The sequence below is a fragment of the Aminivibrio pyruvatiphilus genome (genome assembly GCF_004366815.1).
Lineage (GTDB): Bacteria > Synergistota > Synergistia > Synergistales > Aminobacteriaceae > Aminivibrio > Aminivibrio pyruvatiphilus.
On sequence record NZ_SORI01000003.1, the window covers coordinates 57,672 to 173,014 of the forward strand.

Consider the following 115,343-nt stretch of genomic DNA (forward strand, 5'->3'; position numbering starts at 1 on the left):
TCTCCGACGTGCTGAAAAAGGAGCTCCTGGCGAACCTCAATTCTCTCGGGATCAAGATGACCGTCAACAACAAGGAAGTGGGATACGAGGTCCGGTGCGCCCCGCCCAACGCCTTCGACATCGAGTACACCCGAAACCTCGGCTACGCCGCCTTCGACTTCCTCCGGAGCGGCGGCACCAACGCCCTCATCACCATACAGAACAACATGATCGTTCCCATCTCCTTCGACGATATCCTCGACCCGGTGACGAAAAAAACGCGCATCCGCACGGTGAACACGGAATCGATCCAGTACCGTATCGCCAGGGAGTACATGATCCGGCTGGAGAAGCGGGACTTCCAGGGAGGCATCGACTTCGAGAAACTGGCCGTGGCGGCGAAGCTGCCCCCCGACGAGTTCCGCAGGCGATTCCAGTACGTGACCGAATACTGAGGAGGATCAGCGGGACAGGGAATTCTCCACCACCATCCCGAGGAACTCCCCGAAGGAGATGCCCGCCGCCGCCGCCGCCTTGGGCACCAGGCTGGTGGCGGTCATCCCTGGTACCGTGTTGAGTTCGAGCACCACGGGAAGGTCGTCGTCGTCGAGGCGGAGGTCCACCCTGGCGTAGGCCCTGCATCCAAGGGCCTTGTACGACCCGAGGGCAGCATGCTCCACGGCCTTGAGGACGGATTCTTCCAGAGGAGCCGGAACACGATACTCGCTCCCTCCGGGTGTGTATTTCGAGCCGTAGTCGTAAAATCCGCCCCTGGGGCGGATTTCGATGACCGGGAGGCAGACGGGCTTCCCGTGCCGTTCATGGACCGTCACGGTGATCTCCCGGCCGGGGATGTACTCCTCCACCAGCACCCTTCCGTCGTGGCGAAAAGCCTCCTCCAGGGCATCCCCGAGCCCGCCGGGACCGTCGAGGATGGAGACCCCCACGGTGCTGCCGGAACAGCAGGGCTTCACCACGAGCTTTCCCGACCGCTCCAGGAGTTCCTCCAGGCAGGCCCCGGAGAGAGACTCCTCATCAGCCCCGCGGCGGGACACTTCGATCCCCTTCGGAACCGGAATCCCCTTCTCCCGGAAGAGGGCCTTGCCCGCCGTCTTGTCCATGGCGAGGGCGCAGGATGCATGGCGAGAGCCGGAAAACGGAATTCCCGCCATTTCGAGGGCCGCCTGCAGCGTTCCGTCCTCTCCCCATCCCCCGTGGAGGGCGATGAAGGCAAAACCTTCCTTTTTTTCGATGAAGGCCGACGCGTCTCCCCTGTTCCGGAGGTCCACCGGCTCCGTTTCGTATCCCCTTTCGAGGAGTGCGGAGGCCACCGCCTCTCCGCTCCGGAGGGAGACCTCCCTTTCGGGGCCTTCGCCTCCGTGGAGAACCCATATCTTCATTCCAGTCAGTCCTTTCAGCGGGGATGGTTCATTATACAGCCGGGACAGGCCTATTTTTCTTTTCTCCCCTCTTTCCCATCTGGTACAATTGACCGGAGCACTCGACAGAGAGCGGACTTCCCCCGGCAGGAGGGTGAAAGAATGACAGTACAGTGGAGCGACGACCTGGCCATCGGCATCGGCATCATCGACGACCAGCACAAAAAGCTAGTGGAGCGCATAGCCTCCTTTTCCAGAGCCGTGGAAAGCGGCGACAGAAACAGGATGGAAGATACGGTCAACTACCTCATCGGCTACGCCATCCAGCATTTCGGCGCCGAAGAACTCATCATGATCCGCAACTGCTACGACCAGTTCAGGGAGCACCGGGACGAGCACAGCTGGTTCATCAAGGAAGTCTTCGACCTCCACCGCAGATTCGCCGAGGGAGAAGAGATGACCCGGGAGAGCGCCGAGGCCCTGAGGGACATGCTGGTAAACTGGACCCTCGACCACATCTCCGTGAAGGACAAGCGCATCGCCGAGACCCTCAACAGCTTCGGCGGTCCCCTCAGGAAATAGGGTACATCCCATGGACTCCGGAACTCTGAGTGATTTTCACCTCGACGTCCTGAAAGAGGTGAGCAACATCGGCGCGGGAAACGCCGCCACGTCCCTTTCCTCCCTACTGGGAAGAACGGTGGACATGCAGGTCTCCCGGGTGGTCCCCATGCCGTTCAACGGGATCGTGGACTACGCGGGCGGCGCGGAGCGGATGATTTTGTCGGTCTTCGTCCGCATTGAGGGTGGAATTTCGGGGAACATGCTCTTCGTCATGAGCACCTCCGACGCCCTGGCGCTCATCCGCCACATGACGGGGGCGTCAGGCGGCGAGGGCTTTACGGATATGGGATTTTCGGTGATCCACGAGGTGGGGAATATCATGATCGGTTCCTACATCACGGCTCTTTCCGACTTTCTCGGCTTCGAGCTCACCCCCTCGGTCCCTTCCCTGGCCATGGACATGGCGGGGGCCATCCTGGCCTTCAGCCTTTCCGAGATCGGCCGGAGCGGGGACACCGCCATCGTCATCGACGGCGGCCTTTCCCTGGACGGAAACCCCCTTTCGGAAGGAGAGTCGAGCCACATTTTCCTCCTTCCCGACCCCGATTCTTTCGGCCGGATCTTCCAGGCCCTGGGAGTGGCAGGTCATGGCGGTCGTTAGGGTCGGCATCGCCGAAGCCGGTGTCGTTCTGAATCCCGACTCCATCTCAACCCTCGGGCTTGGTTCCTGCGTCGGGGTAACACTGTACGACGAAAAAAGGCGCATCGGGGGAATGGTCCACGTGATGCTCCCTTCCACGGAGCTCGCCAGGGGAACGGATTTCAACAGGTCGAAATTCGCCGATTCCGCCGTGCCCGACCTCCTGAAGCAGATGATCCGCTACGGGGCAGACGAGCGCCGCATCAGGGCGAAACTCGCAGGGGGCGCCCAGATGTTCTCCCTGGGAGGCAATGCCGACTCTCTCCTCAAGATCGGCGCCCGGAACGTGGAAGCCTGCAGAAAGGTTCTTTCTTCCCTCAGGATCCCCGTCCTGTCCGAGGACACGGGAGGCTCCTGGGGCCGGACGGTGGAACTGTTCTCCGATTCCGGGATGCTCGAGATACGGGCCATCGGCAAGGAGAAGAAGCTCATCTAGGAAGACGGACAGAGAAACATCATCCAGGGCGCGGCGAACCCCGCCGCGCCCGTTCTTTTCGGAGGCATTTTTACGTGAGCACAGACAGGCATCTTCTCGGAACCCAGGGCATAGGGAGGCTTCTCTTCAGGCTTTCCCTTCCCTCTGCAGTCGGCATGATCGTCATGTCATCCTATAACGTGGTGGATGCCATTTTCATCGGCCGGGGCGTCGGATCCCCCGGACTGGCGGCGGTGGCCATCTGCTTTCCCCTGCAGATGCTGGCCGGGGCTCTGGCCATCATGGCCGGCGCGGGGGGAGCGTCCATCATCTCCCGCAGCCTCGGAGCAGGAGATATGGAGAGAGCCCGGAAGGCCTTCGGCACGACGGTGTCCTTCGCCTCCGGCATCGGCATCGCCGTTGCCCTCCTGGTCTTCCTTTTTCTCGAACAGGTCCTCCGGCTCTTCGGGGCCACCGAGGCCATTCTGCCCCACGCGGAGGCCTATCTTTCCGTGATCCTTTTCGGCATCCCCCTCCAGATGTTCGCCATGGTGGGGAACCACGCCGCCCGGGCCGAGGGCAGGGCCAGGATCGCCATGACCACGCTGCTCATCTCCGCCATACTGAACATAATCCTCGATCCCATATTCATCTTCGGCCTGGGCTGGGGGATGCGGGGAGCCGCCGTGGCCACGGTGCTCTCCCAGATGGTGATGTTCGTGTGGATTTTCGGCTATTTCTACAGGGGAAAAAGCGCCCTTTCCTTTGTCAGTAAGTATCTCGTCCCCTCACCCCGGCTGCTTCGGGAAATAGTGGCCGTCGGGTCGTCGGAGTTCGTCCGCATGGCTGCGGGCAGCCTCTCCATCGTCCTGGTCAACGGGGCCCTCGTCCACTGGGGAGGAGATCTTCACGTGGCCGTCTACGGAGTCATCAACAGGGCCCTTTCCTTCTTCTTCATGCCCCTCATGGGCATAGCCCAGGGGTTCCAGCCCATCCTGGGCTACAACTACGGAGCGGGAAACCTGGTCCGGGCGCGCCGGGCTATCCGCCTCGCCGTGACCGCCTCCACGGTCCTCGCCCTCATCGGCTTCACCGCCGCCCAGGTCTTTCCCCGGGAAATCTTCCGGCTCTTCTCCGCCGACGAGGCCCTCATCGCCGAAGGAGTCCGGGCGATGAGCCTCATCTCCATGGCCTTCTTCCTCATCGGCTTCCAGATCACCGGGTCAGCCATGTTCCAGGCCCTGGGAAAGGCCCGGCCCGCCTTCCTGCTCTCCCTGTCCCGCCAGGTGCTCCTGCTCATCCCCCTTGTCCTCATCCTTCCCGGCTTCCTGGGGACAAAGGGTGTCTGGATCTCCTTCCCCCTGGCGGACAGCGGCTCCTTTCTGCTGACCCTCTACCTGTTCAGGAGGGAGCTTCGGAATCTGTCCGTTTCCGGGCCGGCCGGGAGTGACTGACCCGGAATGGCCTCTCTCCGTTCCTCAGGACTTCCTTTCCCGGTTGTAGTTGATCAGGGAACCGGCGAGTATGACTGCCCGCTCGTCCTCCGTCAGGACACCGGTCTCGAGGGTGATTTTTTCGAAGCTCCCCTTCCCGGCCACATAGGCGGAAAACTCCATCTCCCCCCGCTCCATGGCCTGCCGGATACCGGGAATGAAGATCCAGCTCCCCGCGGAGAAGGAGGGGTCGCCGTGGAGGAGGAAGGGAACCATCCCCCAGTTGATGAGATTGCTTCTGTACCTCTTCGTGGCGTACTCCCGGGCGATGTTCGCTCCTCCCCCGAGAACCCTCTGGCAGCTCGCCGCCTGTTCCCGGGCCGAACCGTCCCCTGGCTTCCTGGCATACACGGCGGAAGCCAGGCTGACGGATTTCAAAGAAATTTCCCCGAACCCCGGGACGGCTCCCAGGGCGGATAAAACCTCTTCCAGCTCCGGGGAGATCTCCCCGGGGGCTTTGCCCTCGGCAAGGGCCTTTGCAAAGGCCCTGACCTCCTTCGCCTTCCCCACGTAGGAGGGATCCTTCCTGGAGAGGGTGAATTCCGCCAGTCCCAGGGGGTTGGAACGGAAACTCGCCGTCTCGCCCGAAGGGATGAGTTCGTCGGTGGTGGTCACGGGATCGGTGATGAATGAGACCACCTTCAGCAGGAGGTGATCCGGCAGGGGCGGCATCTCCGGCCAGTCGGCGATGTTCGGGCCGAAGACCAGGGGCGTGCCGGAGTCAGGCGAGCCGAACCCGCTGTAGACCCTGTTCCTGTAGGGAGTGTCGTCGAAGTGGTATTCCCACCGCTCCTCCGCCGGGTCAAGGTCCGTGGCGGGGGTGAGGAAGCCGCCGTTTGCGGCCGTGGCGGCGATGCTCCGGGCGTCCATGAGGGCCACCGCTGCGATCTGCCCTTCTCCGGGCTTCGATCCCTCCCTGTTGGGAAAATTCCTGGTGGTGTGACGGATGGAGAGGGAACCGCTGGCGGGAACGTCTCCCGCCCCGAAGCATGGACCGCAGAAGGCCGTCCGGACCACGGCACCGGCCATCATCAGTTCGGTGATGGTTCCGTTCTTCACCAGTTCGAGCAGCACGGGCTGGCTCGAGGGGTAGACAGACAGGGAGAACTCCCCGCTGCCCGTGCTCTTTCCCTTCAGGAGAGACGCCGCAGCCATGACGTTCGTGTAGGTTCCCCCGGAACAGCCCGCAATGATCCCCTGATCCACCCGGAGCCTGCCCTTCTCGAGCTTGCCGGTGAGGCTGAACTTCGCCTTCGTGTTTCCCAGGAGTTCCGCTGCTGACCGTTCCACTTCCCTGAGGATGTCGCCGGAATTCTCGTTGAACCGTTCTATCTCCATGGCGTTGGAAGGATGGAACGGCAGGGCGATCATGGGCTTCACCGCGGCAAGGTCCACCATGACCATGCCGTCGTACCAGGCGACTTTGCCGGGGTTCAGCTCCCTGAAATCGCCGGAACGGCCGTGGGCTGCAAGAAAGTCTTTCACATTTCCGTCAGTGCGCCAGATCGATGAAAGGCAGGCCGTCTCGGTGGTCATCACGTCCACGCCGCACCGGTAATCGGCGGAGAGGTTCGAAACGCCGTCCCCCACGAACTCCATGATGCTGTTCTTGACGTAGCCGCTGTTGAAGACGGCGCCGATCACGGCCAGCGCCACGTCCTGGGGGCCGACGCCGGGGCGGGGTTTTCCCGTGAGGTACACCCCCACCACCCGCGGGTAGGCGATGTCGTATGTCTGGCCCAAAAGCTGCTTGACCAGCTCGCCGCCCCCTTCGCCCACCGCGAGGGTTCCCAGGGCGCCGTATCGGGTGTGGCTGTCGCTCCCGAGGATCATTTTTCCGCAGCCCGCCATGGCCTCCCTCATGTACATGTGGATCACCGCCATGTGGGCGGGAACGTAAATACCTCCGTATTTTCTCGCCGCCGAGAGGCCGAAGAGGTGGTCGTCCTCGTTGATGGTGCCTCCTACGGCGCACAGAGAATTGTGGCAGTTGGTGAGGACGTAGGGGAGAGGGAAGGATTCCAGGCCGCTGGCCCGGGCCGTCTGGATGATGCTTACGTAGGTGATGTCGTGGGACGTCAGGGCATCGAACCTGATCTTCAGCCGCTCCATGGCCCCCGAGGTGTTGTGGGCCTCGAGGATGGACCAGGAGATGGTGCCCTTCCGGGCCTCTTCCCGGCTGACCGGCCGCCCGGCAAGTTCCGCGGCCTTCGCGCCGGCGCCTTCCACAACCACATGTTTCCCGTCCACGAGATACGCGCCTTGTTCCAGAAGTCTCACCATGGTCCGTCCCCTCCGTCGTCTCGGTTCTTCCGGGGCGGCGCCCCGTTTACAGCGGCTCCGTGCTTTTCTCAGCCTTCCTTTTTGTCGCAGTACAGTCCCGCCGCCTTTTCGGCGGACACGGTGATCCCCCGGATGAGGGCGGAGCTGAACCCCTCGTGTTCCATCCGGTTGAGACCGGAAATGGTACAGCCCTTGGGGGTGGTCACCTTGTCGATTTCGTTTTCGGGGTGGCTCCCGCTCACGGAAAGCAGGCAGGCGGCGCCCTTGGCCGTCTGGACAGCCATGGCCAGTGAGTTCTTGGCCGACAGGCCGATCTCGATCCCCCCCTGGGAGGCAGCCCGGATGGCCCGGAGGAAAAAGGCTATGCCGCAGGCGCCCAGGGCTGTGGCGGCGATCATGTCCTCTTCCCTGATCCGGAGGGTCTTCCCCACGTCGTTGAAGATCCGCTTGGCCATCTCCAGCGCCCGGTCGTCGGGACCGTTGGAGGCAAGGCAGGTCATGGACTCCCGGACGGCGATGGCCGTGTTGGGCATGGCCCGTGCGATACGGAGAGGTTTCCCGATGACCTCCTCGATCCTTTTGATGGTCACTCCCGTGACCACGGAGATGAGGATGTGCCGGTCAAAATCCAGCGCCGGGGCAATCTCCTCCAGAAGAGTATCCACCCGCTGGGGCTCCACGGCAACGATGACCACGTCGGCCCCCTTCACCGCGGCGGGGTTGTCGCTGGTCACCTCGAACCCCATGGCCTTGTACTCCTCCAGGAGATGGGTCCGTCTCCGGGTGAGGGTGATCATCCCGGGGGTAAAATGACCGGCCTGGGCCAGGCCTTTGGCAATGCTCGTCCCGATGTTTCCCGCCCCGAGGATGGCAATCCGTACCGCGTTTTCCATTTCTGTTCGAACCTCCCTTGAAATTCCGGGCATCATCGGGAGATCCGGTGAGCCGTAATTTTTTAGCGGACAGTATATCAAAGCCAGCCCCCGTTGAAAAGCCCGAATCCTCGGGCTAAAACAGCATTTTTGGGCAGAGGGAGTGTCGCCGGGAAAAGCGCCCGGGCCGGGAAACCGACATGGATGTCGGTTTAAGGTGCAGTTGTCATGGACGACAATCTGCACCGACGGCCCAAGCGAGCACCGGTGACGCTCCCCGCTGCCCGCAGCTGCCCGTCAGTCCCTGAAGGGCAGGACGTTCCGCCGGTATTCCTCCCGGGCCGCTTCCCGCAGATCCCCGTCGGTGAGGAGATCCCAGCCTGTGAGGGCAAGCCCCGCGGCGGCGAGAACCACCACATCGTCGCCCCTGGGAGAGACGGCGGCCTCCCGGAATTCCGCCGTGTGTCCGGCCACGGACGTGTCCGCTATGGCGAGGTACTCGTGGATGGCGGGCAGCTCCAGGGAGACGTTCCCCACGTCCGACGACCCGACCCTCTCCCGGGGATCGGGGTATTCCATGATCTCCCCGAGAGACTCCATGTTCCTCTTGAAAGCCTCCCCCATGGCGGCATTGGGATATCGCTCGGCATAGACGGGCTCCCCTTCCAGGATGAAGGCGGCCCCCGTGACCATGGCGGCCGCCTCGGCAACCCGGTTGAGATCGCGGTACATGGCGATAAGCTCCTTTTTCGTGGAGGCCCGGACGGTAAAGCAGGCCTCGGCGAGATCGGGGATGACGTTCGAGGCCGTGCCGCCCCTGGTGATGATTCCGTTGATCTTTGCGGAGTTCGGCCAGGTCTGCCTGAGAGTGTCGATGCCGTTGAAGAAGGCTATGAGCGATGTGAGGGCGTTCACGCCCTTGTCCGGAACGGCCGAGTGGGCCGCCCTTCCCAGGAATTCGACCCGCACTCCCTGGGCGGCAAGCCCGCCCCGGCCGATGAGATTCTTCGTGTTGGGGTGCACCATGAGGGCGAAATCCACACCGGCGAAGCATCCCCGCTCCACCATGTAGATTTTCCCCCCTCCCTCCTCCTCGCCCGGGGTTCCGATCACCTGGACTTCTCCCGCAATGTCCTCCAGGGCGGAGGCAAGGGCAATCCCCGCGCCGACGGCGGAGGCGGCGATGATATTGTGCCCGCAGGCGTGCCCGAGGCCTTTCAGGGCGTCGTACTCCGAGAGGAAAGCAACCACGGGCCCTCCCTCCTGCCCCCTCTTCACCGCCCGGAAAGCGGTTTCCATGCCGCAGAAGGGCATTTCCACGGTGAAGCCGTGACGCTCAAGCAGCTCCTTCTGCCAGAGGGCCGCCCGGTGTTCCTCGAAGGCCGTCTCGGGGCATCCGTGGATGTTGTGGCTCAGCTGCAGAAGTTCCTGCCTGATCTCTTCAACCCTGTTTCTGATCCGGTTTTTCATGAAAGGGCTCTCTCCTTCTTTTGAAAAAAAGACAGGCCGGCGGCACTTGGCCCCGGCCTGCCTTTATCTTTCCGGCCGCTGAAGTCCGGCTTATTTCACGTCCATGTCGTAGGCAAGGATGGATTTATCCGCCCTGGGTTCGAAGGTCACGGAGTTCTTCTTGCCGTAGATGTCCTGCTGGAAGTACAGGGGAACGATGCCGCCGTCCTCCACGATCATGCGGGCTGCCTTTTCGAGGATGACCCTGCGCTTCTCGGGGTCCGCCGTACCGTCGGCCTCGTCGACGAGGGCGTCAAACTCCGGGTTGGCGTAATGGCCCCGGTTGGAGCCGCCCTTGGCGGGATTCTTGCCCCTGGTGTAGAAGAGTACGCTGGCCATCTCGCCCACGTCGATGGGCTCGGACCACCCGGTCATGACAAGGCTGGACTTGTCGCCGGGGCGTACGAAATCGAAGAAGGTGGTCTTGGGGTGAAGGCGGAGCTCGATCTGGATTCCCGCCTTGGTGAGCTGGCCCGCCAGGGCCTGGGCAACCTGCCCGTCGTTGGGATAGCGGCCGTTGGGAGCGTCGAGGTAGACCTTGAAACCGTCAGGATATCCGGCTTCTGCGAGGAGCTTCTTCGCCTCTTCGGGGTCGTACTTCGGCTCCGGCATGTCCTCCACGTATCCTCTGCGGCCCTTCAGGACCATCTGGTTCGTGGCGTAGGCATTGCCGTTCATGATCATCTTCACGATGGAGTCCCTGTTGATGGCCAGAGACAGAGCTTTCCTGACCCTGACGTCTGCGAGGGGGTTCCTGTCGAGCCCGATGACACCGGGGCCCTGGGGCCTGTGGGAGTCCACGTGGAGATAGATCAGCCGCTCGCTGGGCCGGTCCACCACCGAAAGGCCTTCCGTGCTCTTCAGCTTGTCCACGTCACGGACGGGAACGTCCTCGATGATGTCCACTTCGCCGGTCAGCAGGGCTGCCGTGCGGGTGGCGGCGTTGCTGATGGGCCGGAAGGTGACCTTCCCGATCTTCGGCGCTCCGCCCCAGTACTGCTCGTTGGCCTTCATGGCGATATGGTCTTCCTTGACCCATTCCACGAAGACATAGGGGCCGGTGCCCACGGGGGCCTGGTTGAAGGCTGTCTCGCCGAGTTTTGTCCTGTAGGCCTTCGGCAGGATGCGCAGCGCGGCCAGGGACTCGAGAAGAACCGCCGTGGGGGCCTTGGTGACGATCTTCACCGTGTGGGGATCCACAACTTCCACCCTGTCGATGGAGGCGGTAAAGTTCTTCAGCAGGGATGTGCGGCACACCTCGACGGTGTAGGCTACGTCTTCGGCGGTGAAGTCGCTGCCGTCATGGAACTTGACGCCCTTTTTCAGGCTGAAGGTCCAGGTGAGATTGTCGTCGCCGATGGTCCAGGATTCGGCGAGGGCCGCCCGGGGAACGCCGAGGGCGTCGTTGTTGAGAAGGCCGTCGTACATGTACCGCCCCATGGTGTTGGTGATGGTCTCATCCTGCTGGGAAGGGTCCATGAAGAGCGCGTCCGACGCGAGGCCGATGACGATGCTCTTCTCCGCGGCCGCCGGGGCGGCCAGGACAAGGCAGAGCGCGAGTACTGCAAAGAGAGCTGCAAATTTCCTCATTCGTTTATTCCTCCTTATATTTTTTCGTTCCGGCGGGTCTATTATAAACTATTCTTCTCCGTACAGATGACACGCCACCATCCTGCCCTCCACGGGCAGAAGGGACGGCCTCCGGGCATCGCAGACCTCCATCTTCCGGGGGCAGCGGCCGGCGAAGGGGCAGCCGGGCGGAAGGCTGATGGGGCTCGGGACGTCCCCCTGCAGGGGAGCGGCCGCCTTCTCCCTGTCAAGCGTCGGGGCGGCGGCAAGGAGCGCCTGGGTGTAGGGGTGGAGGGGATGGCCGAAAATGCTGTCCCGGTCTCCCTGCTCCACGATGAAGCCCAGGTACATGATCCCCAGCCTCTCGGTGACATGGCGCACCACGGAAAGATCATGGGCGATGAACATGTAGGAGAGGCCGAACTCGTCCCTCAGGTCCATCATCAGGTTCAGCACCTGGGCCTGGATGGACACGTCGAGGGCCGAGACGGGTTCGTCGGCGACGATGAAGGAGGGGTTCGTGGCCAGGGCCCTGGCGATGCCTATGCGCTGACGCTGCCCCCCGGAGAACTGGTGGGGGTACCTGTCGGCCTGTTCGGGCCGGAAGCCCACGATATCCAGGAGACGCAGCATCCTGTTCTCCGCCTCCTCCTTCCCCGAGACCGTCCCGTGGAAGAGCATGGGCTCCTTGATGATGTCCTTTATCTTCTGCCTCGGGTTCAGGGAGGCGTAGGGATCCTGGAAGATCATCTGCATCTTCTTCCGGACAGGCATCATCCTGGAGGGAGAATAGGCCGTGATGTCCTCCCCGTCGAAGACGATCCGCCCCGCCTTGGGCTCCAGCAGGCGCACCACGGTGCGGGCTGTGGTGGATTTTCCGCATCCCGACTCGCCCACCAGGCTGAAGACCTCGCCCCGGAGAATGTCGAAGGAGACGCCGTTCACCGCATGGACGGTTTTTACCGGCCTTCCCGCAAGCCGGTCCAGGATGCCCCGGGGCTGGCTGAAACTCTGAACGAGGTCCGTGACCTCGAGAAGAACGTCCCGCCTGCTACCGCCCATGGCCTTCCGCCTCCTCTCCGCCCTGTACGGGGTTGTGGCAGCTCACCATCCGCCCCGGGGCGACGGTGCGCATCCGGGGAGCCTCTTTCCTGCAGAGTTCCGTGGCATACCCGCACCGGGGGGCGAAGGAGCATCCCGGCGGAAGGTCGAAGAGGTTCGGCACCATGCCGGGTATCTGGGGGAGCCTCCGGCTTCTTTCTCCGGACAGCCTGGGGATGGACTCCAGCAATCCCTTCGTGTAGGGATGGAAGGGATTGTGCACAAGCTCCCTTGTCGGCCCTTCCTCGACCACCCTGCCGCAGTACATGACGGCCACCCTGTGGGTCATCTCGGAGACTACGGCGAGGTCGTGGGTGATGAGGATGAGCGCGGAGCCGAACCGCTTCACGAGATTTTCCATGAGAGCAAGGATCTGGGCCTGCACCGTCACGTCCAGGGCGGTGGTAGGTTCGTCGGCGATGATGAGCTTCGGGTTTGCGGCAAGGGCGATGGCGATGACCACCCGCTGCCGCATGCCCCCGGAAAACTGGTGGGGGTAGTTCTCGAGCCGGTCCTCCGGGTTGGGGATGCCCACTTCCCTGAGGAGCTCAAGGCTTCTCTTCCTGCGGTCCGCCTGGGAGAGGGGGGTATGGAGGGCCAGCATCTCGTCTATCTGCCTCCCGATGGTCTGCAGGGGGTTCAGGGACGTCATGGGGTCCTGGAAGATCATGGAGATCTCCTTCCCCCTGATGCGGCGCATCTCCTCCTCCGACTTCTCCAGGAGGTTTTCTCCCCGGAAGATCACTTCTCCGGCGGCGACCCTCCCCGGAGGGTCGATGAGGCCGAGGAGGGAGAATCCGGTGACGGACTTTCCGCCCCCCGATTCTCCCACGATACCCAGGATTTCCCCTTCCCTGAGGGTGAAGTCCACTCCGTCCACGGCCTTCACCGTGCCCCGGAAGAGCTCAAAGCGGGTCTGCAGATTTCTGACTTCCAGAAGGTATTCAGACATGGGATACCTCTATTTCAGACGGGGATTGAACTCGTCGCGGAGAAAATCCCCAAGGAGATTGATTCCGAAGACCAGGAGCATGATGAACATCCCCGGAAAGACCGACGACCACCAGAGGCCGCTGAAGAGAACGTCGTAGCCGTTCTTGACGAGAAGGCCCAGGGAGGGCCTGGTCACGGGAACGCCCACCCCGAGGTAGCTGAGGGTGGCCTCCGTGAGGATCACCGTGCCCACGTGGATCGTGGCGATGACGATGAGGGGAGTCAGGATGTTGGGCAACACGTGCCGCAGGATGATGGGGAAGGGAGAGAGGCCGATGAGCCTGGCCGCGTCCACGTATTCCTTTTTCTTCTCCACCAGCACAGAGCCCCTGACCGTCCGGGCGTAGAGCACCCAGCCCACGATGGTGAGGGCGGTCACCAGCTTTCCGAGGCCGCGGCCGAAGGCGGCCATGATGAAGAGGGCCACCAGCATGGCCGGAAAGGAGAGCTGGATGTCCACGATCCGCATGAGGAGACTGTCGAGCCTGCCGCCGAAATAGCCCGCAGTGAGGCCGAGAAAGGTGCCGAGAACGCAGGAGAGAACCACCACCGAAAGGCCGATGAACAGGGAGATCCTGCTGCCGTAGACCATGGCGCTCAGCAGATCCCGCCCCTGGTCGTCCGTGCCGAGGACAAAGGCCGGGTCGCCGCCCTCCATCCAGACCGGCGGCTTGAAGGCGTCCATGAGGTCCAGGCTGCCGATATCGTAGGGATTCTGGGGAGTGAACAGGGGCCCGGCGGTCACCAGGACCACGAAAAACGTGACGATGAGAAGCCCTGCCATGGCGCCGGGACTCCGGACAAAGTTGTGAAAGAACTCGCTTTTGAAAAATCCTTCTTTTTTTGCGCTCATACCGGTCACCTCAGGTCGATTCGGGGATCGATCAGGGTATAGACGATGTCCACGAGGAAGTTGATCAGGACGAATATGGCCGCCACGATCATGAGGTAGGCCACGATGACGGGCCTGTCCGCCGTGTTGATGGAGTCCACCAGGAGCTTGCCCATGCCCGGCCATGCGAAGATGGTTTCCGTCACGGTGGCGAAGGCAATGAGGCTCCCGATCTGCATGCCGAAGACCGTCACCACGGGAACGAGGGCGTTCTTCAGCGCGTGGGAGAAGAAGAGGCTCCTCCAGGAGACGCCCTTGGCCCTGGCGAACCGGATGAAGTCCTGGCGCATGACCTCCATGATCTGGGCCCGGATGAGCCGGATAAGCATGGCCAGTGTTCCGAGGGCGAGGGTCACCGCCGGGAGGACGATGTGCCGGAAGCCGTCCCAGGTGAGGAAAGCGAAGGGGATGCCGAAAAGAGGAGCCGTGGCCCCCCGGCCGGACGAAGGCAGGAGACCCTTCTCCACGGCGAAGTAGAAGATGAGGAGAATGCCCACCCAGAAGGACGGCAGGGAAATCCCCAGCAGGGACCCCCCCATGACCGCCCGGCTGAAGGGGCTGTTCGGCCTCGCCCCGGCGTAGACTCCGCATGGCAGCGCCACCGCCAGGGACAGGAGCACCGAGAAGAAGACCAGTTCGAGGGTGGCGGGCATCCGCTCCACGATGAGGGTCAGGGCGGGGCGCTTGAAGATGTAGGACACCCCCAGGTCCCCCCGGAGGAGGTTCTGCAGGAAGACCCCGTACTGCACCCACAGGGGCCGGTCGAGGCCGAGGGCTGTCCGGGCCTCGGCGATCTGGGCGTCCGTGGCCGTGGGCGGCACGATCATGAGGACCGGGTCGCCGGTGAAGCTCATCACGAGAAAAACGATCACCGAGACGGTGAACAGGACGACAATCATCTGGACAAGGCGTTTCAGCAGATATTTCAGCATGGATCATATCCCCGTTTCGTGTGGAATGGAGAGCCCCGGGTTCAGCGGCAGGCAACACCTCACGGGCAGGCCTCCGATGCCGGGACGAGCTTCCCCGTCTCGTCGGCGTACCGGACTTCGCAGTCGAGCCAGACGCCTATCCTGTCGTGAACCCTGCGCCGGACCAGGCCGATGAGGCCAAGGACATCCCGGGAGGACGCCCCCCCGAGGTTGACGATAAAATTGGCGTGCAGAGAGGAAACCCGGGCCCCTCCCACGGTCTCCCCCTTGAGGCCCGTGTCCTCGATGATCTTTCCCGGAGGGCCCGCGAGCTCGAAGACCGCCGGATCGTTGGTGAACACGGAGCCGCAGTTGGGCAGGTCAAGGGGAAACTTGCCCCTGCGCTCCCCGAGGACCCGGATCTGTTCCCTCCTCACCGCGCCGGGTTCCGACCGCCGGAAATCCAGGACGGCGCCGAGGACGATCCACCGTTTTTCCGGCACGTCGGGAGGATCCTGGAAGAGGGACCGCCGGTAGGAGAAGCCGCACTCTTCATTCACGAATGTCCGCCGTTCCCCGGCAAGCGAGACGGCGTCCACGGACCGGATGTTCTCTCCGGCACTGTGCCGGAGGCTTCCTCCGTTCATGGTGACCAGACCGCCCAGGGAGCCGGGAATGCCCGCCGCGTGCTCGAAGCCGGAAAGCCCTGCGTCGGCAAGGTTCTTTACCAGCTTCGGCACCCAGATTCCTCCCCTGGCCCTCACCTCCGTACCGGAGATAGAAAATTCCGAAAAAAGCCTCCCCAGCTTCATCACCACGCCCCGGATGCCGCCGTCAGGGAAGAGCAGGTTCGTCCCCTTCCCCAAGACAAGAAAGGGCACATTCTCTCCCCTGACAAATTCCAGGAGCCGGAGGATCTCCTCCTCCGTGCGGGGCTGGACCAGGGCGTCCGCCGGCCCCCCGATCTTCCACGAACAATGGTCTTTCAGCGGCTCCATGGGGGAGACCACCCCCACACGGAGTTTCTGCAGCTTTTCCGCAAGGATCATGGGTGTTTCCGAACCGCCTTTCGCGAAGGGGGGATGGGAATCCTCCCATCCCCCTGCAGGTTTTCCGCGTTTCTTCTCTCCCTCATACTGCCGGGCGGAAGGTTCCCCGCTCGATATGGTGGAAGGCGAGAAAATCCGGAGCGGTCCCCCGGGCCTCCACCACGGTCCGGAAAATGTCGAGGGTCTTTTTCTGGCAGGTGAAAAGGAGCACCTGGTTGTCCTCCGCCGCTTCGAGAATGGCCTCAGCGGCCCCCTGCTGGCGGGTTTCGTCGAACCGGACGAGAAGATCGTCAAGTATCAGGGGCAGGGGCTCGGAATTCCGTCCCCACAGCGTCGCCAGGGAGAGCCGCATGGACAGGTAGACCTGGTCGGCGAGCCCTGAACTCCACTTGACCTCGTCCTTCCGTTCCCTGGAGGGATCGTTCCCTTCAAGGACCACGGAGAGTCCTCTCTCTCCTCCACCCGAAAGAAGAGTGTAGCGGTTTCCCGTCATGAGCGCAAGATATTTTCCCGCCCTGCGGATCACCTCGGGCTGGCGCTCCCTCTCGTGCTTCTCCTTGGAAACCTCGAGGAAATGCCTGGCGAGGATCACCGAAAGCCACTCTTTCACGCTGTCGTCCAGCTTCCGCTCCATCTCGCTCCTGGAAAAGAGCAGTTCCCCGAGGCGCTCATCCGCGGCGATCTGCTCCAGGCGGAGGGCAAGCCTACCTCTGGAGTCCGCCGCGGCCTCGAACTCCTTTTCCAGCACGGCGGCTTCCTCCGCCGCCCGCTCCCTCTCCTTCGCCCCGTCCTCCGCCGGGAGGGCCAGGAGCTCCTCTCCCGCCTTCTCCACTTCCTCCGCGGTGCCGAAAAGGCCAAGGAGGACCTTCCGCTCCCGGGAGGCATCGTCAAGGAGGCGTTCCCGTTCGTCCCAGCGGGCGGCGAGGGCCCTGTACCGTTCCTCGTTTTCCGAACCGGCGATGGTGAAGAGCTCCCCTGTTTTTTCCCCGTTGACTTCCAGCTCTCCCCGGTGTCCGGAAAGGGAGACGGAAAGGGCCGCCAGGTCCCGTTCGAGAGCGGCGATCTCCCCCTTTCTCTCCCCGGCCTGCCGCAGCGCGGCGGCAAGAATACGGATGGAAGACGGGTCGGGCTCTTCCGATAGCTCTGCGCCCGCACCCGCGAAGAGCCCCGCCAGGTCGGCAATGCGCTGCCTCACCGAGGAGATATACCTCTCGAGTTCCCTCATCTCCGCCTTCCGAGATTCGATAGCGGACTTCTCCGACCGGAGCTGCAGTATCCGGGGCACCAGGGCCTCCATGTCCTTCGGGGCAAGGTTCTGGTCAAATTGCCGCCCTGCAAGCCAGCGGCGCCATTCGGCCACAAGACTGTCAAGCTCTGCAGCTGTCCGCTCAAGGGCGCTCTCCATGGCCTCGCTCTCGCTGTCCATCCGGGCCATCACGGCGGCCATCTGTCGGCTCCGTTCGCTCAGCACGGCGAACCGTTCGTTCGCCGAATTGTCCCTCTCCCCTTCTTCCAGAAGCTCGTCCATTTCGTTGGCGAACCTCGGGGCCCTGATACCGAGCCGCTCCCCGAGTTCCTCCCGTCTGTTCCGGAGCCTTTCGACCCTGGCCTTCTGGCTTTCCAGCAGCAGCAGGGTCTCCTCCATCCGCAGGTCGAGATCGTCCATCCTGCGGGTCCACCAGGAGAGGGCCGTCTCGTACCGCTTCTGCTGGTCCCGGTGGGCTATGAATGAGAGCAGGGAGGCGCTGAAAAGGGCCACGGCGCCGAAGAACCACAACCGGTCAGAGGTGAGCCAGGCCTGGTAGGTGCCCCCTCCGCCCACGGCGAGCAGCGCCCCGGAGATGAGGGCCACCATGGTCCCGGGCTCGGGGGGCTCTTCCTCGGCGAGGACCGCTTTTTCACTGATAATGGTGGTCCTGGCTTCCTCGAGGTTCGCCAGCTCCTCTTCCTCGTCGCAGAGTTCCCCGAACACGGCCCGCAGGCCGGTGATGAGGCTCCACCGCTCGGTGGCCCGCTTTGCTCTTGTCTCCACTCCCGCCGTTTCCCGGTCGAGGGAAGCGGCCTCGCTTCTCCGGTCTTCCCGCAGGCGATTCCACTGGACAAGGGATTTCTCCTCTTCACCCTTCCTCCTCTCGAGAAGCTCCTTCCGCTCTGCGGTCCTTCTGGCGTAGTCTATGGCTTGGGCAGAGACATCGGCCCCGGCGAGGTGTTCTTCCGTCCACCAGGAACAGAGATTCTCCAGGTTTCCCCTGAAGGCCTTTTCCGCGTCCCCTATCTCCTTTTCCAGAAGCCCCCTTCTGGCGAGAGATGCCCGGAACTGCTCGCTCTCGTGCTCCAATCCCTCCACTTCCTGCCGCGCTTGAAGACACCCGAGGACGGGGTCCGCCTCCAGGACGGCCTTCTCCCTTGCCTTCGCCGCCTTTTCTTCCTCCAGGCGGGCGACGGCGGCCTCTATCCTTTCCTTCTCCTCTTTCAGCCGTTCCAGCCGGGACAGGCCGTTTTCGGGAAAGGGATGAAGCTCCGTCATACCGGCAAGCCTCAGTTCAGTCTCCTCGAGGGCCTTCCGGGAGGGGCGGGCCTTTTCAAGAAGCTCCAGCCTGGCGATCCGTCCTTTGAGGATCTCCAGCCGCTCCTTCTTCTTTTCAATGGAGTCTTCCATGGCAGACAGGTCGTCCTTCATCCTCCGCCATGCGCCGTTACGCTCCCTGAGATCCCGTATGGCGGCGTCCGTTTCGCCCATGGAGGCGAGAAGCCGGTTCACCGCCGACGCACTCCGGGCGTTCCCCCACGGCCGGTAGAGTTCATTCTGCCGGGCATCGAGCAGCGAGAGCAGTTTCGGAAGGGATGCCGACCCCAGGCCGGCTCCGGCGGCAAAGAACCGGGCGGCCACGTCGGAAGAGTTCAGGGGGTCCAGGGACTGCATCTCCCCGAGCCCCATGGCGAAAACGCTCTCGTAGACATCCCTGCTGATGGAGAAGAAATCCGGCGAAAGCTCGGCGGCAGGGCCCCCGTCGGCGGGAGCAATGAGGTTCTTCTGCCCCTCCACGGTCAGGATGTAATCCCTCCCGTCCTCCATGCGGATCCTTGCGGAGCCTCCGTGCTGCCCGCCATTCAGGGGCTCGTACAGGTTCGCCTTCCCCCTGCCGTTCTTCCCCCTGCTGAAAAGCAGGCGGCGGAAGAAATTCATCAGGGTGGTCTTGCCGCTTTCGTTCTCTCCATGAAAGATGGTGAGCCCTTTAGACAGTTTAGCTCCCGAGCCCGAGAAAACACCGAAGTTATTGACAAAAAATTCCGTTATCTTCATAATCCGTCAATCCCTTCGAGCAGTCCGGACAGGGCCGAAAAGGTCCCCCTGTCGAGGAGCAGCTCCGCGTCCTCGTCGGACAGGGAGTCTATCACGTCCAGCACCTCCCGGGACGGGATCCTGTCCAGAATTCCCCGCTCTCTGAGGATGTTCTTGAGTCCATCCCGGAGATTGCCTCCCTGCCGGAAAGCCCGGACCTCCTTCAGGAAATCGCCTGCAAAATGGCTGCCCGCCGCGAGGGAGTCAAGATCCAGGGGGGGGGCCGTCACCTCGAAAATCTCCTCGGTGAAGATGAAATCGGGCCTGTCTTCCTCCCCTTCGTTCACTGTCTCAAGAAGCCCGCCGGGCCCCCTGAGAAACCCCGGGCGGCGGAGGAGTCCGTGGATCTTCCCCCGGCCTGAAATGGAAAGCCGCAGAAGGGCCGGCAGCCTGCCGTTTTCCCGCCGGACCGTCTCCTTCAGGTCCGACACGGCCTGGAAAAACTCCTCGTCCCGCTCCATTCCGTCAATGGAAATGTCCCCGCTTCTCCACCGTACCACGTCGCAGGGGACGAACTCGGCACACCCTGGCTCACCGGCGGAGAGGGTGACGTAAAAAACGCCCTTTTTCCCCGTTTCCCGGATGTTCCTCCCCTGGATAGTCCCGGGATAGACCACAAGGGGGTCCCGGCAGAGCACCTCCGCCCCGTGCACGTGGCCCAGGGCCCAGTAGTCCATGCCCGCCGCCCTCAGGTCGTCCAGGGAACAGGGGGCGTAGTTTTCATGCCCCTTCCGGCCGCCCACGTTGCAGTGGAGCAGGGCGATGTTCACGCCTTCTCCCTTCCGGCCCGCGAACCGGAGGGCCACATTTTCCTCCACGTCCCGGACGGGATAGCTGAAGCCGTGAACCGTGCCGGCCATCTCCCCTCCAAGCACCAGGGGAACTGACTCGACCCCGGGGCCGAACCGGAAGGCCAGGGGCGGAAAATCCCTGTCCGCCTCCCATCCCGAGAGGGAATCGTGGTTTCCCGCAGCGATGAAGGAAGGGATTCCTCCGCCGGAAAGGCGCCGAAGCTGTTCGAGAAAAAAAACCTGGGCCCGGACGCTTCTGTCCTCGCTGTCATAGACATCGCCCGAGACCAAGAAGAAATCCGCTCCCTTCTTCAGGGCGAAGGTGACGGCATTTTCAAAAGCCCGGAAAGTCGCTTTTCGCAGGAATGCCCCGAGGGAGGGAGAGATATCGGAAAGCCCGGAAAAAGGGCTGTCGAGGTGAAGGTCCGCGCAGTGAACGAAAGAAATTTTCCGGCCGCTCACCGGGTCTTCCCCCTCTCCGCCGGGAGAAAAGGCAGCTCGTTCTGGTACACTCGGCACCACTCCCTTCAAAAATCCCGTCTACTTTATGCCACAGCTTCCTTCTTTGCAACACGATCCTGTTTCCTCAGTTTTTCCCGGCAGAGGGAATCACGCCGGGGCCCCTTGTCTCCCGGGGCTTGTCACCGGCCGGTGACAATGGGATAATTCTTCCGTAATTGAATCCGATTGTGGAGGATTATAGAGAGATGAAAGGATTTGGAGCGGCCATTTCGGCCATTTCGTACTACCTTCCGCCGAAAGTGGTGGACAACAGGGCCCTCGTGGAGGAGTTCGGCACGTGGACTGAAGATAAAATATACCAGAAAACCGGAATAAGGGAACGCCACGTGGTCGACGGGGAGCTGGTGTCGGACCTTGCGGCCAGGGCGGCGGAAAAGCTCTTCGAAGAACACGGCGTCGACCGGGATTCTATCGACTTCCTGCTGCTGTGCACCGAAAGCCCCGATTATTACCTTCCGGCCACAGCCTGCGTGGTGCAGGACCGTCTTGGCCTGAAAAAAACCACCGGGGCCCTGGACTACAACCTGGGATGCTCGGGCTTCATCTATGGCCTCGCCCTCTCGAAGGGGCTCATCGCCGCGGGCATAGCGTCGAGGGTCCTGCTCATCACCGCCGACACCCTGACCCGGACAATCAACCCGAAGGACAAGAGCACCCGGACCATCTTCGGCGACGCCGCGGCGGCCATCCTGGTGGAGGCCTCCGACACGGCCCGTATCGGCGATTTCGTCCTCGGCACCGACGGCTCAGGCATGGACAAGCTCATCATACCCGCCGGTGCATGGGCAGCCCCCCGCTCTCCCGAAACTGCCGCCGAACGGACAAACAAGTGGGGAAACACCAGGAGCGCGGAAAACCTGTACATGAACGGCCCGGAGGTACTCAACTTCACCCTGGCCACCGTGCCCGAAGCGGTCAGCCGGACACTGGAGGCTCATTCCCTGAAGCTCGAGGACGTGGACCTCTTTGTCTTCCACCAGGCCACGCTCCTCATCCTGGAGCACCTGAGGAAGGAAATCGGCATTCCTCCGGAGAAGTTCTTCATGAACATGGAGAACAAGGGCAACACGGTGAGCGCCACCATTCCCATGGCTCTGCGGGACGCCGCCGACGAGGGCAGGCTCCGCCCCGGGGACAGGGTCATGGCCGTGGGATTCGGCGTCGGGTATTCCTGGGGAGCGACTATCATACGATGGTAAGAACAGCACCTCTTGTATTCTGAAAAATGTGATAGACTGGGGGGCGGAACAGTCATGTTCCGCCCCTTTTTCGCTGCGCACAAGGAGCGTGGATACATTGAGCGGAATGGTACTCCGGAAGTTTGTCGCCCCTGAAATCATCTTCGGCAGAGGATCCCGCGCTCTCGCCGGCCGGTACGCCAGGAACCTCGGAGGCACGAAGATCCTCGTGGTCACCGACGACGGCGTGGCCGAAGCCGGGTGGCTCGATCCCCTCCTCGAAAGCCTCGAAGGCGAGGGCCTGGGCTGGGCGGTCTACCGCGACGTTCAGCCGAACCCCACCGAATCCATGGTCATGCGGGGAGCTCACATCTACACCTCGGAAGGCTGCGACCTCATCCTCACCCTCGGCGGAGGAAGCCCCATGGACTGCGCCAAGGCCATCGGTGCCGTCCACGCCAACGGGGGGAACGTGCTGGACTTTGTGGGGGTGGACAAAATCCCCGTCCCCTGCCCTCCGGTGGTCTGCATACCCACCACCGCAGGAAGCGCCGCGGACATCTCCCAGTTTTCCATCATCAAGAACGAAAAAACAGGCATCAAACACGCCATTGTCAGCAAGTCCATGGTCCCTGACGTGGCCCTGGTGGACCCGGACACGACCCTCACCATGGACGGCTTCCTCACCGCGTCCACGGGAATGGACGCCCTCACCCACGCCTTCGAGGCCTACGTGTCCCGGGCGCACTCGCCTCTTACGGACCTCCACGCACTCCAGTCCGTGGAGATGGTGCACACCTTTCTTCTCCGCGCCATGGGCGACCTCTCCAACCCGGAATACCGGACCGGGATGATGCTGGCGTCCCTCCATGCCGGCCTCGCCTTTTCCAACGCGAGTCTCGGCGTGGTCCACGCCCTCTCCCACAGTCTCGGCGGGCTCCTCGACCTTCCCCACGGAGAATGCAACTCCCTGCTCCTCCGTCACGGGGTGGAAGCCAACTTCGATGCCGTCCCCGAACGGTTTGCCTCCCTCCTCGAACGGTTCGGCGGCCCTGCGGAACCTCCCGGCGTCCTCCCCGGGCTGCTCGCCCGCCTTGATGACCTCAGGGAACGGGCAGGTCTTCCGGGAAGGCTCCGGGATCTCGGCCTGAGTGAGGATCTTCTTCCCGAAATAGCGGCGGCGGCTTGGGAGGACCCCTGCATGATCACGAACCCCCGTCCCATGTCCTCTTCCGACCTTGAGGGAATCCTGCGAAATGCCTACTGACCGGCGGACATCCGAGCAGGACGACCAGCTCCTGGCCCTCATGGGGCTCGGAGCCCAGTCGGGGAAGAAAAGCCACTACCCGGAGCTGAAGCGGCGGCTCGCCGAGCTTGAACGGGTCCAGGCACTGCTGGACAGGGCCCAGGACGCTATCTTCGTGGTCTCCCTTCCCGATGAAACCGTGGAGTACAGGAACGAATCCGCCCTTGGTCTCCGCGGCGGCTTCGGGCGGAGAGAACAGCGTCCCCTGGAGGACTTCCTCAAGGGACCCGACGGGAGAGGACTCACCATCAGGTCATGTTTTCCCGACCCCGGGGAGGGGGAGGACCGTATGATCCTTCCCCTGCTGACCGAGAAGGGCGTCCGGCGGTTCGAGGCTTCCTTCATGGCGGCGGAGACGGAAGGCCGCCTCTCCGGGGTACTCATCCTCAGGGACCAGGAGGACAGGATCCGCACGGAGGCCCGGCTCGCCGAATCCCTGCGGCAGGTGGAGCAGGCCCGGATGCGGACCGTCCATCTCACCGCCACCCTCGTGGAGATCAAGGACTCCTACACGGGCAAGAACCAGCGCCAGGCCGCGGGCCTCGCCCACGCCATCGGCACGGCTCTCGGAATGACGGGAGACCCCCTGGAAAACCTGGTAACGGCCACACTCCTCCACGACGTGGGGATGATGGCCATTCCCGCGGAAATTCTCTGCATTCCGGGACCTCTCCGTCCTGTGGACCGCCGGCTGATGCAGGAACACGCCTCCATAGGATGCGACATTCTGAAGAAACAGGGATTCCCGCCGGAGATCCACCTCACGGTGCTCCACCACCATGAACGCATGGACGGCAGCGGCTATCCGAAGGGCCTGAAGGGAGAGGAAATCCCTTTCGGGGCCCGGATCGCCGGCATTGCCGACGTGACGGAGGCCATGCTGAGCCACAGGCCCTACCGCCCCGCCTGGCCCCTGGAAAAGGTGCTGGAGGAACTCTCGGGAAAAAAAGGGGTCCTTTATGACCCGGAAGCGGCTGAAACCTGCATAAAACTGCTTGAAGGAGGGTACACCCTCGACGACGAGTGGTTTTACAAAAGGTAAAAAATTCCGGGGGCCCTTAAGGGCCCCCGGAACGCATTACTGGTGGGACACGTTGAACACGAGATCAAGGCGGGTGAGCCGGAACAGTTCCTCCACCATCCCCCGAAGGCCTGTGATGACCATCTTTCCGCCCTTCTGGAGGCATCTCTTGTGAATGGAGATCAGGACCCCCAGCCCGGAGCTGTCCACGTATTCCAGGCCCGAAAGGTCGATGGTCAGGTGGATTATCCCTTCTTCAAGAAGCCCTATGAGCTGCTCCCTCACGGACGCCGAATCCTCGACGTACATGCTGCCGCCCAGGCGTACCCGCGCCCCGGCGCCGCTTTTGCTAATATCCACTTTCATGGCGCATCCTCCTTCTCCATGGACAAACTTCGGAAAGCAAGCCAATTATACGACAGCGGGCTTATTTGACAAAACCCCGCCGTCCTTTTCAATTTTGAAGCGCTCCGTCATGCGCCGCATGTCCTCGGAGGTCTCGCTGACCTCCTGGGCGCTCGTGGCCACGGTCTCCATGGCAGCCGCCGTCTCCTCCATGGAGGCCGCGAGGGTCTGCACATGGTCGTCTGTGAGCTCCATGACGCTGGCGGTGGTGTCGATGAGGGAAATCACCTTGTCGGACTTGGCCACCTCCTCGTCGGTGGTGGAAATGATTTTCCTGATGTCCTCCACGGAACTCCTGATGGCTTTGCCGATCCGTTCCAGGGACTCCCCGGCCACATGGGCGATGGACACGCCTTCCTCGACGCCCTGCCGGCTTTTCTGCATGGACGCCACGGCGGACCTGGTCCCGTCGAGGATCCTGGCCACCAGTTCAGCTACCTCCCTGGCTCCCTGCTGGGACTGCTCCGCCAGTTTCCGGACCTCCTCGGCCACCACGGCGAACCCCCTGCCGGCCTCCCCTGCCCGGGCCGCCTCAATGGCGGCGTTGAGGGCGAGAAGGTTGGTCTGGTCGGCGAGGCCGGTGATGGTGTCTCCCACCACGCCGATCCGGGCGGAAAAGGTATCGAGCTGCGACAGAAGCTGTTCCGTTTCTTCCACGGAAAGCTTGATGTTCTCCATGCGCTCCACGGTCTGGGCCACGGTTTTCCGACCCTCCTCGGCCGCGCCTGACATCTCGCCGGAATTTTTGTCGGCGCTCGCCGCGAGGCTCTGGGCGATCTGGATGAGGCTGCTCATCTCGAGCATGACCTTGGAGGCCTCAACTGAGTTTTCCCGGCCCCTCCTGGTCTGCTCGGCCAGTTGGGCGTTGCCCTCGGCCACCTCGTTGGTGGTGCTGGTCACCTCTTCGGTGGAGGCCGCCGTCTCTTCGGAGAGGGCTGACAGGTGGATCGACTTTTCCTTCAGCTCCCGGACCATCTCCCGCTGCCCCCGGACCATGTCCGCCAGGGAGTCCGCCATGAGCCCCAGTTCGTCCCGCGAGACGATGTGAAAATCCTCCCGCTCGATGGACAGATCCCCTTCCTTCGCCATCCCGGCGAGGACGGTCACCCTGTTCAGGGGGCGGGTGAGGCTCCTGGTCATGGCGAAAGCGATGACTGCTCCGAGAATCACTGCGGCCACCGTAGACACGAGAATGACGGAAATGGTGGAAGCAAGGCTGGTCACGGCGTGATCGGCAATTTTCTGGGAATTCGCCGCCCCGGTCTGCACCACCTGGTCGGCGAGGGCAAGAATGGCCCTTCCCGTCTCGACCCTCCGGGCGTTGATTTCGTCGAGTCTTCTCCAGGCAGCCAGGATCTCCGCCATCACGGACCGGTAGTCCGCCCCGGCGTGTTCCACCGCCTCGAGCTGTTCGATATTCACCCGCTGGAAGGTCATGGCCTTCAGGCGCTCCAGAATCGATCCCATCTCATCGAAGTACCGCAGCCCCTCTTCCAGGAGCACGGGGTTCCTCTGGGCCTGCCCCCTGTAGTTGGCGACGCGGACCAGGTTCCCCAGGTCGATGACGGCGTTGCCGAGAACAATCTTCTGCAGCCGCTCCGAAAGTTCCGACGGCAGGGTGCTCTCGCCGAACTCCTTTTCGAGGGTCTGCTCCTGGGACTGAAGGTACCGCTCGGCGTTCTCGAAGAATGCTTTTTCGCCGTCAGTGGCCCTGCTCCTGAGGGCATTCATGGTCTCCACGGTCTTCTCGGTATCGTCCATGAGCTTCACGTACTCGTCCAGGCCTGCCAGGGCTTTGGCGGCGTCCGCCCTGAGAGTCACCAGGGCAGGGTACTTCTCAGCGAGGGCAGCCGCCTCCCCCAGGGCTGTCCGGGAACTTTCAGCGGCCCGGCGACCTGCTTCGAGGAAGGTCCGGTCGTAGGTGTAGCCATAGCCCCGTATTTCATACATGAGATCCTGAACGGTGCTCTGAACCCTGTTGGCCGCCACCATTTCCGGTACGTACTCGTCGGCGAGGGAACGGGCTTCACGGCTCACTTCCCCCATGTTGAGCCAGCTCAGCGCCCCCACCCCCGAAAATATGAGCAGCAGTACGCCGAAAGCAAGGGCAAGCTTCGCCCCAATCCTGAAGTTCCTGAACATTCTTCCACCTCTCTCCTCTTGAGAATAAGATCAAAAAAACATTCTTTCAGGGCGGCCATCCCGCCGCGGGGAACACGGCGCCCCGGCGTACGGGAAGAGACCCCGTTTTTTCCTGCGGTTACATCACCGTGACCGGATCTCCTCTTCTCACTTCTCCGCCCCTGCCCACCCGAAGAAAGTACCCCGCCGCGGGCAGAAGGCACCAGCCCCGGTAATCGTAGCTGTGGGGCTCCCCCGGTTTTTTGCCTTTCTCGATGACTTCCAGAAGCACAGAATCCCCCGCCTTGAGAACCGCTCCCACGGGCAGCTCTTCGGGGAGCCCTTCCACCACCAGGTTCTCAGCGAGGGATCCAGGTGGAAAGGCAAAACCGGCCTCTTCTTCCGCCTTCCGGATATCCTCGGCCCGAAGAAGGCTCACTTCCCGTTCCGTGACGCCTCTGTGGGAGTCCCCTTCGATACCGCCGGGAAAGAACCGGGCACGTTCCACTTCCGTCTTCGGCTGCTGCCGTTCCGTGCTCACGCAAATGGCCGTCACTGAAGCCATGATTCCCACACCCCCCGCTTGTTCGTTATAAAAAAGAACCAGTTCATAATACGATAGAATACAAAAAAAGGCGAGGCCCGGAGGCCCCGCACTTCACTTTCAGCAGGCATCGGCGGTGTACCGTGTTCTTCAGGCCATCCTCGGCAGAAGCACCGGATGGGCTTCCTCTTCCTCTCCGGCACCTCTGCAGGAGGCGGAAAAATCGACGTGCCGCTTCCTCCCGCCCCAGCTCAGAGTCCGCTGAGCCGGCACCGTTTCGGCGATCACAGAGCCGTTCCGTACCGACCAGAGACACTCGCTCTGGAGCCGTATGGCCTCGAACCGGTCCGGGGCGTCGAGGACCAGGAGGTTCGCGGGCTTCCCCTGCTCGATGCCGTAGCGCTCCTCCACGTTCATGGTCCGGGCGGAATTGACGGTGATCATGTCGAAGAGGCGGAATATCTGGTCGTACCCGCTCATGTGGGCCGTGTGGAGCAGCAGGTTGGCGGCGGCGAGCATGGATCCCTTTCCCATGGGGTACCATGGGTCCATGATGGAATCATGGCCGATGCAGACGTTCACCCCCGCCGCATCCAGTTCGTCCACCCGGGTGTGCCCCCTGCGCCGGGGATAGCCGTCTGTGCGGTTCTGGAGCACCGAGTTGTCGAAGGGAAGGGTGATGAAATTCATCTTCGCCCGCCGGAAAATGCCCATGAGCTTCAGGGCGTAGTCGTTGTTGTAATTATGCATGGCCGTGGTATGGCTCGCCGTCGTGCGGGGACCCATGCCGGAGGCGATGGCGCATTTTGCCATGACCTCTGCAAACCGGGACTGGTCGTCCCCCGTCTCGTCGCAGTGAATGTCCACGAGCCGGCCGTACTTTTCCGCCAGATCGAAGGCCAGCTCCACGGACCGGACGCCGTCCTCCCGGGTCAGCTCGTTGTGGGGAATGGCACCGACGCAGTCGCACCCCATCTCCACTGCGCGGCGAAGATTCCGTTCGCCGTCGGGTATGGTGTAGATGCCGTCCTGGGGAAAGGCCACCACCTGGATTTCGGCAACCTCCCGCATTTCGTCCTTCAGTTCCAGCAGGGCTTCCACGGTAACCAGGGACGGGTCGGTGGTGTCGGCGTGGGTCCGGATGAACTGCACGCCGTTGGCCGCCTCCCAGAGGACGGCTTCCCTGGCGTTCCGGAGAATCTCCTCTTTCGTGACGCCCGGCCGGCGCTCGCCCCAGATGGCAATGCCCTCGAGGAGGGTGCCCGAGGCGTTGTACCGGGGCGATCCCACTGTGAGGACCGCGTCGAGGTGGAGGTGGGGGTCCGCGAAAGGAGGAGTCACCAGCCTGCCGCCCGCGTCGATCTCCCGGACCGCGCCGCAGTCCAGCCGCCTTTCCACGGCGGCGAACATTCCCCCGCTGATGCCGATGTCCGCTATTTCTCCGTCTGCAAGCCGTGCCCGGCGAATAATCAGGTCCATGGCCATTTCCCCTCTCTCCTTTTAATGCTACCGGTTGCACATTTTAACACGAGGACTGCCCGGTGTCCATGGCTGACAAAAAATTCCGGAATTCTCGTTACATATCACCATTGACACGGGCTGAAGGCAACCGTTTAATGATGTGAATAGGCATTTTGCCGGTACATTTCTGATAAAATAAGATACTGCCCTTATCCTGCACCGGAACATACGGGGAGGTGAGCCGGAAAAGTCAGTCCACCGGGAAAGGGTGCGTCCGAACGGCAGTTTGGGGAAGCGTCCGCGGCATCTGCGGCCGCTGTTACCGAGACCAGGGAGGTGTATCTTTTGAGGAAAAGCGTATTGGCGTTGTTGATGATATTCGTCCTGCTCCTCGCCGGAACCGCTTCGGCGGAGGCCAAGGACTACAAGGACTTCAAGCTGGCCGCCGTCTTCCAGACGGCCATCGAGGAGCCCTGGGACGGGGCGATCCACCAGGCCTGTCTCCTGCTGCAGAAGGAACTGGGCTTCACCTATGAATTCACCGAAAAAGTGGGAGCTGCCGACTTTGAAAGGGTCCTCAGGGAATACGCCGAGAGAGGCTTCGACCTCATCGTGGGAGACGCCTTCCTCGCCGGAGAGGAACCTTCCCGCCGCATAGCGAAGGACTATCCCGAAGTCGCTTTCGCCTTCGGGTCCGAGTTCACCTTCCAGGAACCAAACTACTCCGTGTTCGACAACTGGATTCATGAACCCTCATACCTCTGCGGCATCATCGCGGGCCGCATGACTAAAACCAACACCCTCGGAATCGTCGCAGCCATCCCCATCGCGGAAGTCAACCGTCTCGTCCACGCCTTCAAACAGGGCGCCCTTTCGGTCAATCCGGCCGTCAAGGTGAAGGTCGCCTACATCGGGAGCTGGTTCGATCCCCCCAAGGCCAAGGAAGCCACCCTCGCCCAGATCGAGGCGGGAGCCGACCTTATTTTCGCCGAACGGTTCGGCGTGTTCGAGGCCGCCAAGGAGAAGGGCGTCCTCGCCTTCGGCAACATGATGGACCAGCACGCCCTCGCGCCCGAGGTGGTCATCACCGGACCGGTGTGGAATATGGAACCCACCGTCCGCCACTCCATCGACGCCGTGAGAAACAAGGAATGGAAGGCCGAAGACCTGAGAGAATGGTCCATGATGGCCCGGGGCGGCGCATATCTCGCTCCCTTCCACGAGTTCCAGCAGAAGCTTCCTCCCGAAGTGATCAAGGAAGTCCGGGAGCTGGAAGCGAAGATCATGAACGGCCAGTTCACCGTGCCCGTCGTCGAGACCGAGCTCAAGACGGACTGATTGCCGCTCCGGGGGCGGGCCCTCCTGCCCGCCCCTTTCGTCTTTATCCATCATTCTCAATGTATTCGCAGCTACCCGAAAGGGGTGGATACCATGCCCGCTGACAGGCTTGCCATGAGCGCCGGACCCGGGGAAGTGCCGGCCTCCGGGCACACCGACCCTCCCTGCGTCGTGGAAATGCTCTCCATTACCAAGACATTCCTCGACGTCACGGCGAACAGGGACGTGAACTTTTCGCTCAGGGAAGGGGAAATCTGCGCTCTTCTCGGCGAGAACGGCGCAGGGAAGACCACGCTCATGAACATTCTCTTCGGCTATTACGCCGCCGACAGCGGAGAAATCCGCATCGGGGGCGAGAAAGTCTCCTTTTCGTCCCCCAGGGACGCCATCGCCTGCCGCATCGGCATGGTCCACCAGCACTTCACCCTGGTGCCGTCCCAGACCGTGCTTGAAAACGTGGTGGTGGGAAGCGGCGGAGGGAGATTCTTCCTCGATCTTTCCGGGGCGAGAAAAAAACTGCTCGCCCTTCAGGACCGCTTCGGACTCCACGTGGACCCCGACGCCCCGGTGTGGACCCTCCCCATCGGCGGACAGCAGAAGGTGGAGATCCTGAAGGCCCTCTACAGGGACGCCCGCATCCTGATCCTCGACGAACCCACGGCGGTGCTCGCACCCCTGGAAACCAGGGAGCTTTTCGCGACCCTCCGCACCCTCGCAGCGGAGGGCTGCTCCATCATCTTCATCTCCCACAAGCTCTACGAGGTCATGGAGATCGCCGACCGGGTGGTGGTGCTCACAAAGGGAGTCCTCACCGCCGAAAGGAAGGTCTCCGAGACCACCGAGAGGGAGCTGGCCAGCCTCATGGTGGGCCGGGAACTCGCGGAGAAGAAGCGTCCCCCCCGGGGAACCCCGGGAAGCCCCCTTCTGGTCGTCCGGGGGCTGACGGTGAAGAACGACAGGAATCTCGAGGCAGTGAACGATCTCTCCCTGGACATCCGCTCAGGAGAGATCCTGGGCATGGCCGGCGTTTCCGGCAACGGGCAGAGAGAGCTCGCGGAAGCCCTGTTCGGCCTGCGCAAACCCGTGTCGGGCACCATCTCCGTGGACGGCGGAACCCTTCCCCCGGGCAGGCCGAAAGCCTCGGTGAACAGCGGCATGGGGAGGATTCCCGAGGACAGGATGACCACCGGTCTCCTCCTTGAGCTTTCCGTGGAGGAAAACCTCGTCCTGGAGAACCACGGCGAATTCCGCTCCATGGGCATGCTGGACCACGGCGCCATAGGGCGGCACGCCGACCGGCTCATCTCCGAGTTCAGCATCAGGACCGACGGCAGGGCGGCAAAAGCCCGGACCCTTTCGGGAGGAAACCTCCAGAAGATCATCCTGGCAAGGGAACTTTCCGCGTCGCCGAAAGTGGTGGTGGCTGCCCAGCCCACCAGGGGGCTCGACGTGGGCGCCATCGAATACGTCCACTGGCGGATCCTGGATGCCAGGGCAAGCGGCGCAGCCATTCTTCTCATCTCCGAGGATCTCGACGAAATATTCCAGCTCAGCGACCGGATCGCCGTCATGTTCGAAGGCCGCATCATGGGCATCGCCGACGGCGGCTCAGCGTCCAGGGAGCGGATCGGACTCTGGATGAGCGGGGTGAACGAACCATGCGCATGATCATAACGAAACGGGCCCCCCTTCCAGGATGGATCCAGGTACTCGTCCCCGTGGGAGCCATTCTGGCGACCCTCGTCCTTTCGGCCGTTCCCATCCTCATCGCCGGAGGGGACCTCTGGCTCTCCTACACGTCTCTCTTCAGGGGAGCCCTGGGCACCCGGTACAACTTTCTCGAAACCTGCGTGAAGGCCGCTCCCCTGACCTTCACCGGCCTGGCCGTGGCCTTCGCCTTCCGGGCGAAATTCTGGAACATCGGCGCGGAAGGGCAGCTTCTCGCCGGGGCCATCGCGGCCACATGGGTTGGCATCAGCGCCCCGGCCCTTCCGAAAGCCGCCGTGCTGATCCTCGTCTGCGCTGCGGGCTTTCTCGCAGGCGGCCTCTGGGCCACCGTCCCGGCCCTTCTGAAGACGAAGTACAGGGTGGATGACGTGGTCACCACCCTCCTTCTGAACTACGTCATGTGGCACATCATGGGATACCTGCTCTTCGGCCCCCTCCAGATGCCGAACTCGAGCTGGCCCAGGTCGCCCGCCATAGCGGAGCTGGCCCGGTTCCCCGTGCTCCTGGTCCGCTCCCGGTTCCACCTCGGCATCGTGCTTGCGGTCGCTGCCGTCCTCATTGTCTGGTTCATCAACTCGAAGACCGTCTTCGGATACCAGTCCCGGGCGGTGGGGGTCAACCCCAGGGCGGCGGCTTTCGGAGGCATTGACGTCAACTCAGTGATCATCCGCACCGCCGTCCTTTCCGGCGGGCTCGCGGGAATGGCGGGAGTGGGGGAGGTGGCCGCCATTCACTTCCATCTCCTCATGGACATATCGCCCGGCTTCGGGTACTCGGGCATCGTCATCGCCATGCTGGGAAGGCTCCATCCCCTGGGAACGGCCCTCGCGGCCTTCTTCTTCAGCGTCATAATCGTCGGGGCCCAGTCCATGAGCAGGCTCACCGGCGTCCCGACCTACATCGCCGAGGTGATCCAGGGCATGGCCCTCATCGTGATGCTCATCGCCCTCCTCCTCACCGAATACCGCATAAAGGCGGTGAAAGACTGATGGAACAGGTACTCACCCTCACCTTCATCACCGGCCTCCTCGCCGCCATGATGCGCATGGCCACCCCCATCATCTTCGGCACCCTGGGGGAAATTCTCAGCGAGCGGGCAGGCGTCCTGAACCTCGGCATCGAGGGGATCATGCTCATGGGCGCCATGACGGGCTTCCTCACCACCCTCAGCACCGGCTCCCTCTGGCTCGGCGTGGCCGCGGCGGCACTGATCGGCGCTCTCCTTGCCCTTTTCATGGCCTTCCTGGCGGTCTACCTCGGGCTCTCCCAGCATGTCTCCGGCCTCGGCATCACCCTGTTCTCCACCGGGCTGGCCATGTTCATCTACCGGCTCAGCGTGGGATCTCCGGTGAATCCTCCCACGGTACGGCCCTTCACCCAGATGGCCATTCCGTTCCTGTCGGAGCTGCCCGTGGTGGGCCCCGCATTTTTCACCCAGTACACCCTGGTCTACTGGGCGTTTCTTCTCATCCCGGCCCTCTGGATTCTTCTCTACAGGACCACCTGGGGTCTCGCCATCCGCACGGTGGGTGAAAACCCCCTCGCGGCCGATACAGTGGGCATCAACGTCAACCTCGTCCGGACCCTCTGCCTGGCGGCCGGGGGGGCCCTCATGGGCATCGGAGGCGCCTTCCTCACCCTCGCCCACCAGAACATGTTCCTCATCGACGTGGTGGGAGGCAGGGGATGGATCAGCATCGCCATGGTCATCTTCGGCAACTGGGATCCCGTCCGTGGAGCGGCGGGAGCCCTCATCTTCGGCTTCCTCGACGCCCTGCAGCTCCGCCTCCAGGGACTGGGATTCAACATTCCCTTCCACCTGTTCCTTCTCATCCCCTACCTGATGACGGTCGTCGCCCTTGTCAGCGTGTCGCGGAGGGCCGCGGCCCCGGCAGGTCTCCTGAAGCCCTACCGGCGGGAAGAAAAAGGCTAGAGACTTTCTCCCCGGGGAGAAAGAGAATTATCGACAGACGGGAGAGTGCAGCATGACGCAGCGATATGTCGGAAAAAGCGTCCAGAGAGTGGACGCGGTGAAAAAAGCGACCGGCGAGGCCTGTTTCGTGGCCGACATTACCCTTCCCCGGATGCTCCGCGCCAGGGTCGTCAGGGCGGGCATCCCCCACGGAAAAATCCTTTCCGTCGACACCTCGGCGGCGGAGGCCATGCCCGGAGTGAAGAAGGTCGTCACGGGACAGGGATGCTCCATGCTCTTCGGCACATGCCTCTGGGACCAGCCTCCCCTGGCGGTGGACAAGGTGCGCCATGCGGGCGAGCCGGTGGCGGTGGTGCTGGCGGAAACGGAAAACCAGGCCGAAGCGGCGGCGAAGGCAGTGACGATCGAATATGAAAAGCTTCCCTTCGTCCTCGACCCCGTGGAGGCCGCCGCGCCGGGGGCGCCTCTGATCCATGAAAAAAACGGCTCCTACCGCAGGGTGGAGTACGTGGTCCATCCCGTTCCCGGAACCAACATCTTCCACCATTACAAGCTCCGCAAGGGAGAGAGCGAAAAAGGCTTCGCCGAAGCGGATGTCACCGTGGAGGACGAGTTCGAATTTCCCATCTCGAGCCATGCCGCCATCGAGCCCCACGGGGCGGTGTGCAGGTTCGGCGCCGACGGGAGTATCGAGATCTGGGCTTCCAACCAGGCCCCCTTCGTCCTCCGGGACGTGCTGGCCGACATGTTCAAAATCCCTGCCGCGAAGGTCCGGGTCCACATTCCCTACCTCGGGGGCGGCTTCGGCGGCAAGTCCGACGTCTCCATCGAGCCCATGGTGGCCTACGCGGCCAGCTTCGTCCCGGGATACGCCGTGAAGCTCGTCCTCACCAGGAAGGAAGTCATCACCGGCTCCCTGGTGGGCCGAGGCATGAAGGGGAACATGAAGATCGGGGCGAAGAAGGACGGCACCTTCACGGCGCTGAAGGCCGAGATGTACTTTGCCGACGGGGCCTACGGCGACACCGGATGGCCCGTGGATACCGTGGCGGGACACAACTGCACCGGCCCCTACGAGTTTCCCCACGTCACGGTGGACGTGTACGGAATGTACACCAACACCCCCAACGTGGGAGCCTACCGGGGATACGGGCACCCGGAAGGGCAGCTCATGTCGAGCCGCCTCCTGGACATGCTGGCGCGGAAGCTCGGCATGACTCCCGGCGAGCTCATGCGGAAGAACTTCCTGTCCGAAGGACGGCAGAACGCCCTGGGCCAGGTGATAAAGAAGAGCCACGGCGACCTTCCGGGATGCCTCGCCGCCGTGGAGAAGGCCCTGGACGAAACGCCCCTCCCCGACAGCGACGAGCGGTTCCTCTACGGCAGGGGAATCGCCTCCATGATGAAATCCCCCAAGATGTCCTCCAACGCGGCCTCCACATGCACAGTGCAGATCAACGCCGACGGCTGCGCCTTCGTAAACCTTTCGGGGATCGAGATGGGCCAGGGAGTCCAGACCGTCTTCGCCCAGATGGCGGCGGAGGCACTGCAGATCCCCTTCGAGAAGGTGAAGACCTACTCGGAGGTGGACACCCAGTTCTCCCCCTGGGAGTGGCAGACCGTGGCCTCCATGCAGACCTACAGGGGCGGCCGGGCCATCCAGGACGCCTGCGGGCAGATCATCGCCATCGCCAGGGAAACGGCATCGAAGGCCTGGAACTGCTCCCCGTCCCTGGTAGTTTACAGGGACGGAGAATGCGTCCATCCCAATACGGGCGAGGTCCTCTCCCTGGCGAACCTGGCCAGGGGGTACATGGCTCCCGACTGCCTCACCATAGGAGCTCCCCTGACAGCCACGGGCTGGTACCGGGTTCCCGGGCTCGTGGAGCCCGACCCGGAAACGGGCATGGGCAACGCGGCGGGCAGCTGGACCTTCGGAAGCCAGGGCTGCACCCTCAGGGTGGACCGGCAGACCGGGGAAGTGAAGATCCTCCACTTCGCCTCGGCCTTTGACGTGGGGAAGGCGATCAACCCCGCCACCGCAAGGGGACAGGTCACCGGCGGCGTGGTCCAGGGCATGGGCGCGGCCCTCATGGAAAAAATCCTCTTTACCGCCGACGGCGCGGCAAAGAACGTCAACTTCCCGGCCTACAAAATACCGAGGCTGAAGGACGCCCCGGAGAAACAGACCGTGGAGCTGCTGGAGACACCCAACCCCGAGGGACCCTGGAGCGCAAAGCCCATGGCGGAACACCCCATCGTGGCGGTGGCCCCCGTGATCCTCAACGCCCTCCGGGACGCCACGGGAGTGGAATTCACATCTCTTCCGGTGACACCGGACACAATACTCGAAGCCCTCAGGGCAAAGGAGGCCCGGTAACATGCCTGTCCTCAACTTCACCGTCAACGGCGTTCCCAGGACCGTCCATCTCGAGGAAGGGAGGGTGATGCTCTCCTCCGTGCTCCGGGACTGTCTCGGCCTCACGGGAACAAAGGTCGGCTGCGGCACGGGGCAGTGCGGTTCCTGCACGGTGGTTCTGAACGGCAGCGCGGTGACAAGCTGCACCGTTCCGGCGGAAAAGTGCGAGGGCGCCGACGTGCTCACCATCGAGGCCCTTGCCGAGGGAGGCGTGCTTCACCCCATCCAGCAGGCCTTCGTGGACGCCGGGGCGATCCAGTGCGGCTTCTGCACCCCCGGCCTCATCATGCGGCTGTACGCCCTCCTCACAGTGAACCCGGACGCCACGGACGACATCCTTGTGGAAGAGATCAACAGGCACCTCTGCCGCTGCACGGGGTACGAGGCCATCCTCGCCGCCGCACGGCTTGCCCGGGAGAGAATGAAGAAATAACGCGAGGGAGGGGCTCCGCCCCTCCCCGAAAAGAAAGGAGAATGAAATTATGGCTTTCAGTCTTCTGGTCAAAAACGCCCGGACCCGGTTTTCCGGCGGAAAGCTCCTGTCCATCGGCATCGAGGGCGAAAAAATCGCCGCTGTCGGCGAAAACCTTCCCGAGGGCGGAGCGGCGCAGGTCATCGACGCCGAAGGCAGGCTCGTCACCGAGTCCTTCGTGAACGGCCATCTTCATCTCTGCAAAGTCTACACCCTCGAGATGGTGGGGCAGGATGCCCTTTCCTCCTACCACGGCGGCTCCATGGGGGGCGCCATGACAGCCATCGAGCAGGCTTCCAGGGTAAAGGACAATTACGATGAAAAATGGATCATCGAAAACGTCCGCAAGGCCTGCCGCCTGGCCCAGAAGTACGGCAACACCCACATCCGCGCCTTCGCCGACACGGACACCAAGGCGAAGCTGGAGGGCGTCAAGGCCCTGATCAAGGCCAGGGAGGAGTTCAGGGACATCGTGGACCTCCAGGTGGTGGCCTTCCCCCAGGACGGCGTGGTGCGCGATCCCGGCGCCGAGGATTACATCCGGAAGGCCCTGGAGCTGGGAGCGGACGTGGTGGGCGGCATTCCCTGGATCGAGTACACCGATGCCGACATGCAGGAGCATATCGACAGGATGTTCGCCCTGGCGAAGGAGTTCAACAGGGATGTCTCCATGCTCATCGACGACGCCGGCGACCCGGGCCTCAGGTCCCTGGAGATGCTGGCGGTGAAGACGCTGAAGGAAGGCTGGCAGGGACGGGTCACGGCCCAGCACTGCAGGGCCATGGCCATGTACCGGGAGCCCTACTTCCGCAAGATCCTGGCCCTGCTCCAGAAGGCCTCCATCGGCCTGGTGAGCGATCCCCAGACCGGCCCCCTCCATGCCCGGGTCCGGGACCTCTACGACTCCGGCGTGGCCGTCGCCCTCGGCCAGGACGACATCGCCGACGCCTACTACCCCTTCGGCAGGAACAACATGCTCGAAGTGGCCTTCCTGGCGGTCCACCTGCTGTGGATGACCACCTTCAGCGACATGGAGATTATCTACGACCTCATCACCACCAACGCGGCGAAGGCCATGGGCATCAGGGGACACGTCCTCGAGCCCGGCGGGAACGCCGACCTGGTGGTGCTGAACGCCGGCGACGTTTACCACGCCATCTGGGAGCACGAGGCCCCCTTCAGGGTCATCCGGAAGGGAAAGGACGTCACCCTGCAATAACCCCCCGAAGCACGGCATCCCCCTCCCGAAGGAGGGGGATGCTTTTTTCTTCAAATAAACGAAACGGTGACTTCCTTCAGGTATTTTTCCTCCAGGGTGCGGACGATGGTCCGGATGATGTTCCGGCGCATTTCCAGCTCCACCGGCAGGGTGGGGTCCTGGTGGGCCTCGTTCACCCTCGTCCCCACCACAAAGGAAATCCGGTCGCTCTCCAGCAGCAGGGAGGCCAGCCTCGCCGCCGAGTTCTTCTCCCGGACGATCTCCTTTCCGTCCAGAATCCTGGACACCAGGGTCAGGGTGAGGATCCCCTCGGTGATGAGGTCCACCCCGTCCATGGAGGACAGGGGCGGCATTCCCCCCCGGGCCGTGGCGAGGTCCGTCACAAGAGGGCGTCCCAGCTCCCTGGCCACGATTTCGGCGGTGGTGCCGCCGCAGATGGCCTTCCGTCCAGGGAATTTCCCGAGCATTTCGGCGTACTCCCTGTCCCGTTGCCCGTCGAAGGGAGGGCCTGAAAGCACCAGGAGCTTCCGGGGCGACCGGAAATACATGACGGCGCAGGTCACGTCGTCACCGGCATGCTCATGGGGCTCCCTGACCAGTGCCTCGGAGACGATGCGCCTCGACAGCTCCCGGGAAGAGAGCCCGGGCCTGTCTCGAAGCAGACGCAGGATATAGTCCGTGCATTTTTCCTCCCCCCACCCCGTGGGGTTCGCCCAGGATCCCATGCCCGCCTGGGTCACCCCGTCGGAAAACAGGATGATCCTGTCCTCGGGCCGGGCAAAGAATTCGTTCACCGTGATCTTCCGGTCCTTCCACCGAGACGAGGCCATCTCACGCCTGCCCGGGGTCATCACCCTCCCGCCCCGCACAAGAAGGAAGGGGGGGTTGTCCATCTCGATCACCCGGGTCCAGCCGTGGAGCACCGCGTCCACGATGGTGAAGGTGGCGTAGCTTATCCCCCGGACTTTGCACACCGGCAGGGCATCCATCATCACCTCGGCGGACCGGAGGATCTCCATGTCCCCCTCCATGAAGCGGAGGGCCATGGTGGCCGTCATGGAGGAGAGGATGCTCGCCTTTATCCCGCTCCCAAGGCCGTCGGAGAGCACGGACACCACCCTGTTCCTCCCCGGGATTTTCCGGGAGAAAAAGCTGTCGCCGCAGACGAACTGCCCCGTCTTCCTCTTCTGGAAAAAGTCCACGTCCAGGAACAGGGGATCGGCTGAGTTCATTGGTCCTCCCCCCTGCCGCAGTCGTCGCTCTCCTGCTCGGAATACCCTTCGGCGATGGACCGCAGCAGCATCTCCGTGTCGGCCATGTGCTCGCCGAGGCGGCAGGCGATCTCCTGGACGGTGAGGACGTTCCTCTCGATGACCTCGGCGGCCCGCTGGGCGATCTTGTCCCGCTTCAGCTCCCTCCGGGTCACGTCGAGCATCACCGCCCCCACCGTCTCCCCCGGCTCGATGGAGAACAGGGTGATGTCCAGCAGCACGTCCCCTGCCCGGTAATGGTCCAGGTGGATGTCCTGCCCCTTCTCCAGCACGATCTCGAACAGGTGGGAAAAGGGAAGGATCCGGCTGAGGATGCAGCCCTTCAGCCCCGGCTCCGCCCGGTACACCAGCATGGCCTGCTCGCCGAAGAGCCGGGCGAACCGTTCGTTGCACTCCACGATGTGGAGGTTCCGGTCCACGATCACCACGCCGGAAGGCATGGTCCGCAGCAGGGCGTTCGCCTTCTTCTGAGCCTGGTTCCTCATGTGGATCACGCACATCTCCGGTTCCGCCCGGCCGAGGGCCAGGGCCGCCGCAAGCTCCCGGCACGTCCCGTAGCCGCACCCCCCGCAGTTTACCTCGTCTTCCGGCCGGTTCTTCCCGACCCGCTTCAGGGCGTTCTTCAGCTCCTCTTCCCCCACTTCCGGGGTGTCGGACCCCAGGACCAGGAAATGTCCCGGGGCATCGGAAAGGTTGGCATAGGCCTCCACACGGTTCCGGCGCAGCAGTCCCGGCTCCTCCCACGTGCCGCCGGGACCGTTGATGCACCCGCCGAGACAGGCAAAGCACTCAAGGAACACGGGGGCCCCCAGGCTCTCCGGAGAAAGCCCCCGGAGGTAGCGGCGCAGGTTCTGCAGTCCGGACACGGTGACAAAGCGGACCTTCCTGTCCACTCCGCTGGCCCGGATCATATCGCTCATGCCGCCCTCCACCGGGTACAGGAAACCGTCGCCGGAAGGTTCGGGGAAAAACCGGTCCGCCTCCCCCGGAACGCACTTCTCCGGGGCAACTCCTTCCTCCCGGAGCCATCGGCGGAGTTCCCGGAAGGTAAGGGCCGCGTCGATGGTGTCCACCGACCGGTCGGACTCGTCCTTCCGGGCGATGCACGGCCCGATGAACACCACGGCGCCTTCAGGGTCCACCAGCTCCTTGAATATCCGGCAGTGGGCCTCCACAGGGGAGGGAACCGTGGAGAGGGTCCCCGCGAGTTCGGGGAGATACTTCTCCACGTAGGACACCACGCTGGGGCACGTGGTGGAGAGAAAGAGTCCGGGATCGGCGTCCGAAAGGGTCTTCGCCAGGGATTCGCACACCGCCCCTGCCCCGAGGGCCGTTTCCCCCACGCCGGAAAAGCCCAGGTGCTTCAGGGCGGCCACCAGGCAGGCGGAATCCAGCCCCGGGAACTCACAGGCCCACGTGGGGGCCATGGAGGCGTACACTCTCCGGCCGGAAGCGATCATGGCCTTCACCCTGGGAAGGTCCAGCCTCGGCTTCACCGCCTGGAAGGGGCAGGCTTCCACGCACAGGCCGCAGGCCACGCACATTTCGGGAATGACCGCCGCCTGCCCCCTCTCGACCCGGATCGCCTTCACCGGACACTCCCGGATGCACCGGAAGCACCCCTGGCACTCCGAACCGAAGGACACCACGTTCGAACAGACCACGGGATCACTCATGACCGGCCTCCCCTTTCCCGAATTCCCTGTCCAGGATCTCCTCTATTCCCTCCGGCGAAACTCCCGTGTAAACATGATCATCCACCTGCACCACGGGCCCCTTCGAACACAGCCCCTCGCAGCGGCTCCCCTTGAGGAAAATTCCTGCCTCCAGATCATGCTCCTTCAGGAAGGACCGGACCACTTCAAGGGAACGGGCATTTCCCCTGGCAAAACAGGAGCTGCCCATGCAGAGGGTGATCTCCCTCTTTTTCTTCATCATGACGCACAGCGCCTCCTTGATCGTATTTCGCGGCAATGATACTATAAAGTTACATCTTTCACTAAATCAGAATACAAATATAGAATAATGCTGATGAATTGCCCCAAGAGAAAGACCGGCAACTCAATGAAAAGGAATGGTATAATTTTCAGCGGACTTATCAGCACTATTACATCGGGAGGTATCGCATTGAAATCACTCAAGGGAACGAAAACAGAAGAGAACCTCATGAAAGCCTTCGCAGGCGAGTCGCAGGCGCGGAACAGATACAGCTACTACTCCTCCGTGGCAAAAAAGGAAGGGTACGTCCAGATTTCCAACATTTTCGCCGAGACGGCTGAAAACGAAAAAGAGCATGCGAAGCTCTTCTTCAAGTTCCTTGTCAAGGATGTCAACGGCAGCATGGTGACCATACACGCCGACTATCCGGTGGCTTTCGGCGACACGAAGGAAAACCTCCTTGCCGCCGCCGAGGGAGAGCACGAGGAGTGGGGAACGCTGTATCCCGATTTTGCGAAAATCGCCGAAGAGGAAGGCTTCAGGGAAGTGGCCCGGGTTTTCCGCGAAGTGGCCGAGGTGGAAGAGCGGCACGAAAAACGGTACCGGAAGCTCCATGCCAATCTGGCCGCCGGAACGGTGTTCAAAAAGGAGATTCCCGTGGAGTGGAAGTGCAACAACTGCGGCTATGTCCATACAGGCAGGGAAGCGCCCGAACTCTGCCCTGCCTGCGCTCACCCGAAGGCCCACTTCGAGGTGTTCGTCGAAGCATACTAGAGAACAGACGCCCGTCCCCGGATTTTCCCCGCTGCGCGGGCGGAAGATCCGGGGATCCGGCCGCCCCGGCAGAAGGATGGTGGAGAATGCCGCTGTCCCCTTCAGCGAGAAAAAAATACCTGTACGCATCGGCTGCTGTCGTTCTGGCAGCCGGCGCTGCGTTCTTCGCCCTTTCGTCCGGCGGAACGGGACTGCGGCAGCTGTTTCTGAAATTTCTGGGCGCGGTGGAGAGCTCGGGTCCCTTCGGGCCCCTGCTGTTTCTCGCGCTTTTCAACGGCGCATGCGTCTTCCTGCTGCCCACGTTCTATCTCACCATCGGCGCCGGAGTGCTCTTCGGCCTCCGGGCGGGCTTTCTCGTCGCCACCCTGTCGGTGGCATCCGGGGCATCGGCGGCCTTCCTTTTCGCCCGCTACAGGGTCCGCAGGCGCATTCTCGAAACGTGGGGCAGCAATACGTCCTTTCTCGCCCTGGACGAGGCAGTCGCAGAGGACGGCTGGAAGATCGTCCTCCTCAGCAGGCTCTCCCCCGCCTTCCCCTTCAATATACTGAACTACGCTTTCGGCCTTACGGCGATACCGTTCCCCGTCTATTTCGCCGCATCCTGGGCTGGAAGCATTCCCTGGACGTTCATGTACGTCTATTCAGGATCGCTGGCCGCCGATATCGCCGGACTTCATCCGGAAATGGCCCAGGGTTCGAAACTTCAGTGGGCCCTGTCCTTCCTCGGACTGGCTGCCACCGCCGCGGCCACCATCACCGCGTCCCGGACCGCCGGCAGGGCACTGAAAAAACGCCTCCGCCTCGAGGAAGAGAGGGAGGAGGCCCGTCGCAGTTCCGCTAACCGGCAATGAGAAGGGCGATCCAGGGCACGAGGCAGAAAACGAACACGAACAGCTTGTAAAACCCCAGGAAGAAATACATGGCCACGTCGAAAACATCCCTGTCCAGGGCGAACCATCTCCTGTGAAGAGCGAATATCCTGTCCCCGGCGAAAACGAAGACGGCCGCCATTGCTCCCAGCGCAAGGTAATTCAGCAGGGCGCACCAGAAAAAGAACAAGCGCAGCGTGCTCACGTCCATGAAATCCCCTCCCTTATGGTCCGCCGGAACCCGGCGGGTTTCTCGACTTTCCGTCAAGAATAGTAGCCTATCGGCAAGTGAAGAACAAGCCCGGGCGAAAAAGCTCCCGCCCCGGCTTTCCCTGCCTCCGACATCATACGGGGTGATATTTTTCACCCCGCTCGGTGCTCGTTTTTTCTCCTGCTGCAGCATTTGGGTTGACATTCTCCGAGACACCACAGCATTTGACGTGAGACATTAAACATGATATATATTCTGATGAATGTAAAAAATGCCAGGTACCTGTGATGGCAGATTCATCCCACAAACTCCCTAGGAGGCGAGGCAGTGTTTAAGGATTCATGGCAGTTCAGCCGGTCCAGAAGCAAAAGCGAGAAATTCCTCGAAGGTGCCATCGATCTTCATGTTCATCCCGGCCCCCATCTTTTCAGCAGCCCCAGGAGCACCGACCCCATCAAGACTGCCATCGAGGCTCGGGACGCAGGCATGCGGGCCTTCGCCATCATGGACGTGTTCAACATGTCCGTCGGAACCGCCTGGATGGTCCAGCAGGTGGTGGAAGGCATCGAGGTCTACGGCGGCATTATCCTGAACACCGTGTTCGGCGGCATGAACCCCAGGGCGGTAAAGACGGCCATGTACTACGGCTCAGGGGCCAGGTACGTTACCTTCGGAGCCCATTCCACCTACTTCCAGGCCTACAAGGAAGGCCGGTACGACGACGACGGAAAATGGATTCTCCTCCGGGAGAAGTACCCAAAGTTCGTCACCGAGGAACTGGACCGGTGCATCCGGATCCCCGAAGGAGAGCCCACACCGGAGCTGAAGGAGATTCTCGAAGTCATCGCGGCCAACCCCCAGGTGTATCTTGAAACAGGCCATGTCTCGAACCAGGAGGCTTTCAGGCTTCTTGAACTGGGAAAACAGTACGGCATCAAGAAGCTTGTGGTGTCCAACGCAGTGGTGGAAAATATGACCGACGCGGAGATCGAAAAAGCCATCGGCATGGGCGCCTGGATTGAAAGGCTGCTCGCCGCCCACACTCACACCACCCCCATTCCCAAAACCCATTACTACGTCGAACCGGAATACCGGGCCATGGATGAAGGTCTGCAGTCCACCACCCACGGCGGCGTCGCCAAAGTCGCCGAGCAGATAAAGAAGTTCGGCGCGGACCACTTCTTCATCGGCACGGATTTCGGCGTATACACCCTGCCTACTCCGGTGGAAGGCTTCAGGGAATTCATCGCCTGCCTCATGGACCTCGGACTCACTGACGAGGAGATCCGGAAGGTCAGCAGCATCAACCCCGGAAAACTGGTCGATCTGAACGACTGACGGATACTTTTGCGGGGAGGACCCGCGGAACGGAAAAGAATCACAATAAACCAAGGGAGGGAAGTTTTTTATGCTGACGAAAAGAACAATGCTTCTAGGTGCCGCAGTGATGCTCGCAGTGCTGTCTTTCGGAACCCTGGCTTACGCCGCAGAGTTCCCGAAGGCGAAACAGATCCGCATGGTTGTTCCCTACGGGGCCGGCGGAGGAGTGGACATCTCCACCAGAATTCTCGCCACCCCGGCCCAGGACATTCTCGGCCAGCGGATCGACGTGGTCTGCATGCCCGGCGCGGGCGGACAGGAAGGAATCAACTTCGTCCTGCAGCAGCCCAGGGACGGCTACACGCTCCTCGTCACCGACTACGGCCCCCTGGTGACCACGGCGCTCACGGAAGAAGTGACCTACGATCTCTCCGACTGGGTCCCCCTTGTCCAGATCACCGAAGTGGTCCCCACGTTCTTTGTGCTCGCCGAGTCCCCCCTGAAAAGTGTGGATGACTGGGTGAAGGCGGCGAAAGAGAAGCCAGAGTCGCTGACGGTCGCCCACGGCAGGCACCTGAGCGTTCCCCATCTGCCCCTGATCCTCTTCGAGAAAACCGCGGGAATTAAAAACACCCATGTTCCCACCACCGGCGGCTCCGAGGCCCTTGCTTTCGTTCTCGGCAAAAAGGTGGACATCGGCGCGTCCGTGCCGAGCACCATCGCCTCCTCCGTGAAGGCCGGAACCATGTTCCCCCTTGCGGTCTGCTCTCTTGAAAGGGTCGCCACCCTTCCCGACACCCCCACGATGAAGGAACTCGGGTACGACGTGGTCCTTCCGGCCTGGTACACCGTTTTCGCTCCCAAGGGTGTTCCTGAGGAAACATTGAAGATCCTCGAGGAGAAGTTCATCGAGGCCCTGAAATCCGAAGGAGCGAAGGAAATGGCGGGCAAGTCCAACGTCCTCCTGACCCCCTACGGCCGGGACAAGACGGTCGGCCTCTACGAAGGGACAATTTCCAGCCTCAAGACCATTCTGGCGGACGTCAAAAAGTAACGGCGGCCTGAAAACAAAGAGCGGGTCAATTCCCGGAACAGGGGAATTCCCGCTCTTTTCCAATGCAAGGAGGACGGTGCAGCTGTGGATGGACTATTAATGCAGGTACTGGAAGGCGCGTTTGCCCTTCCCGTCGTTTTGTACACTACCGTCGGCGTATTTCTCGGAATCACCGTCGGCGCCATTCCGGGACTGAGCGGGGACATGGCCATCGCCCTTCTGCTTCCGCTCATCTACAAGGTCTCTCCCGCGGCAGCTCTGGGCATGCTCATGGGGATTTACAAGGGAAGCATGTTCGGCGGTTCCATCTCGGCCATTTCCTTCGGAGTGCCGGGAACGGCAGCCGCAGCAGCCACCGTGGAGGACGGGTATCCCGCGAAGCTGAAGGGGCATCCCATGCAGGCCATGCTGACCGCGCTCTATTCCTCGGTCACAGGAGACCTCATCAGCACGCTGCTTCTCGTTTTCGTCGCCGTGCCGATGGCGAAGGTGGCCCTGCACTTCGGGCCCGTGGAATTTTTCGCACTGTATGTTTTCGCCCTTATGATGATCTCCCTTCTCGTGGTGGGCGAAATGAAGAAAGGCATCGCCGCCGCGGCAATCGGTCTTTTTATCGGAACCATCGGCATGGACCCCATGATGGGGTCCGTCAGGCTCACCTTCGGCATTTCGAGCCTGAGGGGGGGCATTCCCCTGATCCCCCTCCTCGTGGGAGTGTTTGCCGTATCGGAACTGATGATCCAGTTCGGGAAAGAATGCGCAAGTCTTTCGGCACAGAAGGTCGCTGAAGATGTTAAAAAGGCGGAAACCCTTGTCGGTTATGACCCGGCGAAGGACAAAATGAGCCTGAAGATTTACTGGTCCACCTTCAAAGCTACCCTCATCGGATCGGGAATGGGCACCTTCATAGGCGCGCTTCCCGGTGCCGGGTCGTCCCTCGCGGCCTTCATGAGTTACGGCCTGGCACGGAAAATGTCCAAAACACCTGGTGAATTCGGCAAGGGCACCCTTGAAGGCGTCGCCGCGCCGGAAGCGGGAAACAGCGCCACTGCCGGAGCCTCCCTTATTCCCCTTTTCGCCTTCGGCATTCCCGGAAGCGCCACGGCAGCCCTCTTCGGAGCGGCGCTCGTCATGCAGGGGATCAATCCCGGACCCATGATGATCGAAGAAAACAAGGTGATCATCTACACTCTGTTCGTCATCATCATCTACGCCACCTTCATCAACCTGGCGCTTTCCCACGGGCTCATTCCCCTGTACGCGAAACTTGCCCAGATCAAGGCCTGCTACCTCGTTCCCACGGTCTTCGCCCTTGCGCTGCTCGGGACCTTCGCGTCCCGCAACTCCCTGTTCGACGTCTGGGTGCTCCTGGCCGCCGGAATTCTCGGCATTTACCTGAGGAAGAACGATTTCCCCCTCGGGCCTCTCGTTCTGGGGTTCATCGTCGGGCCGGGTGCTGAAAAGGCGCTTCGCCAGGCACTTCTCATGGGCCGTGGTGAATGGAGCTTCCTGCTGAAAAGTCCCATAGCGCTCGGCTTTTACGCCCTGTGCATTCTGTCGCTGATCCTCATTCATTTCTCCGTGAAGAAAAACCTTGTGGAGGAGGACTGATGCCCGTGGAAAACGCACACACCCCTGAACGGAAGACACCCCCGTTTTTTCGGAAGCCTGCCGGAATCTCCGGCCTTCTGCTCATGGCCCTGGCCCTGTTCTTCTTCTCCTTCACCGTCACCGGAAAATGGAGTACCGGAGCCGGCATCGGAGCACGGCTGTTCCCCCAGCTTTCCCTGGGGACAATGTTCCTGACCGGTGCGGCCATCTTCTTCAGCAGAGGTGAAACCGGAGGAAGCAAGCACGGCGAAGTGACGCCGCTGCGGGTCATTTCCTTCATGGGACTTGCCGTGCTGTTCGTTTTTGGAGTCCTTCGGCTCGGTCTTGCCGTAGGAACTTTTCTCTACCTCACGGCGATTTTCTTCCACTTCGGAAAGGACGGAGGAATGGTTCGGAAAGTCCTGCTTCCGGCCCTTGGTATTACCGTCTTCATATGGGGACTTTTCACCTATTTCGCACAAATCGTTCTGCCGCCGGCCCTTCTTTTCTAGCGAAAGCAGGCGGAAACCAGGCATCAAATCGGGAGGATAACCATCATGAGAAAACTCAGAATTTCCTTTGCGGATGAAAAGGTGGAGGCCTTTGCAGTCCTTCTGGACGAAAAGGCCCCGTCAACCTGCGACTGTCTCTGGAACGCCCTGGAAAAACCGGTGGAAGGCCTGTGCATCCACGCCATGTGGACCGGCAGGGAGATCTCCTTCCCCTTCCCGGGAGGGGCCTTTCCTCTGGATGAAGGCCTTCACCTTCCCCCGGAGAACCAGATCACCATCCCCCTTCCCGGGGACATCGTCTGGAATGCCTACGCCCCTTACCAGTGGCAGGGAAACCCGAACATCGTGTACGACTTCGGCGTCTTCTACGGCCGGGACAGCAGACTCCTGCTGCCCATGGGGTGGAAACCCAGCACGCTCTTCGCCCGGATCGAGGAAAACCTGGAACCCTTCGCCGCCGTGTGCGCCCGGTGCCAGAGCGAAGGAAGAAAAAAGCTCAGGATAGAGCGGGCATAACCCGTGCGGGAGGAACGGCGCCGGAAGAGTATCCGCCGCCGCTCCTCCCGGGAAACCGGACAAAAAATACACCCCGGGCGAAATTTCATTCTGATGACATTGCCGGATGCGCTTTCTTCAAAAGAAGATTGCTGCGGCACAGCCTGATTGACAAAGGACGGTACAACTCCCGTGGCGAAGAACGCGAAACCCCTTTTCCAGTCCCTATCCGACCAGGTTTTTTCCTTCCTGAAGGAGAAAATAATCAACAATGAGCTGCTGCCCGGGAGCGTTCTTTCCATCGACAGGCTCACCGCTGAATTCGGCATCAGCAACACTCCGGTGCGGGAAGCGGTTGTCAGGCTTGAAGGTCTCGACCTGGTGACCGTTCACAGGAACAGGAACATCACCGTCAGCAGCCTGAGCCGGGACAAAATTCTCGATATTCTCGAGATGAGGCGGCTTCTCGAAACCTACGGCTCCAGAACCGCCGCCCTGCACGTCACCGACGGCGAAATCAGGTCACTCGATACGGTACTGGACAAAGTCCTGGACAACCCGACTGATTTCGACTACTACAAGCACTCCGATCTGGAGCTTCACGACGCCATCACCAGGCACATAAAAAACCGGGAGATACAGGCCTCTCTGAAAAACCTCAGCGTCTACTCGCTGAGAATCCGCTATTACGCGAGGTTTTACGGAGAAGAAAACCGGAATCCGGAAAACTCGGTTGTCAAAATTACAGCGGAACACAGGGCAATCCTGGATGCCCTGAAAAGCCACGACCCCGACAGGGTGGAACAGGCGGTCATGACCCACCTGCTGAACGCCGAGGAACGGACCCTCAGAGCCCTCGACAGACTTGAGAACACCAAAGGCACGGGGAAACAGGAAGAACCGGCCCGCTGAAAAACCATTTTCCTCCCTGCTCCATCCGGCTGCAGAACGCTCCTTCCCGACGGCTCCTTTTCTCTTCCCCCTGTCCGGCAATTCATTCCCGACGGCCCGCCATGTCTCCGCCGTTTCACCCCGTCACGGGGCAGGAATCCTCACTGCCAGCCAGAACGCCGCGCCCGCCGCCAGGATGAAGAGAAGCAGAACAGGCCAGTACCTGAAAAGAATACTGTTCCGGGCAAATGCCTCTCTCCATCCGGACCCGGCAGCATCGCCCCTCGACCATGCCCTGGCGGCGAGCAGGGAGAGGGTTCCAAGAACGATAACGGAAAAAGCGAGCAGGTACAGGGACCATCCAGTGAACAGCAATCCCTCGCCGGGAGCCTTCAGGGAGGAGAGAAAAAGGGAATCCCGGTACAGCAGAATCGCGGCGGACCAGTACAGGAAAATGGAAAGAATCAGGTTGACGAAAATTTTTTTGTTCATGGCCGCACCTCCGAAGACATTATACCGGCATATCCGCGCAAGGGATGACGCGTCTTCTCCGGCGGCGTAGTCGGGTATAATAGGCACACCAGGCCTCCACGGCCTTCCTGAGAGGAGATGACCTGTCTGATCTGTGCACGCCGGTTACAGTGTTTCCTGAAAAACACCCTTCTTCCCTCCCTCATCGCGCTGTTTCTCGCAGCCGCGGCTATTGGCGCCGAGGGCAGGGAAAGTGCAAAGTACATCTTTCTCTTCATCGGCGACGGCATGGGAGTGGCCCAGGTTCGGGCCGCGGAACTGTACGGCCTCGCATCCGGGGCCGGAAAGCCCTCCTTCAGCACCTTTTCTGCCAGGGGCAAAATCTCCACTGCTGCTGCAAACGGCGCCGTGACGGATTCGGCAGCGGCTGGTACGGCCCTTGCCTCCGGCTACAGGACGAACAACGGCATTCTCAACATGGACCCGTCCCGGACGAAACGGTTTATAACCGTGGCCATGCTGGCCAAAGACAGGGGAATGAAGGCGGGCATCGTCACGTCCTCCTTCCTGAACGACGCCACACCGGCGGCCTTCTATGCCTGGAGCCCTTCCAGGACCGACTACTACGAAATCGGCGAACAACTCGCCGCCAGCGGCTTCGACTACTTTGCCGGCGGAGGAGTCACCCGGCGCAGAGGCCGCAGGGGAGATCTCAGGGATATCTACGACCTCGCCAGGGAGAAAGGATACCGGGTGCTCAGGACCCGGGAGGAACTGGCGGCCGCCGTCCCCGGTGCCGGGATCATCGCGCCCGGCGCGGCGGGAGCCCTGCCCTACGAAATGGACCGCCCGAAGGGGGACCTTTCCCTGGCGGACTTCACCAGAAGGGGCATTGAGCTGCTCGACAGCCCGAAGGGTTTTTTCCTCCTGGTCGAGGGAGGAACCATCGACTGGGCCTGCCACCGGAACGATGCTGCCGCCCTGGTTCACGACATGTCCGCCTTCGACGCCGCCGTCAGGGAAGCCCTCTCCTTCGCCCGGAAACGGCCGGAGGAGACCCTCATCGTCGTCCTTGCCGACCACGAAACCGGCGGCATGACCCTGGACGACCGGACGGATGCTGAAAACATATTCGCCGTGCTCTCGGCCCAGAAAGGGTCCTCCGAATTCTTCGACGGAAAAATTGCCGCTTTCCGGAAGGGCAGCCGCCGGACCTTTGAAGACATGCTGCCGATGATCAGGGAAACATTCGGCCTCCACGCCCTTTCGGACGGCGAGCTTGAGGAGCTGCGGGCAGCCTTTGGCCAGAGCATGAAACCGAAGGACCAGCGAAAAAGAGACAGGGAGTACCTGCGCCGCTACGGTCCCTACGAGCCCCTTTCCGTGACGGCCACCCGCATCCTCGGGCGGAAGGCGGGCATCGTCTGGTCGTCCTTCGGCCATTCGGGGGCCGCCGTCCCCGTCTTCGCCCACGGGGCCGGAGCGCACCGCTTCGCCGGAGAGTACGATAACACGGACATCGCCCGGAATCTCATGGACCTCCTTCCGTCCAGGTAGCGGACGGCATTGACCGGAGCCCCCGTTTCCCGGGGGATATGGTATTCTCGAAAAAACGATCTGAAGGAAAGGATGGCGGACCTATGGACGAACGATTCGCAGCATTCAGGTCACGGGCCTGTGAAATGGACAGGTGGGACCCTCTGAAATCCTTCCGGGAACTTTTCCACATTCCTCCGGGAACGGTCTACATGGACGGCAACTCCCTGGGACTGCCCCCGAAGGCTGCCGGGGACGCCCTGGCGAAAACTTTCGGTGAATGGCGGGACCTTGCCATAGGCGGCTGGCTCGAGGGAACCCCTCCCTGGTTCCACCTGGCGGAGGAGGCGGGACGGAGGATGGCTCCCCTCATGGGGGCCTCCCCCGACGAAGTGGTCATGTCCGGCTCCACCACGGTGAACCTCCACGCCCTGGTGAGCACCTTCTACCAGCCCTCCGGAATCCGGACGAAGATCGTGGCCGACGAGCTGAACTTTCCCTCGGACATATACGCCCTGGCAGGCCAGGTGAGACTGAAGGGGCTTGACCCCAAGGAGCACCTGGTGCTGGTGCGCTCCAGGGACGGCCGCACCATCGACGAGGACGACATCATCTCCGCCTTCGACGACCGGACGGCCCTGGCCCTCCTGCCCGGGGTGCTCTACAGGAGCGGCCAGCTCCTGGACATGGAGCGGCTCGTAAAGGAAGCCCACAAACGGGACATTCTCATCGGCTTCGACTGCGCCCACTCCGCCGGAGCCCTCCCCCACAGGCTTTCAGACTGGGATGCCGATTTCGCCTTCTGGTGCAGCTACAAGTACCTGAACGGAGGCCCCGGCAGCCCCGCGTTCCTGTACATCAACAGAAGGCATTTCGGGCGCGAGCCGGGCCTCGCCGGCTGGTTCGGCTTCGACAAGAGCCGCCAGTTCGACATGGACCTTGAATTCAGCCACGCCCGCTCCGCCGGAGGATGGCAGATCGGCACTCCCCCGGTGCTTTCCGCCTCTCCCCTGCTGCCTTCCCTGGACATATTCTCCAGAGCGGGCATGGAACGTCTCCGGCATAAATCCCTGGCCCTCACCGGCTTTCTCGCCGAAATCCTCGAAGGGACGCTTTCTTCCGCCCCTTACGGCTACTCCGTGGGCACTCCGGGAGAGGAGCACCGCAGAGGCGGTCACCTGGCCGTGGAGCACCCGGAAGCCTGGAGGATCTGCCAGGCCCTGAAAAAAAGAAAAATCATCCCGGATTTCCGCCCCCCCAGGGTCATCCGCCTTGCCCCCGTTCCCCTCTACAGTTCCTTCGGGGATGTTCTTGCCGTCGCGGAAGCCCTGAAGGAGATCGTGGACGGCCGGGAGTACGAGGACTTCTCCCCGGTCCGGGACGCGGTATCCTAGCCTTGTGCAACAAACGGGGTCCCTTTCATGGGATCCCGTTTTTTTCTGACCCCGGACGCACAGATGACCGTCTGTACAAAACCTTCCCTTTGAACTACTATTGCACCGTACAGCCTGTTTTATTGGAAGATTGCGAAAAGGAGGAGATCGAATGATGGATTTTCGGGCTGCAGCGCAGAAAATGCACCAGACTATTGTAGAGTGGAGAAGAGATCTGCACAGGATACCCGAGACAGGCGTCAACACCCCCCAGACGGAGGCCTACGTCTGCGCCGAGCTGGACAAAATGGGGATACCCTACCGGAAGGGACTTGGGGGCCACGGCGTGGCCGCCCTTCTCGAGGGAAAACGGAAGAAACCCGTTTTCGCCATCCGGGCTGACATGGACGGCCTGCCCATAAAGGAGGAGACCGGCCTTCCCTTCGCTTCCACCAACGGATGCATGCACGCCTGCGGCCATGACGCCCACGCCGCCATGGGCCTGGCCGCGGCGAAGATCCTTCTCGAGGCGAAAAACGAGCTCGAGGGCTCTGTTCTCTTCATCTTCCAGCCGGGCGAGGAAGGCTGCCCCGACGGCCCCGGAGGAGCGAAAAGAATGCTCGACGACGGCGCCTTCGGCAATCCCGCACCGGATGCCATGGCTGGGCTTCACACAGGCTCTATCTGGAAGGACTTTGTCCCGGGAGAGATAGGTTACCGCCCGGGCGGCATCATGGCCTGCATGGACCGGTTCGAGATCCTCATCAAGGGAAAGGGGTCCCACGGCGCCTACCCCCATGGCTCGGTGGACACCATCTCCATCGCCGGGCAGATCATCACGGAGCTCCAGACAATCGTGAGCCGGGAAGTGGACCCCCTCGAGCCGACAGTAGTCAGCCTGGGCGAGATCCACGCCGGAACTGCCTTCAACATCATTCCGGGGGAGTGCCGCATCACCGGCACAGTGAGAGCGCTCAACCAGGCAACCCGGGAATTCCTGGCCCGCCGTATCGAGGAGGTCGCCTCAGGTGTCGCCTCGAGCATGCGGGGAAGCATCGAATTCAAGTACGGATGGGAAGGCCCGGCCCCCGTGGTGAACGATCCCGCCATGACAGAAGAACTCAGGCTTGCCGCGGAGAAGATCGTGGGCCCCGAAAAGGTCAGGGAAATCTCCCGTCCTTCCATGGGAGGAGAAGACATCGCCTTCTTCCTGGAGAAAGCCCCGGGGACGTTCTTCTTCCTGCCCGGCTGCAATGAAGCGAAGGGACAGACCTGGCCCCACCACAACAGCAGATTCGATATCGACGAAGACATCCTCTGGATAGGACCGGCCGTTCTGGCCACCATGGCCTTCGACTGGCTGAAGAAACAGGCATGATCGCAGCGGGGAGCCCCGGGGGCTCCCCGCTGCCTTTTTTGAAAGGAGAGAATTCCATGCTGAAGGAGAGGCTCAGAGGTTTGCTCAGGGAACTCACAGGCATCCCCGGCGTGTCCGGCGAAGAGCAGAAAGTCATCGCCGCGATGGCGGACAAACTCCGTCCCATGGCCGATGAGCTTTCGGTGGACCGGTGGGGAAACATCGTGGCCGTGAGAAAGGGCGGCCTTCCGGGACCGAAGGTAATGGTGGCGGCCCATGCCGACGAAATCGGCCTGTGCGTGAAGAACATCCTTCCGAACGGTTTCCTCCTCATGAGCCGCATAGGCGTGGTGAGCGACCTCCTTCTCCAGGGACGGAGAGTGAGGATCAACGGCTCCATCCCGGGCATCCTGGGGATCAAGGCCGGCCACCTCATGAGCGCCGAGGAACGCACGAAGGTCAAACCCATGAACGAATGCTACATCGACGTCGGAGCCTTCTCCCGGGACGAAGTCCTGGCCATGGGTATCCGGGTTGGAGACCGCATCGCTTTCGAGGGCGATTTCATGGAGATGACAAATCCAGACCTCATCTGCTCCAAGGCCGTGGATGACCGGATAGGGTGCTCCATCCTCACCGCGCTTTTCGAGGAGCTGCAGGGAATGTCCTTTCCCGGCACCCTGTGCGGCGTCATCACGGTCCAGGAAGAGATTGGGCTTCGGGGAGCAGCCATGGTCAGCGGGCGGGTGGCCCCCGACTACGCCATAGCCCTCGACACCATTCCAAGCGGAGACACCCCGGACGTAAGCTTTGACCGCCAGCTTCCGGTGCGGCTGGGCGGCGGGCCTGCCGTCGCCCTTTTGGACGGCTACGACTCCGCTTTCATCGCCAACGTGGTCCACCCGAAAGTGCGACGGATACTCGAAGAGGCCGCAGAAAGGGCGGCGGTGCCCCTCCAGATGGTCACCCTCGGGGGGGAGGTCTATACCACCGATGCCGCGAACATCTCTCTCGAAGCCAACGGCATTCCGGTAGGCCTTCTTCTGACGCCCCGGAGGTATTCCCATTCGCCCGTGGAGCTGGTGAACCTCAACGACGCCGTCAGCGCGGTCCTGGTACTGAAGGAGATGATCCGGGAAAACGGTTCCGTCTCCCTCGATTTTATCTGAGTTCCCGGCGGGAAACCGCCTATATGACATTGTGTTCACGATAAGTAGTTTTACCTACTTTACAAATGGCTCGTTCGATGCTAGCATAACGAATACAGTATTTTGGATACAGGCATTGCGCATCTCCTCCCTTTCTTCCCTGAAGAAAGAGGATTTCGGCCCTGCTTACGGGCAGAAACATTCATTCCCTGAACATCGGGGCCGGTTTCCCCAACCGGCCCCGCCTCCTTTTTTTTCTGGCGAAATTTCTTTCTTTGCTGTATATTCCTGCCATAATCCCTTTCCGGGCTTTCGGCCTGACAGGCGTTCATAGTTTTCCCTGGCGGCGGGAGTCTGCTTCCGGCGGTTTTTAGCCGGGCTGCTTCCGCTTCCTACCTTTTTTCGGGGAGGATGATACCCTTGGCACGTGGGGCAAAAAAAAGAATTGCAGGCATTGCGCTCACAGCAGCGGTCGCGGCAGCACTCTATCTCTTCGCGGGCAAAGGAACCGTGGAAAAAGATGCCGTTCAGACTCCCCTCCCGTCCAGGCCGGTGAAGTACATGACCGTCGCCGTGAGGGACGCCGGAGGGGAAAGGACATTCCCGGGGAAAGTAGTCGCTTCCCAGAAGGTGGACCTGGCCTTCAGGGTGTCGGGGCAGATCATCGAACTGCCCTCCGTGAAGGGAGTCTACGTGGAGGAAGGAACGCTGCTCGCCCGTCTCGACCCGAGGGACTTCCAGATCCAGCTTGCCAATGCGAAGAACGAGCTGGGGAACGCCAGGGCACAGCTTGATGCCATGAGGGCCGGGGCAAGGAAAGAAGAGGTCGCCATGCTCTCTTCGAAGGTGGAGTCTGCCCGGGCCCAGATGAACGACGCCCTGACCACCATGGACCGGGTGGAGAAACTCTACAAGGCGGGCGGCTTTTCCAGGGCCGAATACGACAAGGCCCGCACATCCTACCAGGTTGCCCGCTCCGCCTACCAGAGCGCCTCCCAGGAACTTGCCAGGGCCCGTGCGGGCGCCAGGCCGGAGGACATCGCCGCCATGGAATACACCATCAGGGGGATCAAGGGACGGGTGGCGGCGGCCGAGAACGCCCTGAAGGACACGGAACTCCGCGCCCCCTTCGGCGGAGTGGTCGTCGAAAGGTACGCCGACAACAACCAGAGCGTCCAGAAGGACCAGCCTGTGGTGAGCCTCCAGGATCTCGGTTCCCTCGAAGTATCCATTTCCGTTTCCGAGCGGCTTGTGGCCCTCGCCCGAAGAGACGTTCTCACCCATGCGGCTGCGAGATTCAGTACCCTGCCCGACAGGCGCATCCCCCTCGCGTACAGGGAAGCCTCAGCCTCGGCCGACCCCCAGACCCAGACATACCTGGTGACCTTCTCCCTGGAAAAGCCGGAGGAAATCACCGTCCTCCCCGGCATGACCGTGGACGTCATCGTCACCGGCCTCGACCCGTCCTTGCCCGGTTCTCTGGAAGTGCCTTCCGAAGCAGTCTTCGCCGGAAAGGGAACGGAGCATTTCGTGTGGAAAATAACGGGCACGGATCCTCTGAAAGTCACGGCGGTTCCGGTGCTGGTTTCCGGCTTCCGGGCCGACATGGCGGAAGTGAAGGGAGAGCTGGCGCCGGGAGACAGGATCGTCACGGCTGGAGTGTCCTTTCTGCAGGAGGGCGACCCGGTCACCCTCTACGAAGGACCCCGCCGTTAGCGGAGGGGCGCCATGAATTTCGCCGATTTTTCCCTGCGGAAAAGCACCATCACCTGGTTTCTCACCGTCCTGGTCGTCATAGGAGGCGTCTGGGCCTACGGGAGGCTCGGGAAACTTGAAGACCCGTCTTTCACCATCAAAACGGCGGCCATAAGCACGACCTACCCCGGAGCCTCGCCGCGGGAGGTAGAGGAAGAGGTAACGGCTCTCATCGAATCCGCCGCCCAGAAACTCGGCCAGACCGACAAGGTCCGGTCACTCTCGAAAGAAGGAGTGTCCATCGTTTACGTGGACATCAAGGACACCTACACGGCGAAGGATCTTCCCCAGATATGGGACGAACTTCGCCGAAAAATATCGGATATCCAGTCCAGCCTCCCCCCGGGAGCGGGCCCGTCGGTGGTGAACGACGACTACGGCGATGTCTTCGGCGTATATTTCGCCCTCACCGGGGACGGCTATACCTTCCGGGAGCTGGAGGATCACGGAGACTTCCTGCGCCGTGAGCTCCTTCTCGTTCCGGGGGTGGCAAAAGTGGAAATCGCCGGCATCCAGCAGGAGGTCATCTACCTGGAGATGGACCGCACCCGCATGGCTGCCCTGGGAATCTCCCTGGACGAAATATCGAACCTTCTTTCCGCCCAGAACGTGGTCACAGGAGCGGGCTCGGCAGCCGTGGGGCCGGAGCTGCTTCGCATAGCCCCCACGGGATACTTTTCGTCCCTGGACGTCCTGGAAAACCTTCTGCTCCGGGCAGGCTCCGGGCAGACCCTCCGGCTCGGCGACATCGCCTCGGTATCCAGGGGCTACATGGAACCTCCGGCAAGGGCCATGCGGTTCAACGGCAAACCCGCCCTCGGCATAGGCGTCTCCAATGTGGACGGGGGCAACGTGATCACCATCGGCGAAGCGGTGAAGCAGAGGCTCCGGGAACTCCTCCCCCGGACCCCCGTGGGGATGGAGATGCATCTGATCTACTACCAGGCGGACACAGTCAAAGAGTCCATCGACAACTTCGTCACGAACCTTCTCGAGGCCCTCGCCATCGTTATCGGCATCCTTCTCGTCTTCATGGGCCTCCGGAGCGGCCTGCTCATCGGCGCCATGCTCCTTCTCACCATCCTCGCCACCTTCGTCGCCATGAAACTCGCGGCCATCGACCTCCACAGCATCTCTCTCGGGGCTCTCATCATCGCCCTCGGGATGCTCGTAGACAACGCCATCGTGGTGGCCGACGGCATTCTCGTGGGAGTCGAGCAGGGGAAGGACCCCGCCGCTGCCGCCAGGGAGGTGGTGGGGCAGACCCAGATGCCCCTTCTCGGGGCGACCATCATCGCCGTAATCGCCTTCGCTCCCATAGGACTCTCCCCCGACAGCACGGGTGAATACTGCCGGAGCCTCTTCCAGGTGGTGGGCATTTCTCTTATGCTCAGCTGGCTCCTCGCGGTAACGGTCACCCCCCTCGCGGGAGCTGCCGTCCTCAGGACAACGAAATCCGCAGTCTCCACCGATCCTTACGGCACGCCCATCTACAGGGCGTACCGGAATTTCCTCCGGATCTGCCTCACCCGGCGAAAGACCGTCATCGCCTCGGTGTTCGTCTTGCTGGTCCTCTCCATGGCTGCCTTCAGCATGGTGGACAAATCCTTCTTCCCCAACTCCACGAGCCCCATGTTCACCGTGGATTTCTGGCGGATCAGGGGAACCGGCGTGGAAGCCACCCTTGACGACGGCCGGAGAATGCAGGCCTTCCTTTCCGTTCAGCCCGAAACGAAATCAGTGGCCGTCTACGCGGGAGAAGGAGCGCTGCGTTTCATCCTCACCTACACCCCCGGGGACCCTGCGTCAAACTACGGCCATCTTATTGTGGAGGCTACGGATTCCGAGGGAGCTGAACGGCTGAAAAGCAGGCTCGCAGAATTTGTCCGGGCCGAACTGCCCCATCTCGACCCGAGAATCCGCTCTTTCAGCAAGGGAACCGGCGGCGGCGCGAAGGTCCAGGTCCGCTTTCTGGGCGAGGATCCCGACACCCTCAGGGACCTCCGGAACAAAGCCGTGGCCGTTCTGAAAGAAGACCCCGACAGCATCAACATACGGGACAACTGGGGCGAACGGGTCAAGGTCATCCGCCCCGTCCTGGGCGATACCATCCAGGAACTCGGCCTGACCAGAAAGGACGTGGCGAACGCCCTCAAGGCGTCCTATTCGGGACTGAGAGTCGGGCTCTTCCGGGAAGGGGAAAAACTTGTCCCCATGATGGCCCGTCTTCCGGCGGAAGAGCGGGGCAGCCTGGAGAATCTGGGCGAGACCCAGATCTGGAGCACCCTCTCCCGGCGGTACATCCCCCTCGCGCAGGCGGCACAGGACATCGAAGTGACCGCCGAGGACCCGGCCGTTTACCGCATCAACCGCATGAGGGCTCTCACCGTGGAGGCCGACAGCGGTTCAGGGTCGGCTGCCGCCCTTTTCAGCCGAGTCCGGGAAAAGATTGAGTCCCTTCCCCTGCCCCCCGGCACCACCATGGAATGGGGCGGTGAATATGAAAACTCACGCAAAGCCCAGGGCGGTCTGATGGGAATGATCCCCGTGGCCTTCATGGTTATTGTGGTTATTCTGGTGGCCCTCTTCAACGGCCTCCGGCAGCCCCTCATCATCCTTCTCTGCCTGCCCCTGTCCGTCATGGGCCTTTCCGTGGGGCTGCTGGTCATGGGAAAATCCTTTGACTTCCTCGCTCTCCTGGGGTTCCTGAGCCTGGCCGGGATGCTCATCAAGAATGCCATTGTCCTCATCGACCAGATCGACCTCGAAATCCGGCTTGGGAAAGCCCCCTTCGACGCCATCCTGGATTCGGGCATCAGCCGGTGCCGTCCCGTAATGATGGCGGCTCTCACCACCGTCCTCGGCATGATCCCACTCTACTTCGACGTTCTTTTCTCCGCCATGGCGGTGACCATCATGTTCGGCCTTTCCTTCGCCACCGTGCTGACCCTGGTGGTCGTTCCGGTGCTCTACGCGGAAGCGCTGAAAGCCTAGTTCCGCCCCGTTCGACGCATCCGGCCCCATGATGGGGCCGGATGTTTTTTCAACACTTCCAATTTGCCCTTTATTTCGTCTCTTTTCGGTTCTATAATATGAAATGTTTTTGACATGTTCAGAGAGGAGTGAAGTGTCATGTCGTTGAATGTGGACATTTCCCGCCTGATGAGCCGCCTGGAGATCCTGAGCGGATTCAACGCCACTCCGGGAAAGGGAATTACGAGGTTTTCCTATTCACCTGAGGACAGGGAAGCCAGGAAATATTTGGAAGCACTTTTCTCCTCCATGGGCCTGAAAACGACTGTGGACGGAGCGGGAAATATGCGGGCGCGCCTGGAGGGATCAGATCCGGGCGCGCCCGCCGTTCTCTCCGGTTCCCACATCGACACCGTCCTTCACGGTGGAAAGTACGACGGCGCAGTGGGTACCCTTGGGGCCATCGAGGCTGTCCAGGCAATCATGGAAAGCGGCCTCCCCCGCCGGTGTCCTCTCGAGGTGGCGATGTTCGCCGAGGAGGAAGGGTCCAATTTCGGCTCCACCCTCGCGGGAAGCAAGGCTCTCGTGGGAAAATACACCCTCGCCCATATGGAGAAACTCAAAACTCCGGAAGGAAAATCCATGGCCGGCCTGCTCCGGGAAGGGGGATACACCCCGGAATCCATGGCGGACAACCTCCTTCGTCCGGAAACAATCAAGGCCATGGTGGAACTCCACATCGAGCAGAGCGTGGTGCTCGAGTCACGGGGAGTTCCAGTGGGCATCGTCGAAGCTGTGGCGGGCATCAGGGTCCTTGAAATACGGATCAGGGGCGTGCCGAATCATGCGGGGGCCACCCCCATGACGCTCCGGCAGGATCCTCTGGCCGCCGGGGCCCGGCTCATGGGCACCATCGAAGACCTGGCGAAGAAATCGGCGACGGGCTCCACCGTGGCGACAGTCGGAAAGATTCTCTGCCGCCCCAACGTGTCCAACATCATTCCGGAAGAAGTCACGTTCACCGTTGACATCAGGGATGTACAAGACGCCGGGATAGAATCCGTCGCGGCCGGAATAGAGAAGGCGGCCGAAGCTCTCGCCGCCTCGAGGGACGTCTCCGTGGACGTGGTGCACATCTCCGAATCCGCCCCGGTTCTGCTTGACGGGCACATCGCCGGCGTAACGGAAACCTGCGCCCGGAGAAGAAATTTTCGCTATGCGCGCATGAACAGCGGCGCCGTCCACGATGCCTGCATGTTCGCCCCCCTGGTGCCCACCGGGATGATCTTCATCCCGAGCAAAGGGGGCAGAAGCCACGTGCCCGAGGAGTTTACCGGGAAGGAGGACATTGGAAAGGGGGTCTCGCTGCTGGCGGACGTACTGTACGAACTTTCGAAATGAAAGGAGGCGGGAAGGACACATCCGGAACACGGCGGCCAACATAGGGAGAAAGAGTGCTGAAAAGGCTGTTCATTGAGAGGAAAGGGAGGTGTCTTGCGTGGACGAAGTGTTGAAAGTGGCAAATTCCATGGGTGCATGGCTCACGGCCGCTCCAATCGTCATCATCGCCCTGGTCCAGGTGCTTCTGTACTACCGGCAGATCTACCACGCCGCCGATGCGGTGAACCTGACCAGGGAACAGCTTTCCCAGGCCTTCCGCACCGGTATGGTGACGTCCATCGGCCCCGTGGTGGCCATCTTCATCATCATGGTGGGCCTCATGTCGGTGATAGGCGCCCCCATGGCCTGGATGCGCCTCGCCGTCATCGGCGCCGCTCCCACGGAGCTGACGGCGGCCACCCTCGGCGCCGACGCCATGGGAGTGAAGTTCGGAGGAGAGGGCTACACTCTCCAGGTGATGGCCGTCTCCTGGTGGACCATGGCCATCAACGGCGTCGGCTGGCTCCTGCTCGTGGGGCTTTTCGCCCACAAGCTGGAGGATGTCCGGGAAAAGGTGGGCGGCGGGGACACGAAATGGCTGGGAATCCTTTCCACGGCGGCCATGATCGGCGTGTTCGGCTACCTGAACAGCCGGAATCTGACGGCGGTGAGCGGCCCCCTCGTGGCAGCCGTGACGGGGGCCGTATCCATGGTCCTCCTGCTGCAGGTGGCGAAGAAAATGCCGCAGATCAAGGAATACACCCTCGGCATAGCCATGCTTATCGGCATGTTCGCCGCCATGTTCTACTAGGGAAGGAGAGGTGACTGAAATGGCAGCGGAACAGATCAACGAGCAGAAGTACCACGAGGTATGGACCACGCCGGTCATCCGGCTCGGCATCAGCACCATGCTCCTGGCCTGCGTGCTGAGCTTCATCCCCCTCATCTACCTCTACATGGTCCACGGCATCCTGCCTCCCTTCTCTGCCGCACTCACCGCATGGGGGCTTGTGGCATCCGTCTTCGGCGCCTTCTACATCGTGGAGCCCATCTCCTACTACCCCATCCTCGGCCTTGCGGGGACCTACATCTCCTTCCTCAGCGGCAACATCTCCAACCTCCGCCTTCCCTGCTCCGCCATGGCCCAGGAAGTGGTGGGCGTTGAGGAAGGGACCAAGCAGGCGGAGATCATCGGGACCATGGGGATCATCGGCTCCGTGGTGGTGAACCTTGCCGGGGTGACCCTGGCGGCCTTCGTGGGAGCGTGGATCATCGGCCTCTTCCCGGCCTTTGTGGCTGACGCCTTCCGGAAATTCACCGCTCCGGCCATCTTCGGCGCCGTGTTCGGCCAGTTCGCCATGAGGCAGCCCAAGCTGGCTCCCTTCGCCCTGGCCATCCCCCTCACCCTTCTCCACTTCAAGGCTCCCATATGGCTGGTGATCCTGGCGTCGGTGTTCGGCACCATCGCCATTTCACGGATATTCTACAAGGCAAAGCTCATTCACTGATTCTTCTCCTATGAGCCGGGGGCCCTCCGGGGCCCCCGGCTCTTTACCTTTCTTTACCCTCCCCGCAGATTCACGAAAAAAAACTGCACCAAATACGGACCGGCCATCCCCTCCATAGGGTTAGAATAAGGGCGAACAGACAAACAAAGGGGATGGAAGCCCATGAACAAAAGAAATTTCGCTCCCGCACTTCTTGTAATCCTGGCAGTGCTGACTCTCTCGGGAACCCTTTTCGCCGAAGAAAAAACGATCTCCCTGGAGGAATGCCTCGCCCTGGCCGAGGCGAACCACCCCGCCCTCGAAGAGGCCCGGGCGGCCCTGGCCGGACAGCAGGCGAAGCTCGGCCAGGTGCGGGTAAGCAACGCCCTGAAGGGAAACCTCTCAGCGTCAGGTTCGAGGAATTCCGGCAGCGACGGATCCTATACCACGTCCTTCTCCGTGAGCAAGCTTCTCTCCGACTCCGGCAAGAACGCCCTGGAGAGGAAAAGCCAGGGCCTGTCCGTGGATGCCGCCTCCGAATCGCAGCGGGAGACCGTGCTTTCCGTGCGCACCGGCGTCAAGGACGCCTACTACGGGCTGCTCCTGGCCATGCGCAAGCGCGACCAGGCGGAGTCGGCGGTGAAGACCTACCAGCGTCACCTGGACAAGGCCCGGGGGTTTTACGATGCCGGAGTCAAGGCCCGGTTCGACGTCACCAAGGCAGAAGTGGACCTGAGCAACGCCCGGATCGACCTGGTCTCCGCCGAGTCGTCCCTCGAAACCGCCAGGGCCGCCCTGTCGCGGGCCGTGGGCGTTCCCCTGGACCATGCCCGGCCCGTATCGGACTTCCTTGCCCCGAGGGACATCCCCGCTGAAAATTTCGCCCTGGAGCAGGCCCTCGAAAACCGGCCGGACATCCGTTCTTCCCGGCTGAAAAGCCGGGCCGGAAAACTCGGCATATCCATCGCCGCAAAGGGCAACGCCGCCGAGATTTCAGTTTCTGGGTCCGCAAAGCTCTCTGGCACGTCACTTCCTCCCAACGACGATTTCAGAGTAGAACTTAAACTCTCGGTTCCCGTCTTCGACGGGGGACTGACGGAATACAGGATCGCCGAGGCACGGGCATCCGCCGACGGGCTGGACGCCTCCCGGAAAAAGCTTGAGCAGACCATCCGCTATGAGGTCCTGTCCGCCCTCCTTTCCGTCCGGGAGGCGGAGGCCCGCATCTCCGCCGCCGAACTGCTCGTCCGCCAGGCGCAGGAAAACCTTACCCTCGCCGAAGGGCGGTACGAAATGGGCGTGGGGAACGTCCTCGAGGTCGCCGACGCGCTCCTTGCGTTCAACTCCGCCAGGGTCAGTCATTTCCAGGCGCTCCACGATTACAGCACCGCCGTTTCGGACCTCGAACAGACTCTCGGAGGTGAATTCAAATGAAAAAGGTTTTAATCCTTCTGATCCTCATCGCCGCCGGTTTCGCCTATCTTCGGTTCTCCCATTCCGACGGGCCCCGGTACACGTTCCGCACCGTTCCCCTGGAGAAGGGAGACATCACCTCCACCGTAACCGCCACGGGCAAGCTGGAAGCCGTCACCGTGGTGGAAGTGGGGACCCAGGTCTCGGGTACCCTCAAGGAAATTTACGCCGACTTCAACCAGCACGTGAAAAAGGGAGAGCTCATCGCCCTCATCGACCCCGACGTGCTCAAGGCGAAGCTCGAGGAAGCGAGGGCGAACCTCGCCGTGGCGAGGGCCTCGGCGGCCAGGGCGCGGGCCAATCTTGCGGAGAGCGACCGGAACCTCAAGCGGTACAAGGAGCTGTGGAACCGTCAGCTCATCGCACGAAGCGAACTCGACGCCGTGGAAACCACCCGGCTGACCAACAGGGCAAGCGTCCAGGAAGCGGATGCCAGGGTGCTCCAGGTCCAGGCGTCCCTCAGGCAGGCGGAGACGAACCTGGAATACACAAAAATCCTCTCCCCGGAGGACGGCGTCATCATCTCGAGGGAGGTGAACGTAGGCCAGACCGTGGCCGCGAGCCTGTCGGCCCCCGTTCTCTTCACCATCGCCAAGGACCTTTCGGACATGCAGATCGAGACGTCCGTGGACGAGGCCGACATATCCAGGGTAAAGGAAGGGCAGGAAGTGGAATTCTCCGTGGACGCCTACAGCGGAACCACATTCAAAGGGAAGGTGAAGCAGGTGCGCATCTCCCCCGCCACATCGGACAACGTGGTAACCTACCCCGTCATCATCTCCGTGGCCAACCCGGACCTGAAGCTCAAGCCCGGAATGACGGCCAACGTGTCTATCGTCACCGACCGCCGGAAGGACGTCCTGAAGGTCCCCATGGCGGCCCTGAGGTTTTCCCCTCCCCCGGAGGATGCCGCTCCGCAGACTGCCGCCGCCACGTCGTCCCCCTTCAGTCCTTCCATGCCCCGACGCCGACCCGGAGGCGGAGCCGGCCAGGGCAACGGGAACGGCAACGCGGGCAGGACGGGAACGGTGTCCTCCGTCTGGACGGTACGGGACGGTGTCCTCGGAGAGAAGATCCAGTTCCGCGCCGGCATCGGCGACGGCTCCTTTGTGGAGGTCATCACCTCGAAGGAGCTGAAGGAGGGTGACCTCCTGGCTGTCTCCTTCTCGGAGCAGCCAAAGGAATCCCTGTGGGGGAAGATCTTCAAATGAGCCTCATCGATGTTCGGGACATCGTGAAAATCTACCGCACCGGCGACGTGGAGCTCCGGGCCCTGGACGGAGTGACCTTCACGGTGGACCGGGGGGAATTCGTCTCCATCATGGGGCACTCCGGCTCGGGCAAGTCCACCATGATGAATATCCTCGGCTGCCTGGACGTGCCCGACGAAGGCTCCTACTCCCTCGACGGCAGCGAGGTGGGGTCCCTGCCGAAGGACGCCCTCGCCGGAATCAGGAACAGGAAGATCGGCTTCGTCTTCCAGGGGTTCAACCTCCTTCCCCGGGCCACCGCCCTGGAGAACGTGGAGCTGCCCCTCATCTACGCGGGGGTTCCGGGAAAAACCAGAAAGGATCGTGGGAAGGCCGCCCTCGAGCGGGTGGGCCTCGCGGAAAGGATGACACACCGTCCAAGCCAGATGTCAGGAGGCCAGCAGCAGCGGGTGGCCATCGCCCGGGCCCTGGTGGGAGAAACGCCCCTCATCCTGGCTGACGAGCCCACGGGCAACCTGGACACCAAAACCAGCGAGGAGATCATGAATCTTTTCGTGGAGCTGAACCGGGAGGGCAAGACCATCATCCTGGTCACCCACGAACCCGACATCGCCGAATACAGCTCCCGGACCCTCATGTTCCGGGACGGCAAACTCACCGGCGACGAAAGGAGGGCTCCCCGTGCTTGAGACCCTCCGCACCGCCGTGCGCTCCCTGCTCTCCAACAAAATACGGTCGGCCCTCACCATGCTGGGCATCATCATCGGCGTCGCCGCAGTGATCACCATGGTGGCCATCGGCGCCGGGGCCAGCGTCAACATCCAGAAGTTCATCTCCGGCGTGGGGAGCAACATCCTCATCGTCATGCCCGGAGCCTCCACGGCGGGAGGCGTCCGCCAGCAGGCGGGATCGGCATCAACTCTCACGGTGCAGGACGCCGAAGCCCTGGAACAGGAAGCTTTTGCCCTGAAGGGCGTGGCCCCGGAGATTTACAGCAGAACCCAGCTCGTCTACGGCAACATGAACTGGTCCACCATGATCACCGGCAGCACGCCCTCCATCTTCGACATACGGGAATGGCGCATCGCCGACGGGCGGTTCTTCCTTGACGGGGAGGCCCGGAGCGGAGCCAAGGTGGTTGTCCTCGGCTCCACGGTGGCGAAAAACCTCTTCGGTGAAGAAGACCCCATCGGCAAGACCATCCGCATCCGGAACGTCCCCATGGATGTGGTGGGCGTCCTGGCCCCCAAGGGTCAGACCCCCTGGGGCCAGGACCAGGACGACACGGCCTTTGTCCCCTTCCGGACGGCCCAGCTCCGGCTCTTCCGCCGGGCGGCGGCAAACTCGGTCCAGAGGATTACCGTCTCGGCCCTGAACGGCGACTCCGTGTCCGAGGCGGAACGGGAAATCAAGGCCATCATCAGGCAGCGGCACCGGCTCTCCGACCGGGAAACCGACGACTTCGACGTGCGGAACATGGCGGAGATGCTCGATGCGGCGGCCCAGTCCACCAAGGTCATGTCCCTGCTCCTCGGGGCGGTGGCCTCCGTCTCCCTTCTCGTGGGCGGCATCGGCATCATGAACATCATGCTCGTCTCCGTGACGGAACGCACCAGGGAGATCGGCATCCGCATGGCCATCGGCGCCCGGGGATCGGACATCCGGACCCAGTTCCTCATGGAGGCCCTGCTTCTCTCCGTGGCGGGGGGGATCATCGGCATCGTCCTCGGCACGTCGGCATCGAAGATCATCACCGGGATTCTCGGCTGGGCCACCGTCGTTTCAACCGGCTCCATCGTGCTGGCCTTCGGCTTTTCCGTCTTCGTGGGTATTTTCTTCGGCTTCTATCCCGCCTGGAAGGCCTCCCTCCTCAACCCCATCGAAGCCCTGCGATACGAATAGGCGGTACCGAATCGAAAGGAGCTCCCCTCTCATCGGAGGGGAGCTCCTTCGTCATGGCCGATCAGTTCCGCGGGCGGTCTACTTTTTCCGGCCCGCCGCGAGAAGGGCCAGCGGCGCGAGGAGCATCATCAGGGACGGAGCGAAGGATCCGCCGGCAGAGCACCCGCCGCTTCCCCCCGTATCGTACTGGACCCGTATGGGGCCGCTGAAGGCATTGAAGAGAAGCTCTCCGTCTTCGAGGTACTGCAGAACGGCATAGGCGCCGTTTCCGTGGTTGGACCGGCCGAATAGGGTCTGGTGCACCGTCCTGCCCGTGTTCCAGTCGAGCCCCGTTATTTCCCAGCCGTTCCCGGGGGTGAACCCGTTTACCAGCACCATCCCCGCAGACTGGCTGTGGACGGGAATCATGCTCGTGGAAGAGACGTCGGGGCGTGCCCAGAGACTGGACCATTCGTCGTTTTCAGGGTTCCATTCAAAGCGCTCCACACCGTAGGATGTAGGGTAGGCGGGCCCCATGAGCGCGACCTGGAGGATCTTGTTTTTCCCCGGCAGGTCGGGGTCCACCGTCCCGGGCAGGTTGTTCACCACGAAGGCCCCGTATCCCGAAACTACCACCGACTGCTCCGACTGTACCCATTCCGGAAGCTCCTCAAAACCGCACGTCACAGGGATCTGCCCCGCCAGCCGCTCCCCTCCGGCCGGGATCTCATCCCGCCAGAAGGCGAGAAGATGCATCTGTTCAGCACCGTCGGTTATGACAACCAGCCTGTCCTCGTTTTCCCCAAAGCCCATCAGGGTCGGGGTGGAACCGGTGCCGTAGCCCATCTTTATCATGGGAGGAAGTACTGCGGAGCCTTCATAGGCGCACTGCCAGGCACCGTCATCGGGGCTGTCGGAAATCCCGCTTCCCGTCCAGACGAGTTTGCGCATCATTCCTCCCACCTGGGGAAGAACCCCGGCGCTGGCAATGTATATTCCGCCGTCTTCGTCCACCGCAATGGAGTTGCTCACATATTCGTAATCGGCAAACCGGTAGAAATGAACCGACGATAAATCAAGATTCCTGTCGATGACGGCCACGCCGTTGCTGAACGTGACTATCAGATGGCCGTCGTAGGCCATGGACAGGCCGAAAAGCCGGGTAATGGCAGGAAAACCAGAACCCTCTATAGCGGTAATGATATTCTCAAGAACGTAGCGTACCGCAATTCCTGCGGAGGGGTCGCCGGGGTCGGCAAGGGCAAAACCGTACAGGTTGTCGCCGAAATGGGTGTACAGCACATTTTCGTTGTCCACAACAGAGTACGAACCATTCCCGAACCTGTCCCCGTAATTATTTCCAAAAAGGTCCCCCAGGAACTGGTCCATCTCGTCGACATCCATCCCCTCGGCGGAGGACTCTCCGAACTCCCTGAATTTTTCGCCCGGAATGGCCGGAAGATCTCCCCCTGAAGCGTCTTCAAGGGCCTCAAACCTGGCGACTTCTTCCCATGCACCGTCCTTAATATTCACGTAGGCGACGCGGTCGGTCCCCACCGCCCACATGAAGTCAGGATCTGTGGATGCCAGGGTTATGATATTGACGGGGCCCCCATAGGAAACGGGCTTGCCGGCAAGATCCACGCGGAATGCCCCCCGGGGAGGGCCGAAAGGAGTTGAATCGCTCTGGGACGAGTCAAAATGGGTGATTCCATATATTTCCGAAGAGAGAAAGGGATTCGGAGCCGGTTTGTTGAGCGATTCCGCCGGTCCCGGCAAAAGAAGAAAAAGGAACAACAAACCAACCGCCGCAGAAAGGAAAATCCCGCCTTTTTTTCCGGCAAAGCTGTTCATCTTCCAGCCTCCTCTTGTGAAAATGCGGATCAAAGCAGTTCGTCCGATCGTCCCCTTGCACGCAGGAGTTTTTTCGTAATTTTTTGTATTATCACCTCTTTTCGCCTAAACTGAATTGTAGCACTTCAGCCGTTGTTTTTTTATAATCTGCCGAAATTATCTAGGAAATTTTCTACCCGTTACGATAGGGCATGATTCCGGCAGCGCTGATGATACGCCGCAGGAAGATTCCGGGCGCGGAAGCGGTTCCGTAAGGAAAAAGAAAGAAGGAGGTCTCTCTCCCGGAGCGGAGAGAGACCTCCTTCTATCAATCCATCGTGAATCGGACTTCAGTTCCCGTGCCTTTTGGCCCGGTAGAGGGCGTCGTCCGCCCGGGAGAGCAGGTCGTCAAAATCGGGGTCCCCGAGGTTGAGCGCCGCGGTCCCGGCACTGATCCTCAGGGGAATTTTTCCCTCGTGCCATGGAAGAGGATGTTCGGCCACGGCGGACACGAGACGCTCCTCCACCCCGAGGGCCATGATGTGGTTGGCCCCCGGCAGGAGAACGGCGAATTCGTCCCCGCCCAGGCGGCCTACCACGTCCTGGGGACGGACGCTTTCCCTGATGAGATCGGAGAGGTGCTGGAGCACCCTGTCACCCGCTGAGTGTCCGAAGGTGTCGTTGACCTTCTTGAAGCCGTCGGCGTCTATCATGATCAGCGAGAGGGGCTCACCGGACCGGGCGGACCGGGCGATCTCCCGGAGGGCCAGGTCTGAAAAGGCCCTGCGGTTGAACAGCCCCGTGAGGGGGTCGGTGAGGGCGAGCTGCTCCAGGTGACGGTTGAACTGGCCGTTACAGAGCAGGAGGTAGGAAAAGTTGATGAGGACGAACCCCACGGCCGAGCCGGAGAAAAGAAGAGTCTGCCAGAGGTTGTTGTGCAGAAGGGCCGTTTTATACCCCCCGAAAAACAGGGTCCCGACCGCTCTTGCGACAAAAAGAAGGCTCACGAGCCAGAAGCTGCCGCTGGCCGTATTGCGCACCGACGTTCCGGAAACGGACCTGGACCGGAGGATCCTGATTCCGGAGAGCCCCATGAGGAAGGAAAAGGCGAGGGACATGACGATAACGCGTGTGGACAGGGAGGGAACGGCGGCGTAAAAAAACAGGTTCACCCCCGTCACTGCGGCAGCAACCGCAAAAGTGAACCAACGGTTGGTTACCTGCCCGTCGAAGAGGCGGAGGGCCTGGTAATACTCTCCCGCACCCCAGAGCATCAGGAAATTGGCCAGAAGCACCGAGGAGAAGGAGGTCAGCCATATTCCCTGGAGTCCTGCTGCGAGAACTCCCGACATCAGGAACACCGCTCCTGCGCCCATGACATTCATGCTCCTCCGGAGGGTTCCGGAGTAGGATCTCGACGCGAAGACAAGCCCCGCACCGGTCAGCAGACCGTAAAGGAATGTGATGATAAAAACCGTCCGGACATCAAGGATCACGGCGCAAAACGACCTTTCGGGAAGGAAGAGCGCTCTTTGGCTCTCCCCGGAATATTATGCACATAATACTCTGCACCGGTGAATCTTTTGGATTATATCATCTCTTTCCCGGGGTGCGGAAGGTCCGTGCCGTACCGGTCAGGCCGCTCAGCGAGGGGAACCGGTCACCCCGTTTTCTTCCGCCCGAAGGTCTCCGGCGTCAGGAGCGCCCCGACCAGCCCGGCCGCGGAAACGGCCAGGGGCAGAAGAAGGACGTGCCGCCAGGCATCTCCGGGTTCAAGCGCCGCAGCGCCTTCAAGAACCCTGCCCATGGAGGAGGTGAGCACCGCCACGGCAAGGAAGGCCACGGTGTTCATCACGGCGATGGACAGGCCCGTGTGCTCCGGGAGGTTCAGCTCCCTGGCCACGGACCACGGGATGACCAGCGCTCCTGCAAAGAAACCCAGACCGCCGAGAAGGACGGCGAGCCCGGGGCGGGGGAAGGAACCTGGGAGATAGACAAGGAGCCCCCACAGGAAAAAATGGGCCAGGGCAAAGAGGCAAAGAGGCTTCTTTCTGCTCCGCCACAGGTCGGAAAGCTTTCCGGCGGCCACGGCGCCCGCCATGACGCCCCCCGCCAGAAGGGTCATGAGGGGCGCCCCGTCGATCCGGTGAACGGCCCTCAGGTAGGAGATTCCCCATGTGCCGGACAGGGCGAGGAAGCAGGCCTGGCTGGAGAGGTAGTTGAGAGTCACGGAATACATACCCGCCGAGGAGAACACGTTTCTGAGACCTTCCGCAAGGGCGGGGAAGGCAAAGGGCCGTCGTCCGCCCCGGGGGAGGATCAGGAAGCAAAGCAGGGAAAGCAGGAGGGAAACGCAGCCGAGCAGGACAAAGGACCATCTCCAGGTGAGGACGGCCACGAGCAGGGCCAGGGGCGCCTGGGCCGTCATGCCTCCCGCGTTGCCGATGAGGGACGTGATCCCCGAAAGGGTGGCGAAGCGCTCCTCCTCGAAGTTGTCCGCCAGGAACTTCATGGTGCAGACGAAGGCACCCGCAACACCGGCCCCCATGAGGACCCTCCCGGCAAAGAGCAGCGCGGGGCTGCCCGCCGAGGCGAAGAGAAGGGCTCCCGCTCCCGCGGCGGCCATCCCCCAGGCGGCGGTGAGCCTGGGTCCGGCGGTATCCGCCAGGATGCCCACGGGCACCTGCATCAGGGTATAGGCATAAAAGACCATGGAGGACATGAGGCCGAAGGTTCCGGCGGTCAGTCCGAATTCCCTTCCGAGAGGGGCGGCGAGCACCCCGGCGGAGAGACGGAGAACATAGGCCATGTGGAAACATGCCGCCAGAAGCAGCCATCCCGTCCGTCGCGCCAAGATCCTTCCCCCTTTCCCTGTATATTTCAGAAGATCTATTCTAGAATATTTTCGGGAAAAGGGATACCTCCAACTACCCGGCCCGCAAAGGAGACGTGCGTCATGGCAGGAAAAGGAAAAAAGGAGCGGATTTCAGTGGAGGCGGATGCTTCTCCCCTCGGGATTTCCCTGGGGACCCTCCTGGGGAAAGAGACCCCTCCGGAGGAACCCCCTCCGGAAAAGGCACGCCCCGATGCCCCCCCTTCCTCCGGGGAAGGGAACCTGCCCGGCCGGGCCGTCCTTTCCAGGGAGACGAAGGGACGGGGAGGCAAGACCGTCACGCGCATTTCCTTTCGGGACGGGACTCCGCGGGACACGGCGGCACTGTCGAAGAGCCTCCGCACGGCCATGGGCTGCGGGGGGACCGTGGAGGGAGACGACATCCTGCTCCAGGGAGACCAGGCGGACAGGGCCTCCGCATGGCTGTCAGCGAAGGGGGTCAGGACCCGGCGGGGAAACTGAACCTCCGCCGGCGGGAAAAACCATATTTGACTGAAGAGGGTCCACGGGCTACGATTGACCCGCTTCTTTGTTCCATACAATATCAGAAGGTGTTGACTCAACCCATGGGTACCGACAAAAACCGCGCACAGGGAATGATCCTCGTTCTGTTGGCGAGCATGTGCTGGGGCACCACGGGGACGCTCCAGGAACTGGCCCCCCCGGGTACTCCCCCCCTCACGGTGGGCTCCGCCCGCATTGTCATATCAGCGATTCTCCTGCTGGTCTGGTGCGCCTGGCGGGACGGCGGTCTCGGCTTCCTCCGCCGGACATCCATCCCAGCCCTCCTGGTCAGCGTGGCGGGCCTCGTGGGGTTCCAGTTCTCCTTCTTCACCGCCCTCAAGCTGACGGGAGTTTCCGTGGGAACCATGATCGCCATCGGCGCCTCGCCCATGTTCGCCGGGGCCCTCGGCTCCTTCGTGCAGCGGGAGCCCCTCTCGGCCCGGTGGTTCCTCTCGACGCTGGTCGCCGTACTGGGGTGCACCCTGCTGGTTTTGGGCGGCTCCTCCGGTCCCATGGTCCTCGAACCCCGGGGGATAGCCCTCGCCTTCACCGCAGCCTTCTGCTACGCCTTCATGGGGCTTGGCTTCAAAATACAGGGGGCGCGGCTGAACGACACCCAGACCATCGCCGTGGCTTCCGGAGCGGCCAGCTTCATCGCCCTTCCCGTGCTTCTCATGCTGGACTCCTCGTGGATATTCAGCGGCGCCGGGTTTGCCGTGGCCTTCTCCCTGGGCTTCGCCACCATGGCCCTTCCCATGAGCCTCTTTTCCCTGGGGCTTCGAAAAATCTATCTCCGGGACGCCTACACCATTTCCCTCGCCGAACCCCTTACGGCCTGCGTTCTCTCCGCCCTCATCCTGGGAGAGCGGCTCACTCCGGTCTCCATGGGCGGGGCGGCCCTGATTCTCTGCGGCATCCTGCTGCTCCCCGTCAAAGAGGCGGCGAAGGAACCCGCGGAAGGGACGGCTTGAGGAATTTCGACATGAAGGAGGACTCCATGACCGGACTTCAATCCGTTTTCACGTCAGGCAACGAGGCCATCGCAGAAGGGGCGATTGCGGCGGGAGCTTCGTTTTTCGCCGGATACCCCATCACCCCGTCGTCCGAAATCGCCGAGACTGCCGCCAGGCGGCTTCCCGAGACCGGGGGCATGTACGTCCAGATGGAGGACGAACTGTCGGGCATGGCCGCCATCGTGGGGGCATCCGTCTCCGGGGCGAGGGCCTTCACCGCCACCAGCGGCCCGGGCTTCTCCCTGATGCAGGAGAACCTCGGCATGGCCGTCATGGGGGAAATTCCCTGCGTGGTGGTGAACGTCCAGCGGTCGGGCCCCTCCACCGGCATGGCCACGAAACCCGCCCAGGGGGACGTGATGCAGGCCCGGTGGGGCACCCACGGGGACCACGGCATCATCACCCTGGCCCCGTCGTCGGTGCAGGACTGCTACGACTTCACGATCCGGGCCTTCTCCCTGGCCGGCCGGTTCCGCACACCGGTGATCCTGCTCGCCGACGCGGCGGTGGCCAAGCTGAAGGAGAACGTCCGCTTCCGCTCCCCCGCGCCTGAAGAGAGGGCCCCGCGGCCCCTGCCGGACTGCCCCCCCGAAGCCTACCGGCCCTTCGCCGTGGACCCGGAGGAGAAGGCCATCACGCCCCTTCCCCCCTTCGGGAGCGACTACATCTTCCGCATCACCGGCTCCATGCACGACGAAGCGGGAGGCCAGGGAGCCTCCCCGGCGAACGCCGACCGGGTGATCCGCCATCTTGCGGGCAAGATCGAAAAGAACCGGGACGTCATCGTCCGGGTCCGGCGCTTCTTCCTCGACGACGCTGACCTGGCCGTCATCTCCTTCGGATGCTCCGCAAGGTCAGCCCGGGCCGCCGTGAGGGAGGCCAGGAGGCAGGGCATTCCCGCGGGGCTCCTGGAACTCACCACCCTCTGGCCCTTCCCCGACGACGACGTGCGGGACGTGCTCTCACGGGTCAGGGGCGCCGTGGTGCCGGAGCTGAACCTCGGCCAGGCCGCGGGGGAAGTCCGGCGGCTCAACGATTTCGGCATTCCCGTGAGGGGGATCTGCCGGGTGGACGGCACCCTCATCCCCCCGGGGGACATCCTCTCCGCTCTCAGGGAGGCCCGGTCATGACGGCCCGGAACTTCAGGGAATACCTCGCGGAAAACCGGCTGCCCACCATCTGGTGCCCCGGGTGCGGCAACGGCATCGTCCTGAAGGCCATCGCCGGCGCCTTTGCCGACCTCGGGCTGGACCGGAGAAAGACTGCCGCCGTCTCGGGCATCGGCTGCTGGGGATGGGCGGACGACTACCTGGCGGTGAACGCCTTCCACGGGACCCACGGGCGGGCTCTCGCCTTCGCCACGGGGATCAAGCTCGCCAACCCGGAACTCACCGTGGTGGTCCTCATGGGCGACGGCGACGGCGCCACCATCGGGGGCAACCACCTGATCCACGCGGCCAGGAGGAACGTGGACCTCACGGCGGTGGTGGTGAACAACTACAACTACGGCATGACGGGAGGACAGTACTCGGGCACCACCCCCCGGGGAAGCATTACCTCCACCTCGCCCCTGGGCCACGTGGAGGACCCCTTCGATCTCTGCGCCCTCACGGCCGCTGCGGGTGCTCCCTTCGTCGCCCGGGGATCGGTGTGCGGCGGAGAAAACCTCCGCGCCCTCATCCGCCGGGGCCTTGAGCACAGGGGGTTCTCCTTCGTGGAGGCGGCGTCCGTCTGCCCAACCCATTTCGGCAGGAGGAACGGCCTGCGGACGGCGGTGGAAGCCTTCTCGTGGCTCCGGGACCATTCCCTATCCCGGAAAAGGGCAGCCGGGCTGTCCGAAGAGGAACTTCACGGAAAGCAGGTCCTGGGCGTCTTCGCCGACCGGCAGTCCGAGGACTACGGCACCCGGTACCGGAAAGCGGCTGAAGCCCTCCGGGGAGAGGGGGAGTCGTCATGAACGGAAAAACGGAAATCGTGCTCGCGGGCGTGGGAGGCCAGGGGCTCGTCACCATCGGGGGCATCCTCGGCGAGGCGGCGGTGCTGGAGGGACGGAACGCGTGCCTCTCGTCCTCCTACGGAACGGAAGCCCGGGGCACCTTCACGAAATCGGACGTGATCATCAGCGGCGACGAGATCGACTTCATCGAGGCCGAGAACCCCGCCGCGGTCCTCTGCCTCGCCCAGGCCGCCTACGACCGGTACAGCCCCGTCCTCGGGCCGGAGGCGGTCCTGGTGTACGACAGCGACACGGTGTCCCCGTCGGGAAAGGGCGCGGCCCGGGAAAGGGGCTATTCCCTCTCGTCCCTCGCCGGACCGGGGACGGCCAACCTGGCGGCCCTGGGGCTCGTGGCCGCCCTGTCAGGCGCGGTCCGGGAGGAGTCAGTCGCGGTAGTCATCAGGAAAAAGACGGCCTCCTCGTCGCCCCTCCGCAAGGGGAGCGAAGAGGCCTTCCGGAAAGGCTTCGCGGCAGCCTCGCTCTAGACAAAGAAAAAACCGCCGGCTTTCAGGGGGAAGGGAAGAATCAGTCTCCCTTCTCCCTGCCGTGAACGGGGATGCACTGACCGCAGAAGGAGCATTCCCCCCGGACCAGCCCGTCGTCCTCCAGCCCCCAGCGGCGGAGCTCCTTGAAGACGGAGAATATGCTCGTCCCCATGTCCGACAGGGAATATTCCACCCTCGGCGGCACCTCGGCGTAGACCGTCCGGACGATCAGACCGTCCTCCTCCAGTTCCCGGAGCTGCTGGGTCAGTACCTTGGCGCTAACGGCCGGAATGGCCGCCCCCAGCTTCCCGTACCGCACCGCTCCCTGGGACAGTTCCTTCAGGATCAGCAGCTTCCACTTCCCGTTGATCAGCGACAGGGTTGACTCGATGGGGCATTTCCCGCCCATGGCACGCCTCCTTGTTTCCCTGCAGGAACATTGCTTTCCTCCAGGTAGGTATGGTTACAAAAAAGTGCATACTTGCGAAAAGAAAGGGGCGCTTTTACAGTAGCAAATACGGCGCCGGAAGACAATCAGTTTTTTGCGGGGGAGGAAGGGTCATGAAGAACATCACCATCGAAATCCTCGAGGAAGAGGACATTGAACAGTGCAGGGAACTGTGCGACGAGCTGATGGCTTTCCAGAAGTCGAAGGCCTTTATGGAGCCGGAGCGGTTCGACGGCATGAACTTCGAGACGAGGATGAAAAAAAGCTGGGAGAGCGCCCTTGATAAACACGCCGCCATCGCAAAAGACGGGGCGATTCCCGTGGGGTACGTCTTCTCCACCGTGGAGTCGGCGGAGGGGATGAAGAACTCGTCCTTCAGGCTCCTGCCGGACACGGCCGGCTATCCGGAACGGATCGGGTGCCTCAGCAACCTCTACATACGGGACGGCTACCGGGGTTCGGGCCTGGGGTCCCGACTCTTCGCCATCTCCATGGAGTGGCTGGAGAGCTTTCCGTACATGGAACTGATCTATATCTTCATCTCCAACGGGAACGACGAGGCCATGGATTTCTACCTGAAACACGGGTTTTCCTACAGCCACGACGTGCTCGGCGGGTTCATCCAGGCGGTGAGCAAAAGGGTCAAATGAGTCCTGAAAACCAACTGCAGATCCTTCGCTCCGCTCAGGATGACAAAAAAGCCCCCTGTCATCCTGAGGAGCGCAGCGACGAAGGATCTCGGGTTTGATTCAAAAGTTCCCAAGTACGAGATTCTCCCCCTCCGGGGATGCTTCCTCCGCTTCGCTCAGGATGCTCCGCGACCGCGATCGGGCTTCGCCCTTCGGAATGACTTTAGGGCTTCGCTCGGATTGACGGCGGCAGACTCAGAATTGCGACAGGCTCATCCGGGGCTGTGAAGCGCACAGGATCTCCCGGCGGAAGGTCCCGCCGCAGAAGCGCCCCACCAGTTCCTCAAGTTCGCCGCAGATCGTCTCCACTTCACTTCTCTCCACGGGCGGCAGGCCGTCCACGTTGAACTCGATGGACTTCGTCTCCGGCAGGGTGAGGGTGTGGTTCGCCTGGCGCCAGCTCCAGCGCCTCGTAAGCACCTTTTTTCCCTCGGTGAAGATGAACTCGCCGGGGAAGGGATGCTCTTCCTCCGTTTCGCCGAAGGGGACGAACACCTCGTCCCCCGTGGCCGCCAGGAGGGCGATGTCCTCCGTCACCTCGTCCAGGGAATGGCCCCCAGTGGGGACGAGATGGCGCAGGGACAGCACGTTGCCGATGTCCACCAGGGCGTTGATGGAGGGCAGCTCCTGCCCCTTCGCGACCCGCCGGGCCATGGCCTCGATGGAGGACCGGAATTCCGCGGGCTTCACGCCCGTCTTCCGAAAGGCCTCCCGCCAGGAGGCGATGCGGGGGTGCTCCGCAGGGTTGCCTGACCCGAGGGTTTCCCTCAGGGAAGCCTCGGCCTCCCGCAGCAGGGCGGTCAGTTCGTCCGTGGAAGGGCCGTTCCGCACGTCCCGGGCAACCACCACGCCCCGGACATAGTCCGGAAAGACAGAGAACACTTCGTCCGCTATGGTGTAAAAAATCTCCTTCATAAAAAAGCCTCCGTCCCTATCTGCCTGAATTGAGAGGCTTGGGATGGACATTGTCGGGGATGGCGCAGCGGTAGCTGTCGCCGTCCAGCCGGAGGCGGAGCTCCTCCTTCGCCCGTTCGATCAGGGGCGGGTCGTCCAGGAGGTCGGCGGCGGCAGCGGCAAGCACCTTGCCCGCGTGGAGCATCCCCTTGTGGGAGAGAGACACCCCTCCCGACGAGGTGATCTGCCAGGAATGGCCGGGAGTGTGGTTCGGCCAGGTGGCCACCCAGACCTGCCCCGTGGGCACGTTCCAGCTCACGTCCCCCACGTCGGTGGAGCCGGGCAGGACGAATTCGCTCTGCCCGTAGGGAAGGACCTCGTCGGCGAGAGGCCTCTCCCGGAGCCGCCGGGCTGCTTCCTTCCCGGCCTTTCCGCCGGGGGCGGAATACTGGTCGAGGTCCTGGCTCCGCTCCGACGGGGCGATCCCCTCGAAGATCTTCCGGGCGAACTCCCGGTCCTCCTCCGAATAGGCCGGCACCCCGAGTTCGGTGAAGTTCCTGTAGAGAACCTCCTCGAGAACACTGTTCTGGACCACGTTGGCGCAGGCCTTGATGAAGACGGTCTCCAGTTCCGTTCCCGTCATGAGGGCGGCGCCCCTGGCGATATCGTTCACCCGCTCGTAGATTTCCTGTACCTGGGGCGTCCGGGGAGCCCGCAGGAGGTAGAGCACTTCCGCCTTCGGCTGCACCACGTTGGGGGAAAACCCGCCGGAGTCCGTGATGGCGTAGTGCATCCGGGCCTCGGGGATCACATGCTCCCGGAGGTAGTTCACCCCGATGTTCATCAGCTCCACGGCATCCAGGGCGCTCCGCCCGAGATGGGGACAGGCCGCCGCGTGGGCGCTCACTCCCCGGAAGCGGTAGGCCACCTGGAAGTTCGCCAGGGAACTGAAGGGAAAGACGGCGTTCACCGACCCGGGATGCCACGTCAGCGCCGCGTCCACGTCGTCGAAAATCCCCGCCCTGGCCATGAAGGCCTTTCCCGAGCCGCCCTCCTCGCCGGGACAGCCGTAGTACCTGACCGTACCGCTCTTTCCCGAGGCTTTCAGGTAATCCCGGAAGGCCACCGCCGCCGCCAGGGCTCCGGCGCCGAGGTTGTTGTGGCCGCAGCCGTGGCCGTTGCCTCCCGGAACGAGGGGATCCTTTACCGTGGCCCCGTCACGCTGGCTGAGCCCGGAGAGGGCGTCGTACTCTCCGAGAAAGGCGATCACGGGGCTTCCCTGCCCCCAGGAACCGCAGAAGGCCGTTTCCAGCCCCGCCACGGGACGCTCCACGGCAAAGCCTTCCGCCTCCAGGGCTTCGCACAGGGCGTCCGCCGACTTGAACTCCACGAAGGCAGTTTCGGCGTATTCCCATACCTTCCTGTCCACGGCGATGAAACAGTCCCGTTTCTCTTCGATGATTCGTCCGAGGTCCTCTTTCCGCATCATGTCCTCCTCAAGTACGGGTCTTTTTCAGCAGCGTTTCAAGTCCCCTGATCACCGATCGGGAACTGTTTTCCAGCCTGGCGAACATCTGTTCCGCCGTCTTCCGGTCGCCCCTGGCGAAGGCCTCGGCGGCCTTCCGGGCAGCCTCGTGGACCTCCTTGTGGGGGTCGTCCATGGTCCTGTAGGCCGGGTCGTTTTTGAAGGGGTTGTCAGGGGAAAAATACCATTTTCCAAGGCGGCATTCCGTGTGGGTGTTCACATCCTCGGGCTTCACCTTGTCCAGCCCCTGGAGCATATTGCTTATACGCACCTTCCAGAGGAGGTGGTCCGACTTTGCTTTCTTTATCAGTTCCGCGTCGGGAAGCTTCAGTCCTGTGGCGGACTGTACCCGGAAGACCTTTACAGCATCGTTCAGCCTGGTCGCCATGGCGGTGAGCTCCTGGGTGCCCGCGCCGATGGTCTCCATGGAGGCCGTGGTCTCTTCCGTGGCGGCAGCCACCTGTTCCGCCCGGTCGGCGGTACTTTTTATCACGTCGTTCATGGACGCGATGAGGGCTATGATCTTCTCGGAACTCGCCACTTCCTCGTCGGTGATGGAAACGATCCCGCTGACCGCATGCTCCGTGCTTTCAGTGGCGGACAGGATATCGTCCAGGGCCTTCCCGGCGCCGTTGACCACGGATACGCCCCGGTCCACCTCGGACCGGCTGCCCCGGATTCCCTCCACCGCCGCCGTCGTATTTTCCGCGATCTTCTGCACGAGCTGGGCCACCTCGGCCGCCCCCTTGTTCGACTGCTCGGCCAGGATCCGCACCTCGTCGGCCACCACGGCAAACCCCCTGCCGGCCTCACCCGCCCGGGCCGCTTCGATGGCGGCGTTCAGGGCAAGGAGGTTCGTCTGCCGTGCGATGCCCGTGATGGTATCCGTGATGGTGGTGATCTGCCGGGAATAGTCGTTCAGGGTATCCATGCGGCCTTCAGTCTCTTCGGTGAGGGCCTTGATCCTGTCCATGGCCTCCACCGCATGGAGGACAGTGTCCCGGCCCTTCCGGGCGGTCTCCAGGGTGACGGTCGAGCTGTCCAGGGCATCCTTGCCCTTCTGCTGGGCCATCTGGATCAGGGAAGAAAGTTCGAGGAGCACCTGGTTCGTCTCGAGGGAAGATGAGCTGCCCTTCTCCGCCAGCCCGGACACCTCGGCGATGTTTACCGCCACGTCCTGAGCGGTGTGGGACACCTCCGACGCCGAGGCGGAAATCTCCTCCGATGCGGCCGCCAGCTCTTCCGAAGCCTTCCGGACCCGCTCCACCGTGTCGGACTGCCTTTGAACCATCTGGTTGAAGGTGGCGGTAAGCTCCGATATTTCATCGTCGGCGCCGATCTCGCCGTAGACCGTGAGGTCCCCGGATCCGGCCGCCGCCATGAGCCCTCTCAGACCCTGGAGCGGACGGGCAAGGGAGCGGGCAAAAAACCAGCCCGCCAGCAGCACGACAGCAAGCGCACCGATGGTCGTCCCGGCGATGGCTTTCCCGTTCGAAAGCAGGGCCGCGGCGGCCCCTTCCCTGGAAAGGGACACGGAGATCAGGCCGATGACCGTTCCCTTTGCTCCCATGAGAGGAGCGAAGGACGTGACGTGCGAGGCTCCGAGGAAGGGATCCGTCCCGAGGACAGGGGATGAGAGATCCTTCAGCAGGCTTTCCGCTTCAGGAACCGCTCCGAGGAGGCGCTTCCCGTCCTCTCCCTGAAGAGTGGATGCCACCCGCTCCGTCCCGAGGAAGAGGGAAACTTCTCCGCGGAACATGGCCTTCGCCTGGTCCACCATGGAGTTCTGGCTTGCCACGTACCCCGCCGACACCGCCCCCAGCAGCGCGCCGCCGGAATCCCTGACGGGAGCCCCCGCCCGCACCGAGAGCTTTACGACCCGGCCCTCCTCGATGCCGACGAAGGCGTTTCCGTCAAGGGCCTGCCGGATGTTCTCCTGGTTGGAGATAGAATCGTCGGGGCCGGGAACGACGTCGGGCTGGTGGGCCCGGATGAGGGTCTTCCCCCTGGGATCCGTGACTACAAGGTACTCCAGTTCACCGTTCTTCATCAGGTCCACGGTCACCTTCCGCAGGCCGTCGAACTCGCCCTTTTTCATTGCATCGGCCAGCAGGGGGTTGGAAGCGACATTCTTCACATGGGCCAGGGCCTGTGTTTTATAGTTCTCCAGCAGGCGGGCCACATTCGCCGCATCAGCCAGTGCATTGCGCTCCATGTCGGACTCGAAACTCCTTCCGGTCACCCAGATGCCCGCAGCGGCCACCACCACGATGGAAAATAGAGACAGCCCCCCCAGGAACAGCATCATCTTCGCTCTCAGGCTTTTCACTCTCATGCACATCTCTCCCTATTCACAGGAATAATGATCTTCGACATTTGATTCTACCTTCCCTTTCGTCCCTTTTCTCCGGAACCCTCTTCCGGCAGAGCGATTTTTCTCAGTTCCGCAGTTCTTCTCTTTTGAAAACTTCTTCTTTCCTATGGTATCATCCCCCCTAAGCGGACACCAGTCTGCGGAGAAAAAGGAGATGATGGCCATGTTCGACGTAAAGAAGAAAGCGCAGGAAATGAACGACCGGATCATCCAGTGGAGGCGCACTCTCCACGCCACCCCGGAAATAGGCTTCAACACCCCCGTCACTGAGAAATTCATCGTCGACGAACTCGAAAAAATAGGCGTGGACGAAATCCGCCATGGAAACGGCATGCGGGGAATCGTGGCCCTCATCAAGGGAGGCAGGCCGGGAAAGGTACTCGGCATCCGGGCAGATTACGATGCCCTCAACATGACCGAGGACACGGGGCTTCCCTTCGCCGCCACCAACGGCAACATGCACGCCTGCGGCCATGACGCCCATGCCGCCATACTCCTGGGCACGGCGAAGCTCCTCACGGAGTGCAGGGACGAGCTCCAGGGCACCATAAAGCTTCTCTTCCAGCCCTCCGAGGAGGACGGGAAGGGCGCCCCCGCCATGATCGAGGACGGCGTGTTCGAGAATCCCGCCATGGACGGGATCATCGGCCTCCACACGGGGAACCTCTGGAAGGGCTTCATGCCCGGCGAGGCGGGATACCGCTTCGGCGCCCTCATGGCCGCCGCCGACTGGTTCACCGTCACCTTCGAGGGCAAGGGCGGCCACGGAGCCACCCCCCATCTTACCGTGGACCCCGTCGCCATGGCCTGCCAGGCGGTCAACCTGCTCCAGCTCGTGGTCAGCCGTGAGACGAGCCCCCTGGATTCCGCCGTCGTTACGGTGGGCACCATCCAGGGCGGCACCATGCCCAACATCATCGCCCCGAGCTGCACCATCAGCGGCACCATCCGCTCCCTCTCGCCCGAGACGAGGAAAAACCTCGAGACACGGCTGAAGGGCATCTGCACCGACGTGGCGGAGGCCCTCCGGGGCAAGGCGTCCGTCTCCTTCAGGTACGGGCCTCCCCCCCTCATCAACGACCGCGGGATGACGGAGAAAATGAAGGCCGCCATGGAAGACATCCTGGGGACAGAGGCGGTACACGAGGTGGAAGAACCCACCATGGGCGGAGAGGACATGGCCTTCTTCCAGGAAAAAGTGCCGGGCTCCTTCTTCTTCCTGCCCGCGAATTACGGCGATGAGCGGGACTACCCCCACCACCACCCCAAGTTCAACCTGAACGAAAGCGTCTTCTGGATCGGCCCGGCAGTCATGGCGAAGTACGCCCTCACCTGGTAGTAGCCATGGCGCTGCACCGGGAAACCCCGCTCCTGGAATCCGTCCCCCTGGGCGCCGCCTCGGGGCGGAGGGTGTTTTTGAAAATGGAGAACATGCAGCCCGCCGGATCCTTCAAGCTGCGGGGGATCGGGCGGGTCTGCGAGGAAGCCGCCCGCGCCGGGGCGACGCGGTTCATCTCCCCCTCGGGAGGCAACGCCGGCTACGCCGCCGCCTGGGCCGGAAGGGAACTTGGCGTATGCACCACCGTCATCGTCCCGGTGACCACTTCGGAAGAAGCGAAGAACGCCATCGCCGCCCTCGGGGCTGAGGTGCTCGTCTCCGGGGAGAGCTGGAAGGAGTCCAACGAACTTGCCCTGAAGATGGCCGGGGAGGATCCGAAATCGAAATACATCCATGCCTTCGACGACCCCGTCATGTGGGACGGCCATGGAACCCTCATGGACGAGGCGGCGAAGCAGGGGCCGAAGCCCGGCGCGGTCGTACTCTCCGTGGGAGGGGGCGGCCTGCTCTGCGGCGTGGTCGCCGGAATGGACCGCAACGGATGGGGCGATGTGCCGGTGCTCGCCTGCGAAACCGAGGGAGCGGCATCCTTCGCCGCCGCCGTGGCGGCAGGGGAGATCGTGGAACTGGAGGGCATATCCTCCGTGGCCACCTCTCTGGGGGCGAGGGCAGTGGCCCCCCACGCCCTCGAAATCTGCCGGGACCACAGGATCATACCTTATGTCGTACCCGATGAAGCGGCCGTCTCTGCCTGCGGGCGGTTCCTCGACGACCACCGGGTCCTCGTGGAGCCAGCCTGCGGTGTCTCCCTTTCCGCCATCTACGACAATACGCCCCTCCTCGGAGACGCCGGCACCGTCCTCGTGGTGGTCTGCGGAGGCATCGGGATCAGCGCGGCCAAGCTCAGGGACCTGGAGGCCCGGTTCGGCCTTTCCTGAGAGTTCCAATACCAGTCCTCTAACGGCGGGGTTTTCTCCGGAACACCGGGGAGACCCCGCTTTTTTTTGTTTTTAGAATTCATCCGGCCTGAAAATATTTCAAAATTTGGATTTTTATAATATTATGATACCCGGTGAATTTCCATCTCTGTTTTCCGTGGTACGCCTCAATTTTGTTCAAGGAGGGGAATTCAGTGAATACAGAAGGAAAAACCGGCCCTCCCCAGTTGTCTGCACCGGCGGTAATGTTCTGCCTGCTGCTTTTCTTCCTTGCCTCACCCCTCTCCCTGCCGTCCTGCGCCGTGCCCCGGGACGGGCGCCAGTACCGCATCCTGGGGGACATCACCGTCGAGGCGGACAGCATCGTGCAATCCGGCCCGAACTATGTTGCGGCAGGGAACATCACGCTGGCAGTCAACCGGGCCGAACCTGTCCTTTCCGTCGGCGATCCGCCGGGCGGAGCGGCATCTCTCTACTTCGACCCCGGAGGCATCCGACTCTGGACGGAGAGCCCGGTCCTGCTCGGAGCACTGGGCATGAGGCGTCACTCCCAATCGACGCCGAAACTCTGGAACCTCTACCGGGGAAACATCCGCATCGACAGCACAACGACCGATCCCGTCACGGAGGCTGTTCAGATAACGGTCAGCGGCGGTGAATCCACGTTCGATCCGCTCTTCGGCCTTCCTTTCGCCTATGTGGATGATCCTCCCGTATTCTCTGTAACGAAAAACTCCGTCGCACTTCCCGATGTGCAGGGAAGCATTCCGGCCCTCGGCCTGCCCTTCCCCGTCCAGCAGGGGATGATCCTCTCCAGGGAAGGCTCCTCCATGCCGCCCCTCCACTTCAACACCCTCAGTGCCCCTCTGTCGACGATCAGCGTCAGGAAATACGGCTGGCCCATTCCCGACTTCACGGTGGACATCGACTTTCTTCAGCTTGATTTTGAAATGTCCGGTTTCATCACTATTCCCGGCCAGATCGAGACATTTTCCGGAGGAAAGGGCGAAGGAGGCCTGGGTTTCGCCTTCGGCTTCAAACTTGATCCTTTCTGCATCAACACCATCGGCGGTTCCCTGGAACTCACCGAATCACATCTCTGCATCCTTCCTATGACCCAGTACAACCCCGTCGCCGCAGAATGGAACGCTCTCGGGTTTAAAATAAGCGACATCTGCGATCCCTCAAAGCTCAGCATCCAGGGGAATATAGGATTCCACCTCGTGGACATCGCGTACGCCCTCGACAAATTCGCCGCGGTCACGGGGCTCAACCTTCTCGAAGGCAACGTGGCCTTCACGCTGGCTCCGGCAGGCGGAGCCGCATTCTCCGGCGATGTTGCGCTGCTCCACTACCTCCCTCTCGGCGACGCGAGGATCTCCATAGGATGGGGGCACCCCGGGCTCTCCCTGGAGGGTAATGTTTACTGGTGGGGCGGTCTTTTTCACGGTGTCCATAAGGGATCGCTCTCCTATCTGAACGAAAAAATCGAGCAGACATTCATAACGGAGGGAAGGATCGAAATCCCGGGAAACATACCCCTGATCGGGGGATATCAGTTCGCGAACGTCAGCGCGGAAGGGCTGCTTCGAGGTTCTCAGTCCGGAATAGAAAAAGCGTGGCTGGGGGCCCGGGTCTCCTTTCACGTGGTATTTTTCGACTACAGTGTTTCTGTGGGAATCGATTTCACAAATCCAGCCCATCCGGCATTCTATGTAAACGGCATCCGCGTTCCGTTCAGCGTATCAGCGGCAGCCACGGAAGAAATTACCCGGCAGACAGTCCTGCTCGACGAGACGGTCCCCTTCGCGTATTTCGTTGTCCGGAGCGAAAAAGGAATACCCAGGGCCAACCTCATTTTTCCGGACGGCACGGAACATCCGTGGGAAACGACGCCGACCTTCGGCCCGGGAGAGAATCCTCCTTCAGCCCCCGTATGCCGCAGAGAAAACCATGCCATCAGTGAGAGCTATTTCCTCGTCGGTCAGCCTTCACCAGGCAGGTACTCCCTTGAGATAGAAAACGCTCAGGAACTTGGAACGTTCGATATTCAGCTCATCCTTCCGGACAACCCGCCGGAAGTTGCCTTCACGGGACTGCGGGAGGCAATAACCTGGAACGGACCCCCCCTCCCCGTAGAATGGACCGTGAGCGACGATTTCCACCCGTCGCCGAAGGTATCCCTGTATTACGGCACAAAAGAGGACGGTTCGGACATGCGGCTTCTCTCGAACGATCCTGAAGACAGCGGAATTTACCACTGGGATATCGGGGCGATGCACATCCCCACGGGAACATACAGACTCTTTGCCGCCGCCTCCGATGAAAACAACCCCCGAACCATCATCCGGAGCGCCGGCACCGTGACGGTCCGCCATCCGGACGCCCCGCCGGCTCCTGTCCTTGCCCCCGCCGATGTCTCTCCCGGCGACGGATTCGTGGAACTACTGTGGAATCCCGTGGAAGGAGCGCGGGAGTACATCGTGGAACTCCACGACGACCGGAACGGGGTCGCGGAAATCCATCGTGTGAGGAGCGTCCTCTTCTCGGACAGGGACCCGGTATCGGGCCGGCATTCAGCCGTTATCGAGGGACTGCGCAACGGCAAGATGTACGGCATTTCGCTCATCGCGCGAAATGAAGGAGGTATCGAGAGCCTGCGCGGTAATACCGTCAATTTCCTTCCGAACGGCCCCTTTGGGACTTCCGGCAATCCGGACCTCCTTTTCGACGGAAGCGGAACGATCCTTACCCAGGGTGACAACGGAGTATGTGCCGTTACCGCCGTAATACGAAACGCAGGAGAATTTCCGAGCGCGGAAGGATCCGTCGCTATCCATCCCGGAACACTGACCCACGGGACGCTGTTTCAATCCGTTCCGCTTCCCCCCATCGAACCCGGCGGCACAGCCACCGTCCGCTGCGAATTCCCCCTGTCCAGGCTTGCGCAGGCACCTGTCTTCAACGGGAAAAAGGCAGTGTTTCTCTGCCTCGGAGATGTTTTTCCCGCAGAACTGAACCGGTCAAACAACGTGATCGTCAGGTACCTTCCCGCAGAAACGGGCGGAAGCGGCGGATGCGTCCTGTTTTCTGATACCGGCATCTTCCATGGTCTGCTGTTGTTTCTGCCCCTTTGCCTGCTTACCGGGATAAAGTGCGGAAACCGAAAAAAGCGAGGATAGGCTTGATAACTGGCAGAACAAACATCACGTCACCACGGGGTTTTCTCCGGAACACCGGGGAGACCCCGCTTTTTTTGAACATCCCTTCATAAAACCATTCTTCATAATTCAGCATACAACAGAATTAAAACGCATAAACGGGCAAAAAGGAGACTCCCTCTTCGCACAGTGAAGCTTTTGACCCGGAAAACACCCTTCATAACCATCCTGCACCTTTGACAATCCTGTCGAATGAATCGTATGGTTCTATAATAATTTTTAATATCAAAATCACCATCAGGCACTACCAAAGGAGATGGGAAAATGAACAGGTACGGAGCGGAATTTTTCGGCACCTTCTGGCTCGTTCTCGGAGGATGCGGCAGCGCAGTGCTCGCGGCGGCCTTCCCGAACGTGGGAATCGGCCTTCTCGGCGTCTCCCTGGCCTTCGGTCTTACGGTGGTGACCATGGCCTACGCCATCGGCCATATTTCCGGCTGCCACCTCAACCCGGCGGTCTCCATCGGCCTCTGGGCCGGCGGCCGCTTTCCCGCGTCCCAGGTCATCCCCTACATCGTCGCCCAGGTCCTCGGGGCAGTGGCGGCAGGAGCGGTCCTCTTCTTCATCGCAAGCGGGAAGACCGGTTTTGACGTGACAGCAGGTTTTGCCACCAACGGCTACGGCGAGCATTCTCCGGGAGGCTACTCCATGATGGCCGCCCTCGTCACCGAAGTGGTGATGACCATGATGTTCCTCATCATCATCCTCGGCGCCACCGACAAGCGGGCCCCCCAGGGATTCGCGCCCCTGGCCATCGGACTCGCCCTGACCCTGATCCACCTCATCAGCATCCCCGTGACCAATACCTCCGTGAACCCTGCCCGGAGCACCGGTGTGGCGGTCTTCCAGGGAGGATGGGCCATTTCCGAGCTGTGGCTCTTCTGGGCCGCCCCCATCGCCGGAGCGATCCTCGGGGCCATCGTCTACCGCATGATCAGCCAGGAAAATTCCTGACGAAGGCCGAAGGATACAGGAACAAAAACGGCACTCCCGGCCTTTGGCCGGGGGTGCCGTTTTTACGCTCTTTCTTCTCTATATAGAGTTGCGCGTCCGGGCCACAGAGACGCGCGGATGATCAGCCGTTCATTGCTCTGCTGAAAAACCAGCCGCGGAAATCTTCTTCGGAAAGGGGCGGTGAAACACCGTATCCCTGGGCGATGTCGCAGCCCATCTCCCGGAGCATCTCAAAGGTCTCCTCCGACTCGACCCCCTCCACCACCACCTCCATCCCCAAGGCGTGGGCGAGGCGAACCGCAGCGTCGATAATGTGCCGGGCCCCGTCGTCCGAGCGGAGATTCCGGACAAAAGACTGGTCCACCTTGATCACCGTGGCCGGGAAACGGGAAAGATACTGCAGGGAGGAGTATCCCGTGCCGAAATCGTCTATGGATATGACCACCCGTACGTCGGAAAAGCGCTTCAGCAGTTCGATTGCCTGCTGCGGATCCTCCATGATGGCGCTTTCGGTTATTTCCAGCTCGAGGCTTTCTCCGTCAAGGCCCCTTCGGGTGAGGGCTTCGAGAATCATCTCGCCGAACCGGGGTGACGTGAGATCCCTGGCCGACACGTTCACAGCGAGCGAGAGGATGATCCCCTCCTCCCTCCACCGGACAACCTGGTCCAGGGCCGCATTAACCACCCACTCCGTGAGAGCGTTCATCAGGTTGCTCTTCTCCGCCTGGGGGACAAAAGAGCCCGGGTACACCAGCCCCCGGACGGGGTGCATCCACCGCAGCAGGGATTCCGCCCCCACCACACGGCCGTCTCCCATGGAAACTTTCGGTTGGTAGTGAAGAAGCAGCTCCCCCTTCTCCATGGCGCCCTTCAGTGCCCCGAGCATCTCCAGGTTTTCCGCGATGGTTCCGTCAAGCTCACTGTCATAGAGCAGGCTTTCCTCTCCCTTTCGTCCCGCGGTATGGGCGGCGATATCCGCCTTCCGGAGCACGGAGTGGCCGTCCTCACCGTTTTTCTCGAGCATTACGCAGCCTGTGACCGCCTCCACGTGAAGGGACATGTCCGGCAGAACGAAAGGTTCCTTCATGGCCGCAGAGATCCGGTCCATCTCTTCTCTGGCTTCATCCGGTCCTCTGCAGGGCAGGATGACCGACAGCTCCCTGGGCTGAGGGCTGAAAACGGGGGTCCCGTGCGGGAAGAGCGACAGGAGCCGGTCGTGCATCTGCACCATTATCTCGTCGGAAATCCGGACTCCGAAAGTGGCCCCCACCTCCATGAGGTTTTCGGCAAAAACGGCGAAAAGGGCGGAAGAAGTCGTTCCAGCTACCCCGCCTTCCCTGCCGGATGCCTCGATGTATTCCATGAGAGCGACCCTGTTGGGAAGACGGGTGAAGGGGTCATGCCGGGCAAGCCATTCGTTCTCCCTGAGCTGGAGCCGGAGCATTTCCACCGCAACCCCGTTGAACAGGCCGATCAGGGTAAACAGACCCGTCCGGTAGACCCAGTTCAGCAGAAGCTGGGGCTCGCCGGTGGCTGTTTCGATGGGCATGAAGGGGCCGAGGACAACCCCGCCGGCCAGACCGGCAAGAACGCCCCCCCGGGCACCGAAAATGAACCCCGCCAGGAGAATGGGGATGTACATGGAATGGGAGTAAACGTACTTGATACCCCCCGTTGCAAGGACAAGGACGTAAACTCCGAGGTTCAGGGCGGCGAGAAACAGTATCATGAGTGCTGTGTTCCTGAAGTGCCTTTCAAGCCAGCGGAAAAATGCGGACAGAGACATGATGCCGGTCACCTCCTCCTTCGGGAAGCCAGGACACACCTAAAACGACACAAAAATTCTGTCAAATCACAAGAGCATACTATCATCAAGAATGGGTTTGGAGAAGAGGATAGGAAGGACCGTTTCGGGGCACTTTTTCCAAAGGGAACGGATTCCGGAAAAAAGGGATGAGCCCGGCGGAGTTCCGGGCTCATCCCTTCACTGCAGCCGGGCAGCGAACGCCGTTTTGCAGGAGTGCGTTTTTTCGGGAAATCCGCTACTTGTCCTCCAGTATGGTCTCGACTTCGGCCATCCGCCCCCTGGCCAGGCTTTCCGGAATGAACACCTGCCCGCACGACGGGCACCGGAGCACCTCCGTGCGGAAGGCGTGGCACAAGTAGCTGAACTGTGTCGGGGCCGGCACCATTTCCACTCCGCATGTACCGCACACGAGTTTTGTTTTTTCTTCCATGACCCATCACTCCAGCTCGATCTTCATTCTGTGCGCATAGGTGTTGAAAAGGACGTATCCTTCGGGAGACGGGGCGTACTCCACCCACTGGGTCATGTAGCCTATCTCCCCGTACCCGAGGTAATGCCCCGTGGCGGGGTCCAGCACCCTGCGTCCGCTCGCTTCGCACTGTTCGATAACGGCCAGGGCGTCCTCCTCGAGGAGGCGGTCCCCGTTCATTTTTTCCCGCACGTCCGGCGGGATGGTCAACACGTTTCGGCTGTCCATGGAATCCTCTTTTCTCCGGTCTTCCAGCTCAGGCCAGTACAGTCTCGCCAGGTCCTCCTTCAGCTTTTCCCGCCGCCTCCTTCGCTCGTCGAATGTCGGAGCCCCGGCGGACTCTCCGTTCAGGCCGAAAAAGACGTCCAGGATATGGCGGACCGGCTTCCCCGCCTGAAGAAAGACATCCCGGCAGTTGGAGCAGTAGACGATATAGGGATGATCCCCGTCGTTGCTCCTCTTTTCCGCCAGCCAGCGGGAGTATTTCGGAGCGGCAATGCCGATCTGCCCCCCGTAGGAGCAGCACTGGGCCATCCTGCCCTCGTAGGAAAGAGCGGCAAGGCCGAAGCCCGCGTCCCGAAGAAGTGACCGCACCGCCTGCTGTGACGCTTTCCTGTTCCTTGCGGCACAGGGGTCGAAGACGGAGACCACCGTTCCATCTCCCCGCTCCGGGGACTGGTGTCCCGCCACGGCGAGAACGTCGTACAGCAGGACGCAGTCGATTTCGGGCAGATAGCGGCTGAACATCTCCAGGCAGGTCGGGCATGCAAGGATCATCCGGGGACAGCCGGCCTGCCGCCAGTTTTCCAGAAGACCGTCGCAGACCTTCCGGAACAGGGCCATGTCCCCTGCCCACAGGGCGGGGGCGCCGCAGCAGCCGATGGTGAGCCCCGTTCCCGGCTCCAGGCCGAGCAGAAAACGGAATGATTCCGAAACATGCCTCGGGTCGGACGCGCCGAGCTGGCATCCCGGAAAGAAGAGGGAAGTGCATTTCTCCCCGGAAGGGGGAGGAGCCGAAAGAAAAGCCCGGCTGCTGTTCGCGAACTCCATGTCCCGCAACCAGAACTCGTGAAAAGCCCAGGGCATCGCTCCTTTTTCATGCATGGCCTGGTGCCCTGCCCGGAGGAATTCCCCCATGTCGATGTTCTCCGGGCAGACCTCGCCGCAGAGCCCGCACTGGTTGCAGGTCGCGATGAGCCGGGTCGCCACCGTTCCGTCGCCGTCGAGGGTGCCCGGGGTGACGGTGATCTGGACCTCCTCGGCAATGCGTCCGGGAAACTTTTTAAAATAGCTCATCAGGCCGCAGTGGCGGATGCATGCGTCGCAGCGGCACCGGATGCACCGCGAGGCTTCAGCGGCAGCCTCCTCTTTGGAGTACTCTTCACCTGAGGCAGGGAGGACGGCATGGGTGAAAACGATCGCCCCCGGTGCCAGGCGCATCCTCGTGGGGGTGTTTTTTTTCGCGCTGCGCATTTCCCCTGTTTTCAGAAAGTCCTCTATACACAGGGAGGCCTTCAGCCCCTGGTTCAGAGCTTCCATGAGGGTCGCCCCCGTGAGGGAACCGCCGAGAAAGACCCCCGGAAGGCCGGTCGCCAGAGGAACACCTTCATCGCCGCCCGCTTGCCGTTCCAGGCCGAAGCTGTCCCCACCTCTTCCGGTGGCGATATAGACCCCGTCGTACTTTTCCAGCAGAGGGGCGAGTCCGGAGACCTGATGATCGAGGAAGAGGCCGTATTCCTCATTCGCAAACTGCAGCCGGATATCTTCGAGGAAAACGGCACTGTCGAGGGCGTCCCACAGGGCCCCCCCGATGCGGCCGCTCCGTTCGTACACATCAACGCCGTATTTTTTGTTCGCCAGGCGCAGAGCACAGGCAAGACCGCTGATCCCCGCCCCTATCACGGCGATCCTGCCCTGCTTCGGGGGCAGGTTGTAGCTGTTCGGGCCTGTGTTTGCAGCATAGGCGAGGGCGGCCTTTTCGAGCAGGTTCAGCGAGATGGGAGCGTCCATGCGGCCCCTGGGGCAGACGTTCCTGCAGGGCTGGTCGCACAGGGCGGCGACGATGGCAGGGAAACCCACCGTGTTGGAGAAAAGGCGAAAGGCGGAACTGAAGGCGCCCCGCTGCATCCGGCCGATGAATTCCCTGACGTCCAGCCGGAACGGGCAGGCCGAAGCGCAGAAAGGGTCTTCCTTCTCCAGGCAGCGGTCCTTGATATCCCGGATTCTTTTTTCCATGGTGACCTCGTCACCCCTGGGCCGTCAGGTAATAGGAGCAGAAGGGAACGAAACGGCCGTCGTCAAAAACATGGAGACTGCACCTGCGCAGACGCTCCAGGTCCATGTTGCCCGCATCCTGGAACGCCATGGCGGTCAGCGTGAAGCTGTACCTCCGGGCAAACCGGAGAAAACCGTCGAAAGATTTCAGGTCCGCTGCGCAGCAGCCCCTCTCCCCGTCGCCTCCATCCCGGGAAGCTGATTCCGGGGGTTCCGGCCGCTCCCATTTCGTGGCGATGAAGGACCGGTTCCGGTCCGCCGAAACGACCTTGCCGCAGCACTGCCCTCCCTCCCTGTGCAGCGGGTGCAGCCTGCCTTCGTTTGTGACCACGTAGTCGGCATGAAATCCGCACAGGGGGTGGTTGCAGCGGGACGGAAGAAGAGAGTCGCCCTGCACCAGATCCCCCGCCTGTTCTTCGATGGCGGCAAGCAGTTCGTCGAGAGTGAAGCGCCCGCTGTTCGACGGAATTTCCGGAATTCGTCCGAAATGGCTCACCGGCTGGAAATGGACGCCCCGTACCGCAGGAGCGCGGGAAACGGCGAAACGGATGATGTTGCCTATGTCCCCGGTGTTGATCCCCGGAACGAGGGTCGGGACGAGCACCACGCCCAGGTTGAACCGTGCGCAGTTGTCAATGGCCCGAAGTTTGACGCCGAGGAGGTCCCGTCCGCGAAGGGCCCTGTAGAAGGCGTCATCAGTGCCGTCGAATTGCAGAAAAACGAAGGAAAGGCCGGCATCGGCGAGCGTGCGGACGTACTCTTCATCTTCGGCGAGGCGCAGGCCGTTCGTATTGAGCTGCACATGGCTGCAGCCGGCTTCCCTGGCGGCCGAGACGAGCCGGGGCAGGTCGTCCCGGACGGTGGGTTCTCCGCCGCTGAGCTGCACGAGGGTTTTGCCCGGAACCGCGAGGGTCTGCAGGCGGCCGCGCAGGGTTTCGAAAGGAATATCCTCCCCTTCGCCTCCCTCGGCGAAGCAGAAGGTACATTTCAGGTTGCATCGTCTGGTCACTTCCAGAATGGTGCAGCAGGTGTCCTGTCTATGGTCGGGGCAGAGCCCGCAGGCGTGGGGGCACTGTTCGTTTTCCCCTTCCGCTATGGGAGCCTGGTCCCCTCTCCATTCCTCCAGGTCCCGCAGCCCCCGCCATATCACCGCCGAAAAATCGCCGTGGCTGGGGCATTTTTTTACCAGGTGCACTTCCCTTCCCCGGGCGACATGAACCGCCGGTATTCTTTCCAGGCATACCGGGCACACGCTGTACGTCTGACGCAGAATTTTTTCCATGAGCATCCTCCGAAAAAGGGCTTCTTCCGGCAATCGCCAGGATCCCGGCCAATGACTGCTCCGGGGAAATTCTACCATGTCCGCCCGGTGCGGCCGGAGGGAGAAACAGGGCGGAGGGATTGCACACCCGCCGCCCTGTTGTGAGATTAGAAGAACCGCTCAGCGGTTCCGCTTCCGAGAGGAACGAAGTAGTCTTCAGGTCCCGCCTGAACGGGGTTGGCCTTGATGTTCTCCAGTTCCTCGTACAGATCCGAGCCAAGGAAATACTTCTTCGGGGGAGTGATCTTTCCGCCCGCGGCCAGGATATCGATACCGGCCTTGACCTTTTCCGGGGAGGCGGGCATCTCGTAGACGCGGACTCCGCAGGCGTTGTAAATACCGTTGAGCACGGCCATGTGCCCCGACGACTGGAAACCTTCCGAGGCACCGGAAGAACCGAAGGGACCGCTCTCGTCCGGGCGCTCGTAGTAGATGACCTCGAGTTCGTCGGGGATGGTTTCGGTGTAGGGCACGCCGGAAGCCGCGATGTTTGTGTGTTTTTTGACGTCGTCGTAATTCTCGCCCAGGGCGAAGCCGATGGCATGGGATATGCCGCCGTAAGCCTGTCCGTTGACGGAGTCGATGTTCCCGACTTTCCCCACGTCGCTGACGCAGGTGAAGCGGAGCACCGTCGTTTTGCCCGTGGCCGTATCCACTTCGACCTCGGCCAGGTTCAGGCAGTAGGTGAAGGCTGGAGTGGGGTCGCCGATGCCGGTGTTGGGGTCAAGCCTGCAGAGCCCAGGCACCGACGTATTCGAGTAGGTGCCGAAGTACTTCGTCTCCAGTCCCTCCGCTTTCATCTCGTCGTAGGTCCTGTAGGTGCCGTCCGGTTTCCGCATGGCAGAGATCAGCTTTTCAGCGGCGAGGATGGTGGCGTTGCCGCTCATGAAGTGGGTGCGGCTTGCGCCGGACATGCCCGAGTCCGGGCAGAGCCTGGTGTCGTTCTGCACCAGGCGAATCTGCTCCGGAGTCACCCCGAGGGGCTTCAGGGCTTCGAGGGTGAGCATCAGGGAACCGATGTCGCCGCCCTGTCCCAGCTCCTGGTAGGTGTCGTACTTCGTGAAGGTGCCGTCGGGGTTCAGCTCGATGGCGACCGTAGCCTTGTCGGTACCGCCTTCCGTGACGTTGAAGCCGCCCCAGGAAAGTCCGACGCCGCGGCGCTTCTCACGAGTATCGGCTTTTTTCGCTTCCCGGACGGCCCGCTCGTAGTGGGGGCGCATGATGTTCATCATCTCTTCCATGGGATACTGGCGGAAGGGGTAGCTGTTGATGTTGGTCTGGCCTTCCCGGGCAATGTTCCTCCACCGGAACTCGAAGGGGTCGATCCCCGCCTTCTCGGCAAGCATGTCCATCAGGGCTTCGCTCAGGGTGTAGGCCTGGGGGGATCCGTAGCTCCGGTACGCCGTGCCGAAGTTGTGGTTCGTGTTGGCGATCCGGGACAGCCCGGCCGCATGGGGCACATAGTAGGGGAAGAAGGCGAACCGGGGCTGCTTGGTGACGATATCGTCCCCGCCCCAGGAGTAGGCGCCGTGATCCATACCGAAATCAAATTCCACCGCGGTTATTCTGCCGTTCTCGTCGCAGGCAGCCCGTCCGTTGGAGTGGCAGGGGCAGCGCTTTCCCGAGAAGTGCTGGTGCTCCTCGTAGCTCATGGACAGGGAGACGGGGGATTTCATGACCACGGCGGCGGCTCCCGCAAGGCACAGGTCCCCGGCGTTCGTGGACCAGCCGAAACTTGCGCCGGTGGGATTCATGACAACCCGCAGCCTGTCCTTCGGAATGCCGATGGAGTTCCCGATGCGCCCGATGGAGGAGTAGATTCCCTGGGATTTGCACTGGAAGGTGAGGAAGCCGTCCTCGTCGAAATAGGCCTGCACGCTGTCCCCTTCTATGGTGAGATGCGGCTGGCGGGTGGAATAGAAGCTCCCCTCGACGCTGTACGGGGATGAGTCGATTATTCCGGCGACTTTCGACGGTTCTTCAAGCCCTGCTCCCTTGAGGAGGGGCTGCATGCAGAAGATGTTCGGCGTATCCTCATGAATGCGCTCTGCATCCGGCATAACCGCCTCAAGAAAATTCAGGTACTCGGGAAGCTGTTCAATTTTCACTTTGACCTGTGCCGCGGCAGCCCGTGCCCGGTCCTTCGTGTCGGCCGCCACCAGGGCCACAACGTCGCCGTACCTGTATATCTTCTTTTCATTGAGTACTTCCCGGCTTGGGGCCATGACAGTTGTACGCTCGTGCATCTGGCCTTCCGCCATTATGTTCGTCCCGCCGGCGGCCTTGAGATCGGCGGCCAGGATGACTTTTTTGACGCCCGGCATCTTCTCAGCCTCGGAAATGTCGATCTCCAGAATCCTGGCATGATGGGCCGTCCGGGGCTGCACGACGGCAACATGGAGAGTGTCCGCGGGCATCTTCAGTTCCTGGTCGTCGCCGTAATCGGCAAGGCCGCAGACCTTTGCAAGAGCAGTAGGACGAACGACGGGCTTTCCGTAATATCCGTCCTCCGTCGAAAAGGACGGCCCGATCGCATCCATGGCCGCTTCGCCCCGGACGACTTTCGCCGCCTCCATGACCGCGTCGACGATCTGCTTGTATCCTGTGCAGCGGCAGACGTTCTTGTGTTTCTGGAACCACGCCCTCACTTCCTTGCGCGTCGGGTCAGCGTTTTCCAGGAGCAGTGCGTAGGAAGACACTATGAATCCCGGCGTGCAGAAGCCGCACTGGACGGCGCCCAATTTCATGAAGGCGACCTGCAGGGGGTGAAGGTTATTCGGGGTTCCGATCCCTTCCAGCGTAATGACCTCGCTGTATTCCGGCAGTTTCGCGATTTTCCGCGTGCAGGAGCGAATGAGCTGCCCGTCGAGAATCACAGAGCAGGAACCGCAGACCCCCGTCCCGCAGCCGACCTTGACGCTGGTGAGCCCAAGGCGCCGCAGCACGTCCGCCAGGGAGTCCTTTGCAGGGTCACAGATGAAAATCCTATTCGCGCCGTTGATCTTCAGCCACATCTTCCGAAAAGCCACAGCAGCACCCTCCTTCGATAAAGAAAATGTTTTTCAGCTATTCTCAGGAATAGCTGCAGACATACTCGGCAAGACTGTCGCAGCGGATTTCGAAGGAACCCCCCGCAGGCACCAGGAAGAATCCGCCCTCACTGTAGCCGATCCATTCCCGGCCGGAGGCGAGTTTCACCTCCACGGCGCCGTTGGTTATCTCCATCTTCTCGTTGGTCGAGGTGGAGAAGGAGTAGCTTCCGGGCAGCATGATCCCCACGGTCTTTCTCTCGCCCTCGGACGTCCAGAAGGTTCTGCTGGTGACTTTTCCATCCTCGTAGATGTTTCCTTTCACAGCCATGTCCACCGCTTTGAACACATCCATGGGAACCAGCTCCTTTTGATATTTTGACAAAATAGCTTTCTTTATTTTTAAGTATATAAAGAACTTATGGATTTATTCAATATTTTGATAAGTTGCGGCCGATTCTTTTTATTTTTGGGTGATTTTGCTCTTTTTTGACAATGCGCTTTCCCTGAGGGAAAAGGTTGACCAAATAGACAGAATCTAACCGCGGCAGCGGACGGGCACCCCGGTTCCGGAGCGCCGCTCAGGAAAGATGCAATCCTCGTGGAAAAAGCATCTTGTTGAATTAAAATATAGTTTGGATTGAATTTATTTTCCATTAATGTAATTGGATAAAGAATCCCCTTGACAAGGCGGACAAAAAGCTGTATCGTGCTCCCAAATTTCGGGGAAAGGAGAAGCAGACCGATGATTTCCAGGAAAAACGCAACCTTCGTGTTTGAATTCGCGTTTAGCTGCGACCAGGGATATTATTATTATCCCCTGGTCTGTCCTGTTCTGGAAACCGATCGACGGCTTGCTTCTCAAAGCTTCGGGGGATAAGGGGTCAGCAGCACAGGCACAACGACCGCCCCCCGAGGGGGGAAAAGAAAGAACAGCAAAGACCGGATCCGGTTTCCAGCCGAGATCCGGTCTTTTTTATTTTCACACCACACGAAAAGGGGCGTGCAGGCAATGAAGAGAATCCATCCGGCGAAAAAGATTACGGGAACAGTCACTCTCCCGGGCGACAAGTCCATATCCCACAGAGCGGCGCTGCTCGGGGCGGTCTCGGTGGACGGAGTCACGGTGCACAACTTCTCCGACGGGGCGGACTGCGCGTCCACCCTCTCCTGTCTCGAAAAAACCGGAGCGGATATCCGCAGAAAGGGAACGACCCTCTCCGTCTCCGCTCCTTCGGGCCTGGCCTCTCCCTCATCGGCTCTGGACGCCGGAAACTCCGGAACGACGGCCAGGACACTCTGCGGCCTCCTGGCGGGAAAACCTGGCGTCAGGGCCACCATTACGGGGGATGCCAGTCTGTCGAAACGGCCCATGCTCCGCATCGTGAAGCCCCTCCAGTCCGTGGGAGCCGCCATCGACGGTCCCGAAGGCGGAGCCTCCCTCCCCCTGGAAGTATCCGGAAAACGTCTCCGGGGAGCCACTCACGTCCTCGAAACGGCAAGCGCACAGGTCAAGACCGCCCTCCTCCTGGCGGGCCTCTCCTCGGAGGAGCCCACCACCGTTATCGAACCCCTCGCCTCCAGGGACCACACGGAGCGGATGCTCGCCCACCTCGGAATCCCCCTCTACATCGACGGACACTCCATCACCATGGCACCCTCAAAACCCCTCAGAGGCGGGGAATGGACCATCCCCGGCGACTTCTCCTCCGCCGCCTTCTGGATCGTTGCGGCCGCCGTCCTTCCCGATTCGTCCATCTCCCTTCCCGGCGTGGGGCTGAACCCCACCCGGACAGGCCTTCTCCGGGTTCTCGAGCGCATGGGGCTGGCCTTCTCCGTGGAGCGGTCGGGACTCTGGGGTGGCGAGCCCGCCGGCACCATCACCGTCCATTCCAGCAGACTCCGGGCGACGGAAGTTTCAGGCGCCGAGATCCCCCAGCTCATCGACGAACTCCCGATCCTCGCCGTGGCGGCGGCCCTTGCGGAGGGCACCACGGAGATCCGGGACGCCATGGAGCTCCGCTTCAAGGAGAGCGACCGGATCGTGGCTGTGGCCAAAGGACTCTCGGCCCTGGGAGCGAAGGTGACGGAGCTCGAGGATGGATGGAGGATCACCGGACCGTCCAGGCTCTCCGGCGGAAGGGTCTCCGCCTCGGGGGACCACCGGGTGGCCATGGCCCTCGCCGTAGCGGCCCTCGCCGCCGACGGCCCCGTGGACATCGAGGACCCGGAGTGCGCGGCCATCTCCTACCCCGGATTCTTCTCCACCCTTGACCGGCTTACCGGGGGGTGCAGCTGAACATGGCCTGGAGATTCCTCACCAGCGGAGAGTCCCACGGCAGGGGGCTTCTCGTGGTAGTGGACGGGCTTCCCGCAGGGCTTTCCATCTCCCGGGACGACCTCACCGGCGTCATGGCCCGGCGGAGGCGCGGATTCGGCAGGGGTGGCAGAAAGAACGTGGAGCGGGATGAACTCACTCTCTGGGGAGGGATCCGGAACGGTCTCACCACGGGCGGCCCCGTGGGAATCTCCATCGATAACGCGGAATGGGAGCACTGGGACGGTGTGATGAACCCCTGGAGCATCTCCCCCGCCGCAGACAGGGAAAAGGCCGTAACGGCACCCAGGCCTGGCCACGCCGATCTCCCCGGCAGCATCAAGTTCGGCGTGGAGAACATGCGCAACATCCTGGAGCGGGCCAGCGCCCGCACCACCGCCCCCCGAACCCTCGCCGGGGCGCTGGCGGCCCTCGTCCTGAAGGAGCTCGGCGTCACCGTCCGCAGCGCCGTGGAATCCATCGGCGGCGTGGCGGCGGCCCTTCCGGCGGGAGACGATGAATGGCAGCGGGCCGCCCTCTCGGAACTCGGCGTCGCCCGGGAGGAGGACGAGCCCGCACTGAAGGCCCGCATCACCGCCGCAGCGGAAGAGGAAACCAGCCTCGGGGGAACCTTCGTGGTCTCCGTCACCGGCCTTCCGGCAGGCATAGGCTCCTTCACCGAATGGGACGGCAGGCTGGACGGACGCCTCGCCGGAGCCCTCATGGCCATCCCCGCAGTCAAGGGAGTGGAAGTCGGCGACGGGTTCCGCAGCGCCGGTCTCCCCGGGCGGGATGTCCACGACCCCATTTTCGTGGAGGACGGGCAGTGGACCAGGAAAACGAACCACGCGGGGGGCATCGAAGGCGGCATGAGCACCGGGCAGGAAATTTTCATCCGGGCGGCCATGAAGCCCATCCCCACCATGAGAAAGGGGCTCCTCTCCTTTGACACGGTCTCCGGAAAACCCTCGGCAGCCCACAGCGAGCGGAGCGACGTATGCGCAGTCCCGGCGGCCTGCGTGGTGGCCGAGGCCATGACGGCATGGATCGTGGGGTCCATGGCGGCGGAGCAGTTCGGAAGCGACCGGATGCAGGACCTGAAGGAACGGTTCGAGGCTTACAGAAAACACGCTGAAAGGTGGAATCTCCATGAGTGCATGCCTTCATGACACAAGACGGGACAATATTTTCATCGGCGGGTTCATGTGCTCGGGAAAAACGAGCGTGGGAAGCGAACTCGCCCGGAGGCTCGGATGGACCTTCACCGACACCGACAGGGCGATCGAGGAACGGGCGGGGATGACCGTGCCGGAAATCTTCTCCATCCTGGGCGAACCCGCCTTCCGGAGGTACGAATTCGCCGCCGTGGCCGGCGCTCTCGAGGGAAGCCGCCAGGTGGTCTCCCTCGGAGGGGGCGCCCTGGTGAACGAGGAACTCAGGGGCATGGTCCTCTCCAGGGCAAAGCTCGTCATCCTGGACGTCCGGCCTGAAACGGTGCTCTCCAGGGCCGAGAAACAGAAAGGAGCCCGCCCCCTCCTGGACGGAGGAAACGTCAGGGCCCTCATGATCAGGCGCCGGCCTGCCTACGCCCACTGCCACATCAGGGTGGCCACCGACGAGTTCCCCGTTTCGTCGGTGACCGACAAGATTCTGGAAGACCTCTACGGAACGGCGGCTGTGCTGTGGTCCGTGGAATCGCCCTTCCCCGGAATCACCGGCAGGGATAGGAGCCCAGCAGCCGCAGGAAGGCCGTCCTCTCCCTCATGGTATCGAGAGCCTTCCGTACCGGCTCATCCTCAAGGAACCCTTCCACGTCGATGAAGAAATAATACTCGAAGGGGCTCCCCGAGAGTGGCCTGGACTGGATGTGGGTCAGGTTCAGGCTGTTTTCGTAGAGGGGCTCCAGGGCGTAGAACAATCGTCCCGGCTTGTGCTCCACGTTGAACAGGAACGAGGTCTTGTTCCGCTCCCCCCTCCGGGGCGTACCCCGCCCCACCACCCAGAAACGGGTCCTGTTGCTTCCCCGGTCCTGGATTTTTTCAGCGAGGATATTGAGTCCGCACCGCTCCGCTGCAAGGGCGCTGCAGACGGCTGCCCGCTCGGGCCGTCCGGCGCATGCCGCCGCAGCCGCACTCGTGCTGGCCACGGGCACCTGCTCCACCCGGGGCAGGTTCGACCGGAGCCATTCCCTGCACTGGCCCAGGGCCTGGGGGTGGGAAAGAACCTCCCGGATGTCCTCCCGGGCTGTCCCCTCCGAAGCGAGGACGTGGTCAACCTTAATAGAAACTTCATTATGTATCACTATATCCTTCGCCGCCGAAGCAAAGGCGTCCATGGTAGGGAGAACCGTTCCCTCCAGCGAGTTTTCCGCCGGAAGAACGCCCCAGTCGGCCAGGCCCTTGTCCACCGCGGAAAAGACGTCGGGGAAGGAGGCGCACGGCACGGTATCCACTGTCCCGCCGAAGGCCGCGAACACTCCCTCGTGGGAGAAAGACCCCTCCGGCCCGAGGAAGGCCGCCTTCGGACGGTGCTGCACTCCCCGGCACAGGGAGATTAATTCCCGGTAAATTCTGGTCACCGCCTCCGGGTCCAGGTCGGGGCACGCGAGGAGCACCCTCTCGATAACCTGGTTTTCCCTGACGGGATCGTACACGGGAGCGCCCCCCTTGGCCCTGCCGATCTCCCTGGCGGTCTCCGCCCTCTCGGCGATGAGCCCGGCGATCTGCCTGTCCAGAGTGTCGATCTTCTCCCGGAAATGCTGCAGCTTCTCCTTGTCCATGGGAACTCCCTCCAGCCCTTATATTTTTCGAATTTTCTTTTATTTTCCGGTCTCTTGACAGCCCGGAGAAACCCCTGTAGGATTACCCACAATTTCCGGAGGCTCACCCATTAATTTAAGCACAGCGTCCGGAAACATGGTACCACACAACGAAGAAGCGAAGGAGGGAGTTCCGGTGAAGAAAATGACCCGTACCGTGTGTTCGGCCAGTGCCGTTTCCGTAATTATCGCCGTCATTATTATTCGCTGCGGGGCCCCTCCCGGAGCGCTTCTCGTCGTGTAGCCGGACGAAAGCACTTCCGAGGGACCCCCGCACACTCAGCGGGGGTCCCTTTTTTTATCCCCGCATTTTTCACGAAGGAGGAGAGAGGCGCATGGAACGGACCATAGGCGTAGTGACGGAGGAAGGACGAGGGGTTTTTTCCCGCATTTCGGGGCTCATGGAGCGCAGGGGATTCCAGGTCCGGGGCGTGACCGCCGGGGCGACCCAGCGCCCGGGAATGGCCCGGTACACCCTGGTGATCGGCGGGGATGAACGGCAGGCGGGCCAGGCCGTGCGCCAGATCCGGAAGATGGTGGAGACCGTGACGGTGGAGGATCTGAGCGCCGGCGGGTGCGTGGAGCGGTGCATGATGCTCCTGAAGTTCGCTCCGTCGCCGGAGGAGCGGGAGGCCCTTTTCGAGGTCATGAAGGGCTACCCTCATTCGGTGTCGGAGGACCGCGGCTCATCCCTCATCTTCGAGATGATGGGCCCCGGCGTCCTGCTGGACGACTGCCTTGAAAACGTGCGGGGCCTCGGCCTCGTGGAATCGGTGAAAAGCGGCCCCCTGGCCCTTGGAACGAACTGACGGAAACACACATACTCATTACGCGAAGGAGCTGAAAAAGATGGCAACAGTACTGTACGACAGGGATGCGAACATGAAGGTTCTCGAGGGGAAAACGGTGGCCGTGCTCGGGTACGGAAGCCAGGGACACGCCCATGCCCAGAATCTCCGCGACAGCGGAGTCTCCGTGGTGGTGGGGCTTCACGAAGGCAGCAGATCCCGGGCGGCGGCCGAACGGGACGGCTTTGCGGTCCATTCAGTGGACGACGCCGTGAAAAACGCCGACGTGGTCATGTTCCTCATGCCGGACCATGTCCAGGGCACCGTCTACCGCACGTCGGTGGCCCCGAACCTGAAGAAGGGCGCAGCCCTGGCCTTCGCTCACGGCTTCTCCGTCCACTTCAGCCAGGTGGAACCCCCGAAGGACAACGACGTCTTCATGGTGGCCCCCAAGGGTCCCGGCCATCTCGTCCGGCGCATGTACACCGACGGTCGGGGCGTTCCCTGCCTTCTCGCCGTGGAACAGGACGCTTCAGGACACGCCCGGGAACTGGGACTGGCCTACGCCTGCGCCCTCGGCGGCGGCAGGGCCGGTGTTCTCTGCACCACCTTCGCCGAGGAGACGGAGACCGACCTTTTCGGCGAACAGGCCGTGCTGTGCGGTGGCATTACCGAACTCATCAAGGCGGGGTTCGACACCCTCGTGGAGGCCGGATACCAGCCCGAAATCGCCTATTTTGAATGCCTCAACGAAATGAAGCTCATCGTGGACCTCATGTACGAGGGCGGCATGGGCTGGATGCGCTACTCCGTCAGCGACACCGCCAAGTACGGCGACCTCACCGCCGGCAAAAAGGTCATCGACGGCAGGGTCAGGGAGACCATGAAGACTCTCCTTGCGGACGTAAAGGACGGCTCCTTCGCCAAGGACTGGATGCTCGAGAACCAGTGCGGCCGGCCCCGGATGAAAAAGTGGATGCAGCAGGAGAAGAGCCACCCCATCGAGGCGGTGGGCAAGGAACTTCGGGCCATGATGCCCTGGATGGACGCCAAGTCGGCCCCCGACGCCTGATTTTTTTCGAGATACGGAGAGAGGAGAGAACGCCATGAAGATGACGGGAGCCAGGATGGTGGTGGAAGCCCTTGCGATCGAGGGAGTGAAGTGCGTGTACGGCATACCGGGAGGGTCGGTCATCCCCCTCTACGACGCCCTTTACGATGCCCCCTTCGCCCACATCCTCATGCGGCACGAACAGGCGGCGGCCCACGCCGCGGACGGGTACGCCCGCGCCTCGGGAAAGCCGGGGGTGTGCATCTGCACCTCCGGCCCGGGGTTCACCAACATCCTCACCGGACTGGCGACCGCCTTCATGGATTCCGTTCCCCTCGTGGCAATTTCCGGACAGGTGGCCACCCATCTCATCGGCACCGACGCCTTCCAGGAGTCGGACACCTTCGGGAGCAGCCTGCCGGCAGTGAAGCACAGCTTCCTCGTCCGATCCGTTGAGGAGCTCCCGGCGGCGCTGAAGGGGGCCTTCGAGATCGCCGTCTCGGGCCGCCCCGGCCCCGTGCTCGTGGATCTGCCCGTGGACATCCAGAAGGCCCAGGGCGAGTTCGTCTACCCTGAACATGCCCTTTTCGGCGAAGACCGTCTTAAGATGCAGACCGATCTGTCCAGGGCGGACGAGGCAGCCTCCCTCCTCAGAAACGCAGAGCGGCCGGTGATCCTCGCGGGGGGCGGCATCCTCTCCTCCGGGGCTTCCGGCTTCCTCCTCCGCCTGGCGGAGAAATGCGCCATTCCCGTGGCTACCACCCTCATGGGGAAAGGGGCCTTCCCCGAGGACCATCCCCTCTCCCTGGGCATGGCGGGCATGCACGGCACCCCCTGGGCCAACCTCGCCCTTTCGGAGGCGGACGTCCTCTTCGCGGTGGGCACCCGGTTCAGCGACCGCACCACCGGCAGGCTCGACTGCTTCGTCAAAGACGCCGCCGTCATCCACGGCGACATCGACGAGGCGGAGTTCGACAAGATCGTCCCGTGCCGGGTGCACCTCCTCGGCGACGCAAAGGCCATCCTCGGCACGGTCACGGAAGAGCTCGGGGAATGCCGCCGGGACGAGTGGGCGGCCGCGGTGGAACGGTGGAAGGAGGAATACCCTCTCTCCGACCCCGGTTCCGCGGACTTCATTCCCTCATCGGTCCTGGAGGCCGTCCGCAGGTCGGCGAAGGACCGGTGGCCCGTGGTGGCCGACGTGGGCCAGAACCAGATGTGGACCGCCCTGTTCTATAAAACGAACGAACCGGGAACCTTCCTCACCTCCGGGGGCCTCGGCACCATGGGATACGCCCTCCCGGCGGCCATGGGCGCCTCCCTGGCCAGAAACCGCACCCCCGTGCTCTGCTTCGCCGGAGACGGCGGATTCCTGATGAACTGCCAGGAGCTCGAAACCTGCGCCCGGTACGGCATCCCCGTGAAGATCTTCGTCCTGAACAACGGGGCCCTCGGCATGGTCCGCCAGTGGCAGGAACTCTTCTGGAACGAACGGTACTCCGGCACCACGCCTCTTTCCCCCTGCCGGTTCGCCGCCCTGGCGGAAGCCCTGGGCGTGCCGGGGCACACCTGCACGTCCATGGTCGAACTGGAAGGCCTGCTTCCGGACATGCTCGCAGCGCCCGGACCGGCCCTGGTTGACTGCCGCATCCCCAGGGAAGAGCTCATCCTCCCCATGGTCCCCGCGGGGGCGGCCCTGAAAGATTTTATCTACAAGGTGAAGGTGTAGGTGTAGGGAAAGGCTATTCGGGAAGAAGGGAAAAACGCCACTCCGACCGGGCGGTATATCGTTCTCCCTTCCGCAGTACAGGGAGAGGAAGACCCGGCAGGGCGGCGGCGTTGGGATACCACTGGGGTTCCAGGGCGAGGGCCAGTCCGGGCCTGCCCTGCCGTCCCCCCGAAAAAACCTGGTCCGGGGAAAGGGACCTTCCCCCGTAGAACACTACTGCCGGCTGGTCGGTGAAAAGCTCCATCCGCCGCCCGCTCGGCAGGTGGTCGAGGACGGCGCAGGGAACATCTGCCCCCCGGCCTTCGTCAGGGAGAAAGGGATGGTCGAACTTTTCGGCGGGAAGAGGCGCCCTGGGGGAGCGGAAATCAAAGGGCGTTCCTCCCACCGGCTCCGGGAGCCGGGGAAGGGAGTGCCCGTCCAGGGGCATGTACCGCCCGGCCCGGAGAAGCAGGCGGTGATCCTCCACCGAAACGGAAACCGGACCGCCGAGGTTGAAGTAGCCGTGAAAGGTGGGAGCGAAGAGGGTATCCTCCGACGACCACGCCTCCCATTCCAGGGAAAGCCTTCCCCCGCCGTCCAGGGTGTAGACTGCCTTCACCGATAGCACCCCGGGAAACCCCCACTCCCCGGGGAGGGTGGACAGGGAAAAGCGCACGCCGGCAATACGGCCGTCGCAGAAGGTCATGCCCTTCCAGACACTTTTGGAAAAGCCTGCGGAACCGCTGTGGAGGCACGTGGTTCCCTCGTTGGCCTCCAGGGACAGCACCTTTTCCCCGAGCGGCACCGACGCCCCGGCGACGCGCCCGGCCACGGGGCCGCAGAGGACGCCGCACCAGGAGCGATCATGCTCGTAATCCTTCAGGCCGTCAAACCCCAGGACCACATTTTCCGCCCGGCCCGACCTGTCCGGGATCTCGATGGAATGGACCGCCCCGCCGAAATCGAGACACCGCACCGTAATGCCGCCGTTGGCCAGGGTGTGGAGAAACACCCTCTCCCCGCCCGCGGTGTTCCCGAAAAAGCCGGAGGCCACGCATGCCGCGCTACCGTGCAGTACGTCGCTTCGTATAGACATCGAAGGCCACCGCCCCGAGAAGCACCAGCCCCTTGACCACCTGCTGCCAGTCGATGGAGACGCCCACGATGGACATGCCGTTGTTCAGGATGCCCATGATGAGCCCGCCGATGATGGCCCCGGCCACGGTTCCGATGCCCCCCGACGCCGAGGCGCCTCCGATGTAGCATGCGCCGATGGCGTCAAGCTCGAAGTTGGTGCCCGCCATGGGGGACGCAGCGTTCAGCCTGCCCATGAAAACCAGCCCCGCCACCGCCGCCAGGAGTCCCATATTGGCATAGACGAGGAAAAACACCCGGTTCGTGTCGATGCCGGAGAGCTTCGCCGCCTTTTCGTTCCCGCCGAAGGCGTAAACGTGCCGTCCGAAGACCGTCTTTCCCGTGATGAAGGAATAGATCAGCACCAGGGAGCCCAGGAGCACCAGCACCACCGGAAGGCCCCGGTGCCGTGCGAGCTGCCACGAAAACGCCATGAGAACCGCTCCCATGGAGAGGATCTTCAGCGCCCACAAGGGGAAGGAAAGCACGTCGAAGCCGCAGGCCACCTTTTTCCGCCTGCTCCTCAGGTCGGCGAAGGCGAAGGCCAGGATGGCCGCCGCCACGACGGCGAGGGCCGTGTAGTTCAGGTCCGTACCCCCGAGGATGTCGGGAATGAAGGTGGAAATGGACTTCTGAAACGACTGGGGCATGGGGGCGATGGTCTGGCCCCTCAGCATGACCAGCGTCAGCCCCCGGAAGCAGAGCATTCCGGCCAGGGTGACGATAAAGGCCGGGATGCGGAAGTAGGCGATCCAGTACCCCTGCCAGCACCCTATGGCCACGCCCAGGAGCAGGGCAATGAGCACTGACGGCAGCACCGGCCACTTCCAGGTGACCATCATGGTGGCGGCCACGGCGCCGATGAAGGCCGCCACGGAGCCCACCGAGAGGTCGATGTTTCCCGTGAGGATGCACAGGAGCATGCCGATGGCGAGGATGAGAATATAGCTGTTCTGCTGGATGATGTTGGTGATGTTCAGGGGCCGGAGCAGCACGCCCTCAGTCAGGTACTGGAAAAGGATAACGATGAAGATGAGCGCCACCATCATGGCGTACTGGCGGATGTTCGCCATGAACATCTCTTTCATCTTCTCCATCAGGCCACCTCCCGATTGCTCTGCATGATGCACTTCATGATGGCCTCCTGGGAGGCCTCTTCCCGGGACAGCTCGCCCACGATCCGTCCCTCGTTCATCACGTAAATCCGGTCGCTCATCCCCAGCACCTCCGGCATCTCGGACGAGATGAGCACCACGGCCTTGCCGGCCGCGGCCAGCTCGTTGATGATACAGTAGATCTCGTACTTCGCCCCCACGTCGATGCCCCGGGTGGGCTCGTCGAGAAGCAGCACGTCGGGATCGGCCAGGATCCACCGGGCAAGCACCGTCTTCTGCTGGTTTCCTCCGGACAGGTTTCCCGTCTTCTGGAAGATGCTGGGCGTCTTGATCCCCAGCCGCTTCCGGAGGCCCTCCGCCGCCGTCACCTCCCGGTTGCAGTCGATGACGCCCTTCCGCCCGCAGAGGCGGGACAGGCTTGCCAGGGAGATATTGCGGCAGATGTCGTCGATCAGGATCAGCCCCGAGGACTTCCGGTCCTCGGTGAGATAGGCCATGCCCCGGCCGATGGCCTCCTTCGGCGACGGAAGCTCCGCAGGCTCTCCTCCCAGGAGGATCCGTCCCGAAATGTCCATGCCGTAGGACCGGCCGAAGATGCTCATGGCCAGTTCCGTCCGCCCCGCTCCCATGAGGCCCACGAGACCCACCACCTCGCCCCGTCGCACGGAGAAGCTCACGTTCTTTATCTTCAGGCAGTCGGGGCGGAGGGGATCCCGGACGGTCCAGTTCTCCACCGCAAGGGCAACCTCGTCCGACGGGCGGGTCTCCCGTTTGGGGAATCGGTCCACGATCTCCCGGCCCACCATTCCCTTGATGATCCGGTCCTCCCGGATGGTACGCTCCCCGTTGTCCAGGGTCTCTATGACGGCGCCGTCCCGAAGCACGGTGATCCGGTCGGCGATCTTTTCAACTTCGTTCAGCTTGTGGGAAATGATGATGGAGGTGATCCCCCCGGCCTTGAGGTCCAGGAGCAGCGTCAGGAGACGGCTGCTGTCCTCGTCGTTCAGGGCGGCCGTGGGTTCGTCGAGGATGAGCAGCCGGACATCCTTGGAGAGAGCCTTGGCTATCTCCACGAGCTGCTGCTTGCCCACCCCGAGGTCCTTCGTCAGGACCGACGGTTTTTCGTTCAGGTGAACCTTTTCAAGAAGTCCGGCGGTGAGGGTGTAGGTCTCGTCCCAGTCCACCACGCCCCGTCGGGCCCGCTCGTTTCCGAGGAAGACGTTTTCCGCTATGGAAAGGTACGGCACCAGGGCAAGCTCCTGGTGGATGATGACGATTCCCTTTTCCTCGCTGTCCCGGATGGACCGGAAGGCGCAGGGTTCGCCGTCGAAGAGGATTTCCCCTTCGTATTCTCCGGAAGGGTAGACTCCGGAGAGGATGTTCATCAGGGTGGATTTGCCCGCGCCGTTCTCGCCGACGATGGCGTGGATCTCCCCCTCCTCCACGTCGAGGCAGACATCCTTCAGGGCGCGCACGCCGGGGAAGGTCTTGGTGATGTTCCGCATCAGCAGGAGTTCTTTCGCCATAAGGTCAGCCCCCGTCTCCGGTGTTTTCGGGGGGCGGAACGGACCGCCCCCCTGCGGAAAGAAAGTGCTACTTCAGCTCTTCTTCCTTGTAGTAACCGGAATCGAGAAGCAGGGCTTTGTAATTGTTCACGTCGGCGAAGACCGGTTCGAGCAGGTAGGAGGGAACAACTTTCACGCCGTTGTCGTAGGTCTTGGTGTCGTTCACTTCGGGGGCCTTTCCCTGCATGATGTCGCCCACCATCTCCGCCACCTTGGCGGCGAGGGCACGGGTGTCCTTGAAGACCGACATGGACTGCTTGCCGGCGATCATGTTCTTCACGTTGGCCCTGTCGCAGTCCTGGCCGGTGATGATAGGCCAGTCCTTGCCGGGAATGTAGCCGTTGTTGTCGAGGGAAGCGGCGACACCGTAAGCGAGTGAGTCGTTGGGGGAAAGCACTACGTGGAGCTTCTTGTCGGTGTAGGACTTGGAGATCAGGTTATCCATCCGGGCCTGGGCATCCTCGGACTTCCATCCCAGAATGGCGATCTGCTCCATCTTCGTCTGGCCGGACTGGCACACCAGCTTGCCGCTGTCGAGGTAGGGCTGCAGCACGCTCATGGCACCGCCGTTGAAGAAATAGGCGTTGTTGTCGTCGGGGGAACCGCCGAAGAACTCGATGTTGAAGGGCCCCTTGCCCTCCTTCAGACCGAGCTTTTCCTCGATAAATTTTCCCTGGATGACGCCAACCTTGAAGTTGTCGAAGGTGGCGTAGTAGTCCACGTTGGGAGTCTGGCGGATCAGACGGTCGTAGGCGATGACGGGGATCTTGGCCGCCGCGGCGCTGGCCAGGACGTCGGAGAGGACGGTCCCGTCGATGGAGGCGATGATGAGGACCTTGCATCCCTTGGTGATCATGTTTTCAAGCTGGGAAATCTGGGTGCTCACGTTGTTCTCGGCATACTGAAGATCCACCTTGTATCCCTTTTCCTCGAGGATCTTCTTCATGTTCGCGCCGTCTTCGTTCCAGCGCTGGAGGGACTGGGTGGGCATGGCCACGCCCACGAGATCTGCTGCAAGTGCGGCGGAGGAGAAGACCAGGACAAGAGCGAAAAGAGCGAGAAGCACTTTCTTCATGACGATCCACACTCCTTCTTCAGCTTTCTTCAAGGGGCGCTGCCCCTTTTCATCCTCCCCGGGGGAGGCGCCTTCGTTCCGCATCCCCTTTCGGCAGGGGAGCCCTGTTGTCTGCAGCGGGAGCGGCATCATCTCCTCTTAAATGAAGATTCCCTGTTCCGTACCGGTTGCAAGGCGCGGGGGCAGAACTGTATTTGGAACAGGAATTTGCAGCTTTTTCCATTCTTGTTTGGAAGGTTCCGGGGGACAACTTTTCCTCTTATCATAATTGATTGATTCAATAAATATATTATGAACGTAAATTTTATTTTGTCAAGACCGAATGTTCTTCTCCTACCGGTCTTCCCGGCACAACGTGCCGGGCATCCTTACATCAGGCCCGCCCCATGAAATACCTTCCGGGCTCCTCCCGGCCGCCAAAGCGTGAAGGCTCTCAGGATTTCCAGACCTCACCCCGGGGGGTGATTTTCATCAGGCAGACATCGTCGCCCATCTTCACGCTCTTCAGAAGCTCCACGTCCACCTCGCAGCCGAAGGCACACTCGAAAAGGACCTTGCTGTACCCCGTGGTGCACTGGCACCAGGTATCCGTCTCCAGCCTGTCCACATCTGCGAGCATGGGGCAGGGACAGAAAGGGAACTGCAGGTACAGCTCCCCGTCCACGCAGGAAAGGCCGGACTCTTTGGCCCCTTTGCCGGCGGCAAACTCCTCCATGCTGGACGAAGACGCCACAAGGCCTTTCGCGAACTCGATCCGCTCATCCATGCCATACCCGCACTGGCAGCTTCTCCGGATCCGCTTCACCGTCTCCCGGTCGAACTCCCTCTCCAGCCGGGCCATGGTTCCCTTCACCCAGGCGGCGTTGTCCTCGGACACAGCTTCCCCGCTGTCTCCGAAAACGATCTTCTCCGCCGCCTCCTCGCCCCCGGCGGCCTTCACGGCCTCAAAAATGACCTGTTCCTGCAGTTTCCGAACATCAAACATCTTTTCACCCCGAGTTCTCAAGATAAGGGAACCGTTTCTCCTTTTCCGGAACGCCTACAGCTCGCCCCGAAAGGCCTTGGCGAGCAGAGAAGAATAAAGAGTCTTAAAATCTTCCTTTAATCCGAGATTTTGTTGTTGTATTGTCTGACGACGATTCGCGATTTCCGAAAAACGCTTCTGCTCATTGTATTCCGGTACGGGAACAAGTATTTTTGCCAACTTGTTTAACCCTAACGTCCTGTTTCTTCCAGCAGATCCAGGCGATGCAGCTCTGATGTCTTCGATGCCACGATCACCAAGAAAATGATGGCAAAGAAATTCCGATGTTGCCCGGCCTTTCTTTGGAACATAGGTAATGAAACGGTGGGAACCCACTCGTCCATGATCTTCGGCCTTGGCTACAGCTATTGCCTTCTCCCAAGCAAAGACGTTATTGAAAACAAGATCACCTTCGTGAATAGCGTAGATCCGTTTATTGCCGATTTGTTTGCCACTTAACACTGGTTTTTTAAACGTACCTTTGCCAAAACTGCGAATACCCATTTCTTCATAACTTTTTTCCGGTTCAGTCTTTATTGAGCGGCGAAACAGCGACGCAACCTCTTTGAGTGGCTTCCATACAACCCCTTCTAGCATACGGACATACAACGCGTGAAGAAATATGTCCAATTCTTCTTCGCGTTGAGCACTAAGCTTCCGTACTTCTTCCATTCGGCGGGTCAGGTCTTCGATCCGTTGTACGATCCGATGCTGCTCGTGGATAGGAGGAACTGGGATTTGGCTATCCCGCAAAAAATCTACTGGAACTCGCTGTTGTCCGGCAGCACCATGCATGTTTTTCTTTGCCTGCTCGCGGAAATTTTTATCCCTCACGAAAAGGCGTAGCCATTCCGAAGTTACCAAATTTCGAGGACGCAGGACATGGAATTCTGTGGTTCCAAAACCTACTCCATTAATAAGATTACGGGCAATAGCGGACTTCCCGTTTTCCATACAGGGTGTTATCTTGGCAAACACAACATCGCCTTCCGCAAAGTAGGTATAACCTTTTCGAACATCTCCTAAATTTTTAGATTCGGAGACATTCATAGTCCCAGAAATCTCATCAACTCGCGCCATCGGCACGAAAGAAACAGGTGTGTCGTTAGCGAGTCCGGCAACTTCCGCTTTCTTGGGATTCAGAATACAGATTTCATCGTCTCCGAGCTTTCGGAGGGGCCATTTACTCATTTCCCATTCCCTCCGGACAGCAGCTCCTGCATCTCGGCAATCAGTTCCAGAATCCGCTCCTCTTTCGCGGCGACCGAGGCCAGGATTTCCTCAGGCTCGGCGTACTCGACGGTCTCCGCCTCCATGAGGCCCAGGCCGGAAAGGGTCATGTTGTACCCGTTTTCGATGATCTTCCGTGCCGGTACCAGCCATGCGCGTCCTTCTTCGGTTTTCCGGTCCGGCCACATGGCCAGAAGGTCGGGAAAGTCGTTGCGGTACTGGATGCCGAACTTGCGGGCCTTGGAGAGGGACGATCCGTCGCCGTCCACCTTGAAGAACCAGACGTTTTCGGTAGGCCTGCCGGTGTTTTTGAAGACGAAAAAGCAGGTGGGGTTGGGGGTGTAGGGCTCGAACATGCCCTTGGGCAGAATCACAACGGCCTGGAGGTCGAACTCCCTCAGAAGCCGTTCCTTCACGGTGATGTGGCTTCCCGTGTCGCCGAAGAGGATGCCGTTGGGAAATATGATCCCGGCGGTGCCGCCGGGGCGCAGGCTCCGCAGGGCATGGGCGAGGAAAAGAACGTACTTGTCGCCCTTCTCGACGCGCAGAGAGCGCTTGGCGTCGCCCCGCGAGCCGGAAAAGGGAGGATTTTCCAGAATGTAGTCGAACCGGATCTCGTCCCACCTGTCCTCTCCGCCGCAGATGGAGTCGCGCTGGACGATGGGGCACCGGTCGAAGCCGTGGAGCATGGCGTTCATGGCGGCCATGCGGAGTATGTCCTGGTCGCCGTCGAAGCCGAAAAACGCTCCGGTCTGGAGGAAGTCCCACTGGTCCCGGGTGAGCCTGTCGCCGATGCCGATCCTGCGGACCGCCCCGTCGGGGGACACTTTTTCGCTGACAAATTCCGGACTGGTGTTGGCGAGAAGGATGTGTTCGTAGGCGGCGATAAGGAATCCGCCGGAACCGCAGGCAGGATCGCATACGGTGCCGCCGATCTCCGGATCGACCATCCGGGTGATGACCCGGATCAGGTGCCGGGGGGTGCGGAACTGGGCCGCCTTCTTCTGCCCTCCCAGCTCGCTGGCCAGGTATTCAAAAAGGTCTCCCTTCACATCGGCATCCATGCCGAGGAAGGAGATGGGTGCGATGATGTCCACTGCGCGGCGCAGGGTGGCTCCGTTGGGTATGACGATGGAGGCGTTGCGGAAAATGGAGCGGGCTCCCTGGGAGAGTTCCGGGTGACGGGAGAGCAGCGGCAGGGTGTCCCGGAGGATGCGGAGCATGGCCTCGTTGTCCGGATTGGAGGTAAGCACGCTCCAGCGCAGGGGATCGAAGTCGAGATCCTCGCCGCCTTCCCGGAAGGTGCCGAAGAGAGTGCGATAGTTCCCGTTGAGGACCTCCTTCTGTTCGTGGTCCATTTCTTCCAGCATTTTCAGGAAGAGCAGGTAGGAGATCTGGGTGACGTAGGTGATGGGGTTGGTGACGTTGCTGTCCCACATTACTTTGCAGAGGGACTTGAGAGTGTTTTGAAGTTGTCCGTTGTCCATGTCCGATCCTCGCTTTGTATTATCCTGCAATCAGGGAGTTCAGTTCCTCCACCATTTCCTGAAGCTGTTCCCCTCCGAAGAGCTGCTCCATTCTGGTCCGCCCGCCCCAGAGGGTGAAGGGGGGCTGACTGAAAAGTTCCAGCGATATTGTATCCCCCGACAGAACCCGGGCCTTCAGCAGGCGAAGCATCCGGGCCTGGTCGGGATTGATGCTGCTCGAGTGTTCCGAAACCCAGACATCGAAGGCCTTCTCGATGCGCTCTTCCCGGGTGAGAAAACGTCCGAGTCCCAGAGCTACCCTTACAAAGTCGGAAAGGGAGCCGGTGGGCTGCTCGAAAGCCCGGCGCAGGGTCTCTTCGTTGAAATAGTGCCGGGGGGAGTTGAGGCGTCCGGCGAGGTCTTCCCATTCATCATCGGTCAGTTCCTCCCCGCGGAAGATCTTTTCCACCGCCGGATCGGTCCGCCTGAGTTCCACCACCTTCTGTTCCCACTCATCCCGGTAGGCCGTGCGGTCCATGGCAAGCCCTTCCGGTCCGACGAGAATTATCTCCCGAGAGCGGATTTCGTCAACCAGGGAGCCTCCGCCGATGAGGGTAAAATTATCTTTTCGGCTCTTACCTCCGGGGGTGGCGGCCTCCGGCGGCAGATCACCGCTGTCAGGTTCACCTCCCTCGGCAACACGGGATCCCGGGGCGAAACCGACCTGCTTCGGCTTGCGGTATTCCCCGGCGGGATCGTTGAACCGCTTCGAGTTGCCGACAAAGTCGTAGATGATGAATTCCTCTTTGCCGATCTTCGGGCACAGGCGGCTGCCCCGCCCCCGCATCTGGGCGTATTTGATGTGTGATCCGGTAGGCCGGAGCATGACCAGGTTTTCAATATCCTTCTGGTCATAACCGGTGTCGAGCATGTCCACCGAAACGGCCACCAGGGGGAGCGGATCGTATTTGAACCGGTCGATAACAGGCCTTGGATTGCCGTTGTTGGTATAGCAGGTGATTTTTTCGGCGAACCTCTGGCGTACCTCGGACGGGGAGCGGTTGATCCGGGCCGCGATACGGAGACAGTCTTCATCGGAAAGGAGTCTGTTGAAGAGGTATTCAAGAATCGAGGCCTGTTTTTCCGAAACCGCGAAGACGATGGTCTTGCGGGGCCTGATTTTTGCCCGTTCGGCGTCAGCGGTGAAATACTCCTGGATGATGGTGGTAAGCCGGTCCTCGGACTCGACGTCCCGCCCCCAGGAGCCGGGCTTGATCTCCTCACCCTCCCACTCGGCACCCTCAAAGGTGAGCACGCTTTCGGCGTTGTAGATCCGGTATTTGCTGAGGTATCCGTCGTTTATGCCCCTCTGGATGCCGTATTCGAAGGTGGGCTGCCCCGTTTTTTCAGCAGCGTTCCAGCAGTCGAAGAAGATGTAGGTGTTGCGGATAAGGCGGCGCTCGTGATCGCTTATGAAGCAGAGTTCCCCGGGGTTCGGGGTGGCGGTGAGGCCGATATGAACGGCGTCAAAATGCCCCAAGGTGGCCCGGTGGGTATTGTAGATGG

At 61.9% G+C, this 115,343-nt stretch carries 94 protein-coding genes and 1 pseudogene (2 of these 95 cut by a window edge); 52 read left to right on the plus strand and 43 right to left on the minus strand.

What is annotated here, in order from left to right:
* Positions 1-434 carry the final stretch of a diphosphate--fructose-6-phosphate 1-phosphotransferase gene (gene pfp, locus C8D99_RS03385; RefSeq protein WP_133956394.1) on the plus strand. 835 nt of this gene lie to the left of the window's left edge, so the window shows 434 of its 1,269 coding nt (coding positions 836-1,269); the start codon falls outside the window, past its left edge; it ends in the stop codon at positions 432-434.
* Between the two features lie 6 nt (positions 435-440).
* Here the strand turns inward: pfp and C8D99_RS03390 are convergent, their stop codons facing one another.
* Positions 441-1,379 (minus strand): D-alanine--D-alanine ligase family protein, encoded by a 939-nt coding sequence (locus C8D99_RS03390; RefSeq protein WP_133956396.1) that lies wholly within the window; start codon positions 1,377-1,379, stop codon positions 441-443.
* Between the two features lie 141 nt (positions 1,380-1,520).
* Between C8D99_RS03390 and C8D99_RS03395 the strand changes: the two genes are divergently transcribed.
* From C8D99_RS03395 to C8D99_RS03410, 4 genes are all read left to right on the plus strand, one after another.
* The gene (locus C8D99_RS03395) at positions 1,521-1,940 is read left to right on the plus strand and encodes a bacteriohemerythrin (protein ID WP_133956397.1); all 420 of its coding nucleotides are present in this window, start codon (positions 1,521-1,523) and stop codon (positions 1,938-1,940) included.
* A gap of 10 nt (positions 1,941-1,950) precedes the next feature.
* Positions 1,951-2,583: a chemotaxis protein CheC gene (locus tag C8D99_RS03400; protein ID WP_133956399.1), complete on the plus strand. Its 633-nt coding sequence runs from the start codon at positions 1,951-1,953 to the stop codon at positions 2,581-2,583.
* Entirely contained in the window at positions 2,570-3,058 is a 489-nt protein-coding gene (locus tag C8D99_RS03405; protein ID WP_133956401.1) for a chemotaxis protein CheD, read from the plus strand. Before C8D99_RS03400 ends, C8D99_RS03405 begins: the two co-directional genes overlap by 14 nt.
* Before the next feature lie 74 nt (positions 3,059-3,132).
* Positions 3,133-4,491: an MATE family efflux transporter gene (locus tag C8D99_RS03410; protein ID WP_133956403.1), complete on the plus strand. Its 1,359-nt coding sequence runs from the start codon at positions 3,133-3,135 to the stop codon at positions 4,489-4,491.
* 24 nt (positions 4,492-4,515) lie between these two features.
* Here C8D99_RS03410 and C8D99_RS03415 read toward each other — a convergent pair whose 3' ends face one another.
* The 11 genes from C8D99_RS03415 to C8D99_RS03465 all read right to left on the minus strand — a co-directional run bounded on the left by C8D99_RS03415 (position 4,516) and on the right by C8D99_RS03465 (position 20,305).
* Entirely contained in the window at positions 4,516-6,813 is a 2,298-nt protein-coding gene (locus tag C8D99_RS03415) for a hydratase (RefSeq protein WP_133956405.1), read from the minus strand.
* 68 nt (positions 6,814-6,881) lie between these two features.
* Positions 6,882-7,706, minus strand: coding sequence for a pyrroline-5-carboxylate reductase (gene proC / locus C8D99_RS03420; protein ID WP_133956407.1), 825 nt, complete (start codon positions 7,704-7,706; stop codon positions 6,882-6,884).
* A 276-nt stretch (positions 7,707-7,982) separates the two neighbouring features.
* The gene (locus C8D99_RS03425) at positions 7,983-9,155 is read right to left on the minus strand and encodes an amidohydrolase (protein ID WP_133956409.1); all 1,173 of its coding nucleotides are present in this window, start codon (positions 9,153-9,155) and stop codon (positions 7,983-7,985) included.
* 90 nt (positions 9,156-9,245) lie between these two features.
* Positions 9,246-10,784, minus strand: a complete 1,539-nt coding sequence (locus tag C8D99_RS03430) for an ABC transporter substrate-binding protein (RefSeq protein ID WP_133956411.1) — start codon at positions 10,782-10,784, stop codon at positions 9,246-9,248.
* 48 nt (positions 10,785-10,832) lie between these two features.
* The gene (locus C8D99_RS03435) at positions 10,833-11,825 is read right to left on the minus strand and encodes an ABC transporter ATP-binding protein (RefSeq protein ID WP_133956413.1); all 993 of its coding nucleotides are present in this window, start codon (positions 11,823-11,825) and stop codon (positions 10,833-10,835) included.
* Entirely contained in the window at positions 11,815-12,816 is a 1,002-nt protein-coding gene (locus C8D99_RS03440; protein WP_133956415.1) for an ABC transporter ATP-binding protein, read from the minus strand. Before C8D99_RS03440 ends, C8D99_RS03435 begins: the two co-directional genes overlap by 11 nt.
* Before the next feature lie 9 nt (positions 12,817-12,825).
* Entirely contained in the window at positions 12,826-13,710 is an 885-nt protein-coding gene (locus C8D99_RS03445) for an ABC transporter permease (RefSeq protein WP_133956417.1), read from the minus strand.
* Positions 13,711-13,715: 5 nt separating this feature from the next.
* Complete coding sequence (locus tag C8D99_RS03450; RefSeq protein ID WP_133956419.1) at positions 13,716-14,681, minus strand: ABC transporter permease; 966 nt, start codon at positions 14,679-14,681, stop codon at positions 13,716-13,718.
* A gap of 59 nt (positions 14,682-14,740) precedes the next feature.
* Positions 14,741-15,709, minus strand: a complete 969-nt coding sequence (murB, locus tag C8D99_RS03455; RefSeq protein ID WP_133956421.1) for a UDP-N-acetylmuramate dehydrogenase — start codon at positions 15,707-15,709, stop codon at positions 14,741-14,743.
* 82 nt (positions 15,710-15,791) lie between these two features.
* The gene (locus C8D99_RS03460; RefSeq protein WP_133956423.1) at positions 15,792-19,013 is read right to left on the minus strand and encodes an AAA family ATPase; all 3,222 of its coding nucleotides are present in this window, start codon (positions 19,011-19,013) and stop codon (positions 15,792-15,794) included.
* Positions 19,010-20,305 carry a metallophosphoesterase family protein gene (locus C8D99_RS03465; protein ID WP_166669983.1) on the minus strand — a complete coding sequence of 432 codons (1,296 nt, stop codon included), beginning with the start codon at positions 20,303-20,305 and terminating at the stop codon, positions 19,010-19,012. The genes C8D99_RS03460 and C8D99_RS03465 overlap by 4 nt, the downstream gene beginning before the upstream one ends.
* Before the next feature lie 245 nt (positions 20,306-20,550).
* On the opposite strand from C8D99_RS03465, the gene C8D99_RS03470 reads away from it, so the two are divergent.
* The 3 genes from C8D99_RS03470 (at position 20,551) to C8D99_RS03480 (ending at position 23,891) form a co-directional block, all read left to right on the plus strand.
* Positions 20,551-21,564 carry a 3-oxoacyl-ACP synthase III family protein gene (locus C8D99_RS03470; RefSeq protein ID WP_133956427.1) on the plus strand — a complete coding sequence of 338 codons (1,014 nt, stop codon included), beginning with the start codon at positions 20,551-20,553 and terminating at the stop codon, positions 21,562-21,564.
* A 106-nt stretch (positions 21,565-21,670) separates the two neighbouring features.
* The gene (locus C8D99_RS03475; RefSeq protein ID WP_208321071.1) at positions 21,671-22,810 is read left to right on the plus strand and encodes an iron-containing alcohol dehydrogenase; all 1,140 of its coding nucleotides are present in this window, start codon (positions 21,671-21,673) and stop codon (positions 22,808-22,810) included.
* Positions 22,800-23,891 carry an HD-GYP domain-containing protein gene (locus C8D99_RS03480; RefSeq protein ID WP_133956431.1) on the plus strand — a complete coding sequence of 364 codons (1,092 nt, stop codon included), beginning with the start codon at positions 22,800-22,802 and terminating at the stop codon, positions 23,889-23,891. Before C8D99_RS03475 ends, C8D99_RS03480 begins: the two co-directional genes overlap by 11 nt.
* A gap of 36 nt (positions 23,892-23,927) precedes the next feature.
* On the opposite strand, the gene C8D99_RS03485 is transcribed toward C8D99_RS03480, so the two are convergent.
* The 4 genes from C8D99_RS03485 to C8D99_RS03500 form a co-directional block, all read right to left on the minus strand.
* Positions 23,928-24,236 (minus strand): STAS domain-containing protein, encoded by a 309-nt coding sequence (locus tag C8D99_RS03485; RefSeq protein WP_133956433.1) that lies wholly within the window; start codon positions 24,234-24,236, stop codon positions 23,928-23,930.
* A gap of 45 nt (positions 24,237-24,281) precedes the next feature.
* Positions 24,282-26,417, minus strand: coding sequence for a methyl-accepting chemotaxis protein (locus C8D99_RS03490; RefSeq protein WP_133956435.1), 2,136 nt, complete (start codon positions 26,415-26,417; stop codon positions 24,282-24,284).
* A 118-nt stretch (positions 26,418-26,535) separates the two neighbouring features.
* The gene (locus C8D99_RS03495) at positions 26,536-26,961 is read right to left on the minus strand and encodes an MOSC domain-containing protein (protein WP_133956437.1); all 426 of its coding nucleotides are present in this window, start codon (positions 26,959-26,961) and stop codon (positions 26,536-26,538) included.
* A 129-nt stretch (positions 26,962-27,090) separates the two neighbouring features.
* Positions 27,091-28,425: a cytosine deaminase gene (locus tag C8D99_RS03500; RefSeq protein WP_208321063.1), complete on the minus strand. Its 1,335-nt coding sequence runs from the start codon at positions 28,423-28,425 to the stop codon at positions 27,091-27,093.
* A gap of 348 nt (positions 28,426-28,773) precedes the next feature.
* Here C8D99_RS03500 and C8D99_RS03505 point away from each other — a divergent pair, with 348 nt between their 5' ends.
* The 7 genes from C8D99_RS03505 (at position 28,774) to C8D99_RS03535 (ending at position 37,510) form a co-directional block, all read left to right on the plus strand.
* On the plus strand, positions 28,774-29,739 hold the full coding sequence (locus tag C8D99_RS03505; RefSeq protein ID WP_133956689.1) for a BMP family protein: 966 nt from the start codon (positions 28,774-28,776) through the stop codon (positions 29,737-29,739).
* A gap of 93 nt (positions 29,740-29,832) precedes the next feature.
* Entirely contained in the window at positions 29,833-31,407 is a 1,575-nt protein-coding gene (locus tag C8D99_RS03510) for an ABC transporter ATP-binding protein (protein ID WP_208321064.1), read from the plus strand.
* Positions 31,398-32,456, plus strand: a complete 1,059-nt coding sequence (locus C8D99_RS03515; RefSeq protein ID WP_208321065.1) for an ABC transporter permease — start codon at positions 31,398-31,400, stop codon at positions 32,454-32,456. The genes C8D99_RS03510 and C8D99_RS03515 overlap by 10 nt, the downstream gene beginning before the upstream one ends.
* On the plus strand, positions 32,456-33,400 hold the full coding sequence (locus C8D99_RS03520; RefSeq protein ID WP_133956439.1) for an ABC transporter permease: 945 nt from the start codon (positions 32,456-32,458) through the stop codon (positions 33,398-33,400). The genes C8D99_RS03515 and C8D99_RS03520 overlap by 1 nt, the downstream gene beginning before the upstream one ends.
* 52 nt (positions 33,401-33,452) lie before the next feature.
* Complete coding sequence (locus C8D99_RS03525) at positions 33,453-35,780, plus strand: xanthine dehydrogenase family protein molybdopterin-binding subunit (protein WP_133956441.1); 2,328 nt, start codon at positions 33,453-33,455, stop codon at positions 35,778-35,780.
* Between the two features lies 1 nt (position 35,781).
* Positions 35,782-36,252, plus strand: a complete 471-nt coding sequence (locus C8D99_RS03530) for a (2Fe-2S)-binding protein (RefSeq protein ID WP_133956443.1) — start codon at positions 35,782-35,784, stop codon at positions 36,250-36,252.
* Between the two features lie 49 nt (positions 36,253-36,301).
* Positions 36,302-37,510 carry an amidohydrolase family protein gene (locus C8D99_RS03535; RefSeq protein ID WP_133956445.1) on the plus strand — a complete coding sequence of 403 codons (1,209 nt, stop codon included), beginning with the start codon at positions 36,302-36,304 and terminating at the stop codon, positions 37,508-37,510.
* A gap of 50 nt (positions 37,511-37,560) precedes the next feature.
* Here the strand turns inward: C8D99_RS03535 and C8D99_RS03540 are convergent, their stop codons facing one another.
* Genes C8D99_RS03540 through C8D99_RS03550 form a run of 3 tightly spaced genes read right to left on the minus strand, consistent with a single transcriptional unit; the run spans position 37,561 to position 40,719 of the window.
* On the minus strand, positions 37,561-38,742 hold the full coding sequence (locus C8D99_RS03540) for a SpoIIE family protein phosphatase (RefSeq protein WP_133956447.1): 1,182 nt from the start codon (positions 38,740-38,742) through the stop codon (positions 37,561-37,563).
* Complete coding sequence (locus C8D99_RS03545; protein WP_133956449.1) at positions 38,739-40,457, minus strand: [Fe-Fe] hydrogenase large subunit C-terminal domain-containing protein; 1,719 nt, start codon at positions 40,455-40,457, stop codon at positions 38,739-38,741. The genes C8D99_RS03540 and C8D99_RS03545 overlap by 4 nt, the downstream gene beginning before the upstream one ends.
* Positions 40,450-40,719 carry a (2Fe-2S) ferredoxin domain-containing protein gene (locus tag C8D99_RS03550; protein WP_243833822.1) on the minus strand — a complete coding sequence of 90 codons (270 nt, stop codon included), beginning with the start codon at positions 40,717-40,719 and terminating at the stop codon, positions 40,450-40,452. The genes C8D99_RS03545 and C8D99_RS03550 overlap by 8 nt, the downstream gene beginning before the upstream one ends.
* A gap of 189 nt (positions 40,720-40,908) precedes the next feature.
* Between C8D99_RS03550 and rbr the strand changes: the two genes are divergently transcribed.
* Together rbr and C8D99_RS03560 are read left to right on the plus strand one after the other, a co-directional pair.
* The gene (rbr, locus tag C8D99_RS03555) at positions 40,909-41,493 is read left to right on the plus strand and encodes a rubrerythrin (protein ID WP_133956451.1); all 585 of its coding nucleotides are present in this window, start codon (positions 40,909-40,911) and stop codon (positions 41,491-41,493) included.
* A gap of 86 nt (positions 41,494-41,579) precedes the next feature.
* A complete protein-coding gene (locus C8D99_RS03560; RefSeq protein WP_133956453.1) occupies positions 41,580-42,344 on the plus strand; it encodes a TVP38/TMEM64 family protein in 765 nt (254 codons plus the stop codon).
* Here the strand turns inward: C8D99_RS03560 and C8D99_RS03565 are convergent.
* Positions 42,331-42,573, minus strand: coding sequence for a DUF6868 family protein (locus C8D99_RS03565; RefSeq protein ID WP_133956455.1), 243 nt, complete (start codon positions 42,571-42,573; stop codon positions 42,331-42,333). The two genes, C8D99_RS03560 and C8D99_RS03565, sit on opposite strands and share 14 nt — an antisense overlap.
* Before the next feature lie 327 nt (positions 42,574-42,900).
* Between C8D99_RS03565 and C8D99_RS03570 the strand changes: the two genes are divergently transcribed.
* The 6 genes from C8D99_RS03570 (at position 42,901) to C8D99_RS03595 (ending at position 48,456) form a co-directional block, all read left to right on the plus strand.
* Positions 42,901-43,911 carry a DUF6282 family protein gene (locus tag C8D99_RS03570; protein WP_133956457.1) on the plus strand — a complete coding sequence of 337 codons (1,011 nt, stop codon included), beginning with the start codon at positions 42,901-42,903 and terminating at the stop codon, positions 43,909-43,911.
* A gap of 70 nt (positions 43,912-43,981) precedes the next feature.
* A complete protein-coding gene (locus tag C8D99_RS03575; protein ID WP_133956459.1) occupies positions 43,982-44,947 on the plus strand; it encodes a Bug family tripartite tricarboxylate transporter substrate binding protein in 966 nt (321 codons plus the stop codon).
* Between the two features lie 99 nt (positions 44,948-45,046).
* The gene (locus C8D99_RS03580; protein ID WP_133956697.1) at positions 45,047-46,558 is read left to right on the plus strand and encodes a tripartite tricarboxylate transporter permease; all 1,512 of its coding nucleotides are present in this window, start codon (positions 45,047-45,049) and stop codon (positions 46,556-46,558) included.
* A gap of 5 nt (positions 46,559-46,563) precedes the next feature.
* Entirely contained in the window at positions 46,564-47,049 is a 486-nt protein-coding gene (locus tag C8D99_RS03585) for a tripartite tricarboxylate transporter TctB family protein (RefSeq protein WP_166669984.1), read from the plus strand.
* A 45-nt stretch (positions 47,050-47,094) separates the two neighbouring features.
* Positions 47,095-47,565 carry a DUF3830 family protein gene (locus tag C8D99_RS03590; RefSeq protein WP_133956463.1) on the plus strand — a complete coding sequence of 157 codons (471 nt, stop codon included), beginning with the start codon at positions 47,095-47,097 and terminating at the stop codon, positions 47,563-47,565.
* 147 nt (positions 47,566-47,712) lie between these two features.
* Complete coding sequence (locus C8D99_RS03595; protein ID WP_133956465.1) at positions 47,713-48,456, plus strand: GntR family transcriptional regulator; 744 nt, start codon at positions 47,713-47,715, stop codon at positions 48,454-48,456.
* 123 nt (positions 48,457-48,579) lie between these two features.
* Here the strand turns inward: C8D99_RS03595 and C8D99_RS03600 are convergent, their stop codons facing one another.
* Positions 48,580-49,014, minus strand: coding sequence for a hypothetical protein (locus C8D99_RS03600; RefSeq protein ID WP_133956467.1), 435 nt, complete (start codon positions 49,012-49,014; stop codon positions 48,580-48,582).
* A gap of 30 nt (positions 49,015-49,044) precedes the next feature.
* On the opposite strand from C8D99_RS03600, the gene C8D99_RS03605 reads away from it, so the two are divergent.
* The 13 genes from C8D99_RS03605 to C8D99_RS03665 all read left to right on the plus strand — a co-directional run bounded on the left by C8D99_RS03605 (position 49,045) and on the right by C8D99_RS03665 (position 66,501).
* Positions 49,045-50,463, plus strand: a complete 1,419-nt coding sequence (locus tag C8D99_RS03605) for an alkaline phosphatase (RefSeq protein ID WP_133956469.1) — start codon at positions 49,045-49,047, stop codon at positions 50,461-50,463.
* Between the two features lie 83 nt (positions 50,464-50,546).
* On the plus strand, positions 50,547-51,836 hold the full coding sequence (kynU, locus tag C8D99_RS03610; protein WP_133956471.1) for a kynureninase: 1,290 nt from the start codon (positions 50,547-50,549) through the stop codon (positions 51,834-51,836).
* Positions 51,837-51,987: 151 nt separating this feature from the next.
* A complete protein-coding gene (locus C8D99_RS03615; RefSeq protein WP_133956473.1) occupies positions 51,988-53,193 on the plus strand; it encodes a M20 metallopeptidase family protein in 1,206 nt (401 codons plus the stop codon).
* A 56-nt stretch (positions 53,194-53,249) separates the two neighbouring features.
* Positions 53,250-54,341, plus strand: a complete 1,092-nt coding sequence (locus C8D99_RS03620; RefSeq protein ID WP_133956475.1) for a M42 family metallopeptidase — start codon at positions 53,250-53,252, stop codon at positions 54,339-54,341.
* Between the two features lie 399 nt (positions 54,342-54,740).
* Positions 54,741-56,036, plus strand: coding sequence for an efflux RND transporter periplasmic adaptor subunit (locus C8D99_RS03625; RefSeq protein WP_166669986.1), 1,296 nt, complete (start codon positions 54,741-54,743; stop codon positions 56,034-56,036).
* Between the two features lie 12 nt (positions 56,037-56,048).
* Positions 56,049-59,069 carry an efflux RND transporter permease subunit gene (locus tag C8D99_RS03630; protein ID WP_133956479.1) on the plus strand — a complete coding sequence of 1,007 codons (3,021 nt, stop codon included), beginning with the start codon at positions 56,049-56,051 and terminating at the stop codon, positions 59,067-59,069.
* A gap of 138 nt (positions 59,070-59,207) precedes the next feature.
* Positions 59,208-60,449 carry a Zn-dependent hydrolase gene (locus tag C8D99_RS03635; protein WP_133956481.1) on the plus strand — a complete coding sequence of 414 codons (1,242 nt, stop codon included), beginning with the start codon at positions 59,208-59,210 and terminating at the stop codon, positions 60,447-60,449.
* A gap of 97 nt (positions 60,450-60,546) precedes the next feature.
* Positions 60,547-61,239, plus strand: a complete 693-nt coding sequence (locus C8D99_RS03640; RefSeq protein WP_243833823.1) for a DUF5058 family protein — start codon at positions 60,547-60,549, stop codon at positions 61,237-61,239.
* A 19-nt stretch (positions 61,240-61,258) separates the two neighbouring features.
* Entirely contained in the window at positions 61,259-61,936 is a 678-nt protein-coding gene (locus C8D99_RS03645; protein ID WP_133956483.1) for a hypothetical protein, read from the plus strand.
* Positions 61,937-62,098: 162 nt separating this feature from the next.
* Complete coding sequence (locus tag C8D99_RS03650) at positions 62,099-63,349, plus strand: TolC family protein (protein WP_133956485.1); 1,251 nt, start codon at positions 62,099-62,101, stop codon at positions 63,347-63,349.
* Entirely contained in the window at positions 63,346-64,599 is a 1,254-nt protein-coding gene (locus C8D99_RS03655; protein WP_133956486.1) for an efflux RND transporter periplasmic adaptor subunit, read from the plus strand. The genes C8D99_RS03650 and C8D99_RS03655 overlap by 4 nt, the downstream gene beginning before the upstream one ends.
* Entirely contained in the window at positions 64,596-65,288 is a 693-nt protein-coding gene (locus tag C8D99_RS03660; RefSeq protein ID WP_133956489.1) for an ABC transporter ATP-binding protein, read from the plus strand. The genes C8D99_RS03655 and C8D99_RS03660 overlap by 4 nt, the downstream gene beginning before the upstream one ends.
* Complete coding sequence (locus tag C8D99_RS03665) at positions 65,281-66,501, plus strand: ABC transporter permease (protein ID WP_243833824.1); 1,221 nt, start codon at positions 65,281-65,283, stop codon at positions 66,499-66,501. The genes C8D99_RS03660 and C8D99_RS03665 overlap by 8 nt, the downstream gene beginning before the upstream one ends.
* A 78-nt stretch (positions 66,502-66,579) precedes the next feature.
* Here the strand turns inward: C8D99_RS03665 and C8D99_RS03670 are convergent, their stop codons facing one another.
* From C8D99_RS03670 to C8D99_RS03680, 3 genes are all read right to left on the minus strand, one after another.
* On the minus strand, positions 66,580-68,124 hold the full coding sequence (locus C8D99_RS03670; protein ID WP_133956491.1) for a hypothetical protein: 1,545 nt from the start codon (positions 68,122-68,124) through the stop codon (positions 66,580-66,582).
* 539 nt (positions 68,125-68,663) lie between these two features.
* Positions 68,664-69,809 carry a GGDEF domain-containing protein gene (locus tag C8D99_RS03675; RefSeq protein ID WP_133956494.1) on the minus strand — a complete coding sequence of 382 codons (1,146 nt, stop codon included), beginning with the start codon at positions 69,807-69,809 and terminating at the stop codon, positions 68,664-68,666.
* A gap of 164 nt (positions 69,810-69,973) precedes the next feature.
* A complete protein-coding gene (locus C8D99_RS03680) occupies positions 69,974-71,167 on the minus strand; it encodes an MFS transporter (RefSeq protein ID WP_133956496.1) in 1,194 nt (397 codons plus the stop codon).
* Between the two features lie 102 nt (positions 71,168-71,269).
* On the opposite strand from C8D99_RS03680, the gene C8D99_RS03685 reads away from it, so the two are divergent.
* The 5 genes from C8D99_RS03685 to C8D99_RS03705 all read left to right on the plus strand — a co-directional run bounded on the left by C8D99_RS03685 (position 71,270) and on the right by C8D99_RS03705 (position 75,204).
* The gene (locus C8D99_RS03685; protein WP_133956498.1) at positions 71,270-71,668 is read left to right on the plus strand and encodes a translation initiation factor; all 399 of its coding nucleotides are present in this window, start codon (positions 71,270-71,272) and stop codon (positions 71,666-71,668) included.
* Positions 71,669-71,772: 104 nt separating this feature from the next.
* Entirely contained in the window at positions 71,773-72,681 is a 909-nt protein-coding gene (locus tag C8D99_RS03690; protein WP_166669988.1) for a DMT family transporter, read from the plus strand.
* A gap of 26 nt (positions 72,682-72,707) precedes the next feature.
* Positions 72,708-73,853 carry a 2-oxoacid:acceptor oxidoreductase subunit alpha gene (locus C8D99_RS03695; RefSeq protein WP_133956502.1) on the plus strand — a complete coding sequence of 382 codons (1,146 nt, stop codon included), beginning with the start codon at positions 72,708-72,710 and terminating at the stop codon, positions 73,851-73,853.
* Positions 73,850-74,680 carry a thiamine pyrophosphate-dependent enzyme gene (locus tag C8D99_RS03700; protein ID WP_133956504.1) on the plus strand — a complete coding sequence of 277 codons (831 nt, stop codon included), beginning with the start codon at positions 73,850-73,852 and terminating at the stop codon, positions 74,678-74,680. The genes C8D99_RS03695 and C8D99_RS03700 overlap by 4 nt, the downstream gene beginning before the upstream one ends.
* On the plus strand, positions 74,677-75,204 hold the full coding sequence (locus C8D99_RS03705) for a 2-oxoacid:acceptor oxidoreductase family protein (protein WP_133956506.1): 528 nt from the start codon (positions 74,677-74,679) through the stop codon (positions 75,202-75,204). The genes C8D99_RS03700 and C8D99_RS03705 overlap by 4 nt, the downstream gene beginning before the upstream one ends.
* A gap of 40 nt (positions 75,205-75,244) precedes the next feature.
* Here C8D99_RS03705 and C8D99_RS03710 read toward each other — a convergent pair whose 3' ends face one another.
* Positions 75,245-75,613, minus strand: coding sequence for a winged helix-turn-helix transcriptional regulator (locus C8D99_RS03710; protein ID WP_133956508.1), 369 nt, complete (start codon positions 75,611-75,613; stop codon positions 75,245-75,247).
* Between the two features lie 152 nt (positions 75,614-75,765).
* Here C8D99_RS03710 and C8D99_RS03715 point away from each other — a divergent pair, with 152 nt between their 5' ends.
* Positions 75,766-76,302 (plus strand): GNAT family N-acetyltransferase, encoded by a 537-nt coding sequence (locus C8D99_RS03715; protein WP_133956510.1) that lies wholly within the window; start codon positions 75,766-75,768, stop codon positions 76,300-76,302.
* A gap of 234 nt (positions 76,303-76,536) precedes the next feature.
* Here C8D99_RS03715 and C8D99_RS03720 read toward each other — a convergent pair whose 3' ends face one another.
* The 3 genes and pseudogenes from C8D99_RS03720 to C8D99_RS03730 all read right to left on the minus strand — a co-directional run bounded on the left by C8D99_RS03720 (position 76,537) and on the right by C8D99_RS03730 (position 81,095).
* Positions 76,537-77,256, minus strand: coding sequence for a B3/B4 domain-containing protein (locus tag C8D99_RS03720; protein ID WP_166669989.1), 720 nt, complete (start codon positions 77,254-77,256; stop codon positions 76,537-76,539).
* 250 nt (positions 77,257-77,506) lie between these two features.
* A pseudogene (locus C8D99_RS03725) lies at positions 77,507-78,724 on the minus strand (amidohydrolase); the annotation flags it as partial.
* A gap of 7 nt (positions 78,725-78,731) precedes the next feature.
* The gene (locus C8D99_RS03730) at positions 78,732-81,095 is read right to left on the minus strand and encodes a methyl-accepting chemotaxis protein (RefSeq protein WP_166669990.1); all 2,364 of its coding nucleotides are present in this window, start codon (positions 81,093-81,095) and stop codon (positions 78,732-78,734) included.
* A 202-nt stretch (positions 81,096-81,297) separates the two neighbouring features.
* Between C8D99_RS03730 and C8D99_RS03735 the strand changes: the two genes are divergently transcribed.
* The 4 genes from C8D99_RS03735 (at position 81,298) to aqpZ (ending at position 87,586) form a co-directional block, all read left to right on the plus strand.
* A complete protein-coding gene (locus C8D99_RS03735; RefSeq protein WP_133956518.1) occupies positions 81,298-82,473 on the plus strand; it encodes a M20 metallopeptidase family protein in 1,176 nt (391 codons plus the stop codon).
* Between the two features lie 5 nt (positions 82,474-82,478).
* Positions 82,479-83,411: a pyridoxal-phosphate dependent enzyme gene (locus tag C8D99_RS03740; RefSeq protein ID WP_133956520.1), complete on the plus strand. Its 933-nt coding sequence runs from the start codon at positions 82,479-82,481 to the stop codon at positions 83,409-83,411.
* Positions 83,412-83,656: 245 nt separating this feature from the next.
* Positions 83,657-86,593, plus strand: coding sequence for a hypothetical protein (locus C8D99_RS03745; RefSeq protein WP_208321066.1), 2,937 nt, complete (start codon positions 83,657-83,659; stop codon positions 86,591-86,593).
* A 303-nt stretch (positions 86,594-86,896) separates the two neighbouring features.
* Positions 86,897-87,586, plus strand: a complete 690-nt coding sequence (gene aqpZ / locus C8D99_RS03750) for an aquaporin Z (protein WP_133956524.1) — start codon at positions 86,897-86,899, stop codon at positions 87,584-87,586.
* 121 nt (positions 87,587-87,707) lie between these two features.
* On the opposite strand, the gene C8D99_RS03755 is transcribed toward aqpZ, so the two are convergent.
* The 6 genes from C8D99_RS03755 to ppnP all read right to left on the minus strand — a co-directional run bounded on the left by C8D99_RS03755 (position 87,708) and on the right by ppnP (position 96,841).
* On the minus strand, positions 87,708-89,372 hold the full coding sequence (locus C8D99_RS03755; protein ID WP_133956526.1) for a putative bifunctional diguanylate cyclase/phosphodiesterase: 1,665 nt from the start codon (positions 89,370-89,372) through the stop codon (positions 87,708-87,710).
* A 256-nt stretch (positions 89,373-89,628) separates the two neighbouring features.
* Positions 89,629-89,823, minus strand: a complete 195-nt coding sequence (locus tag C8D99_RS03760; protein ID WP_133956528.1) for a DVU_1557 family redox protein — start codon at positions 89,821-89,823, stop codon at positions 89,629-89,631.
* A 6-nt stretch (positions 89,824-89,829) separates the two neighbouring features.
* Complete coding sequence (locus tag C8D99_RS03765; RefSeq protein ID WP_133956530.1) at positions 89,830-92,097, minus strand: pyridine nucleotide-disulfide oxidoreductase/dicluster-binding protein; 2,268 nt, start codon at positions 92,095-92,097, stop codon at positions 89,830-89,832.
* A gap of 10 nt (positions 92,098-92,107) precedes the next feature.
* Positions 92,108-93,418, minus strand: a complete 1,311-nt coding sequence (trsS, locus tag C8D99_RS03770) for a radical SAM (seleno)protein TrsS (RefSeq protein WP_133956532.1) — start codon at positions 93,416-93,418, stop codon at positions 92,108-92,110.
* A 146-nt stretch (positions 93,419-93,564) separates the two neighbouring features.
* Positions 93,565-96,486, minus strand: a complete 2,922-nt coding sequence (locus tag C8D99_RS03775) for a molybdopterin-dependent oxidoreductase (RefSeq protein WP_243833826.1) — start codon at positions 96,484-96,486, stop codon at positions 93,565-93,567.
* A 43-nt stretch (positions 96,487-96,529) separates the two neighbouring features.
* Positions 96,530-96,841: a pyrimidine/purine nucleoside phosphorylase gene (ppnP, locus tag C8D99_RS03780; RefSeq protein WP_133956534.1), complete on the minus strand. Its 312-nt coding sequence runs from the start codon at positions 96,839-96,841 to the stop codon at positions 96,530-96,532.
* Positions 96,842-97,498: 657 nt separating this feature from the next.
* Between ppnP and aroA the strand changes: the two genes are divergently transcribed.
* The 3 genes from aroA to C8D99_RS03795 are packed head-to-tail and all read left to right on the plus strand — an operon-like array spanning position 97,499 to position 100,624.
* A complete protein-coding gene (gene aroA, locus C8D99_RS03785; RefSeq protein ID WP_133956536.1) occupies positions 97,499-98,785 on the plus strand; it encodes a 3-phosphoshikimate 1-carboxyvinyltransferase in 1,287 nt (428 codons plus the stop codon).
* A 2-nt stretch (positions 98,786-98,787) separates the two neighbouring features.
* Positions 98,788-99,972 (plus strand): chorismate synthase, encoded by a 1,185-nt coding sequence (aroC, locus tag C8D99_RS03790; protein ID WP_133956538.1) that lies wholly within the window; start codon positions 98,788-98,790, stop codon positions 99,970-99,972.
* Complete coding sequence (locus C8D99_RS03795) at positions 99,953-100,624, plus strand: shikimate kinase (protein ID WP_133956540.1); 672 nt, start codon at positions 99,953-99,955, stop codon at positions 100,622-100,624. Before aroC ends, C8D99_RS03795 begins: the two co-directional genes overlap by 20 nt.
* Here the strand turns inward: C8D99_RS03795 and pheA are convergent.
* Positions 100,515-101,582, minus strand: a complete 1,068-nt coding sequence (gene pheA, locus C8D99_RS03800) for a prephenate dehydratase (RefSeq protein ID WP_133956542.1) — start codon at positions 101,580-101,582, stop codon at positions 100,515-100,517. The genes C8D99_RS03795 and pheA overlap by 110 nt on opposite strands.
* A gap of 374 nt (positions 101,583-101,956) precedes the next feature.
* Here pheA and ilvN point away from each other — a divergent pair, with 374 nt between their 5' ends.
* From ilvN to ilvB, 3 genes are read left to right on the plus strand one after another with little or no spacing between them, the layout of a single operon-like run.
* Positions 101,957-102,430, plus strand: a complete 474-nt coding sequence (gene ilvN, locus C8D99_RS03805; protein WP_133956544.1) for an acetolactate synthase small subunit — start codon at positions 101,957-101,959, stop codon at positions 102,428-102,430.
* 40 nt (positions 102,431-102,470) lie between these two features.
* The gene (ilvC, locus tag C8D99_RS03810; RefSeq protein ID WP_133956546.1) at positions 102,471-103,481 is read left to right on the plus strand and encodes a ketol-acid reductoisomerase; all 1,011 of its coding nucleotides are present in this window, start codon (positions 102,471-102,473) and stop codon (positions 103,479-103,481) included.
* Positions 103,482-103,515: 34 nt separating this feature from the next.
* A complete protein-coding gene (gene ilvB, locus C8D99_RS03815; RefSeq protein ID WP_133956548.1) occupies positions 103,516-105,189 on the plus strand; it encodes a biosynthetic-type acetolactate synthase large subunit in 1,674 nt (557 codons plus the stop codon).
* Between the two features lie 13 nt (positions 105,190-105,202).
* On the opposite strand, the gene C8D99_RS03820 is transcribed toward ilvB, so the two are convergent.
* The 8 genes from C8D99_RS03820 to C8D99_RS03855 all read right to left on the minus strand — a co-directional run.
* Complete coding sequence (locus tag C8D99_RS03820; protein ID WP_133956550.1) at positions 105,203-106,264, minus strand: aldose epimerase family protein; 1,062 nt, start codon at positions 106,262-106,264, stop codon at positions 105,203-105,205.
* Complete coding sequence (gene mmsB / locus C8D99_RS03825; protein ID WP_133956552.1) at positions 106,233-107,399, minus strand: multiple monosaccharide ABC transporter permease; 1,167 nt, start codon at positions 107,397-107,399, stop codon at positions 106,233-106,235. Before mmsB ends, C8D99_RS03820 begins: the two co-directional genes overlap by 32 nt.
* Positions 107,399-108,943: a multiple monosaccharide ABC transporter ATP-binding protein gene (gene mmsA / locus C8D99_RS03830; protein WP_133956554.1), complete on the minus strand. Its 1,545-nt coding sequence runs from the start codon at positions 108,941-108,943 to the stop codon at positions 107,399-107,401. Before mmsA ends, mmsB begins: the two co-directional genes overlap by 1 nt.
* 67 nt (positions 108,944-109,010) lie before the next feature.
* Positions 109,011-110,090: a multiple monosaccharide ABC transporter substrate-binding protein gene (gene chvE / locus C8D99_RS03835; RefSeq protein WP_274542662.1), complete on the minus strand. Its 1,080-nt coding sequence runs from the start codon at positions 110,088-110,090 to the stop codon at positions 109,011-109,013.
* A gap of 400 nt (positions 110,091-110,490) precedes the next feature.
* Positions 110,491-111,042, minus strand: a complete 552-nt coding sequence (locus tag C8D99_RS03840) for a DUF6144 family protein (RefSeq protein WP_133956556.1) — start codon at positions 111,040-111,042, stop codon at positions 110,491-110,493.
* A gap of 54 nt (positions 111,043-111,096) precedes the next feature.
* Positions 111,097-112,272, minus strand: coding sequence for a restriction endonuclease subunit S (locus C8D99_RS03845; RefSeq protein ID WP_133956558.1), 1,176 nt, complete (start codon positions 112,270-112,272; stop codon positions 111,097-111,099).
* Complete coding sequence (locus C8D99_RS03850; RefSeq protein ID WP_133956560.1) at positions 112,269-113,798, minus strand: type I restriction-modification system subunit M; 1,530 nt, start codon at positions 113,796-113,798, stop codon at positions 112,269-112,271. Before C8D99_RS03850 ends, C8D99_RS03845 begins: the two co-directional genes overlap by 4 nt.
* A 19-nt stretch (positions 113,799-113,817) precedes the next feature.
* Positions 113,818-115,343: the 3' portion of a type I restriction endonuclease subunit R gene (locus C8D99_RS03855; RefSeq protein WP_166669991.1), read on the minus strand. The gene runs 817 nt beyond the window's last position; 1,526 of the gene's 2,343 nt are visible here — the last part of the coding sequence; the start codon falls outside the window, past its right edge — the gene reads right to left on this strand; the stop codon is at positions 113,818-113,820.

Excerpts from the sequence above, each read along its gene's own strand:
- C8D99_RS03390 (WP_133956396.1), bottom strand. The coding sequence starts at position 1,379 with ATGAAGATATGGGTTCTCCACGGAGGCGAAGGCCCCGAAAGGGAGGTC.
- C8D99_RS03395 (WP_133956397.1), top strand. The coding sequence starts at position 1,521 with ATGACAGTACAGTGGAGCGACGACCTGGCCATCGGCATCGGCATCATC.
- C8D99_RS03400 (WP_133956399.1), top strand. The coding sequence starts at position 1,951 with ATGGACTCCGGAACTCTGAGTGATTTTCACCTCGACGTCCTGAAAGAG.
- C8D99_RS03405 (WP_133956401.1), top strand. The coding sequence starts at position 2,570 with ATGGCGGTCGTTAGGGTCGGCATCGCCGAAGCCGGTGTCGTTCTGAAT.
- C8D99_RS03415 (WP_133956405.1), bottom strand. The coding sequence starts at position 6,813 with ATGGTGAGACTTCTGGAACAAGGCGCGTATCTCGTGGACGGGAAACAT.
- proC (WP_133956407.1), bottom strand. The coding sequence starts at position 7,706 with ATGGAAAACGCGGTACGGATTGCCATCCTCGGGGCGGGAAACATCGGG.
- C8D99_RS03425 (WP_133956409.1), bottom strand. The coding sequence starts at position 9,155 with ATGAAAAACCGGATCAGAAACAGGGTTGAAGAGATCAGGCAGGAACTT.
- C8D99_RS03430 (WP_133956411.1), bottom strand. The coding sequence starts at position 10,784 with ATGAGGAAATTTGCAGCTCTCTTTGCAGTACTCGCGCTCTGCCTTGTC.
- C8D99_RS03435 (WP_133956413.1), bottom strand. The coding sequence starts at position 11,825 with ATGGGCGGTAGCAGGCGGGACGTTCTTCTCGAGGTCACGGACCTCGTT.
- C8D99_RS03440 (WP_133956415.1), bottom strand. The coding sequence starts at position 12,816 with ATGTCTGAATACCTTCTGGAAGTCAGAAATCTGCAGACCCGCTTTGAG.
- C8D99_RS03445 (WP_133956417.1), bottom strand. The coding sequence starts at position 13,710 with ATGAGCGCAAAAAAAGAAGGATTTTTCAAAAGCGAGTTCTTTCACAAC.
- C8D99_RS03450 (WP_133956419.1), bottom strand. The coding sequence starts at position 14,681 with ATGCTGAAATATCTGCTGAAACGCCTTGTCCAGATGATTGTCGTCCTG.
- murB (WP_133956421.1), bottom strand. The coding sequence starts at position 15,709 with ATGATCCTTGCGGAAAAGCTGCAGAAACTCCGTGTGGGGGTGGTCTCC.
- C8D99_RS03460 (WP_133956423.1), bottom strand. The coding sequence starts at position 19,013 with ATGAAGATAACGGAATTTTTTGTCAATAACTTCGGTGTTTTCTCGGGC.
- C8D99_RS03470 (WP_133956427.1), top strand. The coding sequence starts at position 20,551 with ATGAAAGGATTTGGAGCGGCCATTTCGGCCATTTCGTACTACCTTCCG.
- C8D99_RS03475 (WP_208321071.1), top strand. The coding sequence starts at position 21,671 with ATGGTACTCCGGAAGTTTGTCGCCCCTGAAATCATCTTCGGCAGAGGA.
- C8D99_RS03480 (WP_133956431.1), top strand. The coding sequence starts at position 22,800 with ATGCCTACTGACCGGCGGACATCCGAGCAGGACGACCAGCTCCTGGCC.
- C8D99_RS03485 (WP_133956433.1), bottom strand. The coding sequence starts at position 24,236 with ATGAAAGTGGATATTAGCAAAAGCGGCGCCGGGGCGCGGGTACGCCTG.
- C8D99_RS03490 (WP_133956435.1), bottom strand. The coding sequence starts at position 26,417 with ATGTTCAGGAACTTCAGGATTGGGGCGAAGCTTGCCCTTGCTTTCGGC.
- C8D99_RS03495 (WP_133956437.1), bottom strand. The coding sequence starts at position 26,961 with ATGGCTTCAGTGACGGCCATTTGCGTGAGCACGGAACGGCAGCAGCCG.
- C8D99_RS03500 (WP_208321063.1), bottom strand. The coding sequence starts at position 28,425 with ATGGCCATGGACCTGATTATTCGCCGGGCACGGCTTGCAGACGGAGAA.
- C8D99_RS03505 (WP_133956689.1), top strand. The coding sequence starts at position 28,774 with ATGATATTCGTCCTGCTCCTCGCCGGAACCGCTTCGGCGGAGGCCAAG.
- C8D99_RS03510 (WP_208321064.1), top strand. The coding sequence starts at position 29,833 with ATGCCCGCTGACAGGCTTGCCATGAGCGCCGGACCCGGGGAAGTGCCG.
- C8D99_RS03515 (WP_208321065.1), top strand. The coding sequence starts at position 31,398 with ATGCGCATGATCATAACGAAACGGGCCCCCCTTCCAGGATGGATCCAG.
- C8D99_RS03520 (WP_133956439.1), top strand. The coding sequence starts at position 32,456 with ATGGAACAGGTACTCACCCTCACCTTCATCACCGGCCTCCTCGCCGCC.
- C8D99_RS03525 (WP_133956441.1), top strand. The coding sequence starts at position 33,453 with ATGACGCAGCGATATGTCGGAAAAAGCGTCCAGAGAGTGGACGCGGTG.
- C8D99_RS03530 (WP_133956443.1), top strand. The coding sequence starts at position 35,782 with ATGCCTGTCCTCAACTTCACCGTCAACGGCGTTCCCAGGACCGTCCAT.
- C8D99_RS03535 (WP_133956445.1), top strand. The coding sequence starts at position 36,302 with ATGGCTTTCAGTCTTCTGGTCAAAAACGCCCGGACCCGGTTTTCCGGC.
- C8D99_RS03540 (WP_133956447.1), bottom strand. The coding sequence starts at position 38,742 with ATGAACTCAGCCGATCCCCTGTTCCTGGACGTGGACTTTTTCCAGAAG.
- C8D99_RS03545 (WP_133956449.1), bottom strand. The coding sequence starts at position 40,457 with ATGAGTGATCCCGTGGTCTGTTCGAACGTGGTGTCCTTCGGTTCGGAG.
- C8D99_RS03550 (WP_243833822.1), bottom strand. The coding sequence starts at position 40,719 with ATGATGAAGAAAAAGAGGGAGATCACCCTCTGCATGGGCAGCTCCTGT.
- C8D99_RS03560 (WP_133956453.1), top strand. The coding sequence starts at position 41,580 with ATGCCGCTGTCCCCTTCAGCGAGAAAAAAATACCTGTACGCATCGGCT.
- C8D99_RS03565 (WP_133956455.1), bottom strand. The coding sequence starts at position 42,573 with ATGGACGTGAGCACGCTGCGCTTGTTCTTTTTCTGGTGCGCCCTGCTG.
- C8D99_RS03575 (WP_133956459.1), top strand. The coding sequence starts at position 43,982 with ATGCTGACGAAAAGAACAATGCTTCTAGGTGCCGCAGTGATGCTCGCA.
- C8D99_RS03580 (WP_133956697.1), top strand. The coding sequence starts at position 45,047 with ATGCAGGTACTGGAAGGCGCGTTTGCCCTTCCCGTCGTTTTGTACACT.
- C8D99_RS03590 (WP_133956463.1), top strand. The coding sequence starts at position 47,095 with ATGAGAAAACTCAGAATTTCCTTTGCGGATGAAAAGGTGGAGGCCTTT.
- C8D99_RS03605 (WP_133956469.1), top strand. The coding sequence starts at position 49,045 with ATGACCTGTCTGATCTGTGCACGCCGGTTACAGTGTTTCCTGAAAAAC.
- kynU (WP_133956471.1), top strand. The coding sequence starts at position 50,547 with ATGGACGAACGATTCGCAGCATTCAGGTCACGGGCCTGTGAAATGGAC.
- C8D99_RS03615 (WP_133956473.1), top strand. The coding sequence starts at position 51,988 with ATGATGGATTTTCGGGCTGCAGCGCAGAAAATGCACCAGACTATTGTA.
- C8D99_RS03620 (WP_133956475.1), top strand. The coding sequence starts at position 53,250 with ATGCTGAAGGAGAGGCTCAGAGGTTTGCTCAGGGAACTCACAGGCATC.
- C8D99_RS03630 (WP_133956479.1), top strand. The coding sequence starts at position 56,049 with ATGAATTTCGCCGATTTTTCCCTGCGGAAAAGCACCATCACCTGGTTT.
- C8D99_RS03635 (WP_133956481.1), top strand. The coding sequence starts at position 59,208 with ATGTCGTTGAATGTGGACATTTCCCGCCTGATGAGCCGCCTGGAGATC.
- C8D99_RS03645 (WP_133956483.1), top strand. The coding sequence starts at position 61,259 with ATGGCAGCGGAACAGATCAACGAGCAGAAGTACCACGAGGTATGGACC.
- C8D99_RS03650 (WP_133956485.1), top strand. The coding sequence starts at position 62,099 with ATGAACAAAAGAAATTTCGCTCCCGCACTTCTTGTAATCCTGGCAGTG.
- C8D99_RS03655 (WP_133956486.1), top strand. The coding sequence starts at position 63,346 with ATGAAAAAGGTTTTAATCCTTCTGATCCTCATCGCCGCCGGTTTCGCC.
- C8D99_RS03660 (WP_133956489.1), top strand. The coding sequence starts at position 64,596 with ATGAGCCTCATCGATGTTCGGGACATCGTGAAAATCTACCGCACCGGC.
- C8D99_RS03685 (WP_133956498.1), top strand. The coding sequence starts at position 71,270 with ATGGCAGGAAAAGGAAAAAAGGAGCGGATTTCAGTGGAGGCGGATGCT.
- C8D99_RS03690 (WP_166669988.1), top strand. The coding sequence starts at position 71,773 with ATGGGTACCGACAAAAACCGCGCACAGGGAATGATCCTCGTTCTGTTG.
- C8D99_RS03695 (WP_133956502.1), top strand. The coding sequence starts at position 72,708 with ATGACCGGACTTCAATCCGTTTTCACGTCAGGCAACGAGGCCATCGCA.
- C8D99_RS03700 (WP_133956504.1), top strand. The coding sequence starts at position 73,850 with ATGACGGCCCGGAACTTCAGGGAATACCTCGCGGAAAACCGGCTGCCC.
- C8D99_RS03705 (WP_133956506.1), top strand. The coding sequence starts at position 74,677 with ATGAACGGAAAAACGGAAATCGTGCTCGCGGGCGTGGGAGGCCAGGGG.
- C8D99_RS03710 (WP_133956508.1), bottom strand. The coding sequence starts at position 75,613 with ATGGGCGGGAAATGCCCCATCGAGTCAACCCTGTCGCTGATCAACGGG.
- C8D99_RS03715 (WP_133956510.1), top strand. The coding sequence starts at position 75,766 with ATGAAGAACATCACCATCGAAATCCTCGAGGAAGAGGACATTGAACAG.
- C8D99_RS03720 (WP_166669989.1), bottom strand. The coding sequence starts at position 77,256 with ATGAAGGAGATTTTTTACACCATAGCGGACGAAGTGTTCTCTGTCTTT.
- C8D99_RS03730 (WP_166669990.1), bottom strand. The coding sequence starts at position 81,095 with ATGAGAGTGAAAAGCCTGAGAGCGAAGATGATGCTGTTCCTGGGGGGG.
- C8D99_RS03735 (WP_133956518.1), top strand. The coding sequence starts at position 81,298 with ATGTTCGACGTAAAGAAGAAAGCGCAGGAAATGAACGACCGGATCATC.
- C8D99_RS03740 (WP_133956520.1), top strand. The coding sequence starts at position 82,479 with ATGGCGCTGCACCGGGAAACCCCGCTCCTGGAATCCGTCCCCCTGGGC.
- C8D99_RS03745 (WP_208321066.1), top strand. The coding sequence starts at position 83,657 with ATGTTCTGCCTGCTGCTTTTCTTCCTTGCCTCACCCCTCTCCCTGCCG.
- aqpZ (WP_133956524.1), top strand. The coding sequence starts at position 86,897 with ATGAACAGGTACGGAGCGGAATTTTTCGGCACCTTCTGGCTCGTTCTC.
- C8D99_RS03755 (WP_133956526.1), bottom strand. The coding sequence starts at position 89,372 with ATGTCTCTGTCCGCATTTTTCCGCTGGCTTGAAAGGCACTTCAGGAAC.
- C8D99_RS03760 (WP_133956528.1), bottom strand. The coding sequence starts at position 89,823 with ATGGAAGAAAAAACAAAACTCGTGTGCGGTACATGCGGAGTGGAAATG.
- C8D99_RS03765 (WP_133956530.1), bottom strand. The coding sequence starts at position 92,097 with ATGGAAAAAAGAATCCGGGATATCAAGGACCGCTGCCTGGAGAAGGAA.
- trsS (WP_133956532.1), bottom strand. The coding sequence starts at position 93,418 with ATGGAAAAAATTCTGCGTCAGACGTACAGCGTGTGCCCGGTATGCCTG.
- ppnP (WP_133956534.1), bottom strand. The coding sequence starts at position 96,841 with ATGGATGTGTTCAAAGCGGTGGACATGGCTGTGAAAGGAAACATCTAC.
- aroA (WP_133956536.1), top strand. The coding sequence starts at position 97,499 with ATGAAGAGAATCCATCCGGCGAAAAAGATTACGGGAACAGTCACTCTC.
- aroC (WP_133956538.1), top strand. The coding sequence starts at position 98,788 with ATGGCCTGGAGATTCCTCACCAGCGGAGAGTCCCACGGCAGGGGGCTT.
- C8D99_RS03795 (WP_133956540.1), top strand. The coding sequence starts at position 99,953 with ATGAGTGCATGCCTTCATGACACAAGACGGGACAATATTTTCATCGGC.
- pheA (WP_133956542.1), bottom strand. The coding sequence starts at position 101,582 with ATGGACAAGGAGAAGCTGCAGCATTTCCGGGAGAAGATCGACACTCTG.
- ilvN (WP_133956544.1), top strand. The coding sequence starts at position 101,957 with ATGGAACGGACCATAGGCGTAGTGACGGAGGAAGGACGAGGGGTTTTT.
- ilvC (WP_133956546.1), top strand. The coding sequence starts at position 102,471 with ATGGCAACAGTACTGTACGACAGGGATGCGAACATGAAGGTTCTCGAG.
- ilvB (WP_133956548.1), top strand. The coding sequence starts at position 103,516 with ATGAAGATGACGGGAGCCAGGATGGTGGTGGAAGCCCTTGCGATCGAG.
- C8D99_RS03820 (WP_133956550.1), bottom strand. The coding sequence starts at position 106,264 with ATGTCTATACGAAGCGACGTACTGCACGGTAGCGCGGCATGCGTGGCC.
- mmsB (WP_133956552.1), bottom strand. The coding sequence starts at position 107,399 with ATGGAGAAGATGAAAGAGATGTTCATGGCGAACATCCGCCAGTACGCC.
- mmsA (WP_133956554.1), bottom strand. The coding sequence starts at position 108,943 with ATGGCGAAAGAACTCCTGCTGATGCGGAACATCACCAAGACCTTCCCC.
- C8D99_RS03840 (WP_133956556.1), bottom strand. The coding sequence starts at position 111,042 with ATGTTTGATGTTCGGAAACTGCAGGAACAGGTCATTTTTGAGGCCGTG.
- C8D99_RS03845 (WP_133956558.1), bottom strand. The coding sequence starts at position 112,272 with ATGAGTAAATGGCCCCTCCGAAAGCTCGGAGACGATGAAATCTGTATT.
- C8D99_RS03850 (WP_133956560.1), bottom strand. The coding sequence starts at position 113,798 with ATGGACAACGGACAACTTCAAAACACTCTCAAGTCCCTCTGCAAAGTA.